We start from the raw sequence: 94,320 nt of genomic DNA, 5'->3' as shown, positions 1-94,320 counted from the left end.
CAGTCGCACGGCCTCAAGCTTGAACTCGAGGGTGTATTTAACGCGGTCTGTCTTGAGCTTAGTCATGTCGTATCCTTGCGGCTATTGAGGCACCTGGCAAGGGATACGTTTTTCAGGGGCAAGGTCAGCTGAAGCCTTACCTCTGGATAACAGGAATACTGCTGACGCTTTGGTTAGGGTTTGTCCTGCTTGTCTATTTCAAAGCACAGGAAAATAACATGGAACTTCGTGACATACATTCGGTAACACGCTGGGGTATCGTAGCTATTTTAGGCGTTGTGCTTCTAGCCTACAGCGGCCACTGGTGGGGTAAAGCTATTGCTCATGAGAAAGCCGAACTGGTGACCTACAAAACCAACGTGGCCGCAAAAATTTCAGAACAGCAGGCTGTGCAAAAACGGACCTATGCCTTGGAAATGCGCGGAATCGGATTAGCTGTAGGGGGTTGGCACCAATCATCTGTCTGGCGAAAAATCAAGGAGAAACAAAACAATTTCACTTCGATATATTCGCAAGATCCTAAAGATTATACGGACTCCTTATTATCTCGAGAGAATACTCAAAGGGCCAACACTCGTGCTGCCTTCAAGCACTCAGCTGGAGAATCTGTCGCGTACTGGCCTGTCCCAACATTTGCGATCGCGCCTCCCAAACAGGCCTCAGACATCGGGGCTGCAGAGAACATAATGAGTGGTCGAAACGCAGCGACGCTTGGGGTCACGCTCGTTTTGTGGCAAGACGCTGAAAATACTACTCATGCCCAAAAAATGATTGAGCGTTTATTCCGCTTTTTTGACGAAAACCCCAAGGTGCCTGAAGCGCTAATCGTAAGTGAAGATGGTGATGTCACGCGAAACGGCTTACGCGTGGATGGTACTCCAGGTCTGCAAAATGCCCAAGTAGTACCTACGGTGTTCGAGAGCATGACCGGACTGCTGGTCAGCCGATCCGAAAGAGTAGATCGATATATTCGTCCCTATGCGACCGGCGAAACGGAAGACAATCAGAACAAAAATACCGATTTGGGCAAGCTTTGGGATTTCTACTGGAATCGTGATGACGCATTTATGGAACAGTATGAAAACGAACAAAGCGCCAAAGGAATTGTAATTCCCAAATCTCCCGGCACCATGTCCACCGCCTACTGGCAATCCCAACTCCCTACCCTCTGGAAAACCATCAGCAACCGTGGCCCTGGCAATTTCGAACCCTCCCCCTGGCTGCCGATCCGTTGGGGTCAGCATCAGGTCAAGGAGTTCGACGCTGCGCCGGTGCTCGGCTATCTGCATCGCCCGATCAAGGCGCCCATGCAGGATGAAAACGGCAAGCGTCTGAAGCCGGCCTTGCAAGCCAAAGCCCTGCAAGCAGCGTGGGTACAGGCGCTGGACACTCTGCCCGACGGTCAGAAACCTGTGCGGGTGTTCTATGACAGCACCAATAACCCGGAAGCGGAAATCGCCCTGAACAACGCCCTGCACGACCTGAACAAGGACGGCCACGGTCTTGAGCTGGGCAATGTCGAAGAGGGCTACGACATCGGTCGTCGTCTGGGCAATACCGGGGTTAGTGGTGCGCTGGTCGAGATCAATCTGGCGACCATCGCCAGTTACAAGGATGGCGGCGTCAGTGCCGTGGTCTACGCCGGCACCGATGGCAGCCTGACCGTACAAATGGTCCGCCCGCCCGATGAAGCCCGCAAGGCGAAGAACAGCCAGAACCACGGCGCAGACCCGTTCACCTTCGGCTCGCCAACCGGCGGGGCACCCGCAGAGTGAGTTATCCCGTCTGCCTGGGCGACGCCACCAGCAGTGGTGGCCGAGTGGTGTCCTGGCAACTTTCAAGGCCTCATTGAATACCCCGTCAGCCCCTCTACCCGCTTAGCCCAGCGCAAGACATTCGGGTAAGCCTGCAACTCTACGCCACCCTCCGGTGCCAATACCACGTAAGGATAAACTGCACATTCGGCGATCGTGGGCCGACCTATCGCCAGCCAATCGTGCTGCTCAAGGTGTTTGTCGAGCAGCCCCAACACTACAGACGATTTCTGCAGGGCCTCGGCCTTGTTCAGCGCAGCGCCGAATTTCTGCACCAGCCGTGCCGCGCAAAGGCTGTGCTGGATCTCGTTGCTGGCGAACGACAGCCACTGGACGATTTCGGCCTGTCCCTGAGGGTGAGCGGGCCACCACGCCAGACCGCCATATTCGCCAGCGAGGTAAATCAGAATGGCCTGCGAGTCGCGCAGGACGACCGGACCATCCTGCAGAACCGGTAATTCACCCAAGGGATTGAGATCAGACAGCGGCGGCTTTTTATGCGCTCCGCTCATAAAGTCCACCGCGACTACGTCAAGCTCGATATGGGCCAGGGCAGCGAACAGGCGGACTTTGTAGCAGTTGCCGGAGGCTTGCAGATCGTACAGTTTCATTGTGTGTCTCCATCGACGAGTTGATTGAATTCCAGAACGTTGCCATCAGGGTCGCGGATGAACAGTGCAATTCGTCGCGGGCCGATGGGGTGCGGCCCTTCAGTGACGACAATTCCCTGCGCGTCGAGCCAGCGCTCGAGTGCCTGCAGGTCATCGACGATAAAGGCCGGATGCGTCATGCCGGGCAGTTTCAGGGGGGCATCCAGCAACACGTTGTGAGCACGGGGCACGCGAACGCCATTGAAGATCAGGTTGATGCGCACGCCGTCCGGGCTGAGCATCTCGTTGGCTTCGTAACGTGGAAAACGTGCACTCTCGACAAAACCAAGCGCCTGGTAGAAAGCCAGTGCGCGGTTTTGGTCGCTGACGCGAATACCGATGTGGTCGTATGCGAGAATCCGGGCGGGGTTGGGTTGCAGACTCATGTGGTTGAAACTCCGGTTGAAAGCAGTTTCGCCAGTGTCGGCCACGCCAGTGGTTTCACCTATGCTGCGGACCTGACAAGACCTATGCACTAATCGCACAAATCAGAAGGTGGCAATGGACAGGCTCAAGGCAATGGCCAATTTCGTGCGGATCGTCGACAGCGGCAGTCTGAGTTCGGCGGCGGATGTCACCGGGCAATCGGTCGCGTCGCTGGTCCGCTCGCTGGCCGCTCTGGAAAGTCATCTGGGCGTACGCTTGTTGAACCGCAGCACGCGGCGCATGGCCCTGACCGATGAGGGCGAGGAGTATCTGCACTGGACCCGGCGCATGCTCGCGGACTTCGATGACATGGAGCAGCGGCTTGATGGCCGCGACGGTATCGTGCGGGGCCTGCTTCGGGTGACGGCACCTGTCGAGTTCGGGCAGCGTTATATCGCTCCACTGGTAAACGCCTTTCTCAGCGAGCATCAGGACATCAACGTCGAGCTGAACCTCAATGACCAGATCGTGCCTCTGCTCGACGAGCGCCTTGATCTGGCGTTGCGCATCGGCCATCTCCCGGACTCGGCGATGGTCGCGCGCAGGATCGGTGCGACCCGTCTGGTAAGCTGTGCAAGCCCGGGCTACCTGCGCATCGCCGCACTTCTGGACGCCCCGAAATCACTGTCTGAGCACGCGTGCATCACGCTGGCTTCGCACGGTCGGCAATGGTATTTCCGGCAGCATGGCAAAGAGCTGATACAGGACATCACACCCAGACTGGTCTGTAATCAGGTCCGCTCCGCCAGTCTGGCCTGCGTGCAGGGTCTGGGCGTGACCCGGCTGATGCATTACCAAATTGCAGATGAACTGGCTGACGGTCGCCTGATCAGGGTGCTCAATGACTTCGAAACGGCAGATCTGCCGATTCAACTGGTTTATCCGCACGCCTTGCAGCTCTCACCCCGGGTCAAGGCATTCGTCGAATGGGCAATTCCACAGCTGGAAAAATGTCTGCCTGATCCTTCTCTTCAAAATCGATAGCGCTGCCGAAAACTCAACTGATGCGCGCAGACGAGCACCTGAGCTCGCTGTGGAAATGTGAAAATTTTGTTAACTATCTGTTCGCAGTGTCTTTTTCTGACAGAAACAACCTGCCACAATAATGCGAACAGTTATCAACATTATTATCATCCAGCCACGGACGGCTTCAGGGAGTGTCGGGTTCATGCCGGGCCAGCAATCACAAAGCCGTTTTCTTTTTACCCCTGCCCTGCTGACAATGGGCATCTGGATCGCAACTTCTCAGGCTGCCTACGGCGCTGAAACGCAAGCCACCGAAGCGTCATCGACGACGACAATGGAGCTGGGCGCGACGCAAATCAGCAGCGATCAACTGAGCTCTACCACCGAAGGCAGTCAGTCCTACACCACGGGCCCGATGCAGACGGCGACAAAATTGCCGCTCACCATTCGTGAAACCCCGCAGGCGGTGACCGTTGTCACCCGTCAGCGCATGGACGACCAGGCCATGACCAGCATCAACGACGTGGTGAAATACACCCCAGGTCTGTTTTTGGACCAATCCAGCGGACCGGGCCGGCAAACCTACACCTCTCGCGGTTTCGACATCGACAACATCATGTACGACGGCCTGCCCGCCTCTTACTCGGGCTACACGGCAGGCGTTCAGCCCAACCTGGCCATGTTCGATCATGTCGAGGTGATCAGAGGCGCTACAGGCCTGGCGACAGGGGCTGGCAACCCTTCAGCGGCGATCAATATGGTGCGCAAACGCCCTACCGCCGTTCCACAAGTCACCCTCACCGGCACGGTCGGAAGCTGGGACGACTACCGCGGCGTCTTCGATGCCTCCGGACCACTGAACGACAGCCGCACGGTACGCGGCCGAATAGTCGGTTCCTACCAGGATGCCAACAGTTTCCGCGACAAGGAAAAAAGTGATCACAGCGTGTTCTACGGGGTGGTCGAGGCCGATCTGAACGATGCCACGACCGCCACTCTGGGCTTGTCTCGTCAGGAAGATCAGACCAATTACTTCTGGGGCGGCCTCCCACTCGGCACTGACGGCCATCACCTGAACCTGCCGCGTTCGACCTATTCCGGCTCGGATTGGGAAAACAAGAAAATCCGTATAGACACCGTGTTCGGTGAGCTGGAGCACCGTTTCGACAACGACTGGAAACTGCGCGTAGCAGGCTCGAGCTCGTCGCTGGACGGTCTGTTTTCAGGCACTTACCTGTCGCGCTACAACGGCCCGCTGGAAACGACGGCCTATCAGTCCAAGCCTGAGGAGCAGCAGACTGCCTTCGATGTCTACGCCAGCGGACCGGTCGAAGCGTTTGGCCGCACCCATGAAGTGGTGGTTGGCACCAGCAGGCGCGTGTACGACAAGACCAGCAAGGAATACAGCCCCTATGACACAGGACTGCCGATTGGCGCGCCGAAGCCGGACTTCGTCCGCGATGGCAAGACGCATAGCATCGCCACCCAGGATGCGGTCTACCTCACTACACGTCTGAGCCTGGCCGACCCGCTTACCCTGATCCTCGGCGGCCGTCTGGATTGGTACGACTACGATGATCGCTCTGGTGATGAAGACTACAAGGTCACCCGCAACCTGACACGCTATGCGGGGCTGATCTACAAGCTCGATGAACACTATTCCCTGTACACCAGCTACACCGATGTCTTCCAGCCACAGAGCGCGCAAAGCCTGTCCGGCAAGGTGCTCGACCCCGTCGTGGGCGAAAACTATGAAGTCGGTATCAAGGGCGAATATTTCAACGGCGCCCTCAATGCCAGCCTGGCGGTGTTCCGGATCGATCAGAAAAACCTCAAGACCGAGTCACCAACTCAAGCGGGCTGCGCGGTCCTGACCTGTTACGACGCAGCCGGTCTGGTACGCAGTCAGGGTATCGAGATGGAACTGCAAGGCGCGCTGACCGAGAACTGGCAAGTCGGCGCAGGCTACACCTATGCTCGCACTCACTACCTCAAGGACACCGATCCGGCGAACAAGAACCAGCAATTCAACACCGACACACCCGAGCACCTGTTCAAGGTATCGACCGTCTACCGCCTGCAAGGCGCACTCGAAAAAATGCGCGTCGGCGGCAACGTCTACTGGCAGAGCCGCATGTACAACGACATCGCGCTCACCGATGGCAGTTACCGCCTGGAACAAGGCAGTTACGCCGTCGCAGACTTGATGGCGGGGTATCAGGTGAGCAAGAACCTCGACTTGCAACTGAACGCCAACAACATCTTTGACCGCACCTACTACACGGCGATTGGCGCAAGCTCGGTATGGGGCTCCACCGACGTCTATGGCAACCCGCGCAGCTATGCGTTGACGGCCAAGTACAGCTTCTGAGCCTGAGCTACTCCGCTACCGGGCATGCTTGGTAGCGGAGTGATTACCGGCGGGTTAGGCAACGCCTAAACCCCAAACGCCTTTGCCATACCGCCCACCCCTTTGGGCGTCAGCTTCAGTGCTCTGGAATCCAGATGGCGGCTTACCCAGCCGCGCGTGAGCATCAGCTCCAGCAGCGCCGCCCCCAGAGCGCCACCGATGTGCGGGTCGCGTTCACTCCAGTCCAGGCAGGCGTAGGCCAGACGTCTGCGTTGCTGACGTACTGCGTCCACATCGATGCCTAGCGCATTCAGTGATTCGACACCCCGCTCACTGATCGCATAGTCCTTACCCTGCTCATGTAACCAGCCGGCCTTCAGCAAGGCGTCGTGCAACTTGACGGCGACTTCACCGGCGCAGTGGTCGTAACAGGTTCGAGCCTGTCTCAAGGCCGAAGGCGTGTTGGGTTTGAAGGGCACAGCGCTGTGCTGAGTCAGTAATAGCAAGGAATCCAGCGCTTGCGCCACCTGCGCATTGGCCAGTCGATAGTAACGATGCCGGCCCTGTACGAGCATTTCCACCAGCCCCTGCTCACGCAAGCGCGCGAAATGGCCGCTGGCACTCGATGCGCCTATATCGGCCAGCGCCGCCAGCTCGGTCGCGGTTCGTGCGTGCCCGTCCAGTAGCGCGCAAAGCATTTTGGATCGTGCAGTGTCAGCAATGGCACCCGCCACTGCCGCCAGCGAGAGGTCTGCCGCTTCAACATCCATAGTTCAGCCATCCCTGAAGTGTTCTGGTAGGCGGCCATCATACTGCTGCCAAATCACTTGAAGGGATTCACCCATGCATCAATCGAGTTTTTTTGGCAGAAAAGTCGTCGCTGCTACATTTCTGATGGCTGTGTTTGGCTGGGGCATAGGCTTTTACGGTCCGCCGATATTCATGTATGCCGTGATTCAGAGAGCCGGCTGGTCGACCGCGCTGTGCTCGGCCGAGGTCACGGTGCATTTTCTGGCAGGTACGTTGGTCGTGGTCAACCTGCCTGCGTTGTACAAGAGGTATGGCCTCCCATGGATTACGGTTTCAGGGGCGGCAACCCTTGCTGTCGGCGTGTACGGCTGGTCGATCGCCAATCAGCCATGGCAATTGTTCATCGCTGCGGCGCTGAGCGGGTTCGGTTGGGTAACCGTGGGCGCGGCAGCGGTCAACGCTACCATCTCGCCATGGTTTGTCAGCAAGCGCCCTGGCGCATTGGCGATGGCCTATAACGGCACGAGCATCGGCGGTGTAGTCTTTTCATCGGGCTGGGTGTACCTGATTGACCGGTTCGGGTTCAGCCTCGCTGCGGTCGTGGTGGGTGTACTTTCAACAGGCGTGGTTGCGCTCCTCGCTTTCGGTGTGTTCCGGTTCAGGCCTGAACATCTGAGTCAGCACCCCGATGACATTCGCCAGACAACCACTGAACTGCCTCCATTCCAGGACACTGCGCCCTTAACGTTACGGAGTAACCGACCATTCCTCACGCTGGCGGCGGCCATGTCGCTCGGGCTCTTTGCGCAGATCGGCCTGATCAGCCAGTTGTTCCTGCTGCTGATTGTTCACGTCACACAACAGTCCGCAGGTATGGCCATGGGTATCGCTACCTGCAGCGCTATCTTCGGCAGGTTTCTGTCCAGCAGGCTTTTAGCGCCAGGCACCTGTCGACGCCACGTAGCCAGCCTGAGTACGCCTGCCAGTGTCTGGGCTGTGTGGCGCTGATGTTTATCGGCGCAAGCTCTGTCCTGTTATGGGTCGGCATGATGCTTTTCGGCGTGGGTATCGGCAATGCCACATCACTGCCTCCCCTGATTGCCCAAGCGGAATTTCCAAGGCACCAGGTTGCGCGCGTGGTGACATTGATCGTCGCCATCGCTCAAGGCTGCTACGCCTTTGCGCCAGCACTCTTCGGTGGCGTCCGAACTTTATTCAACGGGCCTGACAGCGACGTGATCGTGCTGGCACTTGCTGCCAGTATTCAGGCGGCAGCGATACTTATCCTCATCAGCACGCAACCACATTGAAGGCCGCAGCCAATGTTTAAAACAGAGCAACCACTCTGCTTTTAAAAAAGAAAATTAATCCCTATAAAACAATAAAACCAGCTAATTTATTGCCATAAATATAAATTTTATGGAATTAAAGTAAAGCTAAATTCATATAGTTGATATCTAAATTTATATAAAATAAAGTATATAAAATTGCATTCGTGTATTTTACCTTTCAGCAATTTTCTGCTTGTCACGCACGTCTTGAAGAACCTGTCGGCCGCCCCGGGCTGCCGACTTGTCTGTCTGCCTGTTTCATATTTCTATTTGGAGACTCTCCCGATGGCCAGATCCCTGCTGCCTGTTGTTACCACGTTGCTGATATCCCTTTCCACCTTTGCCGTGTCTGCCGCTGACCGGCAGAACCCGCTGCCATCAACCTCGAGCGAGCGGCGTGCAGAAGTCGACGACCAGCGCGAACACATCACAGGTGCCGACCTTGCCGTGCAGAAAACACCTGGTGGAGCACAAACGGTTGTGGATGCCCCGATTGATACCGCAGATGCCCCTGGCAGCGATGCAGACCACTGATTTCCCCGCTGACACACAAACGATCAATCAATGAATGACGTAAGGAATAACTCCGTGTCCATGATCAAACAAGGCCTGGGCCTTAGCCTGAGCCTGTTGGCGCTCGGTATCGCCCAGGCAGGCAGCGTGTTCGCTGTGACGCCGATGACAGGCAATGAAGTCGAAGCGCGCGTAGGCGCAATGCTCGACAACATGGCGCAATCGGAAAAAATCAATTTCTCGCGCGTTGACGACGGCCGGATGATTCCGAAGCTGGATAAGTTCAACCTGCAGGGTACGGTCGCCTATGATTCGGCGATGGGCGTGCTGGTCGGCGGCAAGACGTTCGGTGCGCAGTACCCTTCCCCGTCAGCACTCGCAGCCACCTGGAGCATCAACCGGGCCAAGGAATTCGGTCTGGCGATCGGCTACGAAACCCGTATAGCAGGTGGACAGCAAATGCTCTCGCCAGCCATCAACCTCTACCGTACGCCTTTCAACGGGCGAGCGGCTGAGTACATGAGCGGCGAAGACCCCTTTCTCGGTGCCGTATTGGCGCCTGCGGTGACCAACGGCATTCAGGTGCAAGGCGTCCAGGCGGCCGCCAAGCATTACCTGATGAACGAGCAGGAAGCGAATCGCCATTATCTGGACGTAAAGATTGACGAGCGAGCGATGCAAGAGCTGTATCTGCCTGGCTTCGAATCGCTGGTCAAGAACGCAAATATCGCCTCGATCATGTGCGGCTACAACAAGATCAACGGCGAATACGCGTGTGAAAACCATCACCTCATCACCGACATCCTGAAAGGCCAATGGGGCTTTCAAGGTAACGTCATGAGCGATTTCAACTCGGTCCAGGACGCCTTCAAGGGTGCCTGGGCGGGCACCGATATCGACATGCCCAGCGGGCTCCAGTTTACTGAAGCCAAACTGCTGCCTTACATCTGGAATGGTCAGCTACATCAGAACGTGATCGATGACAAGGTGCGCAGGAACCTGAGAGCACTGGTCAGCTATGGTTTTGACAAGGGGATCAACAAGGCGCAACCGCTGGAGCATCGTGAATACGGGCAACTGGCCGCATTGAACGTGGCCAGGGAGTCGATAGTCCTGCTGCGCAACCAGCCGGTAGACGGAAACAAACCTCTGCTGCCACTGCCCAGAAACGCAAAGATAGCGGTCATCGGTGATCTGGCCATGCAGCCGCCGACCGCGCCGTTCGGTACGGCTTATTCGGCGCCCGCAAGCTATGTCACTGAACTGAGCGGGCTCAAGCAACTGGCGTCGAACACATCCAACGTGGAATACCTTTCACAGATGAGCCTGAACCCGAAGTCGTCGGTCTGGTATCAGCCAGCTAAAGACCATCAGGCCATCAGCAATACCGGTGTAAAAGCCGAGTACTACGCCAATACCTCGCTGTCCGGCGACCCGGTTGCAACCCGCGTCGAACCCGGCATCAATCTGGACTGGATTACTAAGACCAACCAGACCGATAACGGCACAGGCACAGTCAACGGCTATACCCCGTCAGCAGGCTCGTTCTCGGCGCGTTTCACCGGCAAGATCAAACCGACGATCAGCGGCCCTCAGGTGTTCAAGGTACGCGCGGACGGTGCCTATAAACTCTGGATCAATGACGAGCTGGTGCTCGAGGATGAGGGCTCGCAAGTCTCGTTCGACCTGATTCCAGTGGTGCCGCGCACCGTAAAAACGGCCAGTCTCAAGGCCGGCACCGAGTACAACGTGCGCCTGGAATATCGCCGGCTTAAAGGCAACTTCACCCCGGTGCTGGGCGGCATGAACGGTGTGCAGATGAGCTGGGCTTCGTTACGTCCGCCAAAGAACCTGGCGGATTACGATGCTGTAGTGGTAGCCGCTGGCAATAACTTCGAGTACGAAGGTGAATCGCTGGATCGGCCGTTCGAACTGCCGCAATTCCAGTCCGAGTTGATCAGCTTCGTTCAGAAAGCCAACCCCAAAACCATCGTCGTACTGCACGGTGGCGGTGGTATGGATATGCAGCCCTGGGCTGACAAGGTAGCCGCGTCTCTGCACGCATGGTACCCGGGGCAACAGGGTGGTCAGGCGCTGGCCGAAATTCTATACGGCAAGGTCAACCCGTCGGGCAAGCTTCCAATCACCCTGGACAAGAAGGCGCGGGACAACCCCAGCTATGCTTCGTACTCGAACCCGGTGCCCTACTATTTCAGCAGCGCTAATCCCCCTGTCGAAATGACCTACAGCGAAGGCCTGTACCTGGGCTATCGCGGTTACGACAAGAAGCACACCAAACCGCTCTATCCATTCGGTTTCGGGCTTTCCTATACCACGTACGAGTACCGTGATCTGAAACTGTCGAGCAACGTATTGGCTCCGGGCGCGACCATTCAGGCCTCTTTCAAGGTCACCAATACCGGTGACAAGGCAGGGTTTGAAGTTGCTCAGCTTTACGTGCAGCCATCCAGGCCTCAGGTTGATCGCCCGGAGAAAGAGTTGAAGGGCTTTACCAAGGTCTACCTGAAGCCAGGCGAAAGCAAAACCGTCACTATTACACTGGACTCGCGCTCTTTCGCTTATTACTCACCCGATTCGGTGAGCTGGAACGTCGACCCTGGCAAGTTCAAGGTCCTGGTGGGCAAGGACTCGGAAAACCTGACACTTGACCGCACGGTCGTAGCGCTTTACCCGGAGCAACTGACCACACGTGATTCAAACCCCCTTCCAGTCCCCCTGCGCAAGGCAGTACAAGTCAAGGCAGAGCAGGCTTACTAAGCAACAGTCATTCTGAGCAACAGTAACCCTGAGTAGCGGTAATCGGTGGTCGATGCGACCACCGATTACTCTCATGCGATCGATCGTTGATCAGCGCCCTGTCAGATCCTGCGCCAGTCGTTCGAGAAACCTGGCAAATGCGCTGTCTATCTGCACGTCTGCTGGCGATCGAAGCCATTGAATCTGCATGCCGTCCATCATCGCAGCTATCTCGAGGCTGATTTGCCTGACATCAACGTCCTGGCGAATTTCACCTGCCTGAACCAGCTCATTCAGATGCTTCTGAAGATGGCTGTGCACAATCTGAAAACGCTCACTGAACCAGCGGTGTGCAGGGTGTGTGACCGACAGGCTTTCAGTGTTGATGATCATCAGCGCCTGACTGATGGAGACGTCTTCGATGCTGAAACTCATGACCTGCTTCAGAAAGGCCATGAACCCCTCCAGCGAAGCGACTTGCCCGGCGTCCTGCAACCTGGCAACAACGTACTGATCCCGATGTTCAAGAACCGCTTGCAGCAACACCAGTTTGGTCGGGAAATGATGCAGCAGCCCTACCTGAGAGAGACCTGCAACCTTGGCAATGTTAGACAGCGATGCACCCGCATAACCATCCCGGGCAAAGATGGTCATGGCCGCCTGAATGATTTCGGCCTTGCGTACCTCCCCCTTGGGCAGACGTCGCTTCATCGCAGGCTGCTTGACTGTGGCGGGTGTACCAGAACTGTTTGAATTCACGGACATACGAAGGGCACTGTTCGCACAACGAAAGGATAAATCGTAGCATGCGGCCGGGAAAACCCGGAAAAAAGGCCTGACCGCAGATATTGACGCCCTTTAAAGAAACCCCCACGCATGCCGATGCATACTGAAGCCCGACTGTATGTCGATCACCATAGAGAGATATACCAAAGTGCGGCATCTGACGCCCGGACGCTGAGAGGCACTGGCAAGCGTCGACCTCGAAAGTGACTGATTGCAGTACGCAAGACAGGCTACGGGTAGATCCCCGCCCATGCAGACAATTAACATGTGAGCCGGAGGCGCTCTGAAATACCTGACAAGAGAAGAGCTGGAAGCACAGGTCGTGCACCTGCGCGCAGCACTTGAAGAAGCCGGTATCGACGCTGGGCCGGACAACGGCGCAGCAGCACTGCCCAGCCGGGAGGTGCGCAAGCGTGCGGCCTTTGACAGCGCGCTGGACTTTGCCATGATCCTCACGGATCCAGACGGCATCATTACCGACTGGAATCCGGGTGCAGAACAGGTGTTAGGCTGGTCCGCTACGCAAATGGTTGGGCAGAATGCAGAGTGCTTCTTCACGCCGGAGGATCGCGCCTGCGGCCGGATCGAACATGAAATGCAACTCGCCCTGAGCGTCGGTCGAGCGTCGGAAGAACGCTGGCACCTGCGCAAGGATGGTCAGCTGTTCTGGGCGTCCGGCGAAATGATGCCGCTGTATGGCGAGGAAAATACTCACCTTGGCTTCGTCAAGATCCTGCGCGACCGCACCCGGGAGCATCTGGTGACACGCGCCACCGAAGAAGCCCAGGAACGTTACCGGTTGGCCGCCAAGGCAACCAATGACGCAATATGGGATTGGGATTTTGCCGCCAACCACGTGCTTTGGAATGACGCACTGGAACAGGCATACGGCTACCCCCTGGCAACACTGGACACCTCGGGTGACTGGTGGATAGCCCAGCTCCATCCCGATGACCGGACACGCATTTACCACTCTATCCATGCGGTGATCGACGGCCACGGCACTGCCTGGACCGATGAATACCGTTTTCGTCGGCTCGATGGCACTTACGCCGATGTTCTGGACCGTGGTCATGTGATACGCAACAACGAGGGCAAGGCCGTACGCATGATCGGCGCGATGCTCGACCTGTCACAGATGCAACAGGCAGAAAACGCACTGCGCAAGAGCGAAGAGCGCTCCAGGGCCATGCTGGAGACCATCGAAGCAGCGTTCGCCATCATCCAGGTCAAGTTCGATGCAAACGACAGCCCGGTAGACTACCGCTTTATCGAGGCCAACCCTGCCTTTGAACGTCAGGCGGGTGTCGATTTGCGTGGCAAGTGGGTCACCGAGTTTGCCCCGGACCTGGAGCGTTTCTGGTTTGAGGCTTATGGTCATGTCGCCAAAACCGGCGAGCCTGCCAATTTCGAGAATTACGCCAAGGCGTTCGAGCGCTGGTTCGAAGTCAGAGCGGTGCGTGTCGGTGAGCCGGCTGACCGACAGATCGCCGTCATCTTCAGTGACGTGACGGAACGACGCGACGCCGAGGAGCGGTTGCGCACCAGCGAAGCCGTCGCACGGGCGAACGTCGACCGCGTTCAGCTCGCCCTCGCCGCGGGTGCGATTATCGGTACCTGGCATTGGGACTTGACGGCCGACCGCTTTACCGTCGACGAAGCCTTCGCCAAGGCGTTTGGTCTTGATCCCGCTCTGGGCTTTGAGGGTTTGAGTCTGGAACAGGTCATTGCCACTGTTCATCCCGAAGACAAACAAGGCTTGATCAATGCGATCAACGCGGTCATCACCAGCGGGCGCGTTTACGCCCATCAGTATCGGGTCCGCCGTGCCGACGGTCTGTACTACTGGATCGAGGCAAACGGCCGCGTCGACCGTGCCGATGACGGCACTCCACTGAGCTTCCCGGGCGTGCTCATCAACGTTGATGAGCGACGCGCTGTGGCGGCCGAGCGCGACCGGGCCACTGCGGCGCTGCGCACGCTCAACGACACGCTTGAACAGCGCGTGGCAGCACGCACTGCGGAACTGATGCAGGCTGAAGAAAAGCTGCGCCAGTCGCAGAAAATGGAAGCTGTGGGGCAACTGACTGGCGGTCTCGCCCATGATTTCAACAACCTGCTGGCAGGCATTTCCGGTGCTCTGGAATTGATGAGCACCCGTATTGCGCAAGGGCGCTGGAACGATGTAGACAAATACATCGTCACCGCACAGGGCGCCGCCAAGCGCGCGGCGGCGTTGACCCACAGGCTCCTGGCCTTTTCCCGACGCCAGACGCTGGACCCACAGCCAACCGACGTGAACAGGCTGATGAAAGGCATGACAGACCTGATCCAGCGCACGGTCGGCCCCAGCATCATGGTCGAAACCATCGGTGCCATGGGCCTATGGGCAACGCTGGTCGATGCAAGCCAACTGGAGAACGCGCTGCTGAATCTGTGTATCAACGCCCGCGACGCAATGCCGGACGGCGGCCGCATTACGATCGAGGCCAGCAACCAATGGATCGAGGGCGATGTGGCGCAGGGTCACGATATGCCTGAGGGTCACTATCTGTCGCTGTGCGTGACCGACACCGGTACAGGCATGACACCCGATGTCATCGCCAAGGCATTCGACCCCTTCTTCACCACCAAGCCCATTGGTCAGGGCACCGGTCTTGGTCTGTCGATGATTTACGGGTTCGCCAACCAGTCCGGCGGCCGGGTGCGCATTCAATCGCAGGTGGGCAAGGGAACCTCGATATCCCTTTATCTGCCGCGTTACGACGGCAACGCGACCAGAGACGAGAGCGATGTGCACCAGGCGCCGTTCGAGTTTACCCAGTCTGGAGAGACCATTCTGATCGTGGACGACGAACCGACGGTACGCATGCTGCTCACCGATGCGCTCGGCGATCTGGGTTATACCCTGATCGAGGCGGCCGACAGCCTGGCTGGCCTCAAACTGCTGCGCTCGGACGTGCATATCGATCTGCTCATCACCGACGTAGGCTTGCCCGGTGGTATGAACGGGCGACAAATGGCCGACGCCGGACGCGAAGTACGTCCGCATCTGAAAACCCTGTTCATCACCGGTTATGCAGAAAACGCTGCCATTGGTGACGAGCAACTCGGACCCGGCATGCGGGTATTGACCAAGCCGTTTGCGATTGATGCTCTGGCTGCCCGAGTCCAGGAATTGATGAGTGCCTGATGCAACCGGCTCGTTGCAATCCTGCTTCGGGCCTTCGACATTGAGCGCTGCGCAAACCCGGTGCTAACATGCGCGACCGCCATGCAGGCAAGGGAATAACCGGGTCATGAGCAGTATCCGCGAGCGCAACAAAGAACTCATCCTGCGCGCTGCCAGCGAGGAATTCGCCGACAAGGGCTTCGCCGCCAGCAAGACCAGCGATATCGCGGCAAAGGCCGGTGTTCCCAAACCCAACGTCTATTACTACTTCAAATCCAAGGAAAACCTCTATCGCGAGGTGCTGGAAAGCATCATCGAGCCCATCCTGCAAGCGTCGACGCCGTTCAATCCTCAAGGTGTACCGGCCGACGTACTGAGCAGCTATATCCGCTCGAAGATCCAGATTTCCCGTGACCTGCCCTTTGCCTCGAAAGTGTTCGCCAGCGAGATCATGCACGGCGCCCCGCACCTTACGTCAGAACAGATCGAACAGCTCAATGGACAGGCGCGGCACAATATCGAATGCATTCAGGCCTGGATCGACAGCGGGCAGATCGCCCCGCTCGATCCCCATCACCTGATGTTCACCATCTGGGCCGCGACCCAGACCTACGCAGATTTCGACTGGCAGATCGCAACCGTCACCGGCAAGGCGAAACTGGAGGACGCTGATTACGAGGCCGCGACCCGGACCATTCTCAGGCTGGTGCTCAAGGGTTGCGAGCCGGATTGCTGACTCCCCCTGCTTTCCTGCAGACGCAAAAAACCCGCCGAAGCGGGTGGTTTTGCAACATGACCATTCCGACATCCTGTCAGTAGCCTCCTGGCAATGGTCGATCTTCCCTGATCGCTGCGGCGTTCCTTCGCTGCAGCTGTTGAATTGGATCCTACATTCACTCCGGGCCAGTCGATAGAGCCAATCGCGCCTGTTGGTGTAAGCCTTTCGCTATACCCGTGTAGGTCTGTAAAAAAATGTGACTGTCATCTCATGTTTGGTCATTATGCGCCGAGAAGCTTAAAAGGCTCTGCATCGCGCGCTGCGCGGCTCGGTTGCCATAAAAAGAAAAAATAATGCACGGGATGACGATCATGAGTATGCGCAGTTTTTCCATCAGCCGCCGTCTGTGGCTGATCCTTGTGGTTTCAGTGCTGATGCTTTTTGTTTTGTCGGCGACCCTGCTCAGACAGATTCATAACGATCTGTATCGGGCCAAGGCCGAAAAAACCATGCATGTGGTCCAGACCGCCAGCGGCATACTCACCTACTACCAAGGGCTTGAAGCCGCGGGCAGCATGACGCGCGAAGCCGCGCAACAACAGGCCCTGAAAGAGATAAAGGGCCTGCGTTACAGCCAGAACGACTATTTCTGGATCAACGACCTGCGCCCGGTGATGATCATGCACCCCACCAATGCCAAGCTCGAAGGCCAGGATATATCGACCATCAAGGACCCGGACGGCTTTGCGGTGTTCAACGAAATGGTCACGCTGGTCAAAGCCAAGGGTGCCGGAATGGTGAATTATCGCTGGCCCAAACCAGGTGCCAGCGAGCCGGTGAAAAAGACCTCCTACGTGCAGCTGTTTCAACCCTGGGGCTGGATTCTGGGCTCGGGCGTGTATGTGGATGACGTAGCGGCAGAATTCAAAACCCAGCTATGGAACGCCGGCATTTTCATAGCAGGCATCGTGCTGGTCATGGTCCTGCTGCTGGTCATGATCGTGCGCAGTATCGTGCGACCGCTGAGAGCGGCGGTCAGTGCGATGGCCAACATCGCCAGTGGCGAAAGTGACCTGACCCGCACGCTGGAAACCCACGGCAAGGATGAAATCACCGAGCTGGGCGTTCACTTCAACGCCTTTGTCGCCAAGCTGCGCAATGTCGTCGGCCAGTTGCAGAATTCGGCCGTGGCGCTGGGCCAGGCCTCGACGGATCTGGGCAGCAATGCCGAGCAGGCGCAGAAACGCAGCGAGCAGCAGTCCCAACAAATGGACCTGGTTGCCACTGCGGTCAACGAAGTGACCTATGGCGTACAGGACGTGGCCAAAAACGCCGAGCATGCCGCCAACGAAATGCGTGATGCCGAGTCACAGGCGCAGCAGGGTCAGGTCAACATCGATAACAGCCTGCGCCAGATCGGGCACCTGTCCGCCACCATTGGTCAGGCCGTTGAAGTGATGCAGAGTCTGGCCGGCGAGAGCACACAGATCGGCAGCGTACTGGAAGTCATCAGTTCGATTGCCGAGCAGACCAACCTGCTGGCACTGAACGCCGCCATCGAAGCGGCACGCGCAGGTGAACAGGGTCGTGGCTTTGCCGTGGTGGCTGACGAGGTACGTCTACTGGCCCAGCGTACCCAGAAGTCGACCGCAGAAATCCAGGCCATGATCGAACGCCTGCAAAAGCATTCCGACGCGGCAGTCAAGGTAATCGGCGACAGCAGCCGCTCCTCGCAACTGACCATCGAGCAGGCCAACCAGGCAGGCCAGAGCCTGACGTCCATCAGTCAGGCGCTACGCAACCTCAACAGCCTGAACACCTCCATTGCCAGCGCGACTCTGCAACAGACGCATGTGGTGGACGACATCAACCAGAACGTGACACAGGCCGCGCAACTGTCCCAAAGCACCGCACTGGCCGCTGAACAATCGACTTCGGCCAGCCTGCACCTGCGCAACTTGAGCGAAGAACTGAACGGGCTGCTGAAGCAGTTCCGGGTTTAAATCTGCATTGCGATGGGGTGCACGGAACCTAGTGCGCCTCTTGTTGCCTGACACCTGCTTGATCAATCGCTCATTTAGCTGCTTATTTATTGCAGGGGGTCACATGCGCACACTGGAATTGGCAGGCAGAACTGTACCAGTGCTGGGTCAGGGCACCTGGCACATGGGTGAAAAAGGGCACCTGCGCTCGGCAGAAATTGCTGGCCTTTGCCTGGGTATCGAACAGGGCCTGACCCTGATTGACACCGCCGAGATGTACGCCGACGGCGCTGCCGAAGAGATCGTCGGGCAAGCCATCGCCGGGCAACGCGACAAGGTATTCGTGGTCAGCAAGGTCTACCCGCACAATGCCAGCCGTAGCGGTATCCCGGCTGCATGCGAAGCAAGCCTGCGCCGGATGAACACCGACTACATCGACCTTTATCTGCTGCACTGGCCGGGTCAGTACCCACTGACCGAAACCGTCGAAGCCTTCGAACGCTTGCAGGAAGCGGGTAAAATCGGCGCCTGGGGCGTTTCCAACTTTGATGTCCCGGACATGATCGAGCTGAACAACCCGCGTTGCGCGACCAATCAGGTGTTGTACAACCCGGAACAACGCGGCATCGAATTCGACCTGATGCTGTGGAGCGCAGACCGCCACTTACCGATGATGGCGTACTGCCCGATTGGCCAGGCCGGCGATCTGCTTTACCACCCTGCCCTGCACGAAATCGCCAAACGCCATGACGCAACACCGGCGCAGATTTCCCTGGCGTGGGTGCTGCGTCAGGACAACATGATCGCCATTCCCAAGGCGACCAACCCCGAGCATATTCGTCTGAATATCGCTGCCGAGCAGATTCGTCTCACCGAGCGCGACCTGGCCGACATTGATCTGGCCTGGCCAGCGCCGACTCGCAAAGTACCGCTGGCAATGGTCTGACCGGTGTCGATGCAGTAGCAGTTGTCGATTGACTGAACGGCCGCCAACGCGGCCGTTTCTTCATGTGGCAGATGACACACCCGGCAACAAGCTGTCACAAATATGAAATAACGCCTTGTCATCATGCGGCCTTCGCCTCCCTGCCCGGGCCAGGCCGCACGTGGACAGCCATGAACCACAGTATTGCTCACCACCATCAGGACTCCGACCTTTTCGGTCTGCTCTACGGCTTCCGTTTTCGCCACGCTGAAAGTGGCCAGGAGATCGGTTCGGCCGCCGCGCTGGATTACCTGCAAAACCCTCCCGAAGAGAACGACTTCATCTGGCTGCACCTGAACCTGTCGCACGCAGCCTGCGAGCGCTGGATGAAAACCCATCTGGACCTTCCGGAAGAGTTTTTCGAGGCCCTGCACGAGGGTTCGCGTTCCACCCGGATCGAGCACGTCGACGCCACGTTGCTGGCAGTAGTCAACGATGTGGTGTTCGATTTCAACAGGCTCTCGACCGACATCTCGACCTTGTGGGTCTGCGCCCGCCAGCGCTTGCTGATCACCGCCCGGCTGCAGCCACTGCGTTCGGTAGACAAGTTGCGCTCAGCGGTCAAACGCGGCGAACAGTTCGATTCACCGCTGGAACTGCTCGCTCACCTGCTGAGCGACCAAGGCGAAGTGCTGACGCAGTTTCTGCGCAAGACCAGCGTCAACGTCGACCGCATTGAAGACCAGTTGCTTTCACAGCGACTAAGCAACAATCGCTCCGAACTCGGTGCCATGCGCCGGGTGCTTGTAAGACTGCAACGTCTGCTGGCGCTGGAACCGGGTTCGTTGATGCGCCTGTTGCATAAACCTCCGCAATGGCTGCGCGAGCAGGATGTCCAGGCGCTGCGTCAGTCCATCGAAGAGTCCTCGCTGGTGATCAACGACCTCACGGCACTGGGCGAGCGCATCAAACTGTTGCAGGAAGAGATCGCCGCCAACCTCAACGAACAGAGCAGCAGAACCCTGTTTACCCTGACCGTGGTAACGGTTCTGGCATTGCCGATCAACATTGTCGCGGGCTTTTTCGGCATGAACGTGGGGGGTGTACCACTGGCTTCCGATCCTGAAGGCTTCTGGATTCTGGTGGCACTGGTCGCGACGTTTACGCTGGTCGCGGGACGCTGGGCGTTTCGCAAACGGGGCGATTATTGACCCGGCCTGCCGGTTGTCAGAAATCTGGCGCAAAAGGCCACTGATTACTCGCATGTCGCATCTCTGTCACATTTTGCAATGACCATGTCAATATTCTTTCAATCAGGATTGCGAACATGGCTATAAACGCACTTTCTCCCGATGCGACGGGCCGGGCGGGCCTGTCGGCAACTCACTTCGGGCGCAAACCGGGTCGACTGACCATGGTCATCTTCTTCGCGATACTCATCGCCGGCCTGCTATTCACTGGCTACAGCCTCAAGCAGGATGTCGACGACATGGGCACGGTGGTCACCACCTGGACCCCGTTCGTGCTGCTGGGCGTAGCGTTGCTGATTGCACTGGGGTTCGAATTCGTCAACGGTTTCCATGACACCGCCAACGCGGTCGCCACCGTGATCTATACCCATTCCCTGCCACCCGGCTTTGCGGTGGTCTGGTCGGGGTTCTTCAACTTTCTCGGCGTGATGCTCTCCAGTGGTGCGGTGGCGTTCGGCATCATCGCACTGCTGCCGGTGGAACTGATTCTGCAAACCGGCTCATCGGCAGGCTTCGCCATGATCTTCGCCCTGCTGATAGCGGCGATCATCTGGAACCTGGGCACCTGGTGGCTGGGCTTGCCAGCGTCCTCGTCGCATACGCTGATCGGCTCGATCATCGGTGTCGGCATCGCCAACGCCTTGATGCACGGACGGGACGGCACCAGTGGCGTGGACTGGTCTCAGGCGACCAAAATAGGCTACTCGCTGTTGCTGTCGCCGCTGGTGGGTTTCGGCTGTGCCGCCTTGCTGTTGCTGGCCATGCGCATGTTCATCAAGAACCGCGCGCTGTACAAGGCACCAGAAGGCAATGCGCCGCCACCGCTGTGGATTCGCGCCATGCTGATCATGACCTGCACCGGCGTTTCATTCGCTCATGGCTCCAACGACGGGCAGAAAGGCATGGGGCTGATCATGCTGATTCTGGTCGGTACCCTGCCGATGGCCTATGCGCTCAACCGCACCATGCCGGCCGATCAGGCCACTCAGTTCGGCGCGGTAGCAGAGGTCACCCAACAGGCACTGATGCGCAGTGTTCCCCTGCCTGCCCCGGCTGACTCGCGGCAGACCCTGTCGGATTACCTGGTCAGCAAACAGGCAGGTCCCGACCTGATCCCTGCGCTGGCGGTCATGACCGGCAAGATCGGCAATCAGGTCGCCAGTTACGGCTCGCTCTCGAAGGTGCCTGCGGAAGCGGTGACCAACGTTCGAAACGACATGTACCTGACCTCGGAAACCATCCGGGTGATGGATAAGAACAAGGTAGGCAATTTCGACGCCGATACGCAGACCAAGCTCGATGCGTTCAAAGGGCAGATCGACAGCGCGACGCGTTTTATTCCGACCTGGGTCAAGATTGTGGTCGCTATTGCCCTGGGGCTGGGCACGATGGTCGGCTGGAAACGCATCGTCGTGACCGTAGGTGAGCGCATAGGCAAGACGCACATGACCTACGCACAAGGCGCGTCGGCAGAAGTCGTGGCGATGTTCACCATCGGCGCGGCGGACATGTACGGGCTGCCCGTATCGACCACCCACGTGCTGTCATCCGGGGTAGCGGGGTCGATGGTCGCCAACGGTTCAGGCCTGCAAATGCGTACCTTGCGCAATCTGGCCACCGCCTGGGTATTGACCCTTCCGGCTGCCATCCTGCTTTCGGGTTCGCTGTACTGGGTTTTCAGTAAGCTGTTTTGAGGTCTTTGGTGAGCGGTGCCTGCTGCCATCAAGTCTTGATACAGGTCGCAAAGAGGACGCGGAGCGTCCAGAAAGGCATGCGACGCAGAGCGCCGCACGATAGTTGCGATTATCGTTCCGCACGCTCCAGCGTGGGAATGCAGGTCGCGAGGCTCTGCGTCGCACGATAGGGGTGGTGAGATTATCGTGCCTCAGGATCCGGTGGTTCATCACCCTCTACGCTGGTGTCGATACTCACCACCACCGACATTCCCGGCCGTAAATGCTCCAGCATTGGCTGATCGGCATCGACCACGATGCGCACCGGGATGCGCTGGGAAATCTTCACGAAGTTGCCGGTCGCGTTATCGGCGGGCAGCAGGCTGAATTCAGAACCTGCGGCAGGCGAAATGCGTTGTACGTGGCCACGCATCTCGTGGCCGTCGAGCGCGTCGACAGTAAAGCTTACCGGCTGGCCAAGGCGCACATGAGCCATCTGGGTTTCTTTCATGTTGGCCACGATCCAGCGCTGCTCAGGCACCAGCGCCATCAATTGTGCGCCCGAGTTGACGTAGGCACCAAGGCGCACGCCGATCTGCCCCAACTGCCCGTCACGCGGGGCGACAATGCGAGTGTTGTCCAGGTCGATGCGCGCCAGTTCGATGGCTGCCTGCGCATTGGCCACTGAAGCTTCCAGTGAGCCACGATTGACGATCACCGTTTGCAGGTCCTCGCGGGCTATCTGCAATACCGCCCTGGCTTCAGCAACCGCAGCGTTTGCCTGCGCATCGGCAGCACGGGTCACATCAAGCTCGCTTTTCGATACCGAGCCATCGGTCACCAGTGCCTGATTGCGACGCAGATCGGCAGCGCTCTTGCGGCTCTGGGCGATGCTGTTCTGCAGTTCAGCCTGGCGCTGGCCGATGGTCGCTTCGGCACTGCGTCGCTGTTGCAGGTTATTGGCCAGCGAGGCTTTCTGTACCGCCAGTTGCGCAATGGCCTGATCCAGGCGCTGGCGATAAATACGGTCATCCAGACGCACCAGCAAGTCGCCGGCCTTGACGAACTGGAAGTCCTGAACAGGCACTTCGTACACATACCCGCTCAACTGCGGCCCGATCAGCGTGGTCTGGCCCTTTACCTGGGCGTTCTCGGTGCTCTCGATCGCGCTCGCGAACGGTGGCAGTTGCCAGGCATACAGCACAACCAGTACCCCGGTCAGTGCGACGGCAGCGAAGATCACCGAAGACACGACTCGCTTGCGGGTCGAGCGCGGCTTGCTGGTCACCGGGGACGTCAACGGTGCCGGTGGCGGCGCACTGCGGGTTGTTTCTGTATCTGAGGTCGTGGATTCGTTCATGAAGATTTAACGCCGGAATTGGATGCGGAAGGCGAAGCGGCAGGTGCTACAGGTGCCAGCGCCAGAGGTTGAGTGGTCATTTTCAGCCACAGGACCCGGGCTGAAATCCAGATCATGGTCAGCACGGCAATCAGGGCGATCAGCATGAACACATCGTTATAGGCCAGCACGTTGGCTTCTCGGGTCGCAGCCGTAGCCATTGCGCGCATGCCTTGGGTGTTGCGCAGCGACGGGTCGGCAATAACCGAACTGTAACTGGCGCCGTAACTCTGTAATCGCGCCTGAACCAGAGGGTCGATCAGGGTCAGGTGCTCAACGATATGACTGGAGTGAAACTTCTCGCGCACTATCTGAAAAGTGCCCAATGCAGCAGACCCGATCAGGCCGCCAATGTTTTGTGTGATCCCGAACAACACCGAAAAACTCACCATGTTGCGCGGGTTGGCGAGCACCCCGCTGATCCCCAGCACCAGCGTCGGACCGAGAAAAAACGTGCCACCGAACGCCAGCAGAAACTGGCTGAGGTACATGTTCGATTGCCGGGTCAGATTAGTCGAGTGACTGTCCATCCATGCACCGATGGCCATCATCGCCAGGGAGATCAGCAACGGCTTGATCAGGTGCGCAGGATTGATGGTCAGCGCACTGGTTGCCAACCCGGCCACGCTGCCCAGCAACATCACCAGGTACAGCGTGTGCAGTTGCTGACTGCCCATGTTCAGCGCCTGAAGAAAACCTACAGCGCCCACCGACTGCTCGGACAGCACCACGCGAAACAGGATAACAGCCAGGCCGAGGCGCAGGATCGCCCCGCTGCCGAGCCAGCGCGTGATCAGCAACGGATTGCTGCGGTTATGCTCGATGGCCAGTCCTGCACAGATCAGCACAATGGAGGCGGCTGAAGCCAGACCTATCCACTGCGCCTCCAGCCACCATTCAATACGCCCCAGCGACAGCACCGCGCACAGCAGTGCAAAGCCGGTAGCCAGCAAACCGAAGGTAAGAAAATCCAGCTTTTCGAACGCCTTGAAACGATCCCCCGGTGGCAGCTTGAGCATCAGCACGCAACCCAGCGAGAGCAGCGCCATACCCAGTTCGAACAGATACAGGCCGCGCCATTGGGCTATCTGCAACAGGTCTTCGGACACCAGACGAGCCAGCGGCGTCGCCAACTGAGCCGTGCCAAGCCCGAGAACCAAGGCCTTGAGCCTCCACTTCTGCGGGAAAGCCTGAATCATGTAGTACAGCCCAAGGGTACTGAGCGCGGCGCCGACCATACCGTGCGCCGCACGCACCGCGATGGCCGAGTCAATGTCGTTGACAAACAGGTGCGCCAGCGTCACCAGTGCATAGAGCACCAGAAACAGTTCGGTGAACGCGCGCAAGCCGAATTGCTGACGAAACTTCACCAGCAACAGGTTCATCGACACGTTGGTCATGATGTAGGCGGCCGGTAGCCAGGCAATGTCCTGCGACGTTGCCCCCAGCGCACCCTGCAGATACGGCAGGTTGGCCACCACCAGCGCGTTACCGAGCCCGCCGGTCAGCGCGACGATCACACCCACCAGAGCAAATGACCAGCGCCGCGCGTCAGAATGCAGCGGCGTCGAAGGCGAGCCGGGCATGGTCGGACGCTCGTGGGCAGCCCACTCGCGCGGTGCATATTTATCGGTCATACAGGACGGTCATTGAGGCGTTCATGGGTCTACCCGAAGAATTCCCTTCTGTGACATTAATGACAGTCATAATACTCATCAGCAGATAACGATTCGCCTCAGCCCTTCAAGTGCAGCAACGCTTAGTTCCCACGCAGACGCTCTAAATGGTGGTTTTCTGAAACTTCAGGCTATGCTTAAACGCAGTTTTGCTTTGCACATTTGCGCTGCTAGGATCTTCTGCGAAGCTCCAACAAAACTCGAACAAGAAGAAAGCGCAACCGAACAAGGAGTTCAGAATGAGTTCACAGGTTTCATCGGCCCGCCCGGTTCGACAGCCCACCAGCCGGGATTCGATCGTTGTCGACGTGCGTAACCACATCGGTCACCTGACCCTCAACCGCCCGGAAGGCCTGAACGCAATCGATCTGGACATGGTCCGCCTGCTTCGCCTGCAACTTGATCGCTGGGCTGATGACCCGTCTGTTCATGCCGTGGTTCTGCGCGGCGCAGGTGGCAAGGCGTTCTGCGCCGGCGGCGATATCCGTTCACTGTATGAAAGTCATCAGAACGGGCAGGACCTTCATCACACATTCTTTGCCGAAGAGTATGAACTGGACCTGACGATTCACCGTTACCGCAAACCGGTACTGGCCCTGATGGACGGTCTGGTGCTGGGTGGCGGCATGGGTTTGGTTCAGGGTGCCGACCTGCGCGTAGTCACCGAACGCAGTCGGCTCGGCATGCCGGAAGTTGCCATTGGCTACTTCCCGGATGTGGGCGGTAGCCATTTTCTGTCGCGACTGCCAGGCGAACTGGGCACCTGGCTGGGCGTAACCGGGTCACAGATCGGCGCTGCCGATGCGTTGTACTGCGGGCTTGCCAACTGGTCGATGAACAGCGAAATGCTGCCGCGCCTCGACCATATGCTCGACCACCTGAAATGGAAATCGACGCCGCTCAAGGACCTGCAGGGAGCCCTGGCCAAGCTGGCGACCCAGCGCCTGCCCTACCCGCCCCTGGAAATCCTGCGACCCGCCATCGATCACTTTTTCGCCCTGCCGGACATCCCCAGCATGCTTGAGCAACTGCAAGAGGTGGTCATCGGCGAGACCCGCGAATGGGCGCTGGACACCGTCGACCGGATGAAACGCCATTCGCCGCTGGCAATGGCCGTGACACTTGAAATGCTGCGTCGCGGCCGTCACTTGCCGTTACACGCTTGCTTCGCCATGGAACTGCACCTTGACCGTCAATGGTTCGAGAGCGGTGATCTGATCGAAGGCATACGTGCCCTCATCATCGATAAAGACAAGAAGCCGCAATGGAAACACGCCAGCGCGCAGGAAGTCAGCAGCGCGCATGTGCACAGTTTCTTCAGCGGTCTGGAGAATTGAACCGTGCACGACCTTGAACTGAGTGAAGAGCAGGTAATGATTCGCGACATGGCGCGCGACTTTGCCCGCAATGAAATCGCGCCGCACGCCCAGGCCTGGGAAAAGGCCGGGTGGATCGATGACGCGCTGGTCGCCAGGCTAGGTGAGCTGGGCTTGCTGGGCATGGTGGTCCCGGAACAATGGGGTGGCACCTACCTCGATTACGTCGCCTACGCGCTGGCGGTTGAAGAAATTTCCGCCGCTGACGCTGCCACTGGAACGCTGATGAGCGTACACAGCTCAGTCGGCTGCGGTCCCGTCCTCAATTACGGGACAGATGAGCAGAAACACACCTGGCTGGAACAACTTGCCACTGGCCGCGCCATCGGCTGCTTCTGTCTGACCGAACCCCATGCCGGCTCTGAAGCACATAACCTGAGGACTCGCGCCGAATTACAAGGTGATGAATGGGTCATAAACGGTGCCAAACAGTTTGTCAGTAATGGCAAACGGGCAAAACTGGCCATCGTGTTTGCCGTGACCGACCCTGAACTCGGCAAAAAGGGCCTTTCAGCGTTTCTGGTACCTACCGAGAACCCCGGCTTCTCAGTCGACCGCAGCGAGCACAAGATGGGTATCCGGGCGTCTGACACCTGTGCGGTGACCTTGAATAATTGCAGAATCCCGGCTGCCAATCTGCTGGGTGAGCGAGGCAAGGGCCTTGCCATTGCCCTCTCCAATCTGGAAGGGGGTCGTATCGGTATCGCGGCACAGGCGCTGGGCATCGCCCGAGCCGCATTCGAGGCCGCGCTGGCCTACGCGCGTGAACGCGTGCAGTTCGATAAACCGATCATCGAGCATCAGAGCATCGCCAACCTGCTGGCCGACATGCACACCCGCATCAACGCCTCGCGATTATTGATTCTGCATGCTGCGCGTCTGCGCAGCGCCAGCCAGCCCTGCCTGTCCGAAGCATCACAAGCCAAGCTGTTTGCCTCGGAAATGGCCGAATGGGTGTGCTCCAAAGCAATTCAGATTCATGGCGGCTACGGTTACCTTGAAGACTACCCTGTCGAACGCTATTACCGGGACGTGCGCATAACCCAGATCTATGAAGGCTCCAGCGAGATCCAGCGCCTGCTGATTGCGCGGGAACTGCGTCACTATCTGGTCTGACCACACTGACTGCCCCGGCGACGGCTGCCGTCGGGGCATGCCGTCATCGCGCAGTGAATCGTTCCCGCCCAAGCAAAGTCACCAGCAATGCGACCGAATCGGCGTTTTTAAGCATGATGTCGGTGCGCTTGTGGACGTCGCTATAAAACACATCACGTGCTTCTTCCAGCGTTCTCTTGCCGGTGATACTCAGAATGGTCTGTTTGCCGTTACCGTCCCTTCGTCTCAAGTCTCGCCAGGCCTCGTCATCAAGCTGCTTGAACAGTTTGTCGCGATCAGTGTGAAAGGAGAGGGTTTTCTGCTGCTGATAAATCAGCTCGTTCCTGATGTGCAGTCGATAAATCGGCGCACCTTCAAGCAGATCTATAAATGGCGCTTGAGAGTCGACATACGCAATGTCGTCGGCGTTCAGCACCAAGTGAGACAACTCATGAATCAGGATAGAAGCACGATAGTGCGGGCCAAACTTGAACTGCCCCGAACGTATTGCGCTGAGTTTCAGCCGGTAGGTAGGCAGACGAAAGAACTGCTCGGTCAGAAAAACCCGTCTTAATGAATCTTCCTTGAAAATGAACGCATGGGACGACTCGTGACCTGCTCGATTGATCCCGACGACATAGCGCGCAGAATCGATGGGCGACAGCGAAGGATCCATCAACTCTTGATAAAGGTCGATAACAGCCCTTTTGGTAACATCGTACAGTCGCTCGTCCGGGTCCTCGTGAGTAAAAAAATCGACGAGTATTTTTTCCGTTCTCGGGTTTACCTTTCCGTTTGGCAATCGCCAGGTCAGGTTGGCCAGACAGTTTTCCAGATAGCGCTGAGCCTGGGCGTGCCCATCTTCGATGGACTGGGCCATTTCCCGGTAAGAACGTCGAATCTCGGGCATGCCGCGAGCGTTGACGATCATGGTTTCTTCAACCAGATCATCCACAAGGCTGCCGTCAAAGCGGCTGAGCGCGGCACCCCCACCTTTTAGTCCACCCTGGATGTCAAGTATCCATTGCTGATTGGCATCCAGTACCACAGAAGGACCGATCTTGTTACCTGCGATAATGAACCAGCCGTTCTCATCGGATTGCAATTCATAGGTTTTTCCATCGATGGCTGCATATATTTTGCCTGTGACCGGATGGCGGTAAATACTTAACAACTCGTCCTTTCGCAGCGCGGACAAAGCGATGTCACGGACTTCGAATTCGCGCAAGCGTTCTCGTATCTGCTGCGTCAGTGAGCTGTTGCCCCAGGAAAATCCGGCCACATCAGGCCTATCGGTCCCGCCGTCCAGTTGTACAAGCGCATCAGACAGGCCAGCCTCCTCGGATAAAACGCCCTCTTCGTCAGTTATCCGTGATGTAAAAGCCGAAGGCGTCTGTCTGGAAGAAATCATCACGCTCAACGCAGCCATGAATTCCGAGAGAGCCTTGCCCCAGTTCTGATCCCCGGCAGAGATGACCGACAGATTCAACAACGTCTGTCCCTGAATGATTCCGATCAGCGCGCCCAGACGGCCCGGCATCAGCGCCATGACTTGCTCGGCACCCAGCGTGAACAGGTAGCGGGACGAAGCACTGCGATGTTCGACGTTAGTGACACTGTGCTGTTGCACTTGTAATTTCAGGATATCCAGAGCGCCCTTGAACATCAGCAACAGGCAATTGCCCTCATAAGGATTGATCTTTACGGTTACCGGTGCAGGTTTTTCAAAGGGCATATCAAAAGAGGACTCTGCGCTGAAAGGCAGGTGCGGCTCCGCGAAGCCGCCGTTGTCGTAGACCTTGCGCAAATCGGGATCAATACGGTCCAGCATGTACGTCTGAAGGCTTGCAGAGGTGTGTATGTCCTGCAGCAGCGCTGCCTTGTCCGGGTACTCCTTGAAAACAAAGTCGTCGTGCAGCGGCGCGTACAGCACCCAAGGTCCCGGCTGATTTTCCAATGGCCCCATCAGGTACGTATTAAGGACCACGGTCGGCTCCCAGCCTTCCCTGGCAGCAAGCAGCTGCAATGGGCTCACCCCTATCTTGCAGCCGTCGACAGGTAAACGTGCAAGTGCATCGGGCATATTCAATACATTTTCGATGACCCGATAGGCTTGCTCGGACAGTTCGTTCTTCAGCCTGAGCGCAAGCGCTCGAAGAATATCCAGCGAGGGCACCTGTTCGACGAACAGTTTGCGTCGCTCGGGGTAGTCTGGAGCCGTCACGGCGAGCGCCGAGTCCAGCATGCTGCGATAACCCGCAGCGAGGTCCAGTGACCTGACTACATCACGAACATAAGCAGGCGTCATTAACGCATTCAGCGGTTGATCGTCCCAGGACGAAAGAAGAATGACTCCGTCCTCCCGGGACAGGAAACGGTTGATAGCATACTCGGCAAGGTTTTCGCTTGCGGTTTGCGTGGCCGCAGGTATCGAGTGAGGCGTTTGCCCCGGCGCAACCGGGGCAGGAACATAATGCGTCAGCGTAACCCGGACATTTTCAGGGTCAGGACGAGGCTCGGTGAAATCGGTTTCAAACCTGCTTTTCAATTGCTCGCAGGAGTATTCGTAAAGGCTGGGGATATCAAGCAGAAAATCTTTTTTCCCGACACAAGTCACATAGAACCGCTGCAGGGCATCCACCAGAACTATCTGATCGGCCCTCGACGCGCTGCTGATCCATGAGGGCACGATGGCTTTGTAAATGATGAACTGAATCGCAACGGCCAGGTAGCTGAGGGCCTGGCGATTGCGGTCATCGCGCTCTATTGCTCCCAGCACGTTGACAAAAAGTTCTGACGGCAGCCGCCAGGCCAGTGCCTGCTGGTAAAGATAGGCCGCAGTGCTTCGCTGACGCTTTATCTCCCCCTGTTGCAACGCCTCGATGAAATGCCCGTCAATGTGCTTAAGACCTACCTCAAGATCAAGCCTGCCTGCTTTGGCACGCCGATCAAGCAGCGTCTGCCTGTCCGGCTCGGCAAAAACGCCCGATAAGTGGGAAACCAGTTCACTGCCTGCCAATCGCGCGGCTAAATACTCCTTAAGTGCCTGCAGTGTTTCGAAAAGTATGAGCCCTTTTCTCAGTATCCACAGAGTCGGCTGGCTATCAGCACGCGTTTTCTTGACCACGAATACGTTGGGCACCTGAATCGCTTCTGGCTCAGGGGCGTATTGAACTGAAACGGCAAACGCGTCGACACGCGCTTCACCCAGTGCCTCCCTGAGGCGTGGTAACGGCCGGTCCAGTAGCTGCTGAACGTTTTCGATGACTGATTCGGGAAGTACAGCAATACGCTTTTCGACAAGCAGTTCCAGGCGCAGTATGTCATCCCGAACCAGCGCAGACAGGTCACCGGTGCGCACGCAGCGATTCAAAGGACGAATCGACCGTGAATAGAATTCGCTGATCTGCTCCTCGAGTCGGCGGGGGAAATCCGCCTGCACACAGACCAGTATGTGCTCGAGCAATGCCAATGGCAGACGGTGCACCGGCTGCTCCATAACCGGAGAAACCAGTCCTGCAACCACAACGCCGTCTGACAGCGACGCCTGCGTGTCACCGCAAACCCGGTCAAGCGCCAGCGAAAGCAAGCGCACGGGCACTGCGTCTGCTGCAGCCGGCAAGACCCAAAGCCTCCGTGCATCCAGCGGCGCTCCTCCAAACACAGCCAGGTATCGGTTCAGCGCATGGCGCATGCAGCCATCCACCCCGGCATGTAGAACATCAACGTGCCCCAGCAACACATCGAGCTTCTTCAGCTTGGCAATCCAGTTGTAGGAACGCTCGGAAACCAAGTCCGGGTGTTGCCGCGTGTCAGCCAGTGCAGACGCTCCCCAGACCTGATCGAAGGCCAGCGGCTGCGGGTGCCAGCGCCCTGCGTCATGCAGGTTCGGCAGCCGACCGTCCAGTAGCCTGCGGATATCCAGCGCATCATCGACCCGCACCGGATTTTCTTCGGAATGAAGGGCGGGCAGTTCCAGCACATAAAGCAAATTACGCTTTTGCAAAGCAATGACCGAATCAACGAACTCACAGAAAAAAGCTGCGCTGAGCGCATCCTGGTGCAGCTCGACTTCTCCCTGGCCCCTGACGGCAAGGTGATCGTTCAAGGATGAATAAGCCAACAGCCCGGCACGCGAGGGATCGTTCACCACGTATGCAGTTGCCAGGGCTGGATCGCCAAAGCGCAAAACGCCCTGTAGCGAGGAATAAAGAAACACGTTCGACGACTCTCCTGCGGGAAAATCGATCAGGAACATGCCCACCAGTTTTACCGGCTCCTGGTCGGCCACCGCGACTGACAGACGTCGGACACGTACCGACTGTGCATCAACAGCGTCAGGGTTCGAAGGCAACAGGCTGAGCAAACAACGATACTCAACCTCAGTCACCGTGCCATGTGCCCTGCTCGATAGAAGATGCTGACGAAAACACTCCGCGAGCGCATGGCTGACAAAGTCTCGAACTGAATGCCCGTCCTGCCGTCTGGACATCCAGTAGTCAGACAGCAGTTGTTCGTAAGCAACGCTGACTTCGGAAACAGAGTCAGCCAGCGCCTGCTCGAACAGGCTCGTCTGTGCCTGAGACAAGGCCAGCCCCTTGGCGTCCATAAATTTCCGTATCAGGTTTCCCGGGCGTGGTTCCGCGGAAAATGCCTGCACAGCCGCATCAGCCAGATACTGAGTGCCGACGACCGAGAAGGCCCTTGGGTCAGTCCCGGCCTCGGTATCGACAAGCTGCAATAGCTGGCTGAAATCGTCGAGGCTGCCTAAGCCCTTCTGCGATAAAACTGTCTGCAAGGCCTTGCCTGCCGCAGCCCTCAGGTCAGGCAGGTTATGCAACTGCACCGACAGATTATCCAGATGCCCGGCCTGCTCACGCATCACAGCCAGCGTTCGCGCTTCGAAAAGTGAGCCCTCAATGCGCTCTGCCTCGAGCGTCGATATCGCGGTGACCTCATTGAAACGCTGCTGCAACGTGTCGAGCAGCGAGCTGCGACTCTCGAATCGCTCGATCCCGAAGGCCAGCGTACTCAAAAAAACAGGCGCTGCAGTTCTGGCAGGGTCACTGATGAACAAGGCCCCTGCCAGTTCGGCGTTGTCAGGTGAACCGTCGCCTATGATCAGCCGGTCGGCTCTTGGAACGCGTTCATCAGCAGCCGACCCACTGTTCGCGGCATTCAACAGCCGCAGCCAATTGCCCTCATCCAGGCTGATGCGAGAGCTGTCGATTGCGTCCTGAATGTCTTGTGTGAATCGTACGCGCAGAGAGTCGCTGAAAAAATATGGAAGTGCTGCTGACATGTGCTGTTTCCTTCGGATAAAGCCTCATCGCGCATTCCGTGCGGGCGCGTGGCGAGGTAAAGGAAACAGCTTATTGAGGTAGCGCGGCGCGCCTGCGTTACATAAAGCAATTGATCAACAGGCGCGCGTCACTTGAATCAGTTGGCAGACGGCCTGGCGTTCTTTTCTACCCAGGCAGCAAAGGCATTGATGAAGGTTTGCAAGAAAGGTCTGGTTTTTTCGGAGAGCGTGCCGGCCTCATCGAAGAAACTCGCAGCACCGCCCAGATAAGCCTCGGGCTGCTGAAGACACAGCACATCCAGGAACACCAGTGATTGACGCAGATGATGGTTGGCGCCAAACCCCCCAACGGCACCCGGCGAAGCGCTTATGACCGCGCCCGGCTTGCCACTGAAAGCGCTTTTGCCATAAGGACGCGACCCAACATCAATAGCGTTTTTCAGCGCCCCCGGCACTGAGCGATTGTATTCTGGGGTCACGAACAGCACGCCATCGGCGGCACCCAGTTGTTCGCGGAAGGTGGTGTACGCAGGGGGCGGTGAGGTGCCATCAATGTCTTCGTTATACAGTGGCAAATCGCCAATTTCGACAATATTCAGCTTAAGGCTGGCAGGCGCAAGCTCCGCAAGAGCAAGCGCGATCTTGCGGTTGATGGAGTCTTTTCGCAGACTGCCGACCAATACGGCAATGGTATGAACCTGGCTCATGAAAAAATCCGTCATCTGATTAATAGGGAAGATCAGGTATACAACAACAGCGGCGTTTAGACGACCATTGCCCTGGTCAATTCCCCGATGCGCCAGAACCGCCCGGATTATTTTTTTCCCGCCGGCAAACTCACCTATGGATCAGTGGTCTACTAGCCTCGATGGATTCGTAAACCAGCAGTTATATTCAGTTTCAGAGGTTACAGAGCAAATGGCTTCAGTTCTCGTCGGACAATTTCATGCCAGAGACGCCGAAGGTCGCGTCTACCCGGTCCATGAATTCCAGGAATCGCAGCCGGGTGAGGTGCAGGGCGGGCAGCCGGTAATCACTTACAGACTGGCAATCGGCGACCGGGTCAAACACCTGGGTGGTGAAGACTTTCAACTGGTGCAATCGGGCGTGAAAATCACCCGTACACCGTCGTAATACAGGTAGAACTCCCGCTCGAGCTGCCGCTGCCAGCGGGAAGTTGCTAGTCAGAAAAGATTAGATACCAGAAAATCGCCGTTTCACGTGTGTTGGGATCTATGCCTCTATAGCGCATATGATCCACCCCGCCTACCACGTATCCACAACGCTCATACAACCTGCAGGCACCCAGGTTATTGTTCTGGGTTTCCAGAACGATGCCGGGCAGATTGCGCTTGCGGCTCCAGAATTGAGCGACATCGAGCAATGAGCGCGCGACCCCATGACGACGCGCCGACTCGTCTACCGCCAGCTCATCGATGTAGGCGAATCCGCTCCAGTGAGTGCTCATCACGATATGGCCAACCGGGCGGTCATCCAGCCAGGCAACCATCACCGAACTCGTGGCGGCATCGCGATGATCGGCAAACTCCTGAGAATCGATACCATAATTCTTGCTGTACGGCTCGACCAGCTCGACCTGCCATGAGTCAACGCTTTCGCCGATACGCGGTTGGGCATAGCCAAGCACTGTAAACGTGAATTCGCTATTGAGGATGTAGTCCTCGAAGCATTCGTCTGCGATCCGAATGCTCAAGGCAGGATTTGCAACGTTCATGTCACCACTCGCCGGTTGCTGTCAGGAGGACGTCTGCGCTGCGGCTTCCAGCATTTGTACCCACAGAGCAGGTGCACCGGAAGCCTTGGCAATGGTGCTCATACGGACTTCATGCTCGGCCAGTTCACTTTCCGAAGCACGAATGATGCGGCAAGGCTTGCGATCGGCAGGCAAACGGCGGATTTCGCTGCCTCGACTGCCAGAGCCTTCACCGGAGCCGTTACCGTCGGAGGCATTGCCAGCCAGCGACAGACTGGTCTGCCCGCCGGTCATCGCCAGATAGACTTCGGCCAGAATTTCGGAGTCGAGCAATGCGCCGTGCAGCTCGCGACCCGAGTTGTCGACACCATAGCGCTTGCACAGGGCATCCAGGCTGTTGCGCTGCCCCGGATGGCGCTCGCGGGCCATCATCAGGGTGTCGAGGATCGAACAGTGCTGGGTGATATCAGCCTTGTCCTGCGATCCCATCAAGGCAAATTCGTTGTTGATGAAACCAACGTCGAACGCTGCGTTGTGAATGATCAGTTGCGCGCCTTTGATGAATTCGAAAAATTCATCGGCGACTTCGGCAAACCGGGGCTTGCCGACCAGAAATTCGTTGGTGATACCGTGAACGCCAATCGCGCCTTCGTCACTCTCGCGATCAGGTTGCAGGTACACGTGAAAATGCCGACCGGTCAGGCGCCGGCCAATCAACTCGACACAACCGATCTCGATGATCCGGTGACCATCTGTCACCGGCATACCGGTGGTTTCGGTATCGAGAACGATCGATCTGTTATCCAGGTTTTGCAATGCCATTGACTGTCGCCTCATCTACAGGCCGCGATTCTAACACGCCATGGCCGTTGCGAGCCTGTCGGATCCATCCGCAATTGAAAGGGATAAACGTCAGCAGGCGCTGCAGGGAAACAACGGATTCGGCGATTCTGCCCGGAACTACCACGCCTCCCGAGTTGCACTATGAGTTGCGATAAAGGCAACGGAGTTCCGAGTTTTCGATGATTGCTGACGCGTCTACCGCGTGCCCATACTCGACCCATCAGTAACAGGAGATCGATATGAGCCCTCTTTGGCAGCGCCTTCGCGATCAGGCCCGGCAATTGACCGAGCGCAACCCGGCACTCGGCGATTACGCGACAAGCCACCTGCTGGCCTATGCGACTTTCGAGGATGCGCTCGCTGCGAACCTTGCCCGACAGATGCAGGCCCAAGCAAGTAACGTGGCGCTGGAGGACTGGTTCAAGGCGATCATAAAGGCCAGCCCGTCCATCGCTCAGGCAGCGGCTGCCGATATCAACCATCTGGAAACCGTCAATCCTGCCTGCCCGGATCACCTCACGGCCTTTCTGACCTTCCGTGGCATACAGGCCGTTCAGGCATACCGCATCGCCCATGCGCTGTGGGCTGAGGGCGATGTGCAAAGCGCGGTGCTTGTACAGAACTGGGCGGCCAACACCTGGAGCATCGATATTCACCCGGCGGCGCGGCTCGGCAAATCCTTGTTTGTCGACCACGGCATCGGCCTTGTTATCGGGGAAACCGCAGTAGTCGAAGATGAAGTGAGCCTTTGGCACGGTGTCACGCTGGGCAGCACTCTCAACGAAGCAGGCGACCGACACCCGAAAATCCGCAGAGGCGCACTGATTTGCGCCGGAGCAACCATTCTGGGGAACATCGAAGTAGGGGCCAATGCCATTGTGGCGGCTAACTCGGTCGTACTCAAAGCAGTGGCCGCTGGAACGGTCGTCGCTGGCACACCGGCAAAGGTGGTGGGTAACGCCCCTGCTTTTCTGGCTACCTTCACGACAAAATCCAAAGGCTAATCAGGAGCTATTACCATGACAGCCGTTGCTCAATTTGCGCAGGGTATCGATCATCCTCTTGTCACCGTACGCAATCATGCCGAGGCTCTGGAGCTATACCGCAGAATGGGCTTCGCACCTTCGCCGGTCAGCTACCACCCCTGGGGAACCGTCACCTCGTTGATGATGTTTCCCAGTAACTTCATCGAATTGATCGGCGTCGAAGACGCTTCGAAATTCGGCACCCACTCGGCAAACGGTTTCTGCTTCGGACGTCAGTTGGGTCAATTCCTCGACCGCGGCGAGGAAGGCGTTTCGCTGGTGGCGCTGCACAGTAAAGATGCCGACGCTGACCACGCGCGTATGGCGCGCGCAGGGCTTGAAAGCCAGGGCCGTATTGATTTTCGTCGAAAAATGACGCTCCCCGATGGTCGCGACGATGAAGCTGTGGTTTCGTTGGCGCTCTTCATCGACCCGGAACTCCCGGACGCCTCCAACTTTATCTGCCATCAGCATCGTCCTGAGCTGATCTGGGTGCGCGGCTGGCAGAACCACCCCAATGGCGCAGACGGGATTATGGCAATCACTTATCTGACAGACCCCAAACGGCTTGAACCCCGCTGGCGAGCTATCTATGGCGATAAAGTGAAATACAACGGTACTGTGCTGGAGGCTGATACCCGATGCGGCGTATTGCGTGCCATCGACGCGGCGACAGCTGCCCTGGAATTTCCGGGCGTCGAACTACCCGCAATTGCCAGTGAGCGCCCCCATGCGATTGCCATTCGGCTGCACACTACGAGCCTCAGTGCATTACGCGCGATACTGGCGCGTAACGACGTGGCTTATCATGAAATAAGGGGTCATGAAATACGGGGTCATGAAACACCGTATCGTGACATACCGGACCGCGTGCTCGTGGCGCCGCACGCGGCAGGCAATGTCATTCTCGATTTCGTACAGAGTCTTTGATTGAACGTCGACTGACGACTATCAGCTCTTTATGCCACGCACTTCGTCAACGCCACGGTTGGCGAGCTGGTCGGCACGCTCGTTGCCGGGATGGCCGATATGGCCTCTTACCCATTGCCATTTGACGGTATGCCGGCTGACCTGTTCATCCAGAAGCTGCCACAGATCGGCATTTTTGACCGGCTCCTTGGCCGCGGTTTTCCAGCCGCGTTTCTTCCAGTTGACCATCCACTCGGTAATGCCTTTCATCACGTACTGAGAGTCGGTCACCAGCGTCACTTCGCAGGGACGCTTGAGCTCTTCGAGCCCGCGAATGGCACCCATCAGCTCCATGCGGTTGTTGGTGGTGTTGGCTTCGCCACCCCACAGCTCTTTTTCGACACCCTTGCACACCAGCAGGGCACCCCACCCGCCCGGGCCAGGATTGCCCTTGCAGGCACCGTCGGTGAAGAGTTCAACGCTATCGCTCATTACGACCTTTCCAGAATGATGGGCTTCATGTGCAGCATGGCATTGCTCAGGGATGATCCTGAGTGTTGCGACTGACCTTGGCCATCGGCATGGGAATCAGCTTGCCGATAGGGTCGCGGCGTACCTGACGTACAGGCCTCAGGCCTACCACCAGTTTACGCGCCACCAGGAGGTAGAAGCCGCCACCGGGGCTCTGACGTCCCTCGCCGAGGCTTTCGAGCCCTGCAAGGCGTGACTGCCATGCCGCTGAAGCAAGGGGCGGACGATAGCATCCGAAGCGCCGTTTCTCCAGCGCGAAGCCCAGCAGGTTCAGCCAGTCGGCGACCCGCGAGGATGAGATGCAGCGCGCCTTGCGCAGCGCATCCCGAGCGAATACGTGGCGCATGCCCCAGGCGCTCCAGGGGTTGATGCCGATAATCAGCAAGTGCCCGCCCGGCCGAACACTACTGGCCGCTTCGCGCAGCAGCCCGTGGGGCGACAGGCAGAAGTCCAGGCCGTGTTGCAGTACCACGACATCCGCCGCGTGCTCGCTCAATGGCCAGGCCTGCTCTTCGCAGACGATCTCGACGCCCGGCAACGGTGCTCCGAGCCGCACATTGCGCTGCACCTGCGGGGCAACCGGCGGCGCTTGCGCCGAAGGGCCGTAATGCACCAGATAGCCGCCGAAATACCGCCCCAGTTCTTCGTCGAGAATACGCCGTTCCTCTTCGAGCAGAAGCTGCCCCAGCGGCCCCGAAAGCCATTCACGGGCAGCGCGGATCAATGCAAGCCACTCAGGATCAGCCTGAGCGAACGCTTCATCGGTCATGAGTTCTCCTCCAGAGGTGCTCGCATACAGCGGCAACAGACTCTAAGATGCACCATTGTCCGCCGCTATGCGAACTGCGCCATGATACAGATCCACGCCCTTCCTGCTTTCAATGACAACTACATATGGTTGTTACAAGACCTTTCGAGCCAGCAATGCGCCGTGGTCGATCCTGGTGACGCGAAACCGGTGCTGGGCTGGCTGGCGGAGCATCCTGACTACCGGCTGACCGATATCCTCATCACCCACCACCATAATGATCATGTCGGCGGCGTGGCGGAACTCAAGCAGGCGACCCGGGCACGCGTACTCGGCCCTGCGGCTGAGACTATTCCGGCACGCGATATCGCACTGGTCGACCATGACCGACTGACAGTGCTTGGCCTTGAGTTTGTGGTGCATGCAGTTCCCGGCCACACGCTCGGTCATATCGCCTTCTATCATGAAGACGCTACAACGCCCTTATTGTTCAGCGGCGACACACTGTTCGCTGCAGGCTGTGGGCGCCTTTTCGAGGGTACGCCAGAGCAGATGCATGACTCCCTTGACCGTCTGGCCAAGCTGCCGGACAGCACGCTGATTTATTGCGCCCACGAATACACGCTGAGTAATCTGCGCTTCGCCCAGGCCGTCGAGCCAGATAATCAGGATATTGCCCAACGCCTCGCCGAAGTCACCCGCTGGCGCAGCGAAAATCGCATCAGCCTTCCTTCAAACCTGGCCCTGGAAAAACGCACCAACCCGTTCCTGCGCACCCGGGAAACATCTGTTAAAGAAAAAGCGGACGAACGGAGCGGCGGGCAAAACACCTCGCAGAGTGCGGTCTTTGCCAGCTTGAGGGCATGGAAAGATAAGTTCTGACCCGACCATAAAACCGCAATAAAATTCTGAAAGGTTGACCGACGGCAGGCTGCTTCCTAGAATCGCCCGACATTTTCGTCTGGATGTACCCCCCGAACAATGTCGTCATCTATCAGCAAGCCTTCACATTCGGACGCATTGACTCGGTTGGCTCAGGCCATGGCTGTCACCGCGAGTGCCCTTCTGGCAGGCTGCCAGAGCACCGCCAGCGTCGACCCGGTCAGCAGCCATCGCACGCCTAACGTGGCCGCTGGCATCAAGCAAAAACCGATTTTTCTGTCTCACAAGCCCGCTACTCCCCTCGCCCCGCCACAAGATGTGTGGGAGCGCATGCGTCAGGGCTTTCAGCTGCAACAAGGCAACGATCAGAACCCCCGTATCGACCAGCAGCGCCTGTGGTTCGCCAACAACCCTTCCTTTCTGGAAAACGCTGGCGAGCGTGGCAGCCTGTACATGCATTACATCGTCGAGCGCCTTGAAGAACGCAACATGCCGCTGGAGCTGGCCCTGCTCCCGGTCATCGAAAGCGCCTATAACCCGATGGCCGTTTCACGCAGCCAGGCTGTAGGCCTCTGGCAGTTCATCCCCTCGACCGGGCGCTACTTCAACCTGCGCCAGACCAGCTTTTACGACGGACGTCGCGATATTCAGGCCTCGACCGTTGCCGCACTGGATTACCTGACCCGTCTGCATGACATGTTCAACGGTGACTGGTTGCTGGCCCTGGCGGCCTACAACGCGGGCGAAGGCACAGTAAGCCGTGCCATCGAACGTAATGACAAGCTCAACCTGCCGACCGACTACTGGAACCTGCCACTTCCGCAGGAAACCCGTGACTATGTGCCCAAGCTGCTGGCCTTGTCCCAGGTGGTATTGTCGCCGGAAGCCTATGGCGTCAACCTCAATCCGATCGCCAACCAGCCCTATTTCGAAGTCGTCGAACTCAACAAGCGCGTCGATCTGTCCAAAGTGGCCAGCGCTGCCGATATTGACGAAGACGAGCTTATCCAGCTCAACCCTGCCTACAAGAAGCGCCTGACGGTCGATGGGCCTCAGCATCTGCTGGTGCCCACGTCCAAGGCGCAACTGCTGACCGCCAGCCTGCTGACCATGAAACAGGAAGAGCTGGTCGCCTGGCAGCCGTACCGCGTACGCAAGGGCGATACTCTGGAAAGCCTGGCGAGTCGCTATCAGGTGACGGCCAGCTCGCTCAAGAGCAATAACAGGCTGGCAGGCAACCGGCTGAAGATCGGCCAGTCACTGAGCATTCCGGTCAAACCGGGAGTCCAGACGTCACAGCCGGTATTCGAAGCGCTGGCCAACAATGACAAACCGGCCCGCACCCGCACCTACAAGGTCAAAAGCGGCGACAACCTGACCACCATCGCGCAAGCCAACAAGCTTGATGTCGAAGACCTGCAACGCTGGAACAAGCTGACCGGCAAAAAGCTCAAGGTCGGGCAGGCACTGGTCATGCAGGACACCAGCAAAACCAGCAGCAAAGCGGTTGCCAGCGCCAAAGATGGCGAAAAGAAATCCATGCAGTACAAGATCCAGAAAGGCGACTCAATGTACCTGGTTGCCAAGCGCTTCAATGTCGAGATGCAACATCTCAAGCGCTGGAATCCACGTAGCGGGCAGGCCCTCAAACCCGGCCAGACCCTGACCGTTTACCTGCCGCACTGATGACTGCGGCTACTCGCCCTTCGATAACCCTGGGGCGGGTGGCCGATGCAGCCCCGGCGGCGCAGTCACCTGTAGTCTTTTTCCAGCTGGAACAAGCTGTTACTGTTAGCGACCCGAAAGCCCAAGTCGCCCGGATCGTGATACGTCCCTTCCTGCTAACCATCAGCCTGGCCTTGAGCTTCTGCGCCAACGCAGCCATCACAGAAAGTCATGGCTACGCGCAGTTTGGTGTTCTCAAGTACCCGGCCAGCTTTACTCATTTCGACTGGGTCAATCCCGAGGCGCCGAAAGGTGGCACCTTGAGAATGATGGCGTTTGGCACGTTCGACACGCTCAACCCTTACACTTTCAAGGGCAGCAGCCCGGTCTCGACCGGAAACTTCCTGCAATACGGCGTCAACGAACTGAACGAGCCTTTGATGGTGGGCACAGGGCAGTACGACCCGTCCGGCGATGAACCGACCTCCAGCTACGGGCTTATTGCCCAGTCAGTGGAATACAGCGAGGACCGCAGCTGGGTGGTGTTCAATCTGCGCCCGCAGGCGCGCTTCCATGACGGTAAGCCGATCACCGCCTACGATGTGGCTTTTTCCTACCGGACACTGCTCAAGGACGGTCATCCTCAATACCGCACCGCCTTGCAGGAAGTGCAGCGCGTCGACATTCTCAATCGCCATCGCATCCGCTTTGTCTTCAAGCGTTCCGGCAACCCTCTGCTGATCCTGCGTCTGGGGGAGCTGCCGGTGCTGCCCCAGCATTACTGGAAGGACAGAGACTTCAAGGCGACTACCTTCGAGCCGCCGCTGGGCAGCGGCCCATATCGCATCACGCGCGTGCAGCCCGGACGGCAATTGGTGTTCGAACGAGTCAAGGATTACTGGGGCAAGGACCTGCCGGTCAACCGTGGCAAATATAATTTCGACCGGGTCGACGTCGAGTTCTACCGTGACAGCGATGTGGCGTTCGAAGCCTTCAAGGCGGGCGAATTCGATATCTACATCGAGCATCAGGCCAAGAACTGGGCCAATGGCTATAACTTTCCGGCAGTGGCAAACGGTCAGGTAATCAAGGCGCAGATCCCGCACCGCATACCGACCCAGACCCAGGGCCTGTTCATGAACACGCGGCGCGCGGCCTTCGCCGATATCCGGGTACGCGAAGCACTGGGGCTGCTGTTCAATTTCGAATGGACCAACCGCACACTGTTCAGCGACGCTTATGAGCGTTCGACCAGCTATTACCCCAACAGCGAGTTTTCCGCGACGGGCCTGCCGAGCGGGGCCGAATGGTTATTGCTGGCACCTTATCGCGATCAGTTGCCCGCCAGTCTGTTTACCCAACCATTTGCCCCATCGAAAACCGATGGCGGCGGCATCCCGCGTGACACCCTGCGCAAAGCCTTGAAGCTGCTTGCCGATGCTGGCTGGACGCTGTCGGACAAGGGCTTGCTCAACGCCGACCAGCAACCGCTGCGTTTCGAGATCCTGCTGGTCAACCCCAACCTCGAACGCATCCTGCAACCCTACATCGAAGACCTGCGACGCCTGGGTATCGATGCAGGGCTGCGCACTGTTGACCGTGCCCAGTATAAACAGCGCCTTGACCGGTTCGATTTCGACATGATTCTCATGACCCTGCAGCAAACATTGAGCCCGGGTCTTGAGCAGTGGCAATACTTCCATTCCAGCCAAGCCGCCATCAACGGCAGCAAGAACTACGCCGGCATTGCCAACCCGGTGGTCGATGTCCTGCTGAACAAACTGCTCGGCGCGCAAACCCGCGATGAACAGGTCGCGGCCGCGCGAGCGCTGGACCGCGTGCTGCTGGCTCAGCACTACAGCATTCCCAACTGGTATCTGAACAATCATCGGCTTGCCTATCGCAACCGATTCGCCATGGTCACCACCCCGCCCTACACCCTGGGATTGCGTGCGTGGTGGCTCAAGACTCTGGAGAAGCCCCGATGAACCCATTGCATTCCCTGCGCGCGCAAGCGGCCGGCCTGCTGTTGGCCAGCCTCGCCTGCACGGTACAGGCTGCGCCTCAGCATGGCGTGACACTGTACGACGAGCCGCCCAAGTACCCGGCCGACTTCAAGCACTTCGACTACGTGAACCCGGATGCCCCCAAGGGCGGCACGTTCCGCCAGGCAGGCTTCGGCGGTTTCGACAGCCTCAACCCGTTCATCAACAAGGGCGTGCCGGCAGATGACATTGGCCTGATCTACGACACCCTCGCTCGTGCAAGCCTGGATGAACCGTTCAGTGAGTACGGGCTGGTTGCCGGTAAAATCGAGAAAGCCCCGGACAACAGCTGGGTACGCTTCTACCTGCGCCCGGAGGCGCGCTTTCATGACGGCCACCCGATCCGTGCCGAAGACGTGGAGTTCAGCTTCAAGACACTGATGGAGCATGGCTCGCCCATGTACAAGGGTTACTACGCCGATGTCGATCAGGTCGTCGTCGAAGACCCGCTGCGCGTGCTGTTCAAATTCAAGCACCAGGGCAATCGGGAGATGCCGCTGATTCTTGGCCAGTTACCCGTGCTGCCCAAACATTTCTGGGCAGATCGCGACTTCAGCAAGGGTAACCTGGACTTCCCGCTGGGCAGCGGGCCGTACAAGGTCGCCGATGTAAAGGCCGGGCGCTCGGTGCGTTATGAACGGGTCAAGGATTACTGGGCCAAGGACCTGCCGATCAACAAGGGCTTCTACAACTTCGATGTGCTGACCACCGACTACTACCGCGACAACACCGTCGCGCTGGAAGCGGGCAAGGCCGGGCAGTTCGACTATTGGGTGGAAACCAGTGCCAAGAACTGGGCGACTGCGTATAACACACCAGCAGTCCGGGACGGCAGGCTGATCAAGGAAGAGCTGCCCAACGGCAACCCGGCCGGCATGCAGGGTTTCGTCCTCAATCTGCGCAAACCCGTGTTTCAAGACGTAAGGGTACGCGAGGCATTGACCCTGCTGCTGGATTTCGAATGGACCAACAAACAGCTGTTCAACGGCTCCTACAGCCGTACTAAAAGTTATTTCGAAAACTCGGAAATGGCCGCCAGCGGCCTACCGTCTGCCGAAGAACTGAAAATCCTTGAACCGTTGCGCGGCAAGATCCCGGATCGAGTGTTCACCGAACCCTTCACGCTGCCGGTAACCGATGGCAGTGGCATGATTCGTCCACAGCAACGCCGGGCCTTCCAGCTGTTGCAGGAAGCGGGCTGGAAGATCGTCGACGACAAGATGGTCGATGCTCAGGGCATCCCGGTGAAGCTGGAGTTTCTGATCGCCCAGACCGAGTTCGAGCGCATTCTGTTGCCTTACAAACGCAACCTGAGCGATCTGGGCATCGAGCTGGTGATTCGCCGCGCCGACGTGTCGCAATACATCAACCGCCTACGCTCGCGGGATTACGACATGATCGTCACTGGCTATCCGCAGTCCAGCTCACCCGGTAACGAGCAGCGCGTGTATTTCGACTCATCCAGCGCCGACAACCCGGGCAGCCGCAACTTCATGGGCCTCAAGGACCCGGCAGTCGATACGCTGGTCAACGGTCTGATCAACGCCGACTCCCGGGAAAGCCTGATCACCCATACCAAAGCGCTGGACCGCGTATTACTGTGGGGCTTTTACGTTGTACCTAACTGGCACATCAAAACCTGGCGGGTGGCCTACTGGAACCACATTGATCATCCCAAGGCCAAGGCGCTTTCCGATATCGGTCTGATGACCTGGTGGGCGAAGCCGGATGTCAAACCCGTCACCGCGACCCCGTCAGCCACCGATCAGGCCAAGCCTGCGAACGCGGAGCAATAACATGCTGGCTTATATTCTGCGACGGCTGCTGCTGATCATCCCTACCCTGTTCGGCATTCTGATCATCAACTTCGTCATCATTCAGGCCGCGCCCGGTGGACCGGTCGAGCAAATGATCGCCAAGATCGAAGGCTTCGATGGCGCTACCAGCCGAATTGCGGGTGGCGGTGCCGAGGTCTCGGTGGCGGGCTCCAACTACCGTGGCGCGCAAGGCCTGGACCCGGCACTGATCAAAGAAATCGAACGCATGTACGGCTTCGATAAATCGGCACCGGAACGCCTGTGGATCATGATCAAGAACTACGCCACGCTGGATTTCGGCGACAGCTTCTTTCGCGATGCCAAGGTGATCGACCTGATCGTCGAGAAGATGCCGGTCTCCATCTCTCTGGGGTTATGGAGCACGCTGATCATGTACCTGGTGTCGATCCCGTTGGGGATCGCCAAAGCCACTCGCCACGGCAGCCAGTTCGACGTGTGGACCAGCTCTGCGATCATCGTCGGCTACGCCATCCCGGCGTTTCTGTTCGCGATTCTGCTGATCGTGGTGTTTGCCGGTGGCAGCTACTTCAACTGGTTCCCGCTGCGCGGGCTGACCTCGAACAACTATGACGAACTGAGCACCCTGGGCAAGATCTTCGACTACTTCTGGCACCTGGTGCTGCCGGTCACCGCGCTGGTGATCGGCAACTTCGCCACCATGACGCTGCTGACCAAGAACAGCTTTCTCGACGAAATCAGCAAGCAATATGTCACCACCGCCAAAGCCAAGGGCCTGAGCAACCACAAGGTGCTCTACGGCCATGTGTTCCGCAACGCGATGCTGCTGGTGATCGCCGGCTTCCCATCGGCGTTCATCGGCATTTTCTTCACCGGCTCGCTGCTGGTGGAAGTGATCTTCTCGCTGGACGGCCTGGGCCTGATGAGCTTTGAAGCCGCTATCAACCGCGACTACCCGGTGGTGTTTGGCACCCTGTTCATCTTCACCCTGCTGGGGTTGGTGGTGAAGCTGATCGGCGACATCACCTACACCCTGGTAGACCCGCGCATCGACTTCGAAAGCAGGAAGCATTGATATGAAGCTGTCTCCTCTCAATCGCCGTCGCTTCGAACGCTTCAAAGCCAACCGACGCGGCTGGTGGTCACTGTGGCTGTTCCTCATCCTGTTCGGCCTGAGCCTGGGTGCCGAACTGATCGCCAACGATAAACCGCTTGCCGTGCGCTATGACGGTCACTGGTACTTCCCGGTGCTGGAGCGTTACCCGGAGACCACCTTCGGCGGCGAATTCCCGCTGGAAGCCAATTACAAGAGCCCGTACATCAAGGAATTGCTCGCGGCGAAGGATGGCTGGACCCTTTGGGCGCCCATCCCGTTCAGTTACCAGAGCATCAACTACGACCTGAAAGTCCCTGCCCCTGCACCACCGTCCCGGGAAAACTTGCTGGGCACCGACGATCAGGGCCGTGACGTGTTGGCACGAGTGATCTACGGCTTCAGGATTTCCGTGCTGTTCGCCCTGACCCTGACCATCCTCAGTTCGATCATCGGCGTCATCGCGGGTGCCCTGCAGGGTTTCTATGGCGGCTGGGTCGACCTGCTGGGCCAGCGCTTTCTGGAAGTGTGGTCGGGCTTGCCCGTGCTGTATCTACTGATCATCCTCGCCAGCTTCGTGCAACCCAACTTCTGGTGGCTGCTGGGCATCATGCTGCTGTTTTCCTGGATGAACCTGGTGGACGTGGTGCGTGCCGAGTTCCTGCGTGGCCGGAATCTGGAGTACGTAAGGGCCGCGCGGGCCCTGGGCATGGAGAACGGCGCGATCATGTTCCGCCATATCCTGCCCAACGCCATGGTCTCGACCATGACCTTCATGCCGTTCATCCTCACCGGGGCCATCGGCACCTTGACTGCACTCGACTTCCTGGGCTTCGGCCTGCCCGCCGGGTCGCCTTCGCTGGGCGAACTGGTGGCGCAGGGCAAATCCAACCTGCAGGCACCCTGGCTGGGCATCAGCGCGTTCGCTGTGCTGGCCATCATGCTGAGCCTGCTGGTGTTCATCGGCGAATCCGCCCGCGATGCTTTCGACCCAAGGAAATAAGATGAGCAATGACAATCTGATCGAAATCCGCGATCTGGCGGTCGAGTTCGTAACGGGCGACTCACGGCAACGGGTGGTCGAGAACATCAGCTTTGACATCCGTCGGGGTGAAACCCTCGCACTGGTCGGCGAAAGCGGCTCGGGCAAATCAGTTACAGCGCATTCGATCCTGCGCCTGCTGCCCTACCCCATTGCCAGTCATCCGAGCGGCACTGTCCGCTACGCCGGTGAAGACCTGCTGAATGTGGAAGAGAAAAAGCTGCGCTCGATCCGTGGCAACCGTATCGCCATGATCTTCCAGGAACCGATGACCTCGCTGAACCCGCTGCACTCGGTCGAAAAACAAATCAACGAGGTACTGGGCCTGCACAAGGGTCTGACCGGCAAGGACGCCACCAAACGCACGCTGGAGCTTCTTGAGCTGGTAGGCATACCCGAGCCATACAAACGTCTCAAAGCCTTGCCACATGAGCTGTCAGGCGGCCAGCGCCAGCGTGTGATGATAGCGATGGCGCTGGCAAACGAGCCGGAGCTGCTGATTGCCGACGAACCGACCACCGCACTGGATGTCACGGTACAGCTGAAAATTCTTGAGTTGCTCAAGCAATTGCAGGCTCGTCTGGGCATGGCGTTGTTGCTTATCAGCCACGATTTGAACGTGGTAAGGCAAATAGCCAACCGAGTATGTGTCATGCAGCGCGGTTGCATCGTCGAACAGGCATCGTGCGAAGAATTGTTCCGTTCGCCGCAACATCCTTACACCAAAGTGTTACTCAGCGCAGAGCCCAGCGGCGGTCCTTCGACCAACCCGGCCGGCTCCCCGCTGCTTGAAGTCGAGGACCTGAAAGTCTGGTTCCCGATCAAGAAGGGCCTGCTCAAGCGCACGGTCGACCACGTCAAAGCGGTGGACGGCATACGCTTCAGCCTGCCGCAAGGGCAGACACTGGGCATCGTGGGTGAAAGCGGGTCGGGCAAATCGACGCTGGGGCTGGCGATTCTTCGACTGATCGGCAGCCAGGGCACCATACGTTTCAAGGGCAACGCGCTAGAATCTCTGTCGCAACAGCAGATCCGTCCGCTGCGCAGACAGATGCAGGTGGTGTTCCAGGACCCGTTTGGCAGTTTGAGTCCGCGTATGTCAGTGGGTGAAATCGTTGGCGAAGGCTTGCGAATCCATGGCATGGGCACGGCCGCCGAGCAACAGACGGCGATCATCGAAGCACTCAGGGAGGTTGGCCTGGATCCGGATACCCGGCACCGCTACCCTCACGAGTTCTCTGGTGGCCAACGGCAGAGGATCGCCATTGCACGTGCGCTGGTATTGAAACCGGCGCTTATCTTGCTGGACGAGCCGACATCAGCCCTCGACCGGACCGTACAGCGTCAGGTCGTCGAGCTGCTTCGCTCGCTGCAAGCCAAGTACAATCTGACGTATTTGTTCATCAGCCATGACCTGGCTGTCGTCAAAGCGCTGAGCCACCAGTTGATGGTGGTCAAGCAAGGCCAAGTGGTCGAACAGGGTGCAGCGCAGGACATCTTCGCCGCACCGCAACATCCTTATACACAGCAGCTGCTGGAAGCCGCCTTTTTGGCACCGGTAGCTGTCGATTAACCTGAAGAGGAACAACACATGGGTTTTCTCGCCGGTAAGCGCGTCCTGATCGTCGGTGTCGCCAGTAAACTGTCCATCGCATCCGGCATTGCTGCCGCCATGCATCGTGAAGGTGCAGAGCTTGCTTTCACCTACCAGAACGACAAGCTCAAGGGCCGTGTCGAAGAGTTCGCCGCAGGCTGGGGCTCAGGTCCTGAGCTGTGCTTTCCTTGCGATGTGGCCAGCGACGAAGAGATCACCAAGGTCTTTGAAGAGCTGAGCAAGAAGTGGGACGGCCTGGACGTGATCGTTCACTCGGTCGGCTTTGCTCCAGGTGACCAACTCGACGGCGACTTCACCGACGCCACCACTCGCGAAGGTTTCCGCATCGCTCATGACATCAGTGCCTACAGCTTCGTGGCCCTGGCCAAGGCTGGTCGCGAAATGATGAAAGGCCGCAATGGCAGCCTGCTGACCCTGTCGTACCTGGGCGCAGAGCGCACCATGCCCAACTACAACGTCATGGGCATGGCCAAGGCCAGCCTGGAAGCAGGCGTTCGTTACCTGGCCGGCAGCCTCGGCCCGGAAGGTACTCGCGTCAATGCCGTATCGGCCGGCCCGATCCGCACGCTGGCGGCTTCGGGTATCAAGAACTTCCGCAAAATGCTGGCTGCCAACGAAGCGCAGACCCCTCTGCGCCGCAACGTGACCATCGACGAAGTCGGCAATGCCGGCGCGTTCCTGTGCTCTGACCTGGCGTCGGGCATCAGTGGTGAGATCATGTACGTCGATGGCGGTTTCAACACCACCGCGATGGGCAGCATGGAAGAGTAAGACGGCAAGCGCCGCTCCTCGCGAGCGGCATTTTCCGGCAGGCAACTTTCCTGCACTCAAAAAGAAGGCCGCTCAGTGAGCGGCCTTCTTTTTTGTGCGGGTTTCGAGATACTTAGAACTTCTCGATCTTCGCCTTGCTTTCCAGCTGTGCACGGTACGCAGCGAAATCCTGCTGACCCGCACGCGACGCGAGGAAGCGACGGTATTGCGCCTTTTCCGCATCAGTCGGTGCAGCAGCCTGATTCACGCCGTTTAGACGCACAATCACGAAGCTGCCATCGGCTGCGGTAATGCTGGCGAATTCCGGCTTGCCCTTGCCATCAGGCTTGGGCATGCGGAACAGCGTCTGCAGTACTTGGGGATCAACGCCTTCCTGACTGCGAGTGACTGCTTCCATCGATTTCCAGTCACGCCCATCCTGCTTCGCAGCCAACGGGATCTTGCCATCACGCAGCCCGGCCAGCAGAGCCTCGCCCTTGGCCTTGGCAGCAGCCGTGGCGTGCTCCTTGACCAGTTGAGCGCGAATCGAGCTGGCAACGCTCTCAAGCGGCAACTGCTGAGGTTGCAGATGCTCTTTGGAGCGCACTACCACGACGGTCTCCGGATCCAGCTCCAACGTGTTGCTGTTGGAGCCTTCTTCCAGCACTTCCGGGCTGAACGCAGCCTGGATGACCGCGCGGTTGGCTGTCAGGCCTTCACCGCCTTCACGACCGAATGGCGCAGTGGTCTGAACCTTAAGACCCAGATCCTGTGCCGGTTGAGACAGGTCGGACGATTCAAATGCAGAATCTTCCAGCTGCTTGGTCACTTCGACAAACTTCTGCTCGACCAGCTGCGATTTCAAATCGGTGGTCAGTTTGTCTTTCAGACTGGCAAATGTCGGCACCGATGGAGCCTCGACGCCCAGCAGCTTGATCAGGTGCCAGCCGAAGTCGGTACGCACAGGCTGCGACACCTGGTCCTTGTTCAAGGCATACAATGTGTCTTCGAACGCAGGGTCATAGACACCCTTGCCTGCGAAACCAAGATCACCGCCCTTGCTGGACGAACCAGGGTCCTGCGAGTATTCCTTGGCCAGCGCCGCAAAATCCTCACCCTTGGCCAGACGCTGTTGAATTTCTTCAATCTTCGCCTTGGCCTGCTCGTCGTTCAGCTTGTCGTTCACCTCGATCAGGATATGCGCAGCACGACGCTGTTCGGACAGATTGGCGATTTCCTTCTGATAAGCCGCCTGCAAGTCCTCATCCTTGACCTGCACCTTGTCGAAGAAAGATGACTTCTTCAATTCGATGTAATCAAGCACAACCTGCTCAGGGCTCATGAACTCCTTGGCATGCTGGTCGTAGTGAGCCTTGACTTCGTCGTCCGTCACTTTGACAGCCGTGGTGTCGGCAGGCAGGGTCAGCGAAGCGAAATCACGGGTCTGCTTTTCCAGACGGGCAAAAGCTTCAACCTGTGCATCGGTGACGAAGGCACTGCCGGCAACACCTGCACGCACCTGACCGATGAGCATTTCCTGGCCAAGCATCTGGCGGAACTGCAGACGGCTGTAACCCAACTGGCGAATGACCTGGTCGAAACGGTCAGCACTGAACTTGCCATCGACCTGAAACTCAGGCGTCTGCAAAAGCTGCTGATCCAGTGCCGCGTCGGAAAACGAGAATTTCGCATCCGTTGCGCCTTGCAGCAGCAGCTTGCGGTCGATCAAACCTTTGAGGGCTGATTCACGCAACAGCTTTTCATCCAGCATCGCAGGATCGAAATCCTTGCCCAACTGCTGCGCGAGCTGCTGAGCCAACTGACGGCGCTGCATGTCGACGGCCTGGCTCAACTCATTCTGAGAGATGTCCTCGCCGTTCACTTCAGCCGCGTTCTGCTTGTTGCTGGTAGCGGTAAACAACGCCTCGATGCCGGTGAAGGCCATCAAAGCGATGATGATTCCGATGATGGTCTTGGCAATCCAGCCTTGTGAATTGTCCCTGATGTTCTGCAGCATTGCGTCCCCCAAAACGGTTGAACTGACTAACCAACCGCGGAGCGTGGGTAGAAAGCGGATAGAAGAAAGGCGCATCCGAGGATGCGCCTTCTCGTAACTGACGGAGCGGTAGGGCTCGAACCCCTCGGTGTTGCAACCGAATGCACCACCGCTCCGCTACTGGATCAGGACAGACCTGAGCCAGCGGGCAAAGGCATCGAGAGGCTTAGTTGACAGCTTCTTTGAGGGCTTTACCGGCTTTGAAACCTGGTTTTTTAGCAGCAGCGATTTCCAGCGTCTTACCAGTCTGAGGGTTGCGACCGATGCGAGCAGGACGATCAGTCACGGAGAACGTACCAAAGCCAACCAAAACAACCGAGTCGCCAGCCTTCAGAGCGCCAGTGACGGATTCGATCACTGCGTCCAGCGCACGGCCAGCAGCAGCTTTCGGGATATCAGCAGATGCAGCGATAGCATCAATCAGTTCCGACTTGTTCACTCTAAGTCCCCTTATCTCTATATTGAGTATGTTTCTAAGTTTTAGGTGTTAAGCAAAACGAGCGCTGGAAGGCTTGCCGGTGCTTGCTTTAAAAAGCCGCTTTATAACAAGGGCTCTAAAAAGCTGTCAAGGAAGCCTGCCCAGTCTTAATGCGTGCTAATTCTGTCCTTAGAGTCAGACTCGCGTTTTTCTTCCTTTGCGACCAGATCTGTAGCCACGTCCGGCAACGGCTCCGGCGCGTATTGCAGCGCAATTTGCAGGACTTCGTCAATCCATTTAACGGGCTTGATTTGCAGATCCTGCTTGATATTGTCAGGAATCTCCTTCAAATCACGCACGTTTTCTTCCGGAATGATCACGGTCTTGATTCCGCCGCGATGCGCAGCCAGAAGTTTTTCCTTCAGGCCACCAATCGCCAGCACCTGCCCGCGCAGGGTAATCTCGCCCGTCATTGCCACATCGGCACGTACCGGGATCTGTGTAAGCGCCGACACCAGGGCAGTACACATGCCTACGCCAGCGCTTGGTCCATCCTTGGGTGTCGCGCCTTCCGGCATGTGGATATGCGTGTCGTGTTTCTCGTGGAAATCGGCTGGAATGCCCAGACTACGGGCACGACTGCGCACCACGGTCTGCGCGGCGGTAATGGATTCGACCATGACATCACCCAGCGAACCGGTCTTGATCAACTGGCCCTTGCCCGATACAACCGCAGCCTCGATGGTCAGCAATTCACCGCCCACCTGAGTCCACGCCAGACCTGTGACCTGACCGATCTGATCCTGTTGCTCGGCCAGTCCGTAGCGGAATTTACGCACGCCCAGGAAGTGTTCGAGCATCTCGGCAGTGACCTGTACGGAGAAGCGTTTTTCCATGGCGTGTTCTTTGACCGCCTTGCGGCAAACCTTGGCAATCTGGCGCTCTAGCCCGCGTACGCCCGCTTCACGGGTGTAGTAGCGAATGATGTCGCGGATTGCTTCCTCGTCAAACTGGATCTCGCCTTTCTTCAAGCCATTGGCCTGAATCTGCTTGGGCGAGAGGTATTTGACGGCGATGTTGATCTTCTCGTCTTCGGTGTAACCCGGCAGGCGAATGACTTCCATCCGGTCCAGCAAGGCTGGCGGAATATTCATCGAGTTCGACGTGCACAGGAACATTACATCGGAAAGATCGTAGTCGACCTCAAGGTAGTGATCATTGAAGTTATGGTTTTGCTCGGGGTCCAGGACCTCAAGCAATGCCGACGCCGGATCGCCGCGCATGTCGCTGCCCATTTTGTCGATTTCATCAAGCAGGAACAGCGGGTTGCGGACGCCCACCTTTGTCATCTTTTGTATCAATCTTCCTGGCATCGAACCGATGTAAGTCCGGCGATGACCACGAATTTCAGCCTCGTCACGCACGCCACCGAGTGCCATACGCACGAATTTGCGATTGGTTGCGTTGGCGATGGACTCGGCCAGGGAGGTTTTACCTACACCCGGTGGACCTACCAGACAAAGCACAGGGCCCCGAATCTTCTTCACGCGCTTTTGCACGGCGAGGTATTCAAGAATGCGTTCCTTGACCTCATCCAGACCATAATGGTCGGCATCCAGGATCGCTTCGGCGCGGGCAAGGTCCAGACGCACCTTGCTCTGGGCCTTCCACGGCACCTGAACCAGCCAGTCGATGTAGGAGCGCACCACGGTCGCCTCGGCCGACATCGGTGACATCTGCTTGAGCTTGTTCAGCTCGGCAGTCGCCTTGGTCAGAGCGTCCTTGGGCAGCCCGGCAGCGTCGATGCGCTTTTTCAGCTCTTCAATTTCGTTATGGCCTTCGTCGCCATCGCCCAGTTCTTTCTGAATGGCCTTCATCTGCTCATTCAGGTAGTACTCGCGCTGGCTGCGCTCCATTTGTTTTTTCACACGACCGCGAATGCGCTTTTCAACCTGCAGCAGGTCGATTTCGGCATCCAGCAAGGCCAGCACGTGCTCGACACGGGCCGACAGGTCGATAATTTCGAGAATTTCCTGCTTCTGCTCGATCTTGAGCGCCATGTGCGCTGCCATGGTGTCAACCAGGCGACCGGGCTCATCGATGCTGTTGAGCGACGAGAGGACTTCTGCGGGGACTTTCTTGCCAAGCTGCACATACTGCTCGAACTGAGCCAGCAGGCTGCGCACAAATACTTCGGATTCGCGATCCGGGGCATCGACTTCGTCGATCAACGCGACGTCGGCGCGGTAATGGCCATCGACTTCGATGAAGCGTTCTACCGAACCACGCTGCTCACCTTCGACCAGCACCTTGACGGTGCCATCAGGCAGCTTGAGCAGCTGCAGTACGGTGGCAATAGTGCCGACGTTGTACAACGCCTTTTCATCAGGATCGTCGTCAGCCGGGTTTCTTTGCGCGAGCAGCAGAATCTGCTTGTCGCCCGTCATTGCCGCTTCAAGGGCTTCGATAGACTTCTCGCGCCCCACGAACAGCGGGATAACCATGTGCGGATAAACCACGACATCACGCAATGGCAAGAGAGGCAATTCAATAGTGGTCTTCATGATTTCGCCTCTACGGCGGCCAATTGGCCGGGACAGATGGAATTAGCTTGAAGCCAAGATGGGGGTAGCGTCCAAAAAAAACAAGCTCTAGAGCCACGACCCGCCAAGATCAATTTCTTCATACAAAACGAATGAACGGCTGAAAAATGCAAAAGGGGGCCAAAAAGGCCCCCTTCCGTATTACTTCACACGCCCATACACCTGCGTGTGTTACGCGTCAGGGGCAACCTTGGCAGGCGGCTCACTGTTTTCGTAGATCAGCAGCGGCTTGGACGTACCATCGATAACGCTCTCATCGATCACCACCTTGCTCACGTCACTTTGCGACGGAATTTCGTACATGGTGTCGAGCAGCACGCCTTCCAGGATGGAACGCAACCCACGGGCACCGGTCTTGCGCTCCAGCGCGCGACGGGCAACCGACCTCAACGCGTCGGTGCGGAACTCGAGGTCCACGCCTTCCATCTCGAACAGCTTGGCATACTGCTTGGTCAGCGCATTCTTCGGCTCGGTGAGGATCTGTATCAAGGCAGCCTCATCCAGCTCGTCCAGCGTTGCAAGCACTGGCAGACGGCCCACGAACTCCGGGATCAGACCGAACTTGACCAGATCGTCAGGCTCGACTTCACGCAGGGACTCGCCAACCTTCTTGCCCTCCTCCTTACTGCGAACTTCAGCATTGAAGCCGATGCCGCCACGGGTGGAACGGTTCTGAATGACCTTTTCCAGGCCCGAGAAAGCGCCACCGCAAATAAAGAGGATATTGCGTGTGTCCACCTGCAGGAATTCCTGCTGCGGATGCTTGCGACCACCTTGCGGAGGAACGGAAGCCACGGTGCCCTCGATCAGCTTCAGCAAGGCTTGTTGCACGCCTTCGCCGGAAACGTCACGAGTGATCGAAGGGTTGTCGGATTTGCGCGAAATCTTGTCGATTTCATCGATGTAGACAATGCCCATCTGAGCCTTCTCGACATCGTAATCACATTTCTGCAACAGCTTCTGGATAATGTTTTCAACGTCCTCACCCACATAACCGGCTTCGGTCAGGGTGGTGGCGTCAGCGATGGTGAACGGCACATTGAGCAGACGGGCCAGTGTTTCGGCCAACAGCGTCTTGCCGGAGCCCGTAGGGCCGATCAGCAGGATGTTGCTCTTGCCCAGTTCAACATCGTCGTTCTTCTTGTCGCGCTGGTTCAGACGCTTGTAGTGGTTGTACACCGCTACTGCGAGGACCTTTTTGGCGCGTTCCTGACCGATTACATACTGGTCAAGGATGCCGCTGATTTCTTTAGGCGAAGGCAATTTATGCGCGCTGCTTTCGGCCTGTGCTTCCTGCACCTCCTCGCGGATGATGTCGTTGCACAGGTCGACGCACTCGTCGCAGATAAAGACCGAGGGGCCGGCAATCAATTTGCGCACTTCATGCTGGCTTTTGCCACAGAAGGAGCAATAGAGCAATTTGCCGTTGTCCTCGCCGTTGCGGGTGTCAGTCATTCGATCGATCCAATCCGGTAGGCTTGCAACACAAGATGAAGGCTATTGCGGGCTTTTTCAAGTCCGCAGGCGGTCGGTTGTGCCGACCCCCTACATTTTGAGCCGCTTAGGCGGGCATTTGACGCTTGTTGATCACGGAGTCGATCAGGCCGTATTCAGCCGCACGCTCTGCGCTCATGAAGTTGTCACGCTCGGTGTCGCGCTCGATGGTTTCGAGGCTCTGGCCGGTGTGATGCGCCAGCAGCGAGTTGAGACGATGACGAATGTGCAGGATTTCCTTGGCATGGATGTCGATATCCGACGCCTGACCCTGGAAACCGCCCAGCGGCTGGTGAATCATCATCCGCGAGTTGGGCAGGCAATGACGCTTGCCTTCTGCACCACCGGCCAGCAGGAATGCACCCATGCTGCAAGCCTGACCGATACAGATCGTCGAAACGTCCGGCTTGATGAACTGCATGGTGTCGTAGATCGACATACCTGCAGTCACCGAACCGCCCGGCGAGTTGATATAGAGATGGATATCCTTGTCCGGGTTTTCCGCTTCAAGGAAGAGCAGTTGTGCCGCGATAAGGTTGGCCATGTAGTCCTCTACCGGACCAACCATAAAGATGACTCGCTCCTTAAGAAGGCGCGAATAGATGTCATAGGCGCGTTCGCCACGGGCGGACTGCTCGATAACCATCGGGACCAGGCCGCCAGCGGCCTGGATGTCAGAGTTCTGCTGAATATAAGAATTGCGGGACATGTCCTGCATTCACTCCCAAATAGTCGAGTCTTGAATACGCACAAGCCAGCGCGAAGGCTGGCTTGTGGGTGTTTTCGCACGAAAAGAGAAATCAGTCGGCTTTTGGAGCTTCCACCGGCTTGACAGCTTCTTCGTAGGAGACCGATTTGTCGGTCACGCTAGCTTTCTGCAAAACAGTATCTACAACTTGCTCTTCAAGCACAACAGAACGTACCTCGTTCATTTGCTGCTCGTTCTTGTAGTACCAGGCAACAACCTGCTCAGGCTCCTGATAGGCGGATGCCATTTCCTGGATCATTTCACGTACGCGAGCATCATCAGGCTTGAGGTCGAACTGCTTGACGACCTCGGCAACGATCAGGCCCAGCTCGACGCGACGCTTGGCCTGCTCTTCGAACAGCTCAGCCGGCAACTGGTCTGGCTTGATGTTGCCACCGAACTGTTGAACAGCCTGGACGCGCAGACGGTTGACTTCGTTTTCCAACAGCGCTTTAGGCACTTCGATCGGGTTGGCAGCCAGCAGACCATCCATGACCTGATTCTTGACCTTGGACTTGATCGCCTGACGCAGCTCGCGCTCCATGTTCTTGCGAACCTCGGTGCGGAAGCCTTCGATACCGGTTTCCTTGATACCGAACTGCTTGAAGAACTCTTCGTTCAGCTCAGGCAACTTTGGCTCGGAAACGGTATTGACGGTCACGGTGAACTCGGCAGCCTTGCCAGCCAGCTCAAGGTTCTGATAGTCCTCGGGGAAGGTCACGTTCAGAACGCGTTCTTCGCCGGCCTTGGCACCAACCAGACCATCTTCGAAACCAGGAATCATGCGACCGGAACCCAGCACCAGCTGGGTAGCCGTAGCAGAACCGCCAGCGAACACTTCGCCGTCGACCTTGCCCACGAAATCGATGTTCAGCTGGTCTTCGTTCTGGGCAGCACGGTCGGCCACTTCAAAACGAACGTTCTGCTTGCGCAGCACTTCCAGCATGTTGTCCAGATCGCTGTCCGCCACGTCGGCAGACAGGCGCTCTACAGCGATGGTGTCGAAACCGGCAACGGTGAATTCCGGGAATACTTCGAAAGTAGCCACGTATTCCAGGTCTTTGCCTTTTTCGAAAGATTTCGGCTCTACAGCAGGAGCACCGGCCGGGTTCAGCTTCTGCTCAACCACAGCTTCATAGAAAGTAGCCTGAATCAGATCGCCCAGTGCTTCCTGACGTGCGCCGTCTTCATAACGCTGACGGATCACGCTCATAGGCACCTTGCCTGGGCGGAAGCCCGGGATCTTGGCTTTACGTGCGGTCTGCTGCAGACGCTTGTTGACTTCAGTCTCGATGCGTTCGGCAGGCACGCCAATGGTCATGCGGCGCTCAAGAGCGGAAGTATTTTCAACAGAAACTTGCATGGATATTCCTCGTTGCACAGACGTTAGCCGGCCGTTTCCGACCCCAGAATCAAGGGCATGCATTCTAGTGGGTCAAACTCAAGAAGTCACCCTACTGAAAAAGGGCGGGTTAACAAGAAGGAATCGGACTACAGCCGGAGGAGAAAGGAAAACATCTCGCATCACTCGCGACGTGTCTGGCACGGCCCCTATATAAGGAAACTTCTGCGCCGGACGATGACCGAATCCATCTACATAGCACGCCCCACTCGACCGGCGGCAGTATGGCCGCCGGACCCGCGAGGCGATGGAACGAATACGCCAAAACAAAAAAAGCCGCACTAGGCGGCTTTTTTTGTAGCTTTTGCAACCGAAGTGCTACCACTCGACTACAGTTATCCTGGTGCGGACGGAGAGACTCGAACTCTCACACCTTGCGGCGCTGGAACCTAAATCCAGTGTGTCTACCAATTCCACCACATCCGCATTTCAGACTTTTAAAGCAAAGACGCCAGACTATGAATCTGGCGCCCTTCTTAATATGGGGTGGACGATGGGGTTCGAACCCACGACCGCAGGAGTCACAATCCTGTGCTCTACCAACTGAGCTACGCCCACCATATTGCGCGTGACGATACAACTTACTTGCTGTGCCAAAGCTGCCTTGAATGGCGCACCCGGCAGGACTCGAACCTGCGACCATCCGCTTAGAAGGCGGATGCTCTATCCAGCTGAGCTACGGGCACTTATATAATTTGTATTCTTGCGAGAACAAACTAAAAGGCTTTCAATCACACCGAGCTGATTTGCAACTCTGCCTGACCTAATCAACCAGTGCTAGCTTAACCAGTGCTGGGCTCTGCCCGGCAAGTGCGACGAATCTTATAGACGGCCCCTGGGGTCGTCAACCTTTTTTTGAAAAAAATTCAGCTAGATAAAGGAGTTAGCGGAATATCCACAGCATGCGCCTTTGCCCTCGCGCCATGTCATGCGAGAATGCGCGCTCATTTTATTTCCTCTCGATGGTTAATCACGCGTCATGACTGCAAAACTAATCGACGGCAAGGCGATCGCCGCCAGCCTGCGCCAGCAGATCGCCAAACGTGTCGCCGAACGTAGCCAGCAAGGTCTGCGCACGCCGGGCCTCGCGGTGATTCTGGTCGGCAGCGACCCTGCCTCTCAGGTCTATGTCTCTCACAAGCGCAAGGACTGCGAGGAAGTCGGCTTTATCTCCCAGGCCTATGACTTGCCCGCTGATACCACTCAGGTTGCGCTGACCGATCTGATCGACCGCCTCAATGAAGACGCCGCTGTCGACGGCATCCTGCTGCAATTGCCTTTGCCAGCCCATCTGGACGCTTCGCTGCTGCTCGAGCGCATCCGCCCGGACAAGGACGTGGACGGTTTCCACCCTTATAACGTCGGCCGTCTGGCCCAGCGCATTCCCTTGCTGCGACCGTGCACACCCAAAGGGATCATTACCCTGCTGGAAAGCACCGGAGTCGATCTGTACGGTCTGGATGCTGTCGTGGTTGGCGCGTCGAACATTGTCGGCCGCCCCATGGCGATGGAATTGCTGCTGGCGGGCTGCACCGTCACCGTGACCCACCGCTTCACCAAGGATCTGGCAGGCCATGTAAGCCGTGCCGATCTGGTGGTGGTTGCCGCTGGCAAGCCCGGCCTGGTCAAGGGCGAATGGATCAAGCCCGGGGCGATTGTCATCGACGTCGGCATCAACCGTCAGGACGATGGCAAGCTGGTTGGCGACGTGGTTTACGAGACTGCCCTGCCCCGCGCCGGCTGGATTACCCCGGTCCCAGGCGGCGTTGGTCCAATGACCCGTGCCTGCCTGCTGGAAAACACGTTGTACGCAGCGGAAACCCTGCACGACTGATCAGCACGCGCCAATAACAACGAATCAATTAACAACGAACCAATAAAAACGGCACCTCAAGGGTGCCGTTTTTTATTACCTCTTCAAAACCTTACTTCTTGCCAGCCTCCCAGCTTTTCAGCAGGTCAGCGTAAGCGATGGTTTCACCCTTCGGTTTCTCGTTGGCCAGCTTGCGTTGCGGTGCGAGGAATTTGCCACCGCTTTGCTCAGCCTTGGTATACCACTCCTCGGCAGAGGTCTCGGGATTCATCTTCGGCGCACACTGGCTGGCTTCCTGAACCTTGGAACGTTCGATGCGCGTCATGATGGCATCCTGATCCTTGGCCAGACCGTCCAGCGCCTGCTGTGCTGTCTTCTCGCCAGTCACCGCCTCGGCCACATGGCTCCACCACAGCTGTGCCAGTTTCGGATAATCAGGCACGTTGGTCCCGGTAGGCGACCATTGCACGCGGGCCGGGCTGCGATAGAACTCCACCAGACCACCCAGCTTGGGCGCAAGCGCGGTCATCTCCTTGGAGTTGATGTCCGACTCGCGAATAGGCGTCAGACCGACAATGGTCTTCTTCAGCGAAACGCTTTTCGAGGTCACGAACTGCGCATACAGCCAGGCCGCCAGGCGCCTCTTCTCGTCGGAAGACTTCAGGAAGGTCCATGAACCCACGTCCTGGTAACCGAGCTTCATGCCTTCTTTCCAGTACGGCCCTTTTGGCGAAGGTGCCATGCGCCATTTCGGCGTACCATCGGCGTTCATGACGGGCAGGCCGGGCTTGGTCATGTCGGCAGTAAAGGCGGTGTACCAGAAGATCTGTTGCGCGACGTTACCCTGCGACGGAACCGGCCCGGACTCCGAAAAGGTCATGCCCGCAGCTTCAGGCGGTGCGTAGGCTTTCAGCCAGTCGATGTATTTCTGGGTCGCGAACACCGCCGCTGGCCCGTTGGTGTCGCCACCGCGGGTAATGCTGGAGCCGACCGGATGGCAATCCTCTACACGGATGCCCCACTCGTCAACCGGCAAACCGTTAGGCAAGCCCTTGTCGCCACTGCCGGCCATGGAGAACCAGGCATCGGTGAAGCGCCAGCCCAGCGACGGGTCCTTCTTGCCGTAATCCATGTGCCCGAAGACTTTCTTGCCGTCGATCTCCTTGACGTCTTCGCTGAAGAATTTGGCAATGTCTTCGTAAGCCGACCAGTTGACCGGGACGCCCAGCTCATAGCCGTACTTGTCTTTGAACTTCTTTTTCAGGTCGGGACGTTCGAACCAGTCGGCACGGAACCAGTAGAGGTTGGCGAATTGCTGATCAGGCAGTTGATAAAGCTTGCCGTCCGGCGCGGTGGTGAATGAGGTGCCGATGAAGTCTTTCAGGTCCAGAGTCGGCGAGGTGACTTTGCTGCCTTCCGGACTGGCCATCAGGTCGGTCAGCGACAGCGCCTTGCCGTAGCGGAAATGCGTACCGATCAGGTCCGAGTCGTTGACCCAGCCGTCGTAGATACTTTTGTCCGACTGCATGGCGGTCTGCAGTTTTTCGATCACATCACCCTCTTGCAGCAAGTCATGGGTGACTTTGATACCGGTGATTTCAGTGAAGGCCTTGGCCAGGGTTTTCGATTCGTACTCGTGGGTGGTCAGGGTTTCCGATACCACCTTGATGTCCATGCCACGGAACGGCTCGGCGGCCTTGATAAACCACTCCAGCTCTTTCAACTGCTCTGCATCGGAAAGCGTACTCGGCTTGAATTCACTGGCCGCCCACTTCTTCGCCGCATCTTCGTACTGATCTGCCCACGCCGAAACACTCAACCCGCTGAGCATCATCATGGTCGCCAGCGTCACGCTATGTTGCAGCTTGTTTTTCTTATTGAACATAGTCATCTCCAATGTTGCTTTTATGTAGTCCCGCTTTTCGAATATCACCGACCGGATCACCCCGGCAATCGCGCCCGGCCGCCCTCTAACCCCAACGCATCACCACTAACAGCCACACCAGGGAGACCCCTGAAGCGATCCAGATACTCCAGTCGGTCGCGCCGATCACCAGCAAATGCAGGTAAGCGCTACCCAGAAGCCCAATGAACAAACGGTCGCCACGCGTGGTGGCAATCGGCAGAAAACCACGGCGCTCGATACTTGCCGAGCGCAATTCCCATACGGTCATACCCGCCAGCAGCAATGCGATGCTGATGAAAAAGGCCGCCGTGGGCAGTGTCCAGGACATCCACTCCATTTTTTCGACTCCTCAGACACGACCAAGAGCAAAGCCCTTGACCACATGGTTGCGAACGAACCAGATCACCAGCATACCCGGCAGGATAGTCAACACCCCCGCCGCCGCCAGCACGCCCCAATCAATACCCGACGCCGAGACTGTACGGGTCATTACCGCAGCAATCGGTTTGGCATTGACCGATGTCAGGGTGCGCGCCAGCAACAGCTCGACCCAAGAGAACATGAAGCAGAAAAACGCGGTAACACCGATACCCGAGCCAATCAACGGAATGAAAATCTTCACGAAAAACTTCGGAAAGCTATAACCGTCGATGTAGGCCGTTTCGTCAATCTCCTTGGGAACGCCGGACATGAAGCCCTCCAGAATCCACACCGCCAGCGGAACGTTGAACAAGCAATGCGCCAGAGCAACGGCGATGTGCGTGTCAAACAGTCCGATGGACGAGTACAGCTGGAAAAACGGCAGCAGGAACACGGCCGGTGGCGCCATGCGATTGGTCAGCAGCCAGAAGAACAGGTGCTTGTCGCCGAGAAAACGATAGCGTGAAAACGCGTAGGCTGCCGGAAGCGCAACGCTCAGCGATATCACGGTATTGAGGCACACGTAGTACAGCGAGTTCAGGTAACCGCTGTACCAGCTTTCGTCGGTGAAGATCACCTTGTAATTGGCCAGGGTGAAATCCTGCGGCCACAGGGTCAGGCCACCGAGGATCTCGGTATTGGTCTTGAACGACATGTTGATCAGCCAGTAGATCGGCACCAGCAGAAACAACAGGTAAATCCACAGCGGTATGATTTTGCGCAGACTCATGACCAGCCCCTCAATTCTTTTCGCTGTGAGTCATGGCGGTGTAGAACACCCATGACACCAACAGAATGATCAGGAAGTACACCAGCGAGAACGCCGCCGCAGGCCCCAGGTCGAACTGCCCGAGCGCCATGGTGGTCAGGGTCTGACTGAGGAAGGTGGTGGAGTTGCCAGGACCGCCACCGGTGAGCACGAACGGCTCGGTGTAGATCATGAAGCTGTCCATGAAGCGCAGCATCACCGCGATCAGCAGCACGCTTTTCATCTTCGGCAACTGGATATGCCGGAAGATGGCCCAGCCGGAGGCACGATCAATCCGCGCCGCCTGATAGTAGACATCCGGGATGGCTCGCAGCCCTGAATAGCACAGCAAGGCCACCAGCGAGGTCCAGTGCCAGACGTCGATGACCAGCACCGTCACCCAGGCATCCGAAGCATTGGCGGCGTAGTTGTAGTTGATGCCCAGCACGTTGTTCAGCGTGTAACCCAGCAAGCCGATATCACCACGGCCGAAGATCTGCCAGATGGTGCCGACTACGTTCCACGGGATCAGCAGTGGAATGGTCATCACGATCAGGCACAGCGACGACCAGCGGCCCTTGGTCGGCATGGTCAGGGCAATCGCGATACCCAGCGGGATCTCGATCAGCAGCACGCAACCCGAGTAAATGAACTGGCGCAGCAGCGAATCGTGCAGGCGCGGGTCCTGCAAGACCTGGCGGAACCAGTCAGTACCGACAAAATAGCGGCTGGACTGGTCGAAGATGTCCTGCACCGAGTAGTTGACCACGGTCATCATCGGAATAATCGCGCTGAATGCCACCAGCAGAAACACCGGCATCACCAGCCACCAGGCTTTGTTGTTCTGCACCTTACGCATGGGACACCTCACTGGCCGGGCCGGCTTCAAGCAGGTAATCGTCGGCATAGAGCATCAGCCATTGACCTGGAAAGCTGATCCACGCCTGACCGTGCGGCACCGGTTTGTCTTCCTGCAAACGAACCTTGAGCAGTTGCCCGGCCAGTTTCAGGGTAATGATCTTGTAGGTACCGAGGTCTTCCACATAGGTCACGTCGGCACACATCGCATCGTCGTAAGGCCCGTCCCAGACATGCACGAACTCCGGACGAATACCCACTTTCAGAGTTTTCCACGGCGTATTGGCCAGCTTTTGCTGCAACGACTCAGTCAGCGGCAGATGAATGTCGGCAAAACCGACACCGCCCGGCCGAGGCGTGACGTCAATCAGGTTCATGCCAGGGCTGCCGATGAAATAGCCGACAAAGGTGTGCGAAGGCTTTTCAAACAACTCCCGTGGCGTGCCGAACTGGACGATCTGCCCGCCATACATCACGGCAATCTTGTCGGCAAAGGTCGACGCCTCCAGTTGATCGTGGGTGACATAGACCATGGTGATATTGAATTGCTCGTGGATCTGCTTGAGCTTGCGGCGCAGTTTCCATTTCAGGTGCGGGTCGATGACCGTCAGCGGCTCATCGAAGAGAATCGCAGAAACGTCATCGCGTACCAGACCGCGCCCCATCGAGACTTTCTGCTTCTCGTCTGCACTGAGGTTGCGCGCCTTCTTTTTCAGCAGCGGTTGCAAATCCAGGACATCGGCAATTTCGTTGACCTTTATGAGAATCCGCGCCTCGTCCATGCCCTGATTGCGCAATGGGAAGGCCAGATTATCGAACACGGTCATGGTGTCGTAGATCACCGGAAACTGAAAAACCTGAGCGATGTTGCGGCGCTCTGGCGGCAGTTCGTTGACCACTTTCGAGTCGAACAGCACTTGCCCTTGAGAGGGACTGAGCAGCCCCGAAATGATATTGAGCAAGGTCGACTTGCCGCAGCCGGAAGGCCCGAGCAGCGCGTAAGCCCCGCCCTGCTCCCAGATGTGACTCATCTCGCGAATTGCATAGTCGTCAGGACCAGGCTTGGCGCTGTAACTGTGCGCCAGGTTCTGCAAGCGGATCTCGGCCATCAGGCAACCCTCGCCGTGCGCAGGCCCGGCGCCTGAATCAGGCCGCCCTGCTGATCGAATACAAATAATTTGTGAGTCGGGATGTACACCCGAATCGATGCGTCAACGTCGTAGGCATGCACGCCCGGCAGGTGCAAAACCAGTGAAAACAGCTCATTGCGCACATGCAGAAAGGTTTCCGAGCCGCTGATCTCTGCCAGCTCGACAGTGACCGCCAGTTCCAGATCATCATCGTTGGAAGGCACAAGGCTCAAATGGCTGGGACGCACACCAAAGCGGTATTCACCATCACCGACGGCCCGCAGGTCGACGTTGAGCGGGAAATGCACAAAGTTGGCGAAGCTGACTTCATTGCCGTCTATACGGCCCGGCATCAGATTGATCGGCGGCTCAGAGAACAGCTCGGCCGCCAATACCGTGCTCGGCCGGTGATAGACCTCGGGAGTTTTGCCGCTCTGCACCACCTGCCCTTCATGCAGGATGGTGGTGGTGCCACCCAGCGCCAGCGCTTCATTGGGCTCGGTAGTGGCATAGATGGCAATGGTATGGCGGGCTGCAAACAGCTCGCGCATTTCCTGACGCAGCTCTTCACGCAGCTTGTAATCAAGGTTGACCAACGGCTCGTCGAACAGGATCAACTCGGCGTCCTTGACCAGCGCCCTGGCCATCGCGGTGCGCTGCTGCTGCCCACCGGACAATTCGAGCGGGTGGCGTTGCAGGAATTTTTCGATGCGCAGCATCTTCGCCGTTTCCTGCACACGGCTGTGGATCACGTCCTTGGACAGACCGGCCTGACGCAGCGGCGAGGCGATGTTTTCGAACACCGTCATGCTTGGGTAATTGATGAACTGCTGATAAACCATCGAGACATTGCGCAGACGAACCGGTCGATTTGTAACATCGACCCCATTCATCAGCACCCGCCCGCTGTCAGGCTTGTCCAGCCCGGCCATCAGACGCATCAGGCTGGTTTTGCCGGACAGGGTTCGCCCCAGCAGAACGTTGAAAGATCCTGGCTCAAAGCTCAGGGAAGCGTCGTCGATCCAGACTTGTCCATCGACCGCGCGACTGACGTGCTCCAGCGTGAGAGACATGGCGTGCCCTTTGTTGTTTTTTTCTTAAGGGTGAATGCGTGACTGCTTGCAGATAGCGACATTCGTGCCAGCTTGGCCAGATTGCTTGCGAGCCGCGAAACAGAGCGTTCCCCCATAGTCAGGGGGCGAAAGCCCTTTCACAGCTGAACAATAATGAACAGTAAACACTGAACACTTGAACAAAATGAACATTGACTTTGAACAAAACTGAACGACACTGGACGGACGTTGCGGGCAAGGATGGTCACGCCGACGGGACCTAAAAACAAAAACAACACGTCATATTCGCAGGCATCCTCATGTCTCAATCCAGCGCTTCGCTCGTTCACGACATCATCATTCAGGATTCATGGAGGCGCTGCCGGGATTTCGGTCTCAGCCATCAGACGCGTCCTTCATTCGGCCAACTGCCGGGCGCGGAGGTTTCCAGGCTGCTGGAGCGCCATCACCGGCTGGTGCAAACCACCCATCAAGAAGTCCTGCCGGTTTATGAAAACATTCTGAGCAACTCCAATTGCCTGATTCTGCTGGCCGACCCTCAAGGCCAGTTGCTCAAATCCTGGGGCGCACAACGCTTCGTCGAGTCTTCCCAGGCACAGGGCTTCATGGCTGGTGCAAGCTGGAGCGAACGGGGCACCGGCACCAATGCCATCGGCACAGCACTGGCCTGTGAGCAGGCCATTCACATTGAACCGGACGAGCATTTCCTCAAGGCCAATCGCTTCATGACCGGTTCGGCTTCACCGATCTTCGATGCCGATCGACGCATCATTGCCGTGCTGGATGTGTCCAGTGACAGTTTCCTGCCCCCCTCGCATACGCTGGGTATGGTCAAGATGATGAGCCAGTCGGTGGAAAACCGACTGATCCTCGATCAGTTCCGCGACTCGCACTATCAGCTGATCTTCAATACGGGCCTGAACAATCTCGACAGCCAATGGGCAGGCCTGCTGATTTTTGACGAAAGCGGCCAGATCCTTTGCGCTAATCGACGCGCTGACAATTTATTGGGGACGACGCCGTCCGGTGCCAGTATCGAAACGCTGTTCAAGTGCCCGATCCTGCAACTACTCAGCGAGACAGAAGCGCGGCCTTTTTCGCTGCACGCGTTTGGCAATAATCGCTTTCAATGTCTGCTCAAGCGTCCGACCCGCAAGCCGCTGAAGCTGCACAGCGTCCAGCCGGTTCAGGCACCTGTCGCGCCGCGGAGCCTGGACCTGGAAGCGATCAGCCTGGGTGACGCAAAAATCGAGAAAGCCGTGAATCAGGCGCAGCGGCTGTTGGAAAAAGACATCCCGCTGCTGATCCACGGGGAAACCGGGGTCGGTAAGGAAGTATTTGTCAAAGCCCTGCATCAAGCCAGTACCCGAGCCACTCAGCCGCTGATCGCTGTCAACTGCGCGGCGATCCCGGCCGAACTGGTCGAAGCCGAGCTATTTGGCTATGAAAAAGGGGCGTTCACCGGTGCCAGTCAAAAAGGCAGCATTGGCCTGATCCGCAAAGCCGATAAAGGCACGCTGTTTCTGGACGAAGTCGGCGACATGCCCCTGCCGGTACAGGCGCGGCTGTTGCGTGTGCTGCAAGAGCGCTGCGTCCAGCCACTGGGCAGCAGTGAGTTGTTTGCGGTAGATATACGCCTGATTTCAGCTACCAATCGCAGCCTGCGCGATCAGGTTCAGACGGGGCACTTTCGCCAGGACCTTTATTACCGGATCAGCGGCTTGAGCATCGAACTCCCGGCACTGCGCGAGCGCACCGACAAACATGCACTCATCCAGCGTATCTGGGAGCGGCATCGCGACGCTCATCAACGGGCGGGGTTTTCCAGAGAAGTGCTCGAGCTATTCGAACATCACCCGTGGCCGGGCAACATTCGTCAGCTCAACAGCGTGATTCAGGTGGCGCTGGCTTTGGCAGATGAACAGCCGATCAGTACCGAGCACTTGCCGGAGGATTTTCTGCTGGATATGGGCATGAATGAGGACTGCCGAGAGCCGGTGAAGGCTCAGGAATCCACCGTGCGTCTTCACACGACAGAAGACCTGAGCCAACTGTTTCAAGCAGCTGGCGGAAATATTTCACAGCTGGCAAAACGCCTGGGCGTAAGCCGCAACACACTGTACAAGCGGTTGCGGGAACAGCGGATTGTCTAGTTTTTGACTCTCGGCAGACCGCACATCGAGGATCGGACGCGGAGCGTCCAGAACAGCATGCCCACGCGGAGCATGGGCACTATAGTCTTCCGGGTCATTATCGTTCCCATGCTCCGCGTCACCCAGCCGCCTTACTTGATCAGTCCGCAAGGCGCCAGGTCGTGCCGCCCTTGCCGTCCTCCAGAAGCACGCCCATGGCCGTGATCTGGTCGCGAATCCGATCGGACTCGGCCCAGTCCTTCGCCGCGCGTGCAGCCAGACGCGCCTGAATCAGCGCCTCCACTTCAGCCGCATCGACCCGCCCTTCCGCGCCTGCGCGCAAAAAGTCGTCGGCCTCCAGCTGCAGAACACCCAGCACACTGGCCAACTGCTTCAAACGCGCCGCCAGACCCGCCGCTGCGGCGACATCCGATTCGCGCAGGCGGTTGATCTCACGGACCATCTCGAACAGTACCGCACACGCTTCCGGCGTACCGAAATCGTCGTTCATGGCGGTGCTGAAACGCTCGACGAACACTTCACCACCCGCAGGCTCGGCAACCGGCAAACCCTTGAGCGCGTGATAGAAACGCTCCAGCGCAGCCTTCGACTCGCGCAAGCTGTCTTCGGAATAGTTGATCGCGCTACGGTAGTGGCTGGATACCAGCAGATAACGCACCACTTCCGGATGGTATTTCTCCAGCACGTCACGAATGGTGAAGAAGTTGTTCAAGGACTTGGACATCTTCTCGCCATTGATGCGGATCATACCGCAGTGCAACCAGGCGTTGGCGTACGTCTTGCCGGTGGCCGCCTCGCTCTGGGCGATTTCGTTTTCATGGTGCGGAAACTCCAGATCGCTGCCGCCACCATGAATATCGAAGGTGTCACCCAGGCAGCAGGTCGACATGACCGAGCATTCGATATGCCAGCCCGGACGCCCTGCGCCCCACGGCGACTCCCAGCTCGGCTCGCCGGGCTTGACGCCTTTCCAGAGCACGAAGTCCAGCGGGTCTTCCTTGGACTCGTCCACTTCGATCCGCGCGCCGATGCGCAGGTCTTCGATCTTCTTGCGCGACAGCTTGCCGTAGCCCTGAAACTTGCCGACACGGTAATACACGTCGCCGTTACCCGGCGCGTAGGCATAGCCCTTGTCGATCAGGGTCTGGATCATCGCGTGCATGCCAGCGATGTGCTCGGTGGCACGCGGCTCCATGTCCGGTTTAAGAATATTGAGACGTGCCTCGTCCTCGTGCATGGCGTCGATCATGCGCGCAGTCAGCGCGTCGAAAGACTCACCGTTGTCACGTGCACGATTGATGATCTTGTCGTCAATGTCGGTGATGTTGCGCACATAAGTCAGCTCGTAACCGCTGAAGCGCAACCAGCGAGTCACCAGATCGAACGCCACCATGCTGCGGCCATGGCCCAGGTGGCAGTAGTCGTACACGGTCATCCCGCAGACGTACATGCGCACCTTGTTACCATTCAGCGGTTTGAATACTTCTTTGCTCTTGGTGAGCGTGTTGTAAATAGAAAGCACTATCTGCCCCTCGGACATCTCAGGTCCAGGAATCCCGCAACGTGACCGTGCGGTTGAAGACTGGTTGACCGGGTTTCGAATCCTTGATGTCCGCGCAGAAATAACCTTCGCGTTCGAACTGGAAACGGTCTTCCGGTTGCGCGTGTCCCAATGATGGTTCAGCACGACAACCGGTCAACACTTGCAGGGAATCGGGGTTGATATTGTCCAGAAAGCTCGCGCCGTCTTCGGCTTTTTCCGGGTTGGCGGAGCGGAACAGGCGGTCATACAGACGCACTTCACATTCAACGCTCTCGGCCGCAGGCACCCAGTGCACAACGCCCTTGACCTTGCGGCCTTCGGGGTTCTTGCCCAGGGTGTCAGGATCGTAGGAGCAACGCAGTTCGACGATGTTACCCTCTGCGTCCTTGATCGCTTCGTCGGCACGGATCACATAGCTGCCACGCAAGCGTACTTCACCATTGGGTTCAAGACGTTTGTAGCCTTTTGGCGGCTCTTCCATGTAATCGTCGCGATCGATGTAGATCTCCCGCGAAAACGGCAGCTCGCGCATGCCCAGGTCTTCTTTCGGATGGCGCGGCAGTTCCAGCTTCTCGACCTGGCCTTCCGGGTAGTTGGTGATCACGACCTTCAGTGGCCGCAGCACGCACATGGCACGCGGGGCGCTGTGGTCCAGGTCATCGCGAATACTGAATTCGAGCATGCCGAAATCGACCACGCCGTCGGAACGGTTGGTGCCGATCATTTCGCAGAAGTTGCGAATGGACTTGGGTGTATAGCCACGACGACGAAAACCGGACAGCGTCGACATGCGCGGGTCATCCCAACCGTTGACGTGCTTCTCGTCAACCAGTTGCTTGAGCTTGCGCTTGCTGGTGATGGTGTAGTTCAGGTTCAGGCGCGAGAACTCGTACTGGCGCGGCTTGCACGGCACCGGCAGGTTATCGAGGAACCAGTCGTACAAAGGACGATGGCTTTCGAACTCCAGGGTGCAGATCGAGTGGGTGATGCCTTCGATGGCATCCGACTGACCGTGGGTGAAGTCATAGATCGGGTAGATGCACCACTTGTCACCGGTCTGGTGGTGATGGGCATGGCGAATGCGATACAGGATCGGGTCGCGCAGGTTCATGTTCGGCGAGGCCATGTCGATCTTGGCACGCAGTACACGAACGCCATCTTCGAATTCACCCGCCTTCATACGCGCGAACAGGTCGAGGTTGTCCTCGACGCTGCGTTCACGGAACGGACTGTTCTTGCCCGGCTCGGTCAGGGTGCCACGGTATTCGCGCGCCTGCTCGGGGGTCAGATCGTCTACATAGGCCTTGCCCGACTTGATCAGCTCGACCGCCCAGTCGTGCAACTGGTCGAAATACTGCGAGGCGTAGCGCACTTCGCCCGCCCACTCGAAGCCCAGCCACTTGACGTCACTCATGATGGCGTCGATGTATTCCTGGTCTTCCTTGGCCGGGTTGGTGTCATCGAAACGCAGGTGCGTGTCGCCACCGAACTCCTTGGCCAGACCGAAGTTCACGCAGATCGACTTGGCGTGACCGATGTGCAGGTAACCGTTGGGCTCTGGCGGAAAGCGCGTGATGATTTTACTGTGCTTGCCCGAGTCCAGGTCTGCCTGCACGATAGGACGCAGGAAATTGGTCGGTACGGCTGGGCCTGCCTTGGAATGGGCAGCGGGTTCTGGAGTGGGCTTGCTCATAGGATCCTTGGACATACGTGCGCGGCCAGGGTAGGCCGACTAAATCAAAGCGCTTATCATAGCCGAAGCTGTCAAGTCCCTGACAACAGAGTGCATATTTGAGGGCATAAAAGCTGCAAAAGCGCTGAAAAATGTAACCTCGTCCGTAAACTGCGCGTCAGGGTCATAATGTGCCCATTCATGCATGACTATAGAGCGACTTTCCACATGTCCAAAGTAAAGCTGACCACCAACCACGGCGACATCGTTCTGCAACTGAACGCAGAAAAGGCGCCACTGACTGTAGCCAACTTCATCGAGTACGTTAAAGCCGGCCACTACGAGAACACGGTTTTCCACCGCGTGATCGGCAATTTCATGGTTCAGGGCGGCGGTTTCGAGCCTGGCATGAAAGAAAAGAAAGACAAACGCCCGAGCATTCAGAACGAAGCCGACAACGGCCTGCCGAACAAGAAATACACTGTAGCCATGGCCCGCACTATGGAACCGCATTCGGCCTCTGCGCAGTTCTTCATCAACGTGGCTGACAACGCCTTCCTGAACCACAGCGCCAAGACCGTTCAGGGCTGGGGTTACGCGGTGTTCGCCGAAGTCATCGAAGGCACCGACGTCGTCGACAAGATCAAGGGCGTTGCGACTTCCAGCAAAGCCGGTCATCAGGACGTGCCTGTAGAAGACGTGATCATCGAGAAAGCCGAGATCGTTGAGTGATACTGCTGATCTCCGATCTGCACCTTGAACAGGAGCGCCCGGACATTACCCGGGCATTTCTGGATCTGCTCGCGGGCCGCGCCCGCGAAGCCGAGGCGCTGTATATCCTCGGGGATTTCTTTGAAGTCTGGATCGGTGACGACGCCATGTCACCGTTTCAGCTTTCAATCTGCAAGGCCCTGCGCGCATTGAGTGACAGCGGCACACGAATTTTTCTGATGCACGGCAACCGCGACTTCATGATCGGCAAGGGTTTCTGCAAGGCAGCGGGTTGCACCCTGTTGAGCGACCCGAGCGTCGTGCAGTTGAACGGTGAGCCCGTGTTGTTGATGCATGGCGATAGCCTGTGCACCCGCGACGAAGGCTATATCCGGATGCGCCGTTATCTGCGCCATCCGCTGACGTTGTTCATATTGCGTCACCTGCCGTTGGGCACCCGCCATAAACTGGCGCGCAAGCTACGCAACGAAAGCCGCGCCAAAACCAGCCTCAAGGCCAACGATATTGTCGACGTGACCCCGGAAGAAGTACCGCGGATCATGCAGCAGTTCGGTGTGCGCACACTGGTCCACGGCCACACTCATCGCCCGGCGATTCATAAGCTGCAGATTGGCGATCAGGCAGCCAGACGCATTGTGCTGGGTGACTGGGATCGTCAGGCCTGGGTGTTGCAGGTGGATGAGCAGGGTTTGAACCTCAGCTCGTTCGATTTTGTGCCGGAGACGACTGCGCTGCTGAATTGATGGCGCGGGAACGCTGCGGTTCTGCGACTTCAGGTGGACTTGGGGCCGACTCGGACTCTCGTTCCCACGCTCCGCGTGGTAATGCCTTTCGTGACGCTCTGCGTCACACAGCGGTTCTGCGACTTCAGGTGGATTGGGGTTTGACTCAGACTCTCGTTCCCACGCTCCGCGTGGTAATGCCTTTCGTGACGCTCTGCGTCACACGGCGGTTCTGTGATGTCAGGTGAATTGGGGGTCGACTCAGATTCTCGTTCCCACGCTCCGCGTGGTAATGCCTTTCGTGACGCTCTGCGTCACACAGCGGTTCTGCGACTTCAGGTGGATTGGGGTTCGACTCAGACTCTCGTTCCCACGCTCCGCGTGGTAATGCCTTTCGTGACGCTCTGCGTCACACGGCGGTTCTGTGATGTCAGGTGAGTTGGGGGTCGACTCAGGTCACCTTTTCGCCCCTCGGCGAGTTACTTTGACGGACCAAAGTAACCAAACCCCCTCGCTCCTGTTTCCGGCCCGACTTCGTCGGGTTCCTTCGCCCTGTCACTGATCCGGGGGTCGCCGCAACGGGCCATCCATGGCCCCGTGCGGCTAGCCTGGCGTCCTGCCAGGCTACCCCCGGATCAGCGTCAGGACTCAGCCGTCACTAAGGTCGCACTCTGAGTCGTCAGTGCCATCGTGGTTCAAAAGCACTGCGTCGGCCGCGGCCGAAGGCAGGGCATAACGTGGTGTAGATAGTCACACCAGCCCCATAACATTAATGCCCGCCCCCTGCCGCTGGCCCCGCCTTGGCACCAAACGGCGGTTTGGCCAGCCAGACCAGCAGGATCAGCCCCGCAAATACCCAGCCCAGCAGGTAGAAGTAATCCACCGTGGACATCATGTAGGCCTGCGCGTTGAGGGTGCGTTCCAGCTGGGCGTAGGCCTGCGGGCTCGCGCCGCCCAGGCTGTCGAGGGCATGCCGGGTTGTGGGGTCGAAGGTGCTGATGTTTTCACTCAGGTAGGCATGATGCTGGTTGGCGCGACGAATCCAGATCCAGGTAGTCAGCGACGCCGCGAAGCTGCCGCCCAGGGTACGCAGGAAGGTTGCCAGCCCAGAGCCATCGGCAATCTGATTGGGCGGCAGGTCGGACAGCAGAATGCTCAGGGTAGGCATGAAGAACAGCGCCACACCAATGCCCATGAACAACTGCACCATCGCCACGTGCTCGAAGTCCACGTCAGTATTGAAGCCGGCACGCATGAAGCAGCTCAGCCCCATTGCCAGAAACGCAAGCCCTGCCAGCAAACGCAAGTCGAATTTGTGCGCGTACTTGCCGACAAAGGGCGACATCAGCACCGGCAGGATGCCAATCGGCGCAACGGCCAGCCCCGCCCAGGTCGCGGTGTAGCCCATCTGGGTCTGCAACCACTGCGGCAGAATCAGGTTGATGCCGAAGAAGCCTGAATAGCCGCCGATCATGACCAGCGTACCAATACGGAAATTGCGGTAGGCAAACAGCCGCAGGTTGACGATCGGGTGCTTGTCGGTCATTTCCCAGATCACGAAGAAGACCAACGCGACCAGCGAAATCAGCGAACCGAAGATGATGAAGTTCGACTCGAACCAGTCCAGATCATTGCCCTTGTCGAGCACTATCTGCAACGCGCCGACACCGACAATCAAGGCCAGCAAGCCGATGTAATCCAGCGGTTGATGAGCGGTGCTGACCGGCCTTTTAGCCATCTGCGAACGCACCACCAGCACAGCGAACAGGCCGATGGGGATGTTGATAAAGAAAATCCACGGCCAACTGTAACTGTCAGTGATCCAGCCACCGAGTATCGGCCCGGCGATAGGCGCAACCACCGTCACCATCGCCAGCAATGCCAGCGCCATGCCCCTTTTCGCCGGAGGGTAAACCGCGATCAGCAATGTCTGGCTCATCGGATACAAAGGACCGGCCACCATGCCCTGCAACGCCCGGAACCCCACCAGTTCCGGCATGGACTGGGAAATACCACACAGAAACGACGCCATCACGAACAGTATGGTGGCCCATAGAAACAGCTTCACCTCGCCAAAGCGGCGACTGAGCCAGCCGGTCAGCGGCAAGGCAATCGCGTTGCTGACTGCGAACGAGGTAATCACCCAGGTGCTCTGCTCGGAGCTGACCCCCAGGTTGCCGGCGATGGTCGGCAACGCCACGTTGGCAATCGTGGTATCGAGCACTTGCATGAATGTCGCCAGCGACAGACCGACGGTGCACAGCAACAGGCTTGGCGGGGTAAAAGAAGCGGGGGCGTTGTTGCTCATCGCAAATCCCTGAAGACGAGTGCGACACCCCGGCCAAGCGGCCGGGGTTCACGGATTGGCGGTTCAGCGCTGAACGGCAGTCTTGCCACTGGAAGCACTGTTCTCGTGAATCAGACGGGCGATCAACGCATCAGCGTCGGCCAGCTGCGCGGCGTAAACCTGAGTGCTGAAAGCGGCCTGCTTGCGCGGCTGTTGCGCCAGCACAGGACCGCTCTGGTCATGCAGATTGACCTCGACGGTGGTCGACAGACCGATGCGCAGCGGATGCTCCGCCAGCTCTTCAGGGTTGATACGTACACGGACCGGCACACGCTGGACGATCTTGATCCAGTTACCCGTCGCGTTCTGTGCAGGCAACAGCGCAAAGGCACTGCCGGTGCCAGCCCCCAGGCTGTCGATGGTGCCGCTGTACTTCACATCGCTGCCATACAGGTCGGAGCTGATCTCCACCGGTTGACCGATGCGCATCTTGCCCAGTTGGGTTTCCTTGAAGTTGGCATCGATCCACAACTGATCCAGCGGGATCACAGCCATGGTCGCGGTGCCTGGCTGAATGCGCTGGCCCAGTTGCACGCTGCGCTTGGCCACATAACCGGTGACCGGCGCTACCAGCGTACTGCGTGCATTGGCCAGAAAGGCCTGACGCAACTGGGAGGCAGCAGCCTTGACGTCGGGATGTGAAGAAACAACCGTGTCATCGACCAGCGCCACGCTGGTGCTCAACTGCTGCTGAATGTTGTTCAACTCACTTTGCGCGCTGGTCAGGCTGTCTCTGGAATGCGACAGCTCTTCCTGGGAAATCGCCCCGCCCGCGGCCAGACTGCGCCGACGGTTGTAGTTCTCCTGAGCGGTCTGCACGGCGGTGCGCTGCGCAGCCAGTTGTGCCTTCATGCCATCGACATTGCTGTACAAACCACGCACCTGACGCACAACCTTACCCAGATTGGCCTCGGCGCTTTGCAGCGAAACTTCGGCATCGCTCGGGTCGAATTTGAGCAGCACCTGCCCTTCGTGCACCAGATCCCCGTCGTCGGCACCAATGCTGATAACGGTTCCGGTAACCAACGGGGTGATTTCGACGACATTGCCATTCACGTAGGCGTCGTCGGTCTCTTCGCTCCATTGGCCGTAAAACTCGTACCAGGCCCAGATGGCCAGACCAAGAATCACGACGATGACGGCGAGCCCGATCAGCAGGAACTTGCGCTTGCCGGGCTTCGGCGTTTGCTGTGAGGACGGGGCAGATGTGTTTTCAGTGGCGGCAGTGGCCATGGCAGTTACCTTTTTATCAGCGAAGCGGCGAGACAGGGACAAGCGGCAGGCGCATGCCTGTCGACAGGTCTGCCGCTCAGCTTTTAACTTTGGGGTTGAAGCTCAGGCGAGTCAGGGTGATGTGGTCATCGGCGGCCACCAGTACCTTGGTGAGAATCCTTGTCAGGGTCTCGACCTCATCACTGTCGAGCGCGGCAAAGGTGTCATTCATGGCGTCCGCACCAATCTGCGGCAGCAGGTCAGAGAGCGCCCGCCCCTGCTCCGTCAACGCCAGGCGCACCTGACGACGATCAGTCGCTGACCGCTGGCGCACAACCAGCCCTTTCTGCTCCAGCCGATCGAGCATGCGGGTCATCGAACCGCTGTCCAGCGACAGGTGACGACACAATTCCACAGGGGTGTCAGTCGAGAACTGGGCAATGATGATCAGCACCTTGAACTGCGCGAACGTCACGTCATAAGGCAGCAGGTACTTGTCGAGCATGCGGTCTTTGAGCGCATTGGTACGACCGACCAGCAGCCCGATCAGGCTGGAATCGAAATTGTCGGGGCTGAAATGTTTCAAGAAATTATCCAGATAGCTGCCTAGGCAGTGATTGCAAAATATTACTGCCTAGGCAGCCGTTGTCAAAGCATTTATTAGCTTGCTTACTAAACACCCATAAAAAAACGACCGCTGGCAGGGCGGTCGTTTTTGAAGGTGCGCGCGGAGAATCAGGCGGCGACGGGCACGCCACTGTGAAAGCGGAACTCTTCGTCAGGGCTTTCGATCAGCCCACGCTCGGCCAGACGGATTTCCTCGATCTTGGCATCGACGTCTGCCTTGTCGCCGTAGCTGTAAGCCAGCTTGAGATAATCCTGAAAATGCCGCGCTTCGGATTTCAGCAGGCCGCCGTAGAATTTGGCAAGTTCTTCGTCCAGGTGAGGCACCAGCGCAGCGAAGCGCTCACAGGAACGGGCCTCGACAATGGCACCGACGATCAGCGCGTCGGTCAGTCGGTAAGGATTGTGATTGCGCACAAGTTTGCGCAGGGCTCCGGCATAACGCGCCGAGCTGATGTTGGCCATGGGGATCTGGCGCTTTCTGATGATGCTGATCACTTGCTCGAAATGGCGCAGCTCTTCCCGAGCCAGACGCGACATCTTGCTCAACAGGTCGAACTTGTCGTTGTACTGAAACATGAACTGAAACGCAGCCCCGGCCGCCTTCTTCTCATTGTTCGCATGGTCGATCAGCAAGATATCCAGGTTGCGCAACGCGGCCTGAACCCAGCTGTCGGGGGTGCGGCAAAGCAGGAAGGCTTCGATTTCGGGGATTGGGTACATAAGCTCACAGAATGACAGAGAGACAAAGCCCGGCATTATACGAGGAGCGACGATGCCTCGCGATACAAATGCATGCAGTGAAAGACGGCTGCCTGATCAGGCCCCGAACGCATCGCGCAGAAAGCCCGGTGCGATGTAACGCTGATAATGCGCCTCGGACAGCAGGAAAAACTCGCGATCGATCGCATCGCGCAATTCCGGCAGCGTCCAGTCACGAAACTCCGGCAGCAGCACAAAGCCGTAGGCCTCAACCTGACTGATGACCCGTGCGCCGCGCGCGATCAACTGGTAGGCCCAGCAATACTCTGACTGGTGCGGCACGAAACGGATCTTGCGCTGGGTGAGCTGCGCGCGCAGCTTGTCGGCATCGAAGACTTCAAGCTTGGCAGTCATCACCTGGACCAGCAATTGTTCCAGACGCAGCCATACCGCTCTTTTTTCATCCTCGTTATAGCCGTTCCAGTGGATGACCTCGTGGTGGAACCGCTTGCAGCCACGGCACACCAGGTCCCCGTAAACAGTGGAGCAAAGGCCGACGCAGGGGGTTTTGATAATGTAATCAGGCATGTCAGGCAGGACTGGGGAAGGCGAAACAGGGGCTCATGTTAGCCCTTTGTCTAAGCAAGTTCACCCCCGAAGATGTAGGGGCTAACTTACCTTTAGCGAAGTTTTGGCGTAGAATCAGCGAGCCTTTTAAGGCGCCAATGTCCGTTGGAAGCTGTTTTCAAAGCGTCACGAGCACAGTCAGGTTAACCCCGCATTGCGGCGTCGACAGGCCATTCCCTCATCAAGAATGGCCGTGTCGACCGTCACTCCCCCCGTTCTGCAGGCGTAAAACTTTGAAAACAGCTTCTGTTAGGAATCGCCGACACCCTGCCAACAAGGCTCAATAAGCCTTGCGTGGGTACGGACGATTTCTGGATGAGCGTCCCGGACACCCATTTGGGACCACTGATGAGGGTTAATACTGTGCTTGAAGCCTACCGTAAACACATCGAAGAGCGTGCCGCCCAGGGCATCGTGCCCCAGCCGCTTAACGCCGAACAAACTGCAGGCCTGGTCGAGCTGCTGAAGAATCCCCCGGCTGGCGAAGAAGCTTTCCTTGTCGATCTGATCACCAACCGCGTTCCGCCAGGCGTTGACGAAGCTGCCTACGTCAAGGCCGGTTTCCTGTCTGCCCTGGCCAAGGGCGAAGCCACTTCTCCCCTGATCGACAAAAAACGTGCAACCGAACTGTTGGGCACCATGCAGGGCGGCTACAACATCGTCACCCTGGTTGAACTGCTCGACGACGCCACCCTCGCGCCGGTCGCCGGCGAACAGCTCAAGCACACCCTGCTGATGTTCGATGCCTTCCACGACGTGGCCGAAAAAGCCAAAAACGGCAACACCCACGCCAAGGCTGTCCTGCAGTCCTGGGCTGACGGCGAGTGGTTCAAGAAGCGTCCGACGCTGGCCGACAAGATCAGCCTGCGCGTCTTCAAGGTCACCGGCGAAACCAACACCGATGACCTGTCCCCGGCACCTGATGCCTGGTCCCGTCCGGACATCCCGCTGCACGCCCTTGCCATGCTGAAAATGGCCCGTGACGGCATCGTTCCAGACGTTCAGGGCTCTATCGGCCCGATGAAACAGATCGAAGAAATGCGCGGTCAGGGTTTCCCTATTGCCTACGTCGGCGACGTGGTCGGTACTGGTTCCTCGCGTAAATCGGCAACCAACTCGGTGCTGTGGTTCTTCGGCGACGACGTTCCTTACGTGCCGAACAAGCGTGCCGGTGGTTTCTGCTTCGGCAGCAAAATTGCCCCGATCTTCTACAACACCATGGAAGATGCTGGCGCCCTGCCAATCGAATTCGATGTCTCGAACATCAACATGGGTGACGTGATCGACGTTTACCCGTACGCCGGCAAGGTGTGCAAGCACGACAGCGACGAAGTCATCACCACCTTCGAAATGAAGACCCCGGTGCTGCTCGACGAAGTTCGCGCAGGCGGCCGTATTCCGCTGATCATCGGTCGTGGCCTGACCAGCAAGGCGCGCGCCGAACTGGGCCTGCCGGAGTTCGACCTGTTCAAGACCCCTGACCAGCCAGCCGAAAGCACCAAGGGTTACACCCTGGCGCAGAAGATGGTCGGCAAGGCATGCGGCGTAGCGGGCGTTCGTCCGGGCACCTACTGCGAACCGAAGATGACCACCGTCGGCTCCCAGGACACCACTGGCCCGATGACCCGCGACGAACTGAAAGACCTTGCGTGCCTGGGCTTCTCGACCGACCTGGTCATGCAGTCGTTCTGCCACACTGCAGCCTATCCGAAGCCTATCGACGTCAAGACGCACCACACGCTGCCTGACTTCATCATGACCCGCGGCGGCGTTTCCCTGCGTCCGGGCGACGGCATCATCCACAGCTGGCTGAACCGCATGCTGCTGCCGGACACCGTCGGCACCGGTGGCGACTCGCACACCCGCTTCCCGATCGGTATCTCCTTCCCGGCCGGTTCAGGTCTGGTGGCGTTTGCCGCTGCCACCGGCGTCATGCCGCTGGACATGCCTGAGTCGATCCTAGTTCGCTTCAAGGGCAAGATGCAACCCGGCATCACCCTGCGCGACCTGGTTCACGCCATTCCTTACTACGCCATTCAGGCTGGCCTGCTGACCGTAGAGAAGAAAGGCAAGAAGAACGCATTCTCCGGCCGCATCCTGGAAATCGAAGGCCTCGACAACCTGAGCATCGAGCAGGCTTTCGAGCTGTCCGACGCCTCTGCCGAGCGTTCGGCTGCCGGTTGCACCATCAAGCTGGCCAAAGAGCCGATCATCGAATACCTGAATTCGAACATCACCCTGCTGCGCTGGATGATCGAACAGGGTTACGGTGATCCGCGCACCCTGGAGCGTCGTGCTCAGGCGATGGAAGCCTGGGTTGCCAACCCGGAGCTGCTGGAAGCCGACAAGGACGCCGAGTACGCCGAAATCATCGAAATCGATCTGGCCGACGTCAAGGAGCCTGTGCTCTGCGCGCCGAACGACCCGGACGATGCCCGCCTGCTGTCTTCGGTACAGGGCGAGAAGATCGACGAAGTGTTCATCGGTTCCTGCATGACCAACATCGGCCACTTCCGCGCTGCGGGCAAGTTGCTGGATCAGGTCAAGGGCCAGCTGCCAACGCGTCTGTGGCTGTCGCCGCCGACCAAGATGGATGCTCACCAACTGACCGAAGAAGGCTACTACGGCATCTATGGCAAGGCTGGCGCACGCATGGAAATGCCGGGCTGCTCGCTGTGCATGGGTAACCAGGCACGCGTGGAACCTAACTCGACTGTAGTGTCGACGTCGACCCGTAACTTCCCGAACCGTCTGGGTGACGGCGCGAACGTCTACCTGGCCTCCGCCGAGCTGGCGTCCGTTGCTTCGATTCTGGGTCGCCTGCCGACGGTCGAAGAGTACATGGGCTACGCCAACCAGATCGACACCATGGCAGCGGACGTGTACCGCTACCTGAGCTTCGATCAGATCGCCGAGTTCCGTGAAGCCGCTGCGAACGCCAACATCCCGGCCGTTCAAGTGTAAGCACGAAAGCAGGCGTTAAAAGAACCCCATCCTCGTGATGGGGTTTTTTTTGGTTTGAATCATCCCCATACATATATTTTTCACATTCACATGGCTATAGTAGCGGCCCTTGTTGGGGAGTAGCCTGCTCTTGACTCCGGTCACTGAGCGTTCGCATCAACATTCTCGGCTGCATGCCGTGGTGCGGACACCTTCTGGTTGGCGAGACCAACGATGCATCCATGCCTAAAGTCGGGCGTGTGGTTGCGTCGTTGACTCATAGCCCGACTGGATATAACCGTGAACCCGATTTCCCTCCTCTTTCTCGCGCTTGCCATGTCCACGGACGCCTTTGCTGCGGCCCTTGGTAAAGGAGCAAGCCTGCATAAACCGCGCTTTATCGAAGCGTTGCGTACCGGTTTGATATTCGGCGCTATCGAGACCATCACCCCGGTGATCGGTTGGGGCATCGGCCAGGTCGCCGCCCGCTTCGCTGAAAACTGGGACCACTGGATTGCCTTCACCTTGTTGCTGGTGCTGGGCCTGCACATGATCTACAACGGCATCAAACACGATGACGATGAAGAGCAGGAAAAACCCGGCCAGCACTCGTTCTGGATTCTCGCCGTCACCGCATTCGCCACCAGCATCGATGCACTGGCGGTCGGCGTAGGTCTGGCGTTTGTCGACGTCAACATCGTGATTGCCGCCCTGGCGATAGGTATGGCAACCACGGTAATGGTCACCATCGGGGTGATGCTGGGCCGGGTGCTCGGCACCATGGTCGGCAAGCGCGCTGAAATCGTCGGCGGCATCGTATTGATCATCGTCGGCGCAACGATTCTGTACGAGCATCTGTCAGCGGCTTGATCGACAGCCTGAAGCCTGTAACCACGCACAAAAAAACCCGCATCTTTCGATGCGGTTTTTTGCTTACAGTCTTGCTACAAAAACGGTCAGACCGTCAGGGCCTGCCCACTCATGGCCAGGTCCAGCAGCTCACGGTTGGCAACGGCGTACATGGCGTAATCCGTGCCGCTTGCCGCACGAAGCTCGACCAGCATGGCACGCCAGCGTTCGACCATCAGCGAGTGCTGCTCCAGCCACAGGGCCAGACGCGCATCGATTTCCGAAGGGCCGTCAGCCATTTGCAGGACCGACACGGTGATCGCCCGCTGTTGCCAGTCGACATCGTCACGGAACGCTTCACGCGCCAGGGCCTGCCAGTTGTTTTCCACCGGCAGGCTGCTGATCTGTTGCAAGTACCAGGTGATGTCCAGCGCGCTGCCCACGGCAAAGTACGCCTTGGCCACATCGGCAGCATTCTGGCCGGTCACGTCGGAGGCTTCGATGATCGGCAGCAGCGTGTACAAGTGTGTCGTACCCGCCACCATACGCGCCAGCAGTTCCGGCACACCGGCTTCGACGTACGCCTGATAACGTGTCTGCCAGATCTCGCGGGTCGGGCCTTCCAGCAGTTCGTCAAGCTTGAGACCCAGTGCAGCGAGGTGCGGACCGAAGTGCGCCACGTCACGACCAGCGTCCAGCTCGTTGCGACGGCTGCGCAGGAACCAGCGTGTGGCACGACGCCCCAGGCGCATGAGCTCATCCATCAGCGCCAGCTGGATTTCGGCCGAAACCTTGTAGTCCAGCGCCTCGATCTGACGGAACCAGTGCGGCAGGTGGAAGATGTCACGCACGATCACGTAGGCACCGGCCACCGCAGCAGCGCTCATGCCGGTCGACTCCTTGAGCCGCTGCACGAAGGTAATGCCCATGTGGTTGACCAGATCGTTGGCGATCTGCGTGCTGACGATCTCGCGCTTCAGGCGATGGCCGCGCATGGCCGTCGAAAACTTGGCGCCCAGCGACGGCGGGAACGCGGTTTCCATATCACGTGCCAGATAATCGTCATCCGGCACACGGGATTCCAGCAACGCTTCCTTGAGGTCGATCTTGCTGTAGGAGATCAACACCGACAGCTCGGCACGACTCAAGCCCTGCTTGGCCGCAGTCCGCTCGGCGATCTGCTCTTCAGCAGGCAGGAACTCAATGGCACGATCAAGCTTGCCACGCGCCTCCAGGTCACTCATCAGGCGCTTGTATTCGGCAATCCGCTCGTAAGCACGACGGGCTGCCAGCGACAACGCCTGGGTCTGCTTGTAGTTGTTGCCCAGCACCAGGTGGCCGACTTCGTCGGTCATGCTCTCGAGCAACTGGTTGCGCTGCTTCTCGGTCATATCACCGGCCTGCACCACCTCGTTGAGCAGGATCTTGATGTTCACTTCGTGGTCGGAGCAGTCCACACCACCGGCGTTGTCGATGAAGTCGGTGTTGGTCGCGCCGCCATTGAGACCGAACTCGACACGGCCCAGCTGGGTCATGCCCAGGTTGCCGCCCTCGCCCACCACCTTGCAGCGCAGCTCGTTGCCATCGACGCGCAGTGCATCGTTGGCCTTGTCGCCCACATCGGCGTGCGACTCTTCGCTGGACTTCACGTAGGTGCCGATACCGCCGTTCCACAACAGATCGACCGGCGCCTTGAGCAGCGCATGCAGCAGTTCGGTCGGGGTCAGCTTGTCGGCCTTGATGTCGAAGCGCGCCTTCATCTGTTCGGTGATGGCGATACTCTTCAGGCTGCGCGGGAAGATCCCGCCGCCGGCGGACATGATACTGGTGTCGTAGTCGGTCCACGACGAGCGCGGCAGATTGAACAGGCGCTGACGCTCTGCAAAGCTGCTGGCCGGGTCCGGATTCGGATCGATGAAGATGTGCAGGTGATTGAACGCTGCGACCAGCTGCAGCTTGTCAGACATCAACAGGCCGTTGCCGAACACGTCACCGGCCATGTCGCCGATACCGATCACGCTGATGCTGTCCTGCTGCACATTGATGTCGCGTTCGCGGAAGTGACGCTGCACGCCCACCCATGCGCCCTTGGCGGTGATGCCCATCTTCTTGTGGTCGTAACCGGCAGAACCACCGGAAGCGAAGGCGTCACCCAGCCAGAAGCCGTAGTCGATGGCAATGCCGTTGGCGATGTCGGAGAACGTCGCCGTGCCCTTGTCGGCGGCCACCACCAGATACGGGTCATCATCGTCATGACGCACGACGTTGACCGGCGGCACCAGTGCGCCTTCCTTGAGGTTGTCGGTGATGTCCAGCAGCCCGGAGATGAAGATGCGGTAGCAGGCGATTGCCTCGGCCTGCACTTCGTCGCGGTTGCCGGTGGTCGGCAGACGACGCGGCACAAAACCGCCCTTCGCGCCGACCGGCACGATGACCGAGTTCTTCACCTGCTGGGCTTTTACCAGGCCCAGCACTTCGGTACGGAAGTCTTCTTCACGATCCGACCAGCGCAGGCCGCCACGCGCCACGTTGCCGAAGCGCAGGTGCACGCCTTCGACACGCGGCGAGTAGACGAAGATTTCAAACTTGGGCACCGGCTTTGGCAATTCGGGGATCAGGCGCGGGTTGAACTTGAAGCTGAAATAGCCCTTGCTCTGCCCGTTGGGATCAGCCTGATAGAAGTTGGTCCGCAGGGTGGCCTTGATCAGGTCCAGATAACGACGCAGGATACGGTCTTCGTTGAGCACCTGAACGTCGTCCAGGGCAGTCAGAATCGCCTGTTCCAGACGCAGCTGCTTGTCATCCAGATCGTCGGAACCCAGCTTGCGCGCCAGATAGAAGCGGGTCTTGAACAGACGCGTCAGCTCGCGGGCGATGTCGGTGTGGTTGTTCAGCGTGCTGGCGATGTAGCCCAGATCGAAACCCAGACGAATCTGCTTCAGATAGCGCGCATAGGCACGCAGCAGCGCAACGTCGCGCCAAGGCAGTCCGGCAGTCAGCACCAGACGGTTGAACGCATCGTTTTCAGCGTCGCCGCGCACGATATGTACGAACGCATCCTGCAAGGTGTCATTGAGCTGTTGGATATCGAGGTTCAGACCTTCGCCATAGGTAAAGGCGAAGTCATGAATCCAGAATTCGCGACCATTGGCGTGGTGCAGGCGGTACGGGAACTCGCCCAGTACACGCAGACCGAGGTTTTCAAGAATCGGCAGCACATCGGACAGTGCCAGCGGCGTGTCGGCGTGATACAGCTTGCAATGCAATTGCTGGCGGCCACCGGCCAGTGGCTGATAGAAGCTCATCACCAGCGGATTGGCTTCGTTCAGGCTCAGCACGTGCTGCATGTCGACCACCGCCGAATGCGCAGCAAAGCGCTCGCGGTAGCCGGCCGGGAAACCTTTCGGGAAATCGGCCAGCACGTTGGTGCCGTGGGCCTCGCCAAAGCTCTCGACCACCAGACTGGCGTAGTCGTCTTTCCACGAGCGGCAGGCCTGAATGACTTCGTTTTCCAGCTGGGCAACGTCGATGTCCAGATTGACCTTCGGATCGACCCGCAGGATCAACTGCACACGCGCCAGCACCGATTCAGAGAAGAACGTCCAAAACTCGCAATCGCTGGCTTTCAGGCGATCCATCAATACCTGCTGGATCTTCTGGCGTACTTCGGTGGAGTACACGTCGCGCGGCACATAAGCCAGGCAGTAGCAGAAACGGCCGTACGGGTCCTTGCGCAGGAACACGCGAATCTTGTTGCGTTCCTGAATCTGCACGATGGACATGACCGTGGTGAACAACTCGTCCACCGGCGTCTGGAACAGGTCGTCACGGGGCAGCACTTCGACGACCTGCGCCAGTTCCTTGCCCAGGTGCGCCTTGGCGTCGAAACCGGAACGGCGCTCGACTTCTGCGACCTTGCGACGGATGTACGGGATCTGCCGTACGCTCTCGCCGTACACCGACGAGGTGTACAGGCCCATGAAGCGACATTCCTTGATGACCTTGCCCGAGGCGTCGATCTGCCGGATCGACACGTAATCCGGGTAGGCCGGACGGTGTACGCGGCTTGGATGCGCAGCCTTGGCAAACGACAGCAGCACCGGCTCTTGCAGGTATTTCACTGCATAGTCTTCGATGTGCAGCTCTTCACGGGTCAGGCCCGGGCGCAGCAGTCGGGTCAGCCCCAGGAAGGACGACTCATCGTAGACCAACTGGCCGCCTTCGGCGTCGTTGCGTACTTCAAACTCTTCGTAACCCAGAAAGGTGAAGTGGTTATCTACCAGCCATTGCAGGAAGACCTTGATCTCGGCCTTCTCTTCGACGTCGGTGTTGGACTCGTTGGCATCGATACTGGCCAGCAGCTCGTGCAGACGCGCTTTCATCGGCCCGAAGTCTTCGACGGCAGCACGCACCTCGCCCAGCACCTGCTCCAGCTCGCGAGCCAGCACATTCAACTCGCTGACGTTGGCGCAGCGGTCGATCTCCAGGTACATCAGCGATTCCTGCAGCACGTCCTCGCCGGTGGTGCCCTTGGGCAGCAGCTCCAACAGTTCGCCAGCAGCGCCCCGACGTACGCTTAGTACGGTGGTCTGCAGGGTGTGGATGCTGTAACCGCGACGGTTCAGCTCGGTACGCACGGAGTCGACCAGAAACGGCAGGTCGTGATGCAGCACTTCAACGGCAGTATGAGTCGACTGCCAGCCGTGGCGCTCGTAATCAGGGTTGTAGACCCGGACCTGCGGGTGAGCATGTTCGAAACGCTCCAGCAGGCGCCACGCGGACAAGGTGCAGCCTGCCAGGTCGGACAGACGCCGCTGGGTGAGTTCGTCGAGGGAAATGATGCCGAAGAATTGCTCGGCAAACAGCGCCACTTGTGGCAGTGCCTGTTCGCTGATGTGCTGAGCCAGTGCCGCTTGCAGTTGATGCTGAAAGTCGGCCTTGCTGGCTGCGGTGAAGAACGCCATCTGTGGTACTCCGCTTTGGCTTTTATTGGGGAGGCTTGAAGAAGGTGTTGCGACCGGTGTGCCCTTACATTCAATTGCGTGGGCATAACCTGGTCGAGTGTAAAGCTAAAGTACTAACGCGCGCTGTGTCAGGGTAGTCACATTTGAATGCGGGAATAAAAAAGCTACGCGCATCCGACACCGTACACCACTCGTCTGTCATGCAGCTTAACGAGAGCTGACGGCGAGCTGCTTACGAGGCTGCGACATATTCGGTCATCAGGTCGCGTTAAAATGCGCACGATGGTGCCAACATCTCCCGACAAAATTGACTCGGGACTGGCAAAATCCACCTCACGCCTCAGCTGCTTAGACCCGGAGTTCCACCATGCAAATCAAGACCGCCAGCCTCATCGCCAACCCGTGCGACGACGAATACGACGACATGGCACTGCTTTGCTGCCACGCAGAGAACGGCGTGCTGTTTTCCCTGACCCGCTTTCCGGACGAGAACGAAGTGGAAATCACTGTCAGCGATGAAAAGTCACTGAATGTGTCCAGCCTGAAAGTCAGCTTCAGTGCCGAGCGCCTATTGGTGGAAATCACCCCGGAGGACGCGAAGCAGCTCGATGGCCACCATCAGTATGAAATTCTCCACAGCACCGACGCAGGCGAGCTGCAGGATGTTCACCAAACGTTACAGATCATTCTTGAAAACGTGGGCGAGTACACCAGCACGATCAGTTAACGGGCAAAACCGCTAGAGTGAGTACTTCGCCTTACAGGAGTCCGTTATGAACCGCATTTTCGATGCCCACTGTCACATCATCGACCCGCACTTCCCGCTGATCGCCAATAACGGCTACCTGCCGGATCCATTCGGCGTCGGTGACTACCTTGCGACAGTCCAGCCTCTGGGTGTTCAGGGTGGCGCGGTAGTGTCCGGCTCCTTTCAGGGCTTTGATCAGGGTTACCTGCTTGAGGCGCTGCGCTTGCTGGGGCCGGGCTTCGTCGGTGTCACTCAACTGCCCGCCAGCGTCACTGATACAGAACTGGACACCCTCAATGCCGCAGGCGTGCGCGCTCTGCGCTTCAACCTCAAGCGCGGCGGATCGGAGCAGCTCGACCAGCTGGAAGCGCTGGCCGTGCGGGTCCATGAACGCGCAGGCTGGCATTCGGAGCTGTACATAGACTCTCGAGAACTGGCAGAAATAGAAACCCGCCTGCTGAAACTGCCAGCGATCAGCATCGATCACCTGGGATTGAGCGCCGAAGGATTGCCCGTGGTGTTGCGTCTTGCCGAGCGCGGCGTGCGAGTCAAGGCCTGTGGTTTCGGTCGCGTCGACTTCCCGGTGCGCGAAGCGCTCAGGGATATCCATGCCGCCAATCCGAATGCGTTGATGTTCGGCACCGACCTGCCCTCCACGCGGGCACCCCGTCCTTTTCAGCCTGACGATATCGAATTGCTGATCGACGCACTGGGTGAAGGCGGCGCCCTTCAGGCGTTGTGGAGTAATGCTGCGGACTTCTATCGGCTCTAACCCTGTCGCACTCGACGGCATGACCCCATCGCCCTACACACTTGAGCACAGAACATGTAGGGCAATTCCGAGTTAAATGACGTATGCGTCTCTAAATGCAATAAAAAACGCGGTAGTCGTTAGTCGATACCTGCCTGGATGGATTAAAGTATCGCCCCCAGCTCAGCAGTCACCAGACACAGCTGATCACCCTGCCAGGAACCGTCACCGATGGAACATCGTGAAGCGCTGATTGCGCTGCGAACCTTTCTTTCAACGCAGATCCTTGGCCAGGAAAAGCTGATCGAACGCCTGCTTATCGCCCTGCTTGCCGACGGTCACATGCTGGTCGAAGGCGCACCCGGCCTGGCCAAGACCAAGGCCATCAAGGAACTGGCAGAAGGCATCGAAGCCCAGTTTCACCGCATTCAGTTCACCCCCGACCTGCTGCCCGCCGACATTACCGGTACGGAAATCTATCGCCCGGAAACCGGCAGCTTCGTGTTTCAGCAAGGGCCGATCTTCCACAACCTGGTGCTGGCCGACGAAATCAACCGTGCGCCGGCCAAGGTTCAGTCGGCGCTGCTCGAAGCCATGGCCGAACGGCAGGTCAGTGTCGGGCGCAGCACCTACGACCTGTCGCCGCTGTTTCTGGTCATGGCGACCCAGAACCCTATCGAGCAGGAAGGCACCTACCCGCTGCCCGAAGCCCAGCTCGACCGCTTTCTGATGCACGTCAAGATCGGCTTCCCGGATGCCGCGGTCGAACGCAAGATCCTGCAGCAGGCGCGTGGCGAAGCCCTGAATGGTGAAACCAAGCCGGAACGCCGGGTCAGCCAGCAGGCGATCTTTGCCGCACGCAAGGAAATTCTCGGCCTGTACATGGCCGATGCGGTCGAGGAGTACCTGGTGCAACTGGTCATGGCCACCCGGACCCCGGCCAAGTTCGACCCGGAGCTGGCCGAGTGGATTGCCTACGGTGCCAGCCCGCGTGGTTCCATTTCGCTGGACCGCTGCGCCCGCGCACATGCCTGGCTGGCCGGACGTGACTTCGTCAGCCCTGAAGACATTCAGGCAGTGCTGTTCGATGTATTGCGCCACCGGATCATCCTGTCGTTCGAAGCCGAAGCTGCCGGTATCGATCAGGATCGCGTGATTCAGCGCATCCTCGACGTCGTGGCCGTCGCCTGACCCCATGCAACCCTACCTGATCCCCCAGCCGGGCATCCGCGTCAGCCTCAGCGAGCTGATCGAGATGCGTCATCGGGAGCGGGAAGTGCAACTGTTCTCCACGCCCAGCCAACGCAGCCCGTTGATCGGCCTGCACCATTCCAAACTGCGCGGGCGCGGCGTGGATTTCGATCAGGTGCGGGTCTATCAGGCAGGCGACGATGTGCGCAGCATCGACTGGCGCGTAACCGCACGCACTCAGGAGCCACACACCAAGCTGTTCCACGAAGAACGCGAGCGGCCGATTTTCATTCTGGTGGAGCAAAGCCGTCGATTGTTCTTCGGCTCCGGCCTGATGTTCAAGTCGGTACTGGCGGCCCAGGCTGCCGCGCTGATCGGCTGGGCCGCGCTGGAGCACAACGACCGGGTCGGCGGGCTGGTGTTCGGCGATAACGAGCACTACGAGATCAAGCCCCGACGCAGCAAACAAAGCCTGTTGCAATTGCTCAACCGATTGGTGCGAGTCAATCAGTCACTGCACACCGAGATCCCGGCAGACCGCGATGCCTTCGGCACTGCGCTGCGTCGCGCCCGGGAAGTCCTGCGCCCTGGCAGCCTGGTCATCGTGTTGTGCGACGAGCGCGCCCTTTCAGATGCTGCAGAGCAACAGTTGAGCCTGCTGTCACGCCACAGCGACCTGCTGTTGCTGCCATTGTCCGACCCACTGGACCGCGCGCTGCCCGCTGCGGGCCTGCTGCGCTTTGCCGAGCGCGGCGCGCAACTGGAACTCGATACCCTCAACCCCGAACTGCGCCGCGCCTACCGGCAACAGGGCGAAGACCGCTCTGCGCGCTGGGAATTGCTCGCGCAGAAGCTACGGGTGTTGCTCATGCCCTTGAGCACCCAGGCGGAACTCGTTGAACAACTGCGCGAATACCTCAACGCAAAGCGTCCGGTGAAGCGCAAATGAATCCGCTCGAACAGCTCGAGCCGCTGATTGCTCCCGAGGCCGTCGGCTTCTGGCCGCTTGCCCCGGGGTGGTGGCTGCTGCTGTTGCTGATCCCGGCAGCGGGCTGGGGCCTGTGGCGTTTGCGTGTGCTGCTGCCAGTCAAGGCGCGCAAGGTTCGCAGCGAACAACCGCTGGACCCGGTTCGCCTCGCCGCCCTGGCGGAACTCGCCAGCTTGCCCAAGCCCTACGATGGGGCCCCGGCAGGTGCCTGGCTGCAGCAGATCAACGGCTTGCTCAAACGCCTGTGCCGCAACCATTATCCGCATAGCCAGAGCCACACACTGAACGGCCGCAAATGGCTGGCGTTCCTCGACAACCGCTGCCCGGCGGCAGGCCTGACGCGCTGGATGATTCTGGTCGAAGGTGCCTACAAGCCCGAGTGCAAGCTGGACGACAAGGCCATCACCGGGCTGACCCAGGCGGTCGATACCTGGATCCGCAAACATGTTTGAGTTCGTCTGGCCCTGGGTTTTCGCCCTGCTGCCGCTGCCGTGGCTGATGCGCGCCCTGCTGCCCATGGCCGACAGCGGCGAGCCGGCGCTCAAGGTCAGTTTTCTCAGTGAACTCGAAGGGCTGAGTGGACGCCGCGCCAAGGCCAATCTGCCGGTCTGGAGACAGCGTGCGCCCTTTCTGCTCATCTGGCTGTTGCTGTTGATTGCCACCGCGCGACCGCAATGGCTGGGCGAGCCATTGCCAGTGGCTGCCAGCGGGCGCGACCTGCTGGTGGCGGTCGACGTGTCCGGTTCCATGGACTACCCGGACATGCAGTGGAAAAGCGATGAAGTCAGCCGATTGGTGCTGGTGCAACAGTTGCTCGGTGACTTTCTGGAGGGCCGCAAGGGCGACCGGGTCGGTTTGATCCTGTTTGGCACTCAGGCATTTGTCCAGGCACCGCTCACCTATGACCGGCGTACTGTAAGGGTCTGGCTTGACGAGGCAAAAATCGGCATTGCAGGCAAGAATACCGCGCTTGGTGATGCCATCGGTCTGGGCCTGAAACGCCTGCGCCTGCGCCCGGCCACCAGCCGCGTGCTGGTGCTGGTCACCGACGGTGCCAATAACGCCGGTCAGATCGATCCGATCACTGCCGCGCGGCTGGCTGCCGAAGAAGGCGTAAAAATCTACCCTATCGGTATTGGCTCGGACCCCGACAAGGACGCGCTGCAAAGCGTCCTCGGCCTCAATCCGAGCCTTGATCTGGACGAGCCGACGCTCAAGGAAATTGCCAGCCTCAGTGGCGGCCAGTATTTCCGTGCTCGCGACGGCGATCAACTGGAAAAGATTCGCGCCACCCTGGACAGCCTGGAGCCAGTTGCCCAGCAGCCCACCCAGGCGCGTCCGGCGCAGACGCTTTATCAATGGCCGCTGGCGACAGCCCTGCTGTTGAGCGTGCTGCTGGTGCTGCGTGAACTGTGGCCAAACAATGCGCTGCAACGCCTGCTGACTGTCGTGCGTTCCGTCAACTGGCGTGAGCGCGTCAAAAGCCTCTGGAGGTCGCGATGATCGCCTCTCTGTGGCCCCACTGGTTTCGCCCCGAATGGCTGCTGATCCTGCCGTTGCTGGCGCTGTTGATCTGGCGGCTCTGGCATCGGCAGAAACGCGCCGGGCGCTGGCAAATGCTTCTGCCGACCCATTTTCATGCCGTACTGCTCAACGGTGGGCGCGGCAGCAACAGCAAACTGCCGTGGGTCGCACTCGGGCTGGCATGGCTGCTGGCGCTTTTCGCGTTGCTGGGCCCCAGTTGGCAGCGCGTCGAACAGATCAGCCAGAAACCGGTCGATCCGCTGGTGGTGATACTTGAACTCACCCCGCAGATGCTCGCCACCGACACTGCGCCCACCCGTCTGGAACAGGCGAAACGCAAACTGCTGGACCTGTTGCAAAAGCGCAGCGATGCTCAGACCGCCATCGTCGTCTATGCGGGCAGCGCGCACACGCTGGTGCCGCTGTCAGATGACCTGGTCACCAGCCATAACCTGCTGGAAGCCATCAGGCCGTCGATCATGCCCATGACCGGCCAGCGTGCCGATCTGGCGGTCCAGAAAGCCCTGCACCTGCTGAAACAGGGCGCACTGGGCCAAGGGCGGATTCTGCTGATCACCTCTTCCCTGAGCGAACAGGAACGTCAGGGCATCCGCGCGGCGTTGCGCGGGCAATCGCCGCCGTTGCTGATCCTTGGCATCGGCACGGCTGACGGCGCGCCGGTCATGCAGGAAAACGGCAGCCTGCTCAAGGACGATCAGGGTGCGATTCTGGTATCGCGCCTGGACAGCAACAGCCTCAACGAATTCGCCGATCAGGTCGGCGGCAGCTATCGTCAGGCACGAGGCGATGAAGAAGATTTGCGCAGCCTTGGCCTGCTGGCCAGCCCTAAGCACATGAGCAGCGACGGGCAAGTCGTGCAACTCGATACCTGGGCCGATCAGGGGCACTGGTTCCTGCTCCCGCTATTGTTGATAGCAGCCCTGGCTGGTCGGCGCGGCTGGCTGTTCTGTCTGCCGCTGCTGTTCATGTTTCCGCAGAATAGCCAAGCGTTCGAGTTTCAGGACCTGTGGCTGCGTCCCGATCAACAGGGCCAGCGGCTACTGGAGCAGCATCGGCCAGCCGAGGCCGCACAACGCTTCGAAGACCCGCGCTGGAAAGGCGTGGCCTTTTACCAGGCCGAAGACTATGTCAGCGCCGCCCAGCAGTTTGCCGAAGGCAACAGCGCCGCCGACCATTACAATCGCGGCAATGCCCTGGCGCGCAGCGGCGAGCTGGCGGCAGCACTGGATGCCTACGAACAGGCCCTGGACCGCCAGCCCGAGTTTCCCGCCGCACAAGCCAACCAGGCACTGGTACAAAGCCTGCTGGACAAGGCCGATGTCCAGAAGCCTGCCGAGGATGAGCAGAACAAGGCCGATCAGGGCGAAGAAGGCCAGCAAGCGTCACAGGACCCCAACAGCAGTGCATCGCCAGCAGATCAGAACCCGTCCCGCTCGGATCAGCCCGGCACCAGCGAGAGCCTGCCGCCAGATGTCAGCGGTCAGGCCACCTCAGGCGAATCAATGGACGACGAGCAAACCACCCGCCCACCGCTCCAGGGCGCAGACGCCCCTATCACTGGCGAGCGGCGCCAGGAACTGGAACAGTGGCTGAGGCAGATTCCGGATGATCCGGGCGAACTGCTGCGGCGCAAATTTCGCTACGAACAGCAACATCAGGAAAAGACCCGATGAGTCGCGTGTACACCTTATTGATCGGCGTGCTGCTGAGCCTGATCAGCTTGTCACTGCAGGCTGCGCAACTGACCGCCAGCGTAGACCGCACGCGCC

General features: G+C 58.3%; 70 protein-coding genes, 3 tRNA genes and 2 pseudogenes (1 of these 75 cut by a window edge). 40 read left to right on the top strand and 35 right to left on the bottom strand.

Annotated features, from left to right (window positions below):
• The first annotated feature begins 218 nt into the window (after positions 1–218).
• Complete coding sequence (locus RGM3321_RS12625; protein ID WP_244393312.1) at positions 219–1,775, top strand: DUF2875 family protein; 1,557 nt, start codon at positions 219–221, stop codon at positions 1,773–1,775.
• Positions 1,772–1,840, top strand: a pseudogene (locus RGM3321_RS28470) (PAAR domain-containing protein); the annotation flags it as partial. The gene RGM3321_RS12625 and the pseudogene RGM3321_RS28470, both read left to right, overlap by 4 nt.
• Here RGM3321_RS28470 and RGM3321_RS12620 read toward each other — a convergent pair.
• Positions 1,838–2,425, bottom strand: coding sequence for a glutathione S-transferase (locus RGM3321_RS12620; protein ID WP_244393311.1), 588 nt, complete (start codon positions 2,423–2,425; stop codon positions 1,838–1,840). The pseudogene RGM3321_RS28470 and the gene RGM3321_RS12620 overlap by 3 nt on opposite strands.
• On the bottom strand, positions 2,422–2,850 hold the full coding sequence (locus RGM3321_RS12615; protein WP_005731427.1) for a VOC family protein: 429 nt from the start codon (positions 2,848–2,850) through the stop codon (positions 2,422–2,424). The genes RGM3321_RS12620 and RGM3321_RS12615 overlap by 4 nt, the downstream gene beginning before the upstream one ends.
• A 115-nt stretch (positions 2,851–2,965) precedes the next feature.
• Between RGM3321_RS12615 and RGM3321_RS12610 the strand changes: the two genes are divergently transcribed.
• Together RGM3321_RS12610 and RGM3321_RS12605 are read left to right on the top strand one after the other, a co-directional pair.
• On the top strand, positions 2,966–3,874 hold the full coding sequence (locus RGM3321_RS12610) for a LysR family transcriptional regulator (RefSeq protein ID WP_244393310.1): 909 nt from the start codon (positions 2,966–2,968) through the stop codon (positions 3,872–3,874).
• Positions 3,875–4,058: 184 nt separating this feature from the next.
• Complete coding sequence (locus RGM3321_RS12605; RefSeq protein WP_244393309.1) at positions 4,059–6,227, top strand: TonB-dependent siderophore receptor; 2,169 nt, start codon at positions 4,059–4,061, stop codon at positions 6,225–6,227.
• 65 nt (positions 6,228–6,292) lie between these two features.
• On the opposite strand, the gene RGM3321_RS12600 is transcribed toward RGM3321_RS12605, so the two are convergent.
• A complete protein-coding gene (locus RGM3321_RS12600) occupies positions 6,293–6,976 on the bottom strand; it encodes a helix-turn-helix transcriptional regulator (RefSeq protein WP_244393308.1) in 684 nt (227 codons plus the stop codon).
• 73 nt (positions 6,977–7,049) lie between these two features.
• Here RGM3321_RS12600 and RGM3321_RS12595 point away from each other — a divergent pair.
• From RGM3321_RS12595 to RGM3321_RS12585, 3 genes and pseudogenes are all read left to right on the top strand, one after another.
• A pseudogene (locus RGM3321_RS12595) lies at positions 7,050–8,266 on the top strand (MFS transporter).
• 306 nt (positions 8,267–8,572) lie between these two features.
• Positions 8,573–8,821 carry a hypothetical protein gene (locus RGM3321_RS12590; RefSeq protein WP_244393307.1) on the top strand — a complete coding sequence of 83 codons (249 nt, stop codon included), beginning with the start codon at positions 8,573–8,575 and terminating at the stop codon, positions 8,819–8,821.
• Between the two features lie 60 nt (positions 8,822–8,881).
• Positions 8,882–11,578 (top strand): glycoside hydrolase family 3 protein, encoded by a 2,697-nt coding sequence (locus RGM3321_RS12585; RefSeq protein ID WP_244393316.1) that lies wholly within the window; start codon positions 8,882–8,884, stop codon positions 11,576–11,578.
• Positions 11,579–11,668: 90 nt separating this feature from the next.
• On the opposite strand, the gene RGM3321_RS12580 is transcribed toward RGM3321_RS12585, so the two are convergent.
• The gene (locus tag RGM3321_RS12580; RefSeq protein WP_244393306.1) at positions 11,669–12,322 is read right to left on the bottom strand and encodes a TetR/AcrR family transcriptional regulator; all 654 of its coding nucleotides are present in this window, start codon (positions 12,320–12,322) and stop codon (positions 11,669–11,671) included.
• A gap of 343 nt (positions 12,323–12,665) precedes the next feature.
• Between RGM3321_RS12580 and RGM3321_RS12575 the strand changes: the two genes are divergently transcribed.
• From RGM3321_RS12575 to RGM3321_RS12550, 6 genes are all read left to right on the top strand, one after another.
• Positions 12,666–15,536 (top strand): hybrid sensor histidine kinase/response regulator, encoded by a 2,871-nt coding sequence (locus RGM3321_RS12575; RefSeq protein ID WP_244393305.1) that lies wholly within the window; start codon positions 12,666–12,668, stop codon positions 15,534–15,536.
• Between the two features lie 106 nt (positions 15,537–15,642).
• Positions 15,643–16,251, top strand: coding sequence for a TetR/AcrR family transcriptional regulator (locus RGM3321_RS12570; protein ID WP_058401939.1), 609 nt, complete (start codon positions 15,643–15,645; stop codon positions 16,249–16,251).
• 353 nt (positions 16,252–16,604) lie between these two features.
• Positions 16,605–18,236: a methyl-accepting chemotaxis protein gene (locus RGM3321_RS12565; RefSeq protein ID WP_279613989.1), complete on the top strand. Its 1,632-nt coding sequence runs from the start codon at positions 16,605–16,607 to the stop codon at positions 18,234–18,236.
• Between the two features lie 103 nt (positions 18,237–18,339).
• Entirely contained in the window at positions 18,340–19,161 is an 822-nt protein-coding gene (locus tag RGM3321_RS12560; RefSeq protein WP_244393304.1) for an aldo/keto reductase, read from the top strand.
• A gap of 170 nt (positions 19,162–19,331) precedes the next feature.
• The gene (locus RGM3321_RS12555) at positions 19,332–20,351 is read left to right on the top strand and encodes a transporter (RefSeq protein ID WP_002552763.1); all 1,020 of its coding nucleotides are present in this window, start codon (positions 19,332–19,334) and stop codon (positions 20,349–20,351) included.
• Between the two features lie 116 nt (positions 20,352–20,467).
• Positions 20,468–22,084, top strand: a complete 1,617-nt coding sequence (locus tag RGM3321_RS12550) for an inorganic phosphate transporter (protein ID WP_244393303.1) — start codon at positions 20,468–20,470, stop codon at positions 22,082–22,084.
• Positions 22,085–22,265: 181 nt separating this feature from the next.
• Here the strand turns inward: RGM3321_RS12550 and RGM3321_RS12545 are convergent, their stop codons facing one another.
• Positions 22,266–23,423: an HlyD family secretion protein gene (locus RGM3321_RS12545; protein ID WP_244393302.1), complete on the bottom strand. Its 1,158-nt coding sequence runs from the start codon at positions 23,421–23,423 to the stop codon at positions 22,266–22,268.
• A complete protein-coding gene (locus RGM3321_RS12540; protein ID WP_244393301.1) occupies positions 23,420–25,099 on the bottom strand; it encodes an MFS transporter in 1,680 nt (559 codons plus the stop codon). Before RGM3321_RS12540 ends, RGM3321_RS12545 begins: the two co-directional genes overlap by 4 nt.
• Before the next feature lie 278 nt (positions 25,100–25,377).
• Between RGM3321_RS12540 and RGM3321_RS12535 the strand changes: the two genes are divergently transcribed.
• Both RGM3321_RS12535 and RGM3321_RS12530 read left to right on the top strand, forming a co-directional pair.
• Positions 25,378–26,475, top strand: a complete 1,098-nt coding sequence (locus RGM3321_RS12535; protein ID WP_244393300.1) for an enoyl-CoA hydratase/isomerase family protein — start codon at positions 25,378–25,380, stop codon at positions 26,473–26,475.
• A gap of 3 nt (positions 26,476–26,478) precedes the next feature.
• Positions 26,479–27,630 (top strand): acyl-CoA dehydrogenase family protein, encoded by a 1,152-nt coding sequence (locus RGM3321_RS12530; RefSeq protein WP_244393299.1) that lies wholly within the window; start codon positions 26,479–26,481, stop codon positions 27,628–27,630.
• Positions 27,631–27,673: 43 nt separating this feature from the next.
• On the opposite strand, the gene RGM3321_RS12525 is transcribed toward RGM3321_RS12530, so the two are convergent.
• Both RGM3321_RS12525 and RGM3321_RS12520 read right to left on the bottom strand, forming a co-directional pair.
• Positions 27,674–32,911: a DUF6543 domain-containing protein gene (locus RGM3321_RS12525; protein WP_244393298.1), complete on the bottom strand. Its 5,238-nt coding sequence runs from the start codon at positions 32,909–32,911 to the stop codon at positions 27,674–27,676.
• A 137-nt stretch (positions 32,912–33,048) separates the two neighbouring features.
• Positions 33,049–33,618, bottom strand: a complete 570-nt coding sequence (locus RGM3321_RS12520; RefSeq protein ID WP_244393297.1) for an NAD(P)H-dependent oxidoreductase — start codon at positions 33,616–33,618, stop codon at positions 33,049–33,051.
• A gap of 211 nt (positions 33,619–33,829) precedes the next feature.
• Here RGM3321_RS12520 and RGM3321_RS12515 point away from each other — a divergent pair, with 211 nt between their 5' ends.
• A complete protein-coding gene (locus RGM3321_RS12515; protein WP_005743892.1) occupies positions 33,830–34,045 on the top strand; it encodes a hypothetical protein in 216 nt (71 codons plus the stop codon).
• 46 nt (positions 34,046–34,091) lie between these two features.
• Here RGM3321_RS12515 and RGM3321_RS12510 read toward each other — a convergent pair whose 3' ends face one another.
• Together RGM3321_RS12510 and dnaQ are read right to left on the bottom strand one after the other, a co-directional pair.
• Positions 34,092–34,646 carry a GNAT family N-acetyltransferase gene (locus tag RGM3321_RS12510; protein ID WP_004664371.1) on the bottom strand — a complete coding sequence of 185 codons (555 nt, stop codon included), beginning with the start codon at positions 34,644–34,646 and terminating at the stop codon, positions 34,092–34,094.
• Positions 34,647–34,667: 21 nt separating this feature from the next.
• Positions 34,668–35,447, bottom strand: a complete 780-nt coding sequence (dnaQ, locus tag RGM3321_RS12505; protein WP_058401932.1) for a DNA polymerase III subunit epsilon — start codon at positions 35,445–35,447, stop codon at positions 34,668–34,670.
• 260 nt (positions 35,448–35,707) lie between these two features.
• Between dnaQ and epsC the strand changes: the two genes are divergently transcribed.
• Positions 35,708–36,472, top strand: a complete 765-nt coding sequence (gene epsC, locus RGM3321_RS12500; RefSeq protein WP_244393296.1) for a serine O-acetyltransferase EpsC — start codon at positions 35,708–35,710, stop codon at positions 36,470–36,472.
• A gap of 15 nt (positions 36,473–36,487) precedes the next feature.
• A complete protein-coding gene (locus RGM3321_RS12495; protein ID WP_244393295.1) occupies positions 36,488–37,423 on the top strand; it encodes a VOC family protein in 936 nt (311 codons plus the stop codon).
• Positions 37,424–37,444: 21 nt separating this feature from the next.
• On the opposite strand, the gene rnhA is transcribed toward RGM3321_RS12495, so the two are convergent.
• A complete protein-coding gene (rnhA, locus tag RGM3321_RS12490; RefSeq protein WP_244393294.1) occupies positions 37,445–37,894 on the bottom strand; it encodes a ribonuclease HI in 450 nt (149 codons plus the stop codon).
• Between the two features lie 46 nt (positions 37,895–37,940).
• Positions 37,941–38,702 (bottom strand): methyltransferase domain-containing protein, encoded by a 762-nt coding sequence (locus RGM3321_RS12485; RefSeq protein WP_244393293.1) that lies wholly within the window; start codon positions 38,700–38,702, stop codon positions 37,941–37,943.
• 81 nt (positions 38,703–38,783) lie between these two features.
• On the opposite strand from RGM3321_RS12485, the gene gloB reads away from it, so the two are divergent.
• The 8 genes from gloB (at position 38,784) to fabI (ending at position 49,590) form a co-directional block, all read left to right on the top strand.
• Positions 38,784–39,563, top strand: coding sequence for a hydroxyacylglutathione hydrolase (gene gloB, locus RGM3321_RS12480; RefSeq protein ID WP_244393292.1), 780 nt, complete (start codon positions 38,784–38,786; stop codon positions 39,561–39,563).
• Positions 39,564–39,662: 99 nt separating this feature from the next.
• Positions 39,663–41,249, top strand: a complete 1,587-nt coding sequence (locus RGM3321_RS12475) for a LysM peptidoglycan-binding domain-containing protein (RefSeq protein WP_244393291.1) — start codon at positions 39,663–39,665, stop codon at positions 41,247–41,249.
• A gap of 137 nt (positions 41,250–41,386) precedes the next feature.
• Entirely contained in the window at positions 41,387–43,216 is a 1,830-nt protein-coding gene (locus tag RGM3321_RS12470) for an extracellular solute-binding protein (protein ID WP_244393314.1), read from the top strand.
• Positions 43,213–45,069: an extracellular solute-binding protein gene (locus RGM3321_RS12465; RefSeq protein WP_244393290.1), complete on the top strand. Its 1,857-nt coding sequence runs from the start codon at positions 43,213–43,215 to the stop codon at positions 45,067–45,069. The genes RGM3321_RS12470 and RGM3321_RS12465 overlap by 4 nt, the downstream gene beginning before the upstream one ends.
• Before the next feature lies 1 nt (position 45,070).
• A complete protein-coding gene (locus tag RGM3321_RS12460; protein WP_244393289.1) occupies positions 45,071–46,144 on the top strand; it encodes a microcin C ABC transporter permease YejB in 1,074 nt (357 codons plus the stop codon).
• A 1-nt stretch (position 46,145) separates the two neighbouring features.
• On the top strand, positions 46,146–47,165 hold the full coding sequence (locus RGM3321_RS12455; protein WP_002552741.1) for an ABC transporter permease: 1,020 nt from the start codon (positions 46,146–46,148) through the stop codon (positions 47,163–47,165).
• A 1-nt stretch (position 47,166) separates the two neighbouring features.
• Positions 47,167–48,777 carry an ABC transporter ATP-binding protein gene (locus tag RGM3321_RS12450; RefSeq protein WP_244393288.1) on the top strand — a complete coding sequence of 537 codons (1,611 nt, stop codon included), beginning with the start codon at positions 47,167–47,169 and terminating at the stop codon, positions 48,775–48,777.
• Positions 48,778–48,795: 18 nt separating this feature from the next.
• Complete coding sequence (gene fabI, locus RGM3321_RS12445) at positions 48,796–49,590, top strand: enoyl-ACP reductase FabI (RefSeq protein WP_004660733.1); 795 nt, start codon at positions 48,796–48,798, stop codon at positions 49,588–49,590.
• A gap of 112 nt (positions 49,591–49,702) precedes the next feature.
• On the opposite strand, the gene RGM3321_RS12440 is transcribed toward fabI, so the two are convergent.
• The 9 genes from RGM3321_RS12440 to RGM3321_RS12400 all read right to left on the bottom strand — a co-directional run bounded on the left by RGM3321_RS12440 (position 49,703) and on the right by RGM3321_RS12400 (position 58,976).
• On the bottom strand, positions 49,703–51,586 hold the full coding sequence (locus RGM3321_RS12440) for a SurA N-terminal domain-containing protein (protein WP_244393287.1): 1,884 nt from the start codon (positions 51,584–51,586) through the stop codon (positions 49,703–49,705).
• 205 nt (positions 51,587–51,791) lie between these two features.
• Entirely contained in the window at positions 51,792–52,064 is a 273-nt protein-coding gene (locus RGM3321_RS12435; protein ID WP_002552737.1) for an HU family DNA-binding protein, read from the bottom strand.
• 146 nt (positions 52,065–52,210) lie between these two features.
• Positions 52,211–54,607: an endopeptidase La gene (gene lon / locus RGM3321_RS12430; protein WP_002552736.1), complete on the bottom strand. Its 2,397-nt coding sequence runs from the start codon at positions 54,605–54,607 to the stop codon at positions 52,211–52,213.
• Positions 54,608–54,817: 210 nt separating this feature from the next.
• Positions 54,818–56,101 carry an ATP-dependent Clp protease ATP-binding subunit ClpX gene (clpX, locus tag RGM3321_RS12425; protein ID WP_244393286.1) on the bottom strand — a complete coding sequence of 428 codons (1,284 nt, stop codon included), beginning with the start codon at positions 56,099–56,101 and terminating at the stop codon, positions 54,818–54,820.
• Between the two features lie 106 nt (positions 56,102–56,207).
• Positions 56,208–56,849 carry an ATP-dependent Clp endopeptidase proteolytic subunit ClpP gene (gene clpP, locus RGM3321_RS12420; protein WP_002552734.1) on the bottom strand — a complete coding sequence of 214 codons (642 nt, stop codon included), beginning with the start codon at positions 56,847–56,849 and terminating at the stop codon, positions 56,208–56,210.
• Between the two features lie 91 nt (positions 56,850–56,940).
• Positions 56,941–58,251, bottom strand: coding sequence for a trigger factor (gene tig / locus RGM3321_RS12415; protein ID WP_002552733.1), 1,311 nt, complete (start codon positions 58,249–58,251; stop codon positions 56,941–56,943).
• Between the two features lie 380 nt (positions 58,252–58,631).
• A tRNA-Leu gene (locus tag RGM3321_RS12410) sits at positions 58,632–58,716 on the bottom strand.
• A gap of 56 nt (positions 58,717–58,772) precedes the next feature.
• Positions 58,773–58,848: transfer RNA gene (locus tag RGM3321_RS12405), tRNA-His, on the bottom strand.
• Positions 58,849–58,899: 51 nt separating this feature from the next.
• Positions 58,900–58,976: transfer RNA gene (locus tag RGM3321_RS12400), tRNA-Arg, on the bottom strand.
• 293 nt (positions 58,977–59,269) lie between these two features.
• On the opposite strand from RGM3321_RS12400, the gene folD reads away from it, so the two are divergent.
• Positions 59,270–60,124 carry a bifunctional methylenetetrahydrofolate dehydrogenase/methenyltetrahydrofolate cyclohydrolase FolD gene (gene folD / locus RGM3321_RS12395; protein WP_044321922.1) on the top strand — a complete coding sequence of 285 codons (855 nt, stop codon included), beginning with the start codon at positions 59,270–59,272 and terminating at the stop codon, positions 60,122–60,124.
• 91 nt (positions 60,125–60,215) lie between these two features.
• On the opposite strand, the gene RGM3321_RS12390 is transcribed toward folD, so the two are convergent.
• From RGM3321_RS12390 to RGM3321_RS12365, 6 genes are all read right to left on the bottom strand, one after another.
• Entirely contained in the window at positions 60,216–61,988 is a 1,773-nt protein-coding gene (locus tag RGM3321_RS12390; protein ID WP_244393285.1) for an ABC transporter substrate-binding protein, read from the bottom strand.
• Positions 61,989–62,073: 85 nt separating this feature from the next.
• Complete coding sequence (locus tag RGM3321_RS12385; RefSeq protein ID WP_244393284.1) at positions 62,074–62,346, bottom strand: DUF2160 domain-containing protein; 273 nt, start codon at positions 62,344–62,346, stop codon at positions 62,074–62,076.
• A gap of 12 nt (positions 62,347–62,358) precedes the next feature.
• The gene (locus RGM3321_RS12380) at positions 62,359–63,159 is read right to left on the bottom strand and encodes a carbohydrate ABC transporter permease (protein ID WP_003315280.1); all 801 of its coding nucleotides are present in this window, start codon (positions 63,157–63,159) and stop codon (positions 62,359–62,361) included.
• Positions 63,160–63,169: 10 nt separating this feature from the next.
• Positions 63,170–64,036, bottom strand: a complete 867-nt coding sequence (locus tag RGM3321_RS12375; RefSeq protein ID WP_002552729.1) for a sugar ABC transporter permease — start codon at positions 64,034–64,036, stop codon at positions 63,170–63,172.
• A complete protein-coding gene (locus RGM3321_RS12370) occupies positions 64,029–65,144 on the bottom strand; it encodes an ABC transporter ATP-binding protein (RefSeq protein WP_244393283.1) in 1,116 nt (371 codons plus the stop codon). Before RGM3321_RS12370 ends, RGM3321_RS12375 begins: the two co-directional genes overlap by 8 nt.
• Entirely contained in the window at positions 65,144–66,238 is a 1,095-nt protein-coding gene (locus RGM3321_RS12365; RefSeq protein WP_244393282.1) for an ABC transporter ATP-binding protein, read from the bottom strand. Before RGM3321_RS12365 ends, RGM3321_RS12370 begins: the two co-directional genes overlap by 1 nt.
• Before the next feature lie 299 nt (positions 66,239–66,537).
• Between RGM3321_RS12365 and RGM3321_RS12360 the strand changes: the two genes are divergently transcribed.
• Complete coding sequence (locus RGM3321_RS12360; protein ID WP_244393281.1) at positions 66,538–68,391, top strand: sigma-54-dependent Fis family transcriptional regulator; 1,854 nt, start codon at positions 66,538–66,540, stop codon at positions 68,389–68,391.
• Between the two features lie 139 nt (positions 68,392–68,530).
• Here RGM3321_RS12360 and cysS read toward each other — a convergent pair whose 3' ends face one another.
• Positions 68,531–69,913 (bottom strand): cysteine--tRNA ligase, encoded by a 1,383-nt coding sequence (gene cysS / locus RGM3321_RS12355; RefSeq protein WP_244393280.1) that lies wholly within the window; start codon positions 69,911–69,913, stop codon positions 68,531–68,533.
• Between the two features lie 19 nt (positions 69,914–69,932).
• A complete protein-coding gene (locus tag RGM3321_RS12350) occupies positions 69,933–71,627 on the bottom strand; it encodes a glutamine--tRNA ligase/YqeY domain fusion protein (protein ID WP_244393279.1) in 1,695 nt (564 codons plus the stop codon).
• A 207-nt stretch (positions 71,628–71,834) separates the two neighbouring features.
• Between RGM3321_RS12350 and RGM3321_RS12345 the strand changes: the two genes are divergently transcribed.
• Both RGM3321_RS12345 and lpxH read left to right on the top strand, forming a co-directional pair.
• Positions 71,835–72,338, top strand: coding sequence for a peptidylprolyl isomerase (locus RGM3321_RS12345; protein WP_244393278.1), 504 nt, complete (start codon positions 71,835–71,837; stop codon positions 72,336–72,338).
• Positions 72,335–73,081: a UDP-2,3-diacylglucosamine diphosphatase gene (gene lpxH, locus RGM3321_RS12340; protein WP_244393277.1), complete on the top strand. Its 747-nt coding sequence runs from the start codon at positions 72,335–72,337 to the stop codon at positions 73,079–73,081. Before RGM3321_RS12345 ends, lpxH begins: the two co-directional genes overlap by 4 nt.
• Positions 73,082–73,829: 748 nt before the next feature.
• On the opposite strand, the gene RGM3321_RS12335 is transcribed toward lpxH, so the two are convergent.
• The 5 genes from RGM3321_RS12335 to RGM3321_RS12315 all read right to left on the bottom strand — a co-directional run bounded on the left by RGM3321_RS12335 (position 73,830) and on the right by RGM3321_RS12315 (position 78,533).
• On the bottom strand, positions 73,830–75,368 hold the full coding sequence (locus RGM3321_RS12335) for a DHA2 family efflux MFS transporter permease subunit (protein ID WP_244393276.1): 1,539 nt from the start codon (positions 75,366–75,368) through the stop codon (positions 73,830–73,832).
• A 63-nt stretch (positions 75,369–75,431) separates the two neighbouring features.
• The gene (locus RGM3321_RS12330; RefSeq protein ID WP_244393275.1) at positions 75,432–76,640 is read right to left on the bottom strand and encodes an HlyD family efflux transporter periplasmic adaptor subunit; all 1,209 of its coding nucleotides are present in this window, start codon (positions 76,638–76,640) and stop codon (positions 75,432–75,434) included.
• Between the two features lie 76 nt (positions 76,641–76,716).
• The gene (locus RGM3321_RS12325; RefSeq protein ID WP_244393274.1) at positions 76,717–77,205 is read right to left on the bottom strand and encodes a MarR family transcriptional regulator; all 489 of its coding nucleotides are present in this window, start codon (positions 77,203–77,205) and stop codon (positions 76,717–76,719) included.
• Positions 77,206–77,354: 149 nt separating this feature from the next.
• Complete coding sequence (gene miaE / locus RGM3321_RS12320) at positions 77,355–77,966, bottom strand: tRNA isopentenyl-2-thiomethyl-A-37 hydroxylase MiaE (RefSeq protein WP_244393273.1); 612 nt, start codon at positions 77,964–77,966, stop codon at positions 77,355–77,357.
• A gap of 96 nt (positions 77,967–78,062) precedes the next feature.
• Positions 78,063–78,533 carry a DUF1289 domain-containing protein gene (locus RGM3321_RS12315; RefSeq protein ID WP_002554470.1) on the bottom strand — a complete coding sequence of 157 codons (471 nt, stop codon included), beginning with the start codon at positions 78,531–78,533 and terminating at the stop codon, positions 78,063–78,065.
• A gap of 402 nt (positions 78,534–78,935) precedes the next feature.
• Here RGM3321_RS12315 and acnB point away from each other — a divergent pair, with 402 nt between their 5' ends.
• Positions 78,936–81,536: a bifunctional aconitate hydratase 2/2-methylisocitrate dehydratase gene (gene acnB, locus RGM3321_RS12310; protein ID WP_244393313.1), complete on the top strand. Its 2,601-nt coding sequence runs from the start codon at positions 78,936–78,938 to the stop codon at positions 81,534–81,536.
• Between the two features lie 279 nt (positions 81,537–81,815).
• On the top strand, positions 81,816–82,385 hold the full coding sequence (mntP, locus tag RGM3321_RS12305; RefSeq protein WP_244393272.1) for a manganese efflux pump MntP: 570 nt from the start codon (positions 81,816–81,818) through the stop codon (positions 82,383–82,385).
• A gap of 86 nt (positions 82,386–82,471) precedes the next feature.
• Here the strand turns inward: mntP and RGM3321_RS12300 are convergent, their stop codons facing one another.
• Entirely contained in the window at positions 82,472–87,328 is a 4,857-nt protein-coding gene (locus tag RGM3321_RS12300; protein WP_244393271.1) for an NAD-glutamate dehydrogenase, read from the bottom strand.
• A gap of 367 nt (positions 87,329–87,695) precedes the next feature.
• Here RGM3321_RS12300 and RGM3321_RS12295 point away from each other — a divergent pair, with 367 nt between their 5' ends.
• The 8 genes from RGM3321_RS12295 to RGM3321_RS12260 form a co-directional block, all read left to right on the top strand.
• Positions 87,696–88,055, top strand: coding sequence for a hypothetical protein (locus RGM3321_RS12295; protein ID WP_244393270.1), 360 nt, complete (start codon positions 87,696–87,698; stop codon positions 88,053–88,055).
• Between the two features lie 46 nt (positions 88,056–88,101).
• On the top strand, positions 88,102–88,848 hold the full coding sequence (locus tag RGM3321_RS12290; protein WP_244393269.1) for an amidohydrolase family protein: 747 nt from the start codon (positions 88,102–88,104) through the stop codon (positions 88,846–88,848).
• A gap of 210 nt (positions 88,849–89,058) precedes the next feature.
• Positions 89,059–90,018, top strand: coding sequence for a MoxR family ATPase (locus RGM3321_RS12285; protein ID WP_002554476.1), 960 nt, complete (start codon positions 89,059–89,061; stop codon positions 90,016–90,018).
• Positions 90,019–90,022: 4 nt separating this feature from the next.
• Positions 90,023–90,967: a DUF58 domain-containing protein gene (locus RGM3321_RS12280; RefSeq protein ID WP_244393268.1), complete on the top strand. Its 945-nt coding sequence runs from the start codon at positions 90,023–90,025 to the stop codon at positions 90,965–90,967.
• On the top strand, positions 90,964–91,458 hold the full coding sequence (locus tag RGM3321_RS12275) for a DUF4381 domain-containing protein (protein WP_244393267.1): 495 nt from the start codon (positions 90,964–90,966) through the stop codon (positions 91,456–91,458). The genes RGM3321_RS12280 and RGM3321_RS12275 overlap by 4 nt, the downstream gene beginning before the upstream one ends.
• Entirely contained in the window at positions 91,451–92,509 is a 1,059-nt protein-coding gene (locus RGM3321_RS12270) for a VWA domain-containing protein (RefSeq protein WP_002554479.1), read from the top strand. Before RGM3321_RS12275 ends, RGM3321_RS12270 begins: the two co-directional genes overlap by 8 nt.
• Positions 92,506–94,224, top strand: coding sequence for a VWA domain-containing protein (locus tag RGM3321_RS12265; RefSeq protein ID WP_244393266.1), 1,719 nt, complete (start codon positions 92,506–92,508; stop codon positions 94,222–94,224). The genes RGM3321_RS12270 and RGM3321_RS12265 overlap by 4 nt, the downstream gene beginning before the upstream one ends.
• Positions 94,221–94,320, top strand: the 5' end (the start) of a protein-coding gene (locus RGM3321_RS12260) for a BatD family protein (protein ID WP_244393265.1). 1,559 nt of this gene lie beyond the right edge of the window; only the first 100 of its 1,659 coding nucleotides appear in the window; the start codon lies at positions 94,221–94,223; the stop codon falls past the right edge of the window. Before RGM3321_RS12265 ends, RGM3321_RS12260 begins: the two co-directional genes overlap by 4 nt.

It is taken from the genome of Pseudomonas sp. RGM 3321, assembly GCF_022836805.1.
Classification (GTDB): domain Bacteria; phylum Pseudomonadota; class Gammaproteobacteria; order Pseudomonadales; family Pseudomonadaceae; genus Aquipseudomonas.
This window is presented reverse-complemented; position numbering and strand designations above follow the sequence as displayed.

Coding starts and splice junctions, on each gene's coding strand:
- RGM3321_RS12295 (WP_244393270.1), top strand. CDS start 87,696: ATGCAAATCAAGACCGCCAGCCTCATCGCCAACCCGTGCGACGACGAA.
- RGM3321_RS12270 (WP_002554479.1), top strand. CDS start 91,451: ATGTTTGAGTTCGTCTGGCCCTGGGTTTTCGCCCTGCTGCCGCTGCCG.
- RGM3321_RS12610 (WP_244393310.1), top strand. CDS start 2,966: ATGGACAGGCTCAAGGCAATGGCCAATTTCGTGCGGATCGTCGACAGC.
- gloB (WP_244393292.1), top strand. CDS start 38,784: ATGATACAGATCCACGCCCTTCCTGCTTTCAATGACAACTACATATGG.
- RGM3321_RS12300 (WP_244393271.1), bottom strand. CDS start 87,328: ATGGCGTTCTTCACCGCAGCCAGCAAGGCCGACTTTCAGCATCAACTG.
- RGM3321_RS12440 (WP_244393287.1), bottom strand. CDS start 51,586: ATGCTGCAGAACATCAGGGACAATTCACAAGGCTGGATTGCCAAGACC.
- RGM3321_RS12370 (WP_244393283.1), bottom strand. CDS start 65,144: ATGGCCGAGATCCGCTTGCAGAACCTGGCGCACAGTTACAGCGCCAAG.
- RGM3321_RS12515 (WP_005743892.1), top strand. CDS start 33,830: ATGGCTTCAGTTCTCGTCGGACAATTTCATGCCAGAGACGCCGAAGGT.
- RGM3321_RS12390 (WP_244393285.1), bottom strand. CDS start 61,988: ATGTTCAATAAGAAAAACAAGCTGCAACATAGCGTGACGCTGGCGACC.
- RGM3321_RS12375 (WP_002552729.1), bottom strand. CDS start 64,036: ATGCGTAAGGTGCAGAACAACAAAGCCTGGTGGCTGGTGATGCCGGTG.
- RGM3321_RS12380 (WP_003315280.1), bottom strand. CDS start 63,159: ATGAGTCTGCGCAAAATCATACCGCTGTGGATTTACCTGTTGTTTCTG.
- RGM3321_RS12620 (WP_244393311.1), bottom strand. CDS start 2,425: ATGAAACTGTACGATCTGCAAGCCTCCGGCAACTGCTACAAAGTCCGC.
- fabI (WP_004660733.1), top strand. CDS start 48,796: ATGGGTTTTCTCGCCGGTAAGCGCGTCCTGATCGTCGGTGTCGCCAGT.
- RGM3321_RS12605 (WP_244393309.1), top strand. CDS start 4,059: ATGCCGGGCCAGCAATCACAAAGCCGTTTTCTTTTTACCCCTGCCCTG.
- RGM3321_RS12545 (WP_244393302.1), bottom strand. CDS start 23,423: ATGAACGAATCCACGACCTCAGATACAGAAACAACCCGCAGTGCGCCG.
- RGM3321_RS12550 (WP_244393303.1), top strand. CDS start 20,468: ATGGCTATAAACGCACTTTCTCCCGATGCGACGGGCCGGGCGGGCCTG.
- RGM3321_RS12535 (WP_244393300.1), top strand. CDS start 25,378: ATGAGTTCACAGGTTTCATCGGCCCGCCCGGTTCGACAGCCCACCAGC.
- RGM3321_RS12360 (WP_244393281.1), top strand. CDS start 66,538: ATGTCTCAATCCAGCGCTTCGCTCGTTCACGACATCATCATTCAGGAT.
- RGM3321_RS12560 (WP_244393304.1), top strand. CDS start 18,340: ATGCGCACACTGGAATTGGCAGGCAGAACTGTACCAGTGCTGGGTCAG.
- clpP (WP_002552734.1), bottom strand. CDS start 56,849: ATGTCCCGCAATTCTTATATTCAGCAGAACTCTGACATCCAGGCCGCT.
- RGM3321_RS12455 (WP_002552741.1), top strand. CDS start 46,146: ATGAAGCTGTCTCCTCTCAATCGCCGTCGCTTCGAACGCTTCAAAGCC.
- RGM3321_RS12495 (WP_244393295.1), top strand. CDS start 36,488: ATGACAGCCGTTGCTCAATTTGCGCAGGGTATCGATCATCCTCTTGTC.
- RGM3321_RS12290 (WP_244393269.1), top strand. CDS start 88,102: ATGAACCGCATTTTCGATGCCCACTGTCACATCATCGACCCGCACTTC.
- RGM3321_RS12520 (WP_244393297.1), bottom strand. CDS start 33,618: ATGAGCCAGGTTCATACCATTGCCGTATTGGTCGGCAGTCTGCGAAAA.
- RGM3321_RS12465 (WP_244393290.1), top strand. CDS start 43,213: ATGAACCCATTGCATTCCCTGCGCGCGCAAGCGGCCGGCCTGCTGTTG.
- rnhA (WP_244393294.1), bottom strand. CDS start 37,894: ATGAGCGATAGCGTTGAACTCTTCACCGACGGTGCCTGCAAGGGCAAT.
- RGM3321_RS12600 (WP_244393308.1), bottom strand. CDS start 6,976: ATGGATGTTGAAGCGGCAGACCTCTCGCTGGCGGCAGTGGCGGGTGCC.
- RGM3321_RS12350 (WP_244393279.1), bottom strand. CDS start 71,627: ATGAGCAAGCCCACTCCAGAACCCGCTGCCCATTCCAAGGCAGGCCCA.
- tig (WP_002552733.1), bottom strand. CDS start 58,251: ATGCAAGTTTCTGTTGAAAATACTTCCGCTCTTGAGCGCCGCATGACC.
- RGM3321_RS12540 (WP_244393301.1), bottom strand. CDS start 25,099: ATGACCGATAAATATGCACCGCGCGAGTGGGCTGCCCACGAGCGTCCG.
- RGM3321_RS12385 (WP_244393284.1), bottom strand. CDS start 62,346: ATGGAGTGGATGTCCTGGACACTGCCCACGGCGGCCTTTTTCATCAGC.
- RGM3321_RS12275 (WP_244393267.1), top strand. CDS start 90,964: ATGAATCCGCTCGAACAGCTCGAGCCGCTGATTGCTCCCGAGGCCGTC.
- RGM3321_RS12265 (WP_244393266.1), top strand. CDS start 92,506: ATGATCGCCTCTCTGTGGCCCCACTGGTTTCGCCCCGAATGGCTGCTG.
- RGM3321_RS12285 (WP_002554476.1), top strand. CDS start 89,059: ATGGAACATCGTGAAGCGCTGATTGCGCTGCGAACCTTTCTTTCAACG.
- RGM3321_RS12485 (WP_244393293.1), bottom strand. CDS start 38,702: ATGACCGATGAAGCGTTCGCTCAGGCTGATCCTGAGTGGCTTGCATTG.
- epsC (WP_244393296.1), top strand. CDS start 35,708: ATGAGCCCTCTTTGGCAGCGCCTTCGCGATCAGGCCCGGCAATTGACC.
- RGM3321_RS12365 (WP_244393282.1), bottom strand. CDS start 66,238: ATGTCTCTCACGCTGGAGCACGTCAGTCGCGCGGTCGATGGACAAGTC.
- RGM3321_RS12615 (WP_005731427.1), bottom strand. CDS start 2,850: ATGAGTCTGCAACCCAACCCCGCCCGGATTCTCGCATACGACCACATC.
- RGM3321_RS12625 (WP_244393312.1), top strand. CDS start 219: ATGGAACTTCGTGACATACATTCGGTAACACGCTGGGGTATCGTAGCT.
- RGM3321_RS12525 (WP_244393298.1), bottom strand. CDS start 32,911: ATGTCAGCAGCACTTCCATATTTTTTCAGCGACTCTCTGCGCGTACGA.
- miaE (WP_244393273.1), bottom strand. CDS start 77,966: ATGTACCCAATCCCCGAAATCGAAGCCTTCCTGCTTTGCCGCACCCCC.
- RGM3321_RS12590 (WP_244393307.1), top strand. CDS start 8,573: ATGGCCAGATCCCTGCTGCCTGTTGTTACCACGTTGCTGATATCCCTT.
- RGM3321_RS12315 (WP_002554470.1), bottom strand. CDS start 78,533: ATGCCTGATTACATTATCAAAACCCCCTGCGTCGGCCTTTGCTCCACT.
- RGM3321_RS12580 (WP_244393306.1), bottom strand. CDS start 12,322: ATGTCCGTGAATTCAAACAGTTCTGGTACACCCGCCACAGTCAAGCAG.
- RGM3321_RS12555 (WP_002552763.1), top strand. CDS start 19,332: ATGAACCACAGTATTGCTCACCACCATCAGGACTCCGACCTTTTCGGT.
- RGM3321_RS12585 (WP_244393316.1), top strand. CDS start 8,882: ATGATCAAACAAGGCCTGGGCCTTAGCCTGAGCCTGTTGGCGCTCGGT.
- RGM3321_RS12345 (WP_244393278.1), top strand. CDS start 71,835: ATGTCCAAAGTAAAGCTGACCACCAACCACGGCGACATCGTTCTGCAA.
- clpX (WP_244393286.1), bottom strand. CDS start 56,101: ATGACTGACACCCGCAACGGCGAGGACAACGGCAAATTGCTCTATTGC.
- RGM3321_RS12280 (WP_244393268.1), top strand. CDS start 90,023: ATGCAACCCTACCTGATCCCCCAGCCGGGCATCCGCGTCAGCCTCAGC.
- RGM3321_RS12450 (WP_244393288.1), top strand. CDS start 47,167: ATGAGCAATGACAATCTGATCGAAATCCGCGATCTGGCGGTCGAGTTC.
- RGM3321_RS12330 (WP_244393275.1), bottom strand. CDS start 76,640: ATGGCCACTGCCGCCACTGAAAACACATCTGCCCCGTCCTCACAGCAA.
- RGM3321_RS12570 (WP_058401939.1), top strand. CDS start 15,643: ATGAGCAGTATCCGCGAGCGCAACAAAGAACTCATCCTGCGCGCTGCC.
- lon (WP_002552736.1), bottom strand. CDS start 54,607: ATGAAGACCACTATTGAATTGCCTCTCTTGCCATTGCGTGATGTCGTG.
- RGM3321_RS12475 (WP_244393291.1), top strand. CDS start 39,663: ATGTCGTCATCTATCAGCAAGCCTTCACATTCGGACGCATTGACTCGG.
- folD (WP_044321922.1), top strand. CDS start 59,270: ATGACTGCAAAACTAATCGACGGCAAGGCGATCGCCGCCAGCCTGCGC.
- RGM3321_RS12335 (WP_244393276.1), bottom strand. CDS start 75,368: ATGAGCAACAACGCCCCCGCTTCTTTTACCCCGCCAAGCCTGTTGCTG.
- dnaQ (WP_058401932.1), bottom strand. CDS start 35,447: ATGGCATTGCAAAACCTGGATAACAGATCGATCGTTCTCGATACCGAA.
- RGM3321_RS12565 (WP_279613989.1), top strand. CDS start 16,605: ATGAGTATGCGCAGTTTTTCCATCAGCCGCCGTCTGTGGCTGATCCTT.
- RGM3321_RS12460 (WP_244393289.1), top strand. CDS start 45,071: ATGCTGGCTTATATTCTGCGACGGCTGCTGCTGATCATCCCTACCCTG.
- RGM3321_RS12510 (WP_004664371.1), bottom strand. CDS start 34,646: ATGAACGTTGCAAATCCTGCCTTGAGCATTCGGATCGCAGACGAATGC.